Source organism: Pseudoclavibacter sp. AY1H1, from assembly GCF_002931055.1.
In the GTDB taxonomy this organism is placed as follows: domain Bacteria; phylum Actinomycetota; class Actinomycetes; order Actinomycetales; family Microbacteriaceae; genus Pseudoclavibacter.
The window spans coordinates 1-94,996 of sequence record NZ_PSXX01000015.1 but is presented as its reverse complement, the minus strand read 5'-3'; the positions used below and the strand labels follow the sequence as shown (position 1 = coordinate 94,996).

The following is a 94,996-nucleotide window of genomic DNA, read 5'->3' as shown; positions in this document are numbered from 1 at the left end:
GCACAGGGGGTGTTGCGCAGCTCGGGTGGGCGTTGCAGAGCGGGGGCGGGGCGGCGAGGTCAGCTCGCGCAGGTGGTGTCCTCCGCCGTCCGGCCGACGATGTCGTCGGAGAGGGTCAGCGGCTCGCCGGGCGCGGCAGCCGCGTCGTCCGATCGCGTCGCGTCGTCGGGCTGTTCCGGGCCTTCCTGCTCGCTGTCGCCGTCGGGTGCATCCGCTGCCTGGTCATCCTGGAACGACAGCGGCTGGTCGGCGCGGAGGGTCGCGAAGATGGCGTCGGTCTCCGCCGTGATCGGCTCGACTCGGTTCGGGTCCGCCCAATAGGGCGCGACGGGCAGCTGCAGCATGACGATGCGGTCGAGGTCGACGTTCGCGAGCGTCTGCGCGAGCGCGACGAGGCTGCTCGGCTGGGCGAGGGCCTCGTCGACGGTCATGGCCTTCGACGCGGAGTCGGCGAGCCCGTAGAGGGCCCCTGGGTTCGTGAGCGTGCCGGCGCTCGTGACCTTCCGAGCGAGGGAGGCGAGGAACGCCTGCTGCGCCTGGATGCGCCCCAGGTCGCTCCCGTCGGCGAAGCCGTGCCGCGTGCGCAGGAAGGCGAGGGCCGCCTCGCCCTGGAGGCTGTGGGTGCCCGCGGTCATGTACAGCCCCGAGTAGTCGTCGGCGATGTCGTTCTCGACGCACACGTCGACGCCGCCGATGGCCTCCGTGATGCCGATGACGCCGTCGAAGCCGACGACGATGAAGTGGTCGATGTCCAGGCCGGTGAAGTCGCGGATCGTGTCGAGCGAGCAGAACGGCCCGTTCTCGAGCGCCCCGTTGATCTGCGCGGCCTCCTGCGCTGGCACGATGGCACCGTCCGGGGTCGTGCATTCCGGGGTCGGCAGCATCGTGTCTCGGGGAATGCTGATGAGGGTCGCGTCCTCGCGATCGGCCGACACGTGCAGCAGCATCATGACGTCGGACCGCGCCCCGCTGGCCTCCCCGTAGTCGGCGCTCGACTGCCCGTCCCTGGAGTCGGAGCCCATGATGAGGATGTTAACGGGGCCATCCCATCCGGAGATCTCGGTGCCCGTTCCGTCCGCTCGACCCACGGCGTTGTCGGCGAGGTTGCCCACGACCTGGAAGTAGGTCGCGGAGATGAAGCCGATGCCGGCGACCATGGTCACGCAGACGGCCGCCGCGGCGGCGACCATGAGGCGGCGTCGCACGAACTTCGAGTTCGTGCGCCTGCGCCGCGAGACGTGGCGCCCGCTGCCGGTGATCGGGCGGCGAGGTCCAACCGCCGGTGTCCGCCTGGAGGACCGGGTTCTGGGCTGCGGCTCGTCGTCGCCGCCGCCGTTGAGCAGGGTCTCGATCACGGGATGCGGATCTGTGGGCCTCTTCATGGTCCCTCTCGCTCGAGGTCGATGCCCGCCGTCGGTCAAGGGAGGGGCGATATCTGACAACTGCCAATGTCTCGCGAGGCGCGGCGCAATGCAAACCGAGCGCCGCCCCGGAGGCCCCGGCCGTTCTGTCGATTCACGCAATATTTCCGGGCCGTTTCGGCCCATTGACGGTTCTCCGGGGATGGGCCATCATCACCAAATGACAACATCGGAAACCGCAGCGGCGGCGAAGCTCAACGAGGAGCTGCATGGTGGGGGACTGAGCGCGAAGGGCCTCTCCGCCGGCAAGGTCGGGGTGCTCGGGGCGGCCGTCATCGGCGTCTCCTGCATCGCGCCCGCCTACGCCGTCACGTCCGGCCTCGGCCCCACCATCGCGCAGGTCGGCGTCTACACGCCCGCCATCATGCTGGTCGGGTTCATCCCGATGCTGCTTGTCGTGTTCGGCTACCGGGAGCTCAACACGGCCATGCCGGACTCGGGCACCTCGTTCACGTGGGCGACCCGCGCGTTCGGTCCGTGGATCGGGTGGATGGGCGGATGGGGGCTCATCGCCGCGACCGTCCTCGTCCTCTCGAACCTCGCGGCCGTCGCCGTCGACTTCTTCTTCATCATGCTGGCGCAGATCTTCCAGAACCCGGAGCTCGCGGACCTGACGCGCGTGCTGTGGATCAACATCCCGATGACCGTCATCTTCACTGCCCTCGCCGCGTGGATCTCCTACCGCGGCGTCGAGTCGACGAAGAAGGTGCAGTACGTCCTCGTCGTGGTGCAGCTCATCGCCATCGTCTGGTTCATCATCGCGGCGTTCGTGCATGTCGGGAACGGCACCGCGTTCGACGCGACCCCCATCGAGCTGTCGTGGTTCAACCCGTTCGAGGTGGGCTCGCTCGCTGCGATCTCCGCCGGCGTCTCGCTGTCGATCTTCCTGTTCTGGGGCTGGGACACGGTCATCACGATGAACGAGGAGGCGAAGGATCCGGAGAAGACCCCGGGCCGTGCCTCCATGCTCACGATCTTCGTCATGGTCGCGATCTACGTGCTGATGACGCTTGCGGTCCTCGCCTACGCGGGTATCGGCGAGGAGGGCCTCGGTGCCGGCAACCCAGACAATCAGGAGAGCATCCTCGCCTCCCTCGCGGAGCCGATCATGGGCCCGTTCGCGCTGCTCATGACGGTCGCCGTCATGTTCAGCTCGGCGGCCTCGCTGCAGTCGACGATGGTGTCGCCCTCTCGCACGCTCCTCGCCATGGGGCATTACGGGGCGCTGCCCAGGTCGTACGCCAGCGTGAGCCCCCGCTTCAAGTCGCCGTCGGTGGCGACCATCGCCTCGGCGGCCGCGGCGATCGTCTTCTACATCGTGCTGCGGCTGCTCTCCGAGAACGCCCTCTGGGACACCATCGCGGCGCTCGGCCTCATGGTGTGCTTCTACTACGGCGTCACGGGGCTCGCATGCGTCTGGTACTTCCGCCGCTCGCTGTTCTCCTCGACGCGGAACCTGTTCTTCCGGTTCCTCTTCCCGCTGCTCGGCGGGCTCGCGCTGCTCTACTTCTTCTTCGAGACCGCCAGGGCGTCGCTGTCGCCGTCGTTCGGCTCGGGCTCCGCGGTCTTCGCGACGAGCTACGACGCCGACGGCATCGCGCAGGACGGCATCGGCCTCGTATTCGTGCTCGGGGTCGGCGTGCTCCTGCTCGGCGTCGTGCTCATGGTCGTGCAGTACGTCCGCAGCCCGGGGTTCTTCCGCGGCGAGACGATCAAGACGGGCGCGGATGGCGACGCGGAGCCTGCGCCGGCGCTGCAATGAAGCGGCTCGGCGCGGGCTCGGCCGCGCCGCTGTAGGCTGGCACGGTGAAGATCGCGCGCTTCGAATACCAGGGTCAGCTCACTTTCGGCATCCTCGACGAGGAGGAGAAGGTCTACGTCAAGCTGGCGGGTGACCCCCTCTACCTCGGCTACGAGACGCTCGACGAACGCATCCCGATCGACCAGGTGCAGCTGCAGTCGCCCGTGCTGCCGCGCTCGAAGGTGATCGGCTTCGGACGCAACTACGCGGAGCACGCGAACGAGCTCGGCAACGAGGCCGCCGAGGTGCCCATGATGTTCCTCAAGCCGAACACCTCGGTTATCGGCCCCCGCCACCCGATCGTGCTGCCGCCCCAGTCGGAGCGCGTCGACCACGAGGCGGAGCTCGCCGTCGTCATCGGCCAGGTCGCCCGCAACGTGCCGGCCGCCGACGCGGCTCAGGTCATCTTCGGCTACACGATCGCGAACGACGTCACGGCCCGTGACCTGCAGAAGAGCGACGGCCAGTGGGCTCGCGCGAAGGGCTTCGACTCGTTCTGCCCGCTCGGCCCGATCATCGAGACCGACTTCGACCCCTCGAAGGGCCGCATCACCGCTGAGGTCAACGGCGAGCTGCGCCAGGAGGGCGACCTCTCGCAGATGATCACGTCGGTCGCGAAGCTCGTCGAGTACGCGTCGAGCGTGTTCACGCTGCTGCCGGGCGACATCATCCTCACGGGCACGCCCGCGGGCGTCGGTCCGCTCGCGAAGGGCGACACGGTCACCTGCACGATCGAGGGCATCGGCTCGCTCTCCAACCCCGTCACCGCGCGCTAGGCGCTCGGTCGGGCAGAACCACCGCTGCCAGTCAGATGCGCCCCCTCGGCTTCCGAGAGGGCGCATCTGACTGGCAGCGTTCTGCGTGGGGGTGGGCCCCCGTCGCTAGCTCTTCGCGACCGCGGTCGCCGTGGCGAGCTGCTCGACGAGCATCGGGAGGAAGAACGGGATGGAGAGGGCGGTCGGCGAGATGGCCGCGCCGTTCTCCTCGCCCACGAGCGCTGCGACGGCGCCCTTGGAGACGGCGGGGATGAGCTTCGTGCGGTCCGAGGTCAGGAACGTCTGCAGCTGCTCCTCGGTCTCGGTCTGGGTGAAGACGACGTCCGCGTCGATCTTGTCGAGGTTCTCGCTGGAGACGGTCGTCGAGAACGTCGACTCCCCGGTTGCGAGTTCCGCGACGGATGGTGCGCTCGTGAAGCCGAGGTCGGTGAGCAGCTCGACGCGCGGGTCGTTCTCGAGGAGGAGGTAGAAGGTGTCCACATCCTCGGACGCGTAGGCGATCGTCGTGCCTTCGAACTCGGGGTGCTCGGCGGCCTGATCGGCGACCTGCTGGTCGAGGTCGGCGAGGATCTCGTTGGCGTCCGCCTCGAGGCCGAGGGCCTTGCCGGTGTCGGTGATGACGTCACGCCACGGCGTCGACCAGATCGCTTCCTCGGGGGCGACGACGGGCACGCCGGCCGCGGTGACGGCGTCGTACTCCTCCTGCGTGAGCCCGGAGTAGGACGCGATGAACACGTCGGGGTCGGTGGCGAGCAGCGCCTCCACGGAGAGCTCGTAGGTGGCGTTGTCGAGGATGACGGGGGCTTCGCCGCCGAGCTCCTCGATCTTGTCGGAGACCCACGGCGCGATGCGGTCCTCGCCTCCGCCGTAGTCCATCGAGGCCATGGCGACGGGGACGATGTCGAGCGCGAGGACCGCGTCGGTGACGCCCCATCCCCACGTCGCGACGCGGGTCGGCGCCTCTTCGATCGTGGTGGTGCCGTACATGTGCTCGAAGGTGACGGGGAAGCTCGCGGCGTCGCCCGGTGCGGCGGCCGCGTCGCTCGTGTCGGTGGCGGCGGGGGCGCAGGCGCTGAGTGCGAGCGCCGTGACCGCCACCGCGGCGGCGGCGATCGGTCGGAGGGTGCGGTTCATGGGGTGGTTCCTTTCGTGCGGATGCGTGAAGAGCTGGGGGTGGAGAGGGGCTACTCGGGCTCGCTGCCCGTGTGGGCGCCTCCCGGGACGGGGACGATGAGGGGTGTTCTGGTGAGGGGGTCCGGCATGACAAGCGCGTCGAGGGCGAAGGCGTCGGCGACGACCTCCTTCGTGAGCACCTCGGTGGGGGAGCCGTTGGCGACGATGCGACCGTCGCGCATCACGATGAGCTCGTCGGCGTAGCGGGCCGCGAGGTTCAGCTCGTGCAGGACGACGACGATGGTGGTGCCCTCGCGCCGGTTGAGGCTCACGAGCAGGTCGAGGACCTCGAGCTGGTGGCTGAGGTCGAGGAACGTCGTGGGCTCGTCGAGGAGGAGCACCTTGGGGTTCTGCGCCAGGGACATGGCGATCCAGACGCGCTGCCGCTGCCCGCCGGACAGGTCGCCGACCGGTCGATCGGCGAGCTCCGCGACGCCGGTGCGGCGCATGGCCTCGTCGACGTGCTTCGTGTCGGCGGTTCCCCAGCGGTCGAAGAGTCCGCGGTGCGGGTGCCGGCCTCTCGAGACGAGCTCGGCGACCGTGAGTCCGTCGGGGGCGGTCGGATGCTGGGGGAGCATCCCGACGGTCTGCGCGAACCGGCGCCTGGGGATGCTGGCGGCGTCGACGTCGTCGAGCTGCACGCTGCCGGCGAGGGGCGAGGTGAGGCGCGCGAGCACGCCGAGGAGGGTGGATTTACCGCAGGCGTTGGCGCCGATGATCATCGTGATGCGGCCCGGGGTGATGTCGAGGTCGAGTCCTTCGATGACGGTGCGGCCGGGGTAGCCGGCCGAGAGGCCGCGCGCGGAGAGGCGCGGCCCCGCTGGCGCTGCGGCGGTGGGGTCGACCCAGGCTGCGGGTGCTTGGTGGTCGCCGGTCACAGCTGGCGTCCTTTCGTCGAGGCGAGGAGCCAGAGCAGGAACACGGCGCCGACGGCCCCCGTGACGACTCCGACGGGCAGTGAGGTGTCCGGGATCGCGAACTGCGCGACGAGGTCGGCGCCCGTGAGGAGAGCGGCCCCCGTGATCGCGCTTGTCCCGACTCCGATGGAGCCGTGGCCGAGCAGGGACCTGGCGATGGCCGGTGCGCAGAGCGCGATGAACGAGATGGGCCCCGCGAAGGCGCACGTGACGGCGGTGAGCAGCACGGCGGAGACGACGGCGATCATCCGCACCCGGCTGGTGGTGACGCCGAGCCCGGCGGCCGTGGATGCGCCGAGCTGGGTGATCGGCAGCCAGCGCGCGGAGATGAGCACGGCGGGGAGGAGCGCGACGGCGACGACGGCGACGACGGTGAGGTGCCACCACGCGGTGGAGGCGAGGGAGCCCGTGACCCAGAGCAGCGCGGCCTGAGCGAGCTCGACCTGGCTGCGGACCATGAGGTAGTTCATGATGGCGACGGTGAGGAACGAGATGCCGATGCCGGCGAGGATGAGCCGGAAACCGGCCTCGCCTCGCCTGCCTGCCGCGAGGAGCAGGATGGCGGCGACCGCGAGCCCCCCGGCGAAGGCGGCGACCGCGAGGATCGGCCCGGTGACGCCGAAGATGAGGAGCAGGAACACGGCTGCGACGCTGCTGCCGCCGCTGATGCCGAGGAGGTCGGGGCTCGCGAGCGGGTTTCGGAGCACGCCCTGCAGGAGGGCGCCGGCGACGCCGAGGCAGGCGCCGACCAAAACGCCCATGAGCACGCGCGGGAGCCGCACCTGGAAGAGCACGTAGGACTCGAGGCGGTCGCCGCCCCCGAGCAGGGTGCGCGCGAGCTGCTCGAGGGTGAGCGGGTAGTCGCCGGTCGTGACGCCGAGGAGGACGACGGCGATCAGAGCCACGGTGACGCCGCCGACGACGAACCCGCGGCGCCGTCTGACGCGGGCTCGCACCGCCTCGAGCGGCGACTCGGAGCCGCGGAGGGGCGCTGCCGTGTTCTTCGGGAGGACATCGCGGGCGGTCACAGGGCCACCTGCTTGCGGCGGAGGACCAGCGCGATGAGCACCGGGGCGCCGACGAAGGCGACCACGACACCGGCCTGGACCTCGCCCGGCGGCGCGATGACGCGGCCGACGATGTCGGCGATGAGCAGCACCGCGCCGCCGAGGGGCGTGCCGATGAGGAGGAGCCGCCGGTAGTCGTCGCCGACCATCGCGCGCAGGGCGTGCGGCACGAGGAGCCCGATGAAGACGATGGGCCCGGCGATCGAGGTGGCCCCGCCGCAGAGCAGCACGGTCGCGAGGATGCCGAGCGCGCGCGTGCGCGGCACGTTCTGGCCGAGGCCTGCCGCGGTGTCGGCGCCGAGGGCGATGAGGTCGAGGCCGCGCGCGCTCGCGATGGCGATGATGCCGCCGATGAGCAGGGGGATCGCGACGACGGCGACCGTGTCGAGGCCGCGCGAGGTGAGGCCTCCGACCTGCCAGTAGCGGAAGACGTCGAGCGCCACGATGGAGGTGGTGAGGATGAGGGTCGTCACGGCGGTGAGGCCGGCGGTGACGGCGGCGCCCGTGAGCGCGAGCTTCGCCGGATTGTCGCCGTCCGGGCCGCGCGTGCCGATGACGGCGACGACGACTGCGGCGACGGCAGCCCCAGCGAAGGCGAACCACACGAACCCGGTGGGTGCGGAGATGCTGAAGAACGTGATGGCGACGAGCACGGCGACGGAGGCACCCGCGTTGATGCCGAGGAGCCCCGGGTCGGCGAGGGGGTTGCGCGTGATCCCCTGCATGAGGGTGCCGGCGACGGCGAGCGCCGCGCCGGCCAGGACGCCGATGAGGGTGCGGGGGATGCGCTGGTCCCTGACCACGGTGTGGTCGGCCAGGTCCGGGTTCGGCGCGAGCAGGGCATCCACGACCACGGATGGCGCGACGGTGCGGGCCCCCACGAGGAGGCTCACGATCACGGCGACCAGGAGCAGGGCGACCGCCCCGACGGCGACGAGGCGGACGCGGCGCGCGCGTGCGCCCGCGATCATTCCTGGTGCTCGGACTGGCCGAGTCGCCAGTACCCCATGAAGGCGACGCGCTTGCGGTCGACGCCGTTGGTGGTCACCAGGTGGCGGCGGAGGGTCTTGATGGTGGCGGCCTCGCCGGCCATCCACGCGTAGAACTCGCCTTCGCCGTCCTCTGGGCTGTCCCAGAGGAGGTCGACGTCGACGTCGATGTCGGCGATCTGCTGCGGGCGGGGGGCCGCGGCCTGCGCGAGCGCCTCGGGGGAGTCGAGGCACCACTGCTGCAGGGCTTGCGTCAGCCGGGCGCCGTGGGCGGCGCCGTCGCGGGGCAGCCAGGTGATGCGGAAGCTGGCGGGCACGTCGATGGGGATGATGTCGGCGCTCGTGGGCACCTCGAGGAGCGCATCCACCTCGCACCGGTCGCTGAGCGATTCGAGGATCGAGCCGATCGCGGGAACCGCGGTCTCGTCACCCGCGAGCAGGAGGCGCTTGGCGGTGCCGGGATGCCAGTCCGCGCCGAGGTGCGAGTGCTCGCTGCGCTGGTCGGGGCCGACGATGACGAGGTCGTCGCCCGGCTTCGCGTTCTCGGCCCAGGCGCCCGCCGGACCCGCGCCGTGGTGCACGACGAAGTCGACGTCGATCTCGCGAGCGTCCGGGTCGACGCGGCGCACCGTGTAGGTGCGCAGGGGGCTGCGGCGTTCCGTGGGGGTCGTCCGCCAGCGCTCGTACCAGAGGCCGGCGTCGAGCACCTCTGCGTCGCGCTGCCCGAAGTCGCTGGTCGTGCCGTCCGCCATGGGGAGGATGAGCTTGATGCGCTGGTCGAGTCCGGTCGTGCCGAAGTGCTCGAAGTCGTCGCACGTGAAGGTCACCCGGGTGAATGCGGGAGCAAGGCGCTGCACTGCTCTGACCTCGGCGCAGTACGGCCGGTAGGCGGGGCGGGTCTGAACAGCAGTGGAAGCACTCACCGAGCAAAGATAAGCCTTGCCTTACCCCTGCGTCCAGTTCTGGAGACGATCTTCGGCTTCCACTTGCGTGCTGCTTTCGGGTTTCATACGATGTGTGCAGTTACTGCAACCGCGTTGCAACATATGCAACACATTCCCAACGAAGTGGATGGAACCCCGATGAAGCGACGTCCTTCGAAACTGGCGCCCCTCGCGCTGCTCGCCACCGCGGCGACCGTGCTCTCCCTCTCCGGCTGCGCGAACCGCGCGGGCGGAACCGCAGGTGGCGAGGAGTTTCCCTCGCAGGCCATCACGTTCTACACGCCGACGCAGGCCGGAGGTGCGACCGACCTCACCGCCCGCACCCTCGCGACGCAGCTCGAGTCCGAGCTGGGCCAGTCGATCGTCGTCGACAACCGACCCGGCGGTGCCGGCTCCGTCGGCATGCAGCACGTCGCCGGCCTCGCGGCTGACGGCTACTCGATCATGGTCTTCCCCGTCGAGGTGAGCATGCTCGGCCACCAGGGGTACGACATCGACCCCGCCAGCTACGACTTCCTCGGCATCGTCAACGAGCAGCCGGGCACGATCGCGGTCCCCGCGAACAGCCCGTACCAGACGCTCGAGGAGCTCGTCGCCGCCGCGGCGGCGAGCCCGGGCAGCGTCACGATCTCCAACGCCGGCCCCGGCTCGATCTGGGAGGCCGGGGCGACCGAGCTCGGCAACGTCGCCGGTGTCGAGTTCCAGGGCGTGCCCTTCGACGGCGGCGCCCCCGCGGTCACGGCAGCTGTCGGTGGCCAGGTCGACGCAGTCGTCGCCGGCATCGGCGAGACCGCTCCCGCTGACGAGGACGGGCGACTCCGCGTGCTCGCCGTCTTCACCGAGGAACGCGCCCCCGCGCTGCCTGACGTGCCGACGGCGGGCGAGCAGGGCTACGACGTCGTCATCGGCAGCTGGGCCGCCGTCGGCGCGCCGACCGGGCTCGACCCCGCGGTCAAGGAGTCGCTGCAGGCGGCGCTCGAGACCGCGGCCGGCAGCTCCGAGTACGTCGAGCTCATCGAATCGGGCGGCAACATCCCCGTGTTCATCCCCGGCGACGAGGCGACCGACTTCGTGAAGGCCGAGAACGAGCGCTTCGCAGAGCTGTTCGGCGAGTAGAGGCGTGACCGTCATGGATAGATCAGTCGAGGCGAACCCGCTCGACGTGGCGCTCGGCGTCGACGAGGAGACCACCGAGTCTCGGCCCGTCAGCCGGCGGCGGGACATGCTCATCGCGGCGGGTGTGATCGCCGTCGGCGGAGCATCCATCGCCCTGGCCGTCGCCGTCGTCCCGGCGACGGGCGGCGACCCGTTCGGCCCGCGCTGGTGGCCGACCGTGCTCGGCGGGGCGATCGTGCTCCTCGGGGCGCTGCTCGTCGGGGTCGCCATCCGCAAGCCGGATGCGCCGAGCGAGGACGCCCCCACGAAGCGCGGCATCTCGCGGATGCTCCTCATGCTCGCGGCCATCGCCGCCTACGGCGTCGCCTGGTACTTCCTCCACTTCGTGATCGTCACGCTGCTCCTCGCCGCCGGACTCACGTTCGTGCTCGGTGGCCGCGGCTGGCGCGACCTCGCGCTGTTCCCCGTCATCGTGACGGTCGTGCTCTACGGGGTCTTCGGGCTCCTCCTGGGGGTGCCGCTGTGAACGGCATCACGGAGGGGCTCGGCGCGCTCCTCGACCCCACGATCGCGCTGTGCCTCATCATCGGCGTGCTCCTCGGCACGCTCGTGGGCGCCATCCCCGGCATCACGGCCACGATGGCCGTCGCGCTCGCGGCCGGCTTCACCCTCACCCTCGAGCCCCTCCAGGGTCTCGCGGTGCTGCTCTCCATCTACATCGCCGCGCAGTTCGGCGACCGGGTTCCGTCGATCCTCATCAACACGCCTGGCACCCCCGCCTCGATCGCGACGACCTTCGACGGGTACCCCCTCGCGAAGCAGGGCAAGGCCGGCATCGCGCTGACGAGCTCCGCGCTCGTCTCTGCCGTCGGCTCCTTCGCCGGCATCCTCATCCTGCTGTTCCTCGCGCAGCCCATCTCGGGCTTCGCGCTGAGCTTCGGGCCGATCGAGATGTTCGCACTCGTCGTGTTCGGGCTCACCATGATGATCGGCGTCTCCGGCGACCGCGTCATGAAGGGCCTCGCAGCCGGAGCCTTCGGCCTGTGGCTCGGGACGATCGGCAACGACCCCATCTCGGGCGACCAGCGCTTCACGTTCGGGATCCCGGAGCTCTCGAGCGGCGTGCCGTTCATCGCCGCCATCATCGGCCTCTTCGGCATCGCCGAGGTCTTCAACCAGGTCATCTCCGCCAAGAGGGGCCCCGAGCCGCAGCCCATCACGCAGCTCGGCAAATGGTGGCCGAACAAGGCGGAACGCAAGCTGCTGCGCAAGCCGACGGCCATCGGCACGGGAATCGGCGCCGTCGTCGGCGTCATCCCGGCGGCCGGCGGCGACATCGCCGGCGTCATCGCTTGGGACCAGGCGCGCCGCGCCTCCAAGACCCCCGAGAAGTTCGGGAAGGGCGCACTCGAGGGAGTCGCGGCCGCCGACAGCTCGAGCACCGCGACGATGGGCGGATCGGTCACGACGACCCTGTCGCTCGGCGTGCCAGGCGACTCGGTCATGGCCGTCATGCTCGGCTCCATGATCGTGTGGGGGCTCCAGCCGGGGCCGAGCCTGTTCGCGAACCGCCCCGATCTCGTCTTCAGCCTCTCCGCGATCATGCTCATCGCCACCGTGCTGGCGCTGGCCCTCGCGCTCGTGCGCATGCGCGGCGTCGTCAAGCTGCTCGCCATGCCGAAGCGCTACCTCTCGGTTGTCATCGTCACCTTCTGCATGGTCGGCACCTTCGCCGTCTCCAACTCGGTGTTCGACGTCGTGCTCATGTTCGCCTTCGGGCTCCTCGGGCTCGCGATGCGACGCTTCGGCTTCCCGCCGGGGCCCCTCGTGCTCGGCCTCATCCTCGGGCCGCTCGCGGAAGGCAACCTCCGGCGTGCACTCCTCATCGACGGCTACGGAGCGGTCTTCACGAGCCCCATCGCGCTGACGCTCATCATCCTGAGCATCCTCGCCGTTCTCGCCCCGCGCATCCGCGCCCTGCTGAAAGGACGGTCGACGCGTGAGCGCACCGAAGAGCCCATTCTCAAGTAGCGCCGTGCTCGCGAACGCCCCGCGCGCCGGTCGCGTGCTGTGCCTGGGCGAGACCATGGCCATGGTCACGCCGACCCACGTCGCCCCGCTCAGGGAAGCCGTGAGCTTCGCCGTCAAGGCCGGGGGCGCGGAGTCGACGGTCGCCATGTACCTCGCCGACTCCGGCGTCCCCTCCAGCTGGGTGAGCTGGCTCGGCGACGACCCACTCGGGTGGCGCCTCCTCGACGAGGTGCGCGCGAGCGGCGTCGACGTCGCAGGCGTCCAGCTCGTGCCGGGGGCGCCCACCGGCGTCTACTTCAAGGACCCTGGCGACGGGGAGACCACCGTCTACTACTACCGGGCCGGTTCGGCCGCTTCGCGAATGGATGCGACCGTGCTCGCCCAGCTCGACTGGGAGGGCGTCGCCGCCCTCCATGTGACGGGCATCACCGCCGGCCTCTCGGCAAGCTGCTCGGCGATGCTCGAAGCCGTCATGCTCGAGGCGCGGCGGCGCGCCATCACCGTGTCGTTCGACGTGAACTACCGGCCCGGGCTCTGGAGCATCGAAGCCGCGGGGCCGCGACTCGCGGCGCTCGCAGCGCTCGCGGACCTCGTGTTCGTGGGCCGTGACGAGGCAGAGACGCTGTGGGGCGAGGGCCGCCCGGCGACGCTCCACTCGCGGCTCGGGCTGCCCGGCAGCCTCGTCGTGAAGGACGGCAGCGTCGGCGCAACCGAGGTCACTGTCGTCGACGGCAGCGTGTCCTCGGCGTTCGTGCCAGCGCATCCCGTCGACGTCGTCGAAGCCGTCGGGGCGGGCGATGCCTTCACGGCCGGCTACCTCGGTGCGATGCTTGGCGGCGAGCCCGTCGATGCGTGCTTGAACCGAGGGCACGGGCTCGCCGCCCGAACCCTCGGCAGCACACACGACTTCGTCCCGGCCTGATCGGAGTCCCACCATGTCCCAGAGCATCCACCGCGCAGCAGAGATCCTCGAGTACGTGAGCCTCGCGCCGCGCACCCAGTCGGAGATCGCCGCCAAGCTCGGCGTGCACCGATCGACGGCACTGCGGATGCTGCAGACGCTCACCGAGACCGGGCTCACCCGCCGTCACGCGGACAGCAGATATGGGGTCGGCTACCGGCTGAGCGGTCTCGCCCGGGCGGCCAGCGACCAGTTCGACCTGCGCAACATCGCCCGCCCCGTGCTGCAGGAGCTCGGCAGGGACTGCACGCACACCGTGCACCTCGCCGTCCTCGAGGGTGACCGCATCGTCTACGCCGACAAGATCGAGCAGCCTGGGATGGTCAGGCTCTACTCCCAGATCGGGCAGCCGGTGCTCCTGCACACGGCGGGCGTCAGCAAGGCCATCCTCGCCCAGCAGGACGTTGAGAAGACCGACCGGATGCTCGAGGGCTACGAGTACACGCCATACACCGACAACACGATCGTCTCGCGCGCCGCCCTCGACGCCGAGCTCGAGCGCACCCGCGAACGCGGCTGGGCCGTCGACGATGCCGAGTACGAGAACTTCATCAACTGCATCGCCATGCCCATCCGGGACTCGAGCGACACGGTCGTCGCGGCCGTGTCCATCACCGCACTCAAGGCGAGTGCCGACCTCGACGCACTCGCCGAATGGCAGCCGCGCCTCGACGACGTCGTCCTCGCCATCTCCCACGACCTCGGCTGGAGACCACATGACTGACACCTTCGACACCATGTTCGCCGAATCGCCCGTCATGGCGATCCTGCGCGGCTACACCCCGGAGCGCAGCGTCGAGCTCGCGAACCTCGCCTGGTCGCTCGGCATCTCGAGCGTCGAGGTGCCCATCCAGAACGATGCCGCGCTCGACGCGCTCCGCGCCGTCGTCCGCGCCGCCGAGCCCGGCGGACACGCGGTCGGCGCCGGCACCGTCGTCTCGCTCGCCCACGTCGAACAGGCCAAGCAGGCCGGAGCCACGTTCACCGTCGCACCCGGCCTCGACCCCGCCGTCATCGAGGCGGCCCAGGCCGCGGGCCTCGCCCCGCTGCCCGGTGTGGCCAGCGGGACCGACATCCAGCTCGCGAAGGCGCTCGGCCTGACCTGGGTCAAGGCGTTCCCCGCCAGCGTGCTCGGCGCCGACTGGTTCTCGGCCATGCGAGGGCCGTTCCCCGAGATGCGTCTTGTCGCTACGGGCGGCATCAACGCGGCCAACGCGGGGGAGTACCTCGCGGCAGGAGCCGACGTCGTCGCCGTCGGCAGTGCGCTCGAGGACGAAGCGCAGCTGCCCCTCCTCTCCGCGCTCCGCGCATCCGCTCCCGCGCGCTGACGCTGCCGCGCATCCACAACCTCCTCTGACAGAAAGGGCTCCCATGACCGCCCAGCTCACCCCCCGCTACAGCCCAGCAGCCGACCGCTACGAGCGGATGCAGTATCGCCGTGTCGGCCGCAGCGGACTGCAGCTGCCCGCGATCTCGTTCGGCACCTGGCACGGCTTCGGCGACGACACCCCCCTCGCGAAGCAGCGTGAGCTGCTGCGGCACGCATTCGACCTCGGCATCATGCACTTCGACATCGCGAACGGCTACGGCCCGCCCTTCGGCTCGACCGAGGCGAACGTCGGCCGGATCCTGCGCGAGGACTTCGCGGGCCTGCGCGACGAGCTCGTGCTGTCGACGAAGGCCGGATACCCCGTTTTCCCAGGCCCGAACGGCTCGGGCGGCGGCCGCAAGCACCTGCTCGGGAGCCTCGAGAACAGCCTTGGCCTGCTCGGCACCGACTACGTCGACATCTTCTACAGCCACCGGTTCGACCCCGAGACGCCCCTCGAGGAGACGGCGGCCGCGCTCGATGCGATCGTGCGCAGCGGGAAGGCCCGCTACGTCGGCGTCTCCTCCTACTCCGCGGAGCGCACCGAGGAGGTCGCCGGCCTCCTGCGCGAACTCGGGACGCCGCTGCTCATCTCGCAGCCGTCGTACTCCCTCCTGAACCGCTGGATCGAGGACGGCGAGCCGTCGGTGCTCGAAGCCAACGCGACGGCCGGGGCTGGCGTCATCGCGTTCTCCGGCCTCGCCCAGGGGCTGCTGACGAACAAGTACCTCGGGGGAGTGCCGGAGGGGTCGCGGGCGACGCAGGGCAAGACGCTGCGCGACGGGATGCTCAGCGACGAGAACCTCGAGCGGGTGCGCGCCCTCAACGCCATCGCGGAGCGTCGCGGGCAGACGCTCGCGCAGCTCGCGATCGCCTGGGTGCTGCGCGACGAGCGGATCACGTCCGCCCTCATCGGGGCGTCCCGCACCTCGCAGCTCGACGACCTCGTCAGGTGCCTCGACGCGGCGCCGTTCACCGACGCCGAGCTCGCAGAGATCGACACCTACGCCGTCGACGGCGGCATCAACATCTGGACGGCGTCGTCGGATGCCTGACGCGCCAGCGCAGGAGCGGGTGCAGGAGCAGGCGGGCGACAGCTCGGCCGTCACCGCCGCCGACGCCCTCGCGGATCTCGCGCGCATCCGCGCCGAAGAGGCCGAGCTCGTCTTCACCAGGTTCTCGCGCGATGATGCGTGGCGGCTCGGCTCCCGGATGCGGGAGGCGGCGGCGGCTCGTTCGCTGCCCGTGGTCATCGGCATCGTCGTCGGACAGCAGCGGGTCTTCCACGCCGCACTCGACGGCGCTGTGCCGGACAACGACGCGTGGCTCGAGCGGAAGACACGCGCGGTGCTGCACTTCGAGCAGTCATCGCTCGGCGTTGGTGCGCTGTTCCGCTCGCTGGGGCGCGTCTACGAGCAGGAGTCGCGACTCGACCCCGACGAGGTCGCCGCGAACGGCGGCGTGTTCCCCGTTCGCATCGACGGGGTCGGTGTCGTCGGCGCGGTCGGCATCTCGGGGCTGCCGCAGGTCGAGGACCATGCGTTTGTCGTCGAGCAGCTGCGGGAGTTCCTGGCCGAGGCGTAGCGCACGCGCACCTGCCGCACCCACCGCGCGCACCTGCCGCACCCACCGCGCGCATCCGCCGCCACGCCGGGTGCTTGAGGCGGCGGCGTCGCGCTCGATATCCTGATCGGCTGCGACGCCGCAGCTTCATCGCACCAACAGGAAGCACTTCGATGTCGCCCGACACCACCGTTCCCGACTCCGCCGGCCCCGAAGCTGCGGCTGCCCAGGATGCCGCCGCCTCGGATTCCGCCAAGCCGACCCCCGCCGCCCCGGCTGGCTTCAGCGCGGAGCCCCTGCGCATCCCGTCTTCGCTCGACGATGTCGCGGCAGCGGCGTTCCACGAGATGACGGCCCTGCGCAACGCCGTCACGAGGGACACGTACCGCAACGACGACTTCGTGCTGCCCGCGGAGGTGCTGCTGCCGGGGTACGAGCCGAGCGAGTACGAGCGTCGGGACGGCCGCCTCATCCGCGAGCACGGTCGGCTCGTGGGGCGTGTGCTCTTCGACTTCCCGCTCACCGAAGACGTCGAGATGGCGAAGATGATGCTCGAGATCCACCCGGATGCGCGGGGCCGCGGCTTCGGGGCGGCCGCGTACGAGGTCGGGGAGCTGGCGGTGCGAGACGCGGGTCGCTCGGAGATCCGCACGTGGGTGGTGCACCGAGAGGTGGCTGGGCCGCGCATCCCGTCGCCGAGCGGTGTCGGGGACATCCCGGCACTGGATCCGGCCGCGCAGATGCTGCTGCGACGAGGGTTCGAGCTCGGTCAGGTCGAGCGCATGAGCGTGCTCGAGCTGGGCGCCGAGCACGACGACGCCCTGCGCGCGCTGCGCGATGGCGCCAGGGAGGCCGCGGGCGTCGAGTATCGCTGCGTGTCGTGGTCGTACCCGACGCCGGACGAGTTCATCGACGGCTACGCGGCGCTGAAGGCGCGCATGAGCACGGACGCCCCGCAGGGTGACCTCGTCGAAGATGAGCAGGAGTGGGACGCGAGGCGTGTCCGCGAGGAGCTCGAGGCGACGGCGATCGCCCGCGGCGACAGCGTGCTCGTGGGGGCAATCCAGCACGTTCCGACCGGGGAGCTCGTGGCCTTCAGCGAGCTGCAGCGGATGGACGACGGCACGAGGCGAGCCGACCAGGAGGACACGCTCGTGCTGCGCGAGCATCGCGGCAACCGGCTCGGGATGCTCGTGAAGGCGGTGAACCTGCTCGCCTGGAGGGCGATGCACCCCGACGTCGAGCGGGTCTACACGTACAACGCCGAGGAGAACCGCCCGATGCTGAACGTCAACGAGGCGCTCGGCTTCCGACCCTTCGTCAGCGAGGGTGCCTGGCGGAAGGTGCTCGTCTGAGTCGAGCCGCGCCCACTCGGTGACCCGCGCCGCCCCGGTAGGCTGGGGGTCTCATGACTGCATCCTCTTCTTCGCTTGTGACCACCGCTACGGGCAGCGATGTCCGTGTCCGCTTCTGCCCTTCGCCGACGGGGACCCCGCACGTCGGGCTCATCCGCACCGCCCTCTTCAACTGGGCCTACGCGAAGCACACCGGGGGCACGTTCGTGTTCCGCATCGAGGACACGGATGCTGAGCGCGACTCCGAGGAGAGCTACCAGCAGATCATCGACGGGCTCGGCTGGCTCGGGCTCGGCTGGGACGAGGGCGTGAACGTCGGCGGGCCGCACGAGCCGTACCGTCAGTCGCAGCGAACCGACATCTACCTCGACGTCATCCAGAAGCTCCGCGACGCCGGCCACCTGTACGAGTCGTTCGCGACGGGTGAGGAGATCGAGGCGCGCAACGTGGCCGCCGGTCGCGACCCGAAGATGGGGTACGACAACTACGAGCGCGACCTGTCGGCCGACGAGATCGCGCGCCTCAAGGCTGAGGGCCGCGAGCCGGCGCTGCGCCTTCGAGTGCCGGACACCGACCTCTCGTTCGACGACCTCGTGCGCGGCGAGATCACCTTCAAGGCCGGGTCGTTCCCCGACTTCGTGCTCGTGCGACCCAACGGCAAGCCGCTCTACACGCTCGTGAACCCCGTCGACGACGCCCTCATGGGCATCACGCACGTGCTCCGCGGCGAGGACCTGCTCTCCTCGACGCCCCGCCAGATCGCGCTCTACCACGCGCTCATTGACGTGGGAGTCGCCGAGTTCATCCCGCGCTTCGGGCACCTGCCGTACGTCATGGGCGAGGGCAACAAGAAGCTCTCCAAGCGCGACCCCGAGTCGAACCTCTTCCACCACCGCGACCGCGGCTTCCTGCCGGAGGGGCTCCTCAACTACCTGTCCCTGCTCGGCTGGTCGATCGCCGCGGACCGCGACGTGTTCACGATGGACGAGATGGTCGTCGCGTTCGACGTCGAGGACGTCAACCCGAACCCCGCGCGCTTCGACCTCACCAAGGCCGAGGCCATCAACGGCGAGCACATGCGGCTCCTGGGTGCCGACGACTTCGCGCACCGCCTCGTCGCGCCGCTGCAGCTCGCCGGCGTGCTCCCGCTCGAGCCGACGGATGCGCAGCTCGCGCTCCTCGGGCGTGCGGCGCCGCACGTCCAGGAGCGCATGCAGCTCCTCGGCGAGGCTCCCGAGATGCTCGGTTTCCTCTTCGTGGATGCCGCCGACCTCGTGGTCGAGGACACGGCCGTCGGCTCCCTCAAGGGTGACGTGACGGGTGTGCTCGACGCCTCCATCGCTGCCCTCGACGCGCTCGAGGCGCCAGAGGCGTGGACGACGGAGAACATCGAGGCCGCCCTCCGTGGAGCCCTCATCGAGGGGCTCGGCCTCAAGCCGCGCGTCGCGTTCGGCCCGATCCGCGTGGCCGTCTCCGGCCGCAAGGTCTCCCCGCCGCTCTTCGAGTCGCTGGAGCTGCTGGGCCGCGAGCAGTCGCTCGCCCGCATGCGCTCGCTCGTCTCGCGCCTCGCCGCGTAGCCGCGCCGCGCCGCGTCCGCTCCGCGGCGCCGCCGCTCGGTTCGGCAGCTCGGCTCGCATCCGCGCTTCGTCTCGGGATGGGGAGCGCGCTTCCTGATGGGTTCTTTCCCATCCGGAAGCGCGTTACCCATCCCGAGACTCGTTTGTGGGGGAGTGGTCTTGCGCGCTCGACTCTGCGTCGAGTCGCGCCTGGTGGCGGAGTCCGCGTTGCGGCTCGTGCTCGGCGCCGCTCTGCGCCGCGCATCCGCTGGCCCCGCACACCCGCGCACTCGCATCCGCTCCTCGTTTCGGGATGAGTAGCGCGCCTCCGGATGGGTTCTTTCCCATCCGGAAGCGCGCTACCCATCCCGAGACTCGTTTGTGGGGGAGTGGGCTCGCTCGCGGGGAGTTGGCACGCTCGCGGGGATGCTCGGCGACTCGCGCCGCCCTCGCACGTCGCGAAGGGTGAGGCTAACCTAAGAGGATGCCCGCCGTCCTGAGCTGGTGGGCGCGAGACTCCGGGAGGACCGCATGACCGAGGCGTTGGGCACGCACTATGACGTCGTCGTCATCGGGGGTGGCCCTGCCGGGCTGCAGGCCGCGCTGATCCTCGCGCGGCACCGCTACTCGACCCTGGTGCTCGACGGCAACCGGCCCCGCCACTCGGCGACGCTGGAAGCCCACGGGTTCCTGACCCGCGACCACACTCCTCCGAACGAGCTGCGCAGGCTCGGCCGCGAAGACGTGGAGGCCTACGAGGATGCCGAGATCCAGTTCGCCCAGGTCACGCGCGTCCGGGCGCTCACCGAGGAGGAGGTCGTCGGCGCGGGGGTGTCGCAGGGGCCGGCATTCGAGGGCTCGTTCGGCTTCGTCGCCGGTGGGGTGGCGGGCGCTGGGGGTCAGCCGACGACCGCCGACCCGCGCGAGATCGCGTCGCGCCGCCGCGACGGCGTGCGGGTCCCGTACCGCTTCGCGGTCGAGGCGAAGGGCGTGCGCGGCACGCCCGCACGAGCCGTGTTCGCCCGCTCGGTCGTCTTCGCGACGGGCCTCACCGAGGTGCTGCCCGCACTGCCCATGCTGCGCGCGTTCTACGGCACGAGCATCCACAGCTGCGTCGAGTGCGACGGATGGACGCAGCGCGACCGCCGAGTCTCGGTCATCGCGGCACCCGGCGTCACCGACCTGTACAAGCGGGCGGTGCAGCTCACACGCTTCACCGGAGCGCTCACGGTCTTCGCGGCCGAGGGGCAGCTCGCCGAGCTGCAGGAGTTCGATCTCGTCGAACGCGGCGTGGTCGTCGAGACGCGTGACGTCGTCGACGTCGAGGGCGGACCGGGTGGCGTGACGGGCGTTGCGCTCGCCGACGGCGACGTCGTGACGGCCGAGGCCGTGTTCGTGCGGCCCGATTACGTCGCGAAGCTCGACTTCGCGAGCGAGCTCGGCATCGAGTTCGACGGCTTCGGCCTCGTGGCGGCGGATGCCCAGGGCCGCACGAGCGTGCCCGGCATCTACGCGACGGGCGAGCTGACGGGCCCGGGTCCACAGATGCTCATCGTCGCCGCGGGCAACGGGGCACAGACCGGCATGGCGGTCGACCGGGACCTGCTGGGCCTCTGAGTCGAGGGCGCGACGGGCGCGACCCGGTCGTTCGACGCGCTGATTTGTCCAGCCTCCGGGAGTGCGCTATGCTCTCTGAGGCGCTTCGGTGCCAGTGGGGTATGGTGTAATTGGCAACACGGAGGTTTCTGGTACCTTTGTTCTTGGTTCGAGTCCAGGTACCCCAGCAAATGTGAACACCACAGATGTGAACATGACGAAAAGGCCCCGCTGAGCGGGGCCTTTCGTGTATCTCCTCGGCACGCGCTGTATGTCTTCGGCCACGCGCTGCAGCTCTTCAGCCACGCGGTAGAGCCCAGCCGGCAAGCGCAGCCCAGCGCCGCCCGGACGCTACCCCGAGATGCTGCCGGCCGGCACCAATGCCTCGGCGCCCGCATCGGCGCCCGCATCGGCGCCCGCATCGGCGCCCGCACTCGCGCCTGCCCCTGCCCCTGCTCCTGCGCCCGCACCTGCGTGCGCATCCGCGCCCGCCTCGTCCAGCGGCTCGGGCGCGGGCATCAGGCGCGCGTAGTCGCCGAATGCGTCGATCTTCGCGCCCTGTTCGTGGAGGAGCGCCGTGAGCCGCTCGATCTGCTCGACCTCAAGCGGGCGGCGCCTGGCGCGCTCGCGCCGCGTGAGGAGGTCGAGGAACTGCGCCTCGTCGGCGACGACGGCCGTGCGGTCGGCCGATGGCGTGAGCGTCGCGGCATCGGTGTAGACGGTCGCGGTGGCGTTCGAGTAGAAGACGCAGGTGTCGACGGCGATGGACTCGCCGAGGGTCTGTTCGCTCAGACCCGCGAGGTGCGTCGCATGGGCGAGCGCCTGGCTGCGCGGTGCTGACTGCCCGAGGTGCGTCAGCACCCGGAGGGAGCTCTCCGCGGCGCCGCCGTGCGGGGCGGTGCTGTCTGGGGTGGTGGCGGCGCCGCTCGTGATCTGCAGGGCGAACGGTGGACGCAGCGCCACATCGTCGACGAGGTTGCCGAAGGCCGGCTGCGCCTCGCTGGGCCGGACCCCGTCGAAGATGACGCCGTCCCAGGTCCTGTGGTCGATGAGGAGGGCGCCCGCGTCGGTGAGCAGCACGTGGTCGAGCTGGATGACGTGGCGGTTGGTGCTCATGCCCTCCTGGACGAGGATGAACGTGCGAGTCGCGAGCACGCCGTTCAGCCCGAGTGTCTCGCTGGCCCGCAGGATCGCCTCCCGGGACACGAGTTCCGTCTCGATCGAACGCCTGGCGCGGTCCTTGAGGAAGTCGACGAGCATCCGCCGGTCTTGGAACGCGGCCTCGTGCTGGAGCGCGAGGCGCTCGAGGCGCGCCTCAGCCTCTTCCTGCAGCTCCTGCTTCTGCTGCCGGAGCTGCGCGTGGGCGCGCTCGGCCTCGGCGGTGAGCGCCTTCCGCTCGACCTCGGCGGCGTTCTGCCGCTCGTCGAGCGTCGCCCGCCAGCGCCTGTTCGCGCGCATCCGAACCACGAGCGCGATGATGACTGCAACCGTCGCCCCGAGCACAAAGCTCAGCGCAACCCACCCCTGAATCTCCATCCGCCCAGTACAGCACCGGCCACCGACATCGCCGGGAGTGGCGACCGGCACGTCGGCCCGCGATGCCGAAACGGGGAGTTCGACGGGGAGTTTCCCCGCGAATCCCCGGGGCGAGGCGGCGAGGAGCACTTCACTAGGCTGGCGTGACCCCGATCTCCCCCTTCGAGAGGATCCACCGTGCGAGTACTTGTCACCAGTTCCCGGAACACGTTTGCGCTCGACATCATCCGCAAGCTCGGCAGCACGGGCCACACGGTGTTCGCGAGCGACACGTACGAGGGGGCCATCGGCAGCCATTCGAGGTACCTCGCGGGGCATTTCGTGACGAACTCGCCGCGCGCCAAGACGGACGAGTTCATCGCCGACGTCGCGAAGATCGCGGCAGAGCAGCACATCGAGGTCGTCATCCCGACGTTCGAGGAAGCCTTCTACCTCGCAGCCCGCGGCCACGAGCTCCCGGACGGCACGAGCGTGTTCACGGGCGGATTCGAGCAGCTCGCGCGCCTGCACGACAAGGCCAGCTTCAAGCGGCTCGCGCAGGAGGCAGGCGTGCCGGTGCCCGAGACGATCGTCGCGACGAGCCACGAGGAGCTGCTCGCGGCCATCGACACGTACCCGAAGTTCTTCGCTCGCGCCGCGTTCTCGCGTGGCGGCGTCGGGCTCCTCACCAACACGGGTCCGCTCGCGGGCAAGATGTCGGTCGACGAGGCCGCGCCGACGCCCGACCAGCCGTGGCTCGTGCAGCCCTTCGTGGACGGCCCCATGATCTGCACATACAGCATCGTCGTCGACGGCCGTGTCACGGCGCACTGCACGTACCGCGCACCCGAGCAGTGGGCGCACAGCACGGGCATCTCGTTCCTCGCGATCGACAGCACGGAGACGCTCGACTACACGCAGCGGCTCGTCGACACCCTCGACCCGAACTACACGGGCCAGCTGTCGTTCGACTTCGTCGACAACGATGGCGGGCTGTTCGCGATCGAATGCAACCCGCGCCCCACCAGCGGTGTCATCCTGCTCGAAGCCGACGAGGTCTCGGCCGCCTTCCAGGGCACGAACTCCGAGCCGTTCGTCGTGGCGCCTGGCGTCGAACGTCAGGTGAAGCTGGCGGTGCTGGCGGATGCGTTCGCCGAGCCCATCAAGCACCTCCCGAAGTCGCTCCACGACCTGCTGCACGTGCGCGACATCGGCGCGGGATGGCACGACGAGCTGGCGATGCTGTGGAGCCCCGCGACGATCGTGCACGGTGCGCAGCTCACCCACGGTGAGCGCAAGGAGCTGCTCGCCGCGCTCGGCGATGACATCGTCTGGAATGGGGAGCCGATCGACGGGATGCTCCCCGAGGATCGGGCCTCGCTCGAGGCCGTACACGAGCAGCGCGTCTGAGCAACGCCGGACCCCTGCTCAACCCCGCCGAGCCCGGCTGAGCACAGCTGAGCCCCGTTGAACGAGACTCCGCCCCGCATCCATCGTGGATGCGGGGCGGAGTCGTCGAGATCTGCTGGAGCCGTAGCTCAGGCGATCGCGCGGTAGTGGAAGTAGTACCCGTTGTCGGTGAAGCCACCTTGCTGCGGGTAGTACGTGCATCCCTGGCTGATCTTCGTCCAGGAGGAGATGTACGTGACCTTGGCCGCCTCGCACTCGCTCGCCGTCGAGAACGGCCCGACGCTCATGTTGGCGGTGGCTGCCTGCGCGGCGGTCGCCCCGCCGAACATGAGGCCGCCCGCGACGACGGCACCGGCGATGACCGTGGACACTCGCTTCTTGAAATGAACCATGTCCCGACCCTAGGCACGTGGCTTGAGTGGAGCCTCCGTCATGCTGGGACACCCGTGCGAAGGGGTTGCGGAGACGTCGTCACTGTGGATCGTTCGCCGGGTCGAGCGCCGCGCGCCGCTCGTGACGATGCTCGCGGATCGACAGGTACACGCGGTGCGCGAAGATCACGAACGCGAGCCAGGCCGCGCCGAGCACCCAGCCGGCGAGCACATCCGTGAACCAGTGGTGCCCGAGATACACCCGCGAGATCCCGACCGTGATCGCGAAGACCACGGCGCCGAGCGCGATCAGCACCCGTGCGCGCTTGGTCTGTCTGCGCAGGATGAGCAGGTACGCGATGACCCCGACGACTGCCACCGCGTTGAGGGTGTGCCCGCTGGGGAACGACGCCGAGTGCTCGTACGGCGGCACGGCTTCCGCCTGGTCCGGGCGGACCCGGCCGATGAGGTTCTTCCCCGCGACCGTCATGAGCAGCGACCCGCCGCCCGCGGCGACGATGAGGATCACGGGCGTCCAGGAGCGGCGCCGGATGGAGAGGATGAGGAGCGCGGCGACGGCGATGATGGGCATGCCGATCTGCCCGGCGATGTCGGTGTACGCCGTGATGAGCATGTCGGCGAGCGGCGCTCGCAGGGTGATGGCGTAGTCGAGGAGGGGCTGGTCGAGGCCGGCCACGCCGTCGCTGTCGGTGACGTTCTCGTAGATCTCGGCCGCGAGCGCGCTGAGCCCGATCACGATCGCGAGTCCGATCACGAGCAGCAGGATGAGTGCGCTGTTGGGGCCGACCTTGTCGCCGACGACCCGAACGCTCTGCTCGACGGCGCGTCCAGCCTTCGACCGGGGTGGCCTCGGGGCGCGATTGTCGATGGTGGTGTCCTGGGCGAGCTCGCCGCGGACTCCCTGGGTGTCATCGTGGGGGTGGGTCACCGCACCAACTCTAGGTGGGGCGGCTGAAGCTGAGCAGGGCCGGTCGGTCACATGGGCGGAAGTTCGCCGGTCCGCGTGATCGACGCGCTCGCCTCGTCCCAGGCGTACACGGAGGTTGCCGTCTTCGCTGGCCCGGCGATGTCCTCGCCCTGCCACATGTAGGTCACGGAGATCTCGCCGTCGGAGATGCGCTGCACGGACTCGACCGCGTAGTCACCGGTCGTCGGAGGCACGAACACGCCGTCGTGGAAGAGCAGCAGTGGTGTTACCGAGAACCGCGTGCAGCAGGACTCCGGCCGCAACTGCACCCAGGAGAGATCCGCGCAGTCGTCGTAGCCACTCGTGTCACTGAACTGCCCCGTGAGGTCCCACGGCATGCTTCCTTCGGCCTCCGGCGCCCATTTGGCGAGAGCCGCGCTGCCCGTCAGTCCCGAGCACTGACCGGCATCGGACGCTTCGGCATCGCCGTCTTCCGGGGCGCTGTCGGCGAGCGCCGGGTTTGCTCGGAGGAGCCCGTCGATGGCGGCCTGCACGTAGTCTCGCTGGCCCGCGCGGTCGAAGATCACCGTCCAGGTGTCCCCGAGGAAGATGTGGGTGGCCTGCGTGTTCGCCATCGCGAGGCTTGGCGCCTGGATGACGTACGTGAACGTGGCCGCGTCGCCGACGGACGCCTCCGTTGCGTCCGGGTCGTCGCGGAGCGCGTCGATGAGGGGACCCTGCTGGGCGGCGTCGAGTTCTGAGACGTACTGCGTCACCATGCCCTCCATGTGCACGGGCCACTGGCAGCCCCGCGTCTGCGCCGCCGCGTCCATCGCCGCCTGCGCCTTCGTGCCAGCGAGTTCGTCGAAGGTCGCGCGGTCGGTTTCACCGGCCGGCACGCTGAAGACCTCGGGGCCGTAGTCGAGGTACTGCTGCAGGGCAGTCGCGTTCATGTCGTCGCAGGTCGGGAGACTGATGGGCGCCGGAGTGGTGATCGGCATCGATGTCGCCGGCTGGTCCTGCGTGGTCTCGGACGGCGCGGAGCTCGGACCGCCAGGCGTGCTCGTGCTCGCGCATCCGGTGAGCACGAGCAGCCCGCTCATCCCCAGCACGAACGCCCTCGCCGTGTCCATTCGATTGCGCTTGCCCAAGAGATCCTCCGCCTTCCGATGAGGTGCAGACAGGCGCGACGGCGCGTGTCGTTCCCTCTCACGGTAGGAGCCGTCCTCACCGGTTCTGCCGTGGTCTGGCGTTTTCGCACAAGGCTGAACAGTCGAACGGGCTTCCGTGTAGGTTTGCACCGGCGAGATACGTGAGAGAGCCCTTCCTCCTGAATGCGCGGGCTGAGCTCTGGGGAGACGAAGGAGCGGTGGTGCCGAACTCTCCGACTTCGCTCGGTCCCGATTCCTTCGACAGGATCGCGTTCGATCTTCGCGAGCTGCGGGAAGCCTCCGGGGCGGTCTCCTATGCCGAGCTCGTGCGTCGAATCACCGACCTCCGGTTGGGCAGAGGCGTGCATGCGGCGGCGGCGATTCCTGCGCGATCGACGGTCTACAACGCTTTCCGGGCGGGTCGAACGAGGCTGGACACCGAGCTGCTCCGAGACATCGTGACCGCGCTCGGCGCAGACGAGCGTGAGGCGGATTCGTGGGTGCGGCGATGCCGTGACGCGCGACGGACAGCACAGGACCAAGCCCTTCGGGAGCAGTCGAGGGAAGTCACGCCCGCTGCGCGACCTGCGCCAGCTGCTGGGGAGCCGATGGCCCCTGTCGGGAGCTCCACACCGGCCACGTGGGCCGTCGTGCTGCTGCTCCTGGTGTGCGTGGGGATCAACCTGCTCGGCCTCTTCACCGCCAACGTCTTCAGGCTCTCCGCGTACCTCGACATGGTGGGCACCGCCGTGGCGGCCCTGGCCCTCGGGCCGTGGCACGGCGTCATCGTCGCGGTTGCCTCCAGCTCGCTCGGGTTCGTGGTCGGAGATCCTGAGACGCTCTCGTTCCTCCCGGTGAACATCGTGGGGGCGCTCGTCTGGGGCTACGGGGTTCGCCGATTCGGGATGGGCTCCGGGCTGGTCCGCTTCCTTGTCCTCAACCTCATCGCGGCTCTTGCCTGCGCGCTCGTCGCCGCCCCGGTCGTCGCGACGCTCTTCGACGCAGAGGGTGGGCACGCGTCGAAGGTGTCCGTGCTCTCGCTGGAAGCCATGAGCGTTCCCTTCATGGCGGCGGTCTTCTCGGCGAACATCGTCACCTCGGTCATGGACAAGCTGCTCACGGGGTGCGTTGCCCTCGGTATCTTCGCGGTCCTCCGCGGACGGTTCGGTCTCTCGGCCGAGCATCTTCCCCTCGTCACCAAGCTCTGAGGGCGCTCACACCCGCGTCCGGTGGCACCGCCCCCTCAGTGACGCGACGGCCGCCCTCGAGCCCCGTTTTCGCACAGTTCTGAACGGCGAATCGGACCGGCACTCGGGGGCGCGTCGGTAGCTTCTGAGACATGTCCCGCCATGCCTCCCGCCGCGCCGCCCTGGCCGTCGCCCTGCTCCTCGTGATCGGCATCTCCGCTTGTGCGGTCGCGGAGGAACCCGCACCGGAGGCTGCAGCATCGACATCGGCGACGCCCACGGGAGCGAGCGGACTGCCGTCAGCCCCGCCGACGCCCGAGGCCTCGTCACTCGGCGGCTTCGTGGCAGGGTTCGACTGGCCATCGGGGATGACGCTTCCCGTACCAGACGGCCTGCGCTTCGACCGGGCCGAGAATGCGTTCGCCTGCGATGGACGGCTTCTGCACGTGCTCGCGTGGAGTCCCACGGCCACCGACGAGACCGTTGCCGACTACCTCGAGAGCGTCCTCGCTGAGTTCGCCGTAGCCGGGGACGCGCGGTCGAATGGCGGTGACGGGCCGATCTGGGACGCGGATGGGGAGTTCGCGGAAGAGGGGCGCATGCAGAACGCCCCGAGCGCGGCCGACGCGACGAAGATCGTGAGCTGGGAGCCTCTCGAGCCCGGCGGGTACCGACTCATGCTCCAAGAGGAGACGAGCCCCGGTACCGTCACGGCGACACGGACAACACCGTCCGAGACCTGGGTTGGCTTCCCGTTCCCGAGCGATGTGCAGTTCGAGGACTGCATCCTCCGGGAGGAGCTCGGCGAATCGAGCGACTCCAGCGTCGGGACGTCCACCAGCTCGTGGACGATGCGAGTCCCCGTCGCCGGCCAGATGCAGGTGCAGGCTTGGATGACGGCGTTGGCTGCGGAAGGCTGGACGGCCGAGGGCTCTGAGAGCCGTTCTCGGCCCGGGCTGCCGGACGTCATCCTGTCATCGAGCGAGTACACGGCTCAGTACTCGGTCGGAGCTGAGTACATCACGCTCTTCGTGGGCACTCGAGTTCACTGGTAGCGACGACATGCTCTGCCCGCGCCCAAGCGCTGGAGGGCGAAGCGATGTGCCCCGCCCTCCGATCGCGTGACCGCGCCCTAGTTCGAGTAGAGGCCCACGACTCGGTTCTGCTCGAGGATGGCGTGCGCGTAGCCGTCGAGGAACTCCTCGCGTGAGGGGGTTCCCTCGACGTGGTGGTCGAGCGCGTAGACGGTGAAGAAGTAGTGGTGGTCGCCGTGGCCAGCTGGCGGCTTCGGCCCCATGTACTCGGTCTTCCCTGCGGTGTTCTCGGCGACGCGTGCATGGTCGGCGCCCGCGTCGATCACGCCGTCCTGGGCGGGGAGCCCGTAGACGACCCAGTGGGTGAAACCGAGGGGGAGCGGTGCATCCGGGTCGTGGACGATGAGGGCGAGCTCGACGGCTTCCGCGGGCACTCCGGTGATCTCGAGGCGCGGGGCGGCATTGCCTCCATCGGCCGCGAACTGGTCGGCGAGGCGAGTGCCAGCCTCGAAGTCGGGGCTGGTGATCTTGAGGTCGGCGATGTTGAGCGACATGGAGATTCCTTCGCGTTCGGGGGGGGGCGATGGCGGATGCGCACCAGCCTCCAAGTGTGTCCGAGCAGTCTCCGAGATTCCTCGGCGAACGGGGCCGCTTCCGGCTGCGCTGGCCCCTCGCGGAAGTGGGTCCGACGCCCCGTTCGGGTAACGTTGCACCCCGTTTGCCTTCCCCCAAGAGAAACGGATGATCCCAACGCCATGAGCTCACAGGACACACCACCCTCCTTGATCGGACCGCAGCGCAAGCCGGTGACACGCATCATCCGGGAGGTGATCGACCCGGATCCGGTGCATCCGGCCCTCGTTCCCGGCATCGGCGTCGAGCAGACCGGCCGCTTGTTCCGCACGAACTGGTCGGTGTTCGGCATCGCCGGCGCTGGCGTCGTCGCGGTCATCGCCTGGGCGCTCGTCTCGCCCGACAGCCTCTCGGCGGTCGGCACGGCCTCGCTCGACTGGGTGACGGGCAGCTTCGGCTGGCTGTTCTCGGTGCTCACGATCGCCGTCGCCGTCTTCATGCTCGTCGTCGGCTACGGGCGAACCGGTGGTGTGAGGCTCGGCGCGGACGACGAGAAGCCCGAGTTCTCGATGGTGTCGTGGATCGCGATGCTCTTCTCGGCGGGCATCGGCATCGGCCTCCTCTTCTACGGGCCCATGGAGCCGCTCACCTACTTCCTCGCACCACCGCACGGCTTCGACGCGGAGTCGGGCACCGTGGATGCGATGCACACGGCGCTCGCGCAGACGGTGCTGCACTGGGGGCCCATGGCGTGGGCGTACTACGCGCTCGTCGGCGGGGCCATCGCGTACGCCTCCTACCGCCGTGGCCGCGCGCCGCTCATCTCGGCGCTGTTCGAGTCGGTGTTCTCGCAGCGCACGCAGGGCTGGTTCGGGCCCATCATCGACGTGTTCGCGATCCTTGTGACCCTCTTCGGCACGGCCGTCTCGCTGGGCATCGGGGCGCTGCAGATCGCGTCGGGCGTGCAGGTCGTCACCGGCATCGGCGAGCTCGGCAACGGCTTCCTCATCGCGACGATCGCGGTGCTCACGGCCCTCTTCATCCTGTCCGCCGTCTCGGGCGTCAAGCGGGGCATCCGCATGCTGTCGCACGTGAACATGGTGGTCGCGGGCCTCCTCGGCGTGTTCATCTTCATCGCCGGACCCACGCTGCTGCTCCTGAACCTCATCCCGGCCTCCGGTGTCGCGTTCTTCGGTGAGCTCGGCACGATGCTCATGCGCAACACGGAGATGGACGGGGACACCGAGGCGTTCATGCAGGCCTGGACGACCTACTACTGGGCCTGGTGGGTGTCGTGGACGCCGTTCGTGGGGCTGTTCATCGCGAAGATCTCCCGCGGCCGCACCCTCCGCCAGTACGTGACGGTCGTCATCGTGGTGCCGTCGATCATCTGCATGCTGTGGTTCGGCGTCGTGGGTGGCACGAGCATGTGGATGGAGTCGCAGGGGGTGCCGATCAGCGAGGCTGGCGCCCCGGAGCTCATGCTGTTCGCGCTCTTGCAGGAGCTGCCGTTCGGACTCATCACGAGTCTCGTCGCGCTCGTCTCCATCGTGATCTTCTTCGTCACGTCGGCCGATTCCGCGTCGATGGTGATGGGGTCGATGAGCCAGCAGGGCAAGCCGGTCCCGTCGCGTTGGGTCACGATCTTCTGGGGCCTCATGCTCGGCCTCATCGCGGCGTCGCTGCTGCTCGCCGGCGGACGGGATGCGCTCTCCGGGCTGCAGGCGATCATGGTCGTCACGGCGCTGCCGTTCGCGTTCGTCGTCATGGGCATCATGTGGGCGTGGGCGAAGGACCTGCGCATGGACCCGTACATGATGCGCCGCCGCTACGCGAGGGAGGCGATCGACGAGGGCGTCCGCGCCGGTATCGCCGAGCACGGGGACGACTTCGTGTTCGGGGCGAGCGTCGTCGAGGCGGAGCATGGGGCTGGCGCCTGGCTGGATTCCGAGGACCCGGCGCTCACCGAGTGGTACACGGACGCGACGACGGGCATGCTCGACGTCGTGAAGGGCGAGGAGGCGTCGACGGACGGCGAGACGTCGACGGTGTCCCCCGAGTCGGGGGAGCAGGCCGAGTCGGGGGAGCAGGCGCGCATCGAGGCGCCGGCTACCCGCGAGGCGCTCGAGTCGGGCGGCGCCGATCGGGATGGCGATGCCGACGCCGACTCCGAGGGCGACCGGGACCGTGTCGGCGTCTGACGCAACGGCCTCCGAGGTCTCCGCCGTCGTGGCATGCTCTGAGCTGACATTCCCTGCCAGGACTCAGCGCCTGCCTCACGAAGGAGCCCCCTCATGACCGAACGCACGAACATCTCCTCCGGTTCGCCCTACGAGGCGACGGTCGGCTACTCACGGGCCGTGAAGGTCGGCAGCCACGTCTTCGTGGCGGGCACGACGGCGCCGGGTGTCGACGCTGAGGAGCAGGCGAGGGAGATCTTCGAGCGCATCGGCGCCGCGCTCGAGCAGGCCGGCGCCAGCCTGGCGGACGTCGTGCGCACTCGAGTGTTCCTCGTCGATATCGAGCGCGACTTCGAGTCCGTCGGTGCCGTGCACGGCGAGGTCTTCGGCGAGATCCGCCCGGCGTGCGCGTTCATCGGCACCGCTGGCCTTGTCGCGAAGGACCTCCTGCTCGAGGTCGAGGTCGACGCGATCATCAGCGAGTAGCTGCTGCCTGCGCGGGGTCGAGTCCGGCCCCGCGCAGCAGCGCGTGCCAGGGCCTAGGAACCCAGGGTCCTAGGCCCTCACGGTGCTCTCGATGAGGGTCGCGGCGCCGAGCAGCTCCGGGATGCGCGCGGCGAGCCCCCGGCGCGGGAGTCGATCGAGCGCGGCGGATGCCGCGGGCAGCGAGTGCTCGCGCCCGCGGACGAGTGCTCGGATGGCGTTGAGCAGGACCAGCGGGTGGGACTCGAGGGCCGAATGGCCGTTCTCGATGTGCACGAGCACCGCATCCTGAGCCGTGGCGGCGACTGCCCGTGCGATGGGCGGCGGGGTGCGCAGGTCGCGTCTGCCGACGAGCAGCACGAGCGGCCACGGGAACTTCGGCGTCTCCTCGGCGAGGTCGAAGGGTTCGCCCGCGAAGGCGGGGAAGAGGTCGGCGATCTCCGAGTAGGTGAGCGCGGGGTCGAGGGGCAGCCCGTCGGGGTGGCCGCCGTAGCCGAGCTCCCGGAAGCCGATGACGCCGGACAGGTCGAACTCGTAGATGCCCGGGAAACGGGCGATGGAGCGGTCGCGGGTCGCGTACAGCTGCAGGGCGCTCCAGGCTGCGGTGTGCGCGTGGTTCGCGCGCTGTCGGAGCACGGGGACCAGGAGCTCGTCGCCGCCCAGCTCGTAGGCGGCGCGGGCCACGTCGAGCAGGATGCGCGAGTCGACGCCGGCGTCGATGAGCGCGTGCGTCGCCTCTGCGGCTGCGGTGTCGGCGTGCCAGAACAGTTCGCGCACCGTGTGCCGCTCCAGGTTCAGGGACTCGGCGGACTGCAGGGCGGAGTCGAGCAGCATGCCGGCGACGCGGTCCGGGTGCCTGGCGCCGAACGCCGACGCGAGGTATGTGCCGTAGGAGGCGCCGACGATGTGCGCCCGCGCGATGCCCTCCCGGTCGAGCACGGCCGCGATGTCGTCGATCACCTCGACGATGTTCATCGCGGAACTCGGCAGGTCGCGCCCGCCCAGGTCGGTGCGGGAGAAGCCGATGCCGCGGTGCTCGACCATGATGACGTCGAGGCCGCCCTGCGCGGCGCGCCTCCGGAAGCCGAGGTATGGGAGCAGCGAGCCGAGGCCGGGCCCGCCCGGGATCACGACGACCGGGGTCGACCCCCGCGGTCCACCTCGCGCGTAGGCCAGGTCGAACTCGGGCGTGGTGTCCGTGGCAGGGCGGCGCAGGTGACGCGCGTGCCGGTCGGCGAGCTGCGGGGGGATCTGCGGGGCCACGCGCTCAAGCTAGCAGGGGAGGGCGCGACCGGTCTGGGGGCAGATCTGGGGGCACGGGCGGTGCTTCAGCGACGTGGCTGAGATCTGCGGCGTCGCGCGAGAATCCACCCGACGGCGATGGTCGCGATCACGGCGGCGAGCCACAGCCATCCGTTGGTCTGGTTGCCCGCGAAGCCGAGCTGCGAGACCTCGCAGGAGGTGTGCGCCGGGTCGAGGGCGTCGAGGCAGGTCGTCGACGTGTACACGGGTGCCAGCGCGAGGCAGATGAGGATCGCGGTCACGGCCGTCCACAGCCAGATCCGGGACGTGGAAGGTGGGCGCAGGAAAGGCGGCGTCACGAGGCCCGCCCCTCGGGTGCGATCGCTGAGCCGGGTTGCGCTGGCGGTGGCGTCGCACGCTGCGCTCGAACGAAGCGCAGGACGACGATGACGATGATGGGCACCCCGATAGTCGCACCGAGCGCGTTGAACCAGAGCGAGAAGGCGGTGGGGATTCCGGCGGGCGAGTGCCGCAGGTCGAGGCAGGTCTCCGGCGCGCCGACGAGCTGGGCGCAGTGCTCCTCCAGCGCGACCGGGAGGAACAGCCACGTCGCCAGCCCCACTCCGAGCAGGATGATGACGGTCAGGAGCGTCCAGAAGCGAACCGGTCGGCGTCGCTGGTCGGCAGTCATGCGTCATGTCTACCGGATCGAGCCGCCCGCACCTATCCGACCGTGAACCCGCCGTTGCTGGACAGTACCTGCCCGTTGATCCAGGCTCCCTGCGGTGAGAGCAGGAACCGCACGAGGTTCGCGGTGTCCTCCGCCGTCCCGAGGCGACCGGCGGGCGTCGCCTCCCGGCACCCGGCGCGGGTCGCGTCGTCCATCCACCCCGTGTCGATCGGGCCGGGGTTGATGACGTTCGCGCGAACGCCCCTGTCGGCGAGCTCCGCGGCGGCCGCCGTGACGATGCGATCGAGCGCGCCCTTGCTGGCGCCGTACGGCAGGTTCTCAACGGTGTGGTCGCTCGTGAGGGCGACGATGCTGGCACGAGCATCGCCCGTTGGTCCGGTCGCGGGCAGCTGCTCGGCGAACGCCTTGATGAGCAGCCATGTCGCTCGCGCGTTGACGGCGAAGTGGCGGTCCCAGCTGTCGAGGCTCGTCGTGAGGATGGAGCTGTCGACGGATTCGGCGTGCGACATGACGAGCCCCGAGACCGTGCCGAGGCTCTGCGCCCTGCCGATGAGCATGGCCGGAACCGCCGGGTCGCTCAGGTCGCCCTCGACGAGTTCCACGGATGCGCCGAGCTCGCGGCATTCCTGCGCCACTGACCGCGGGTCGTCACCGGACCGCTCGAGACCGAGCCGGTCATCGTAGGCCTGCCAGTGGTTGAGCGCGAGGTGCCAGCCATCTCGAGCCAGACCGATCGCCAGCGCGGCTCCGATGGAGCGGCGGCGGCCGACGCCGGTGACGAGGGCGACCCTGGGCTCTCCTGTGATGCTCATGCACCCACGGTACGAGGTGCGGGCCACGAGGAGCGCGGCATGCGTCCGCTATCGCTGCGCCGCCTCCACGTCGACGAAGGCAATGTCCGGCACGAAGCCGGCCTCGTCAGCCACGACCTCCCCGGGGACGGGCTCGATCCACACCGCCGACTCGGGCAGCACAAGCGCTGCCGTGCCCGCCGCCGTCGGGTGGGGAAGCTCGACGAAGCCGCCACCGGCGCTGGCAGCGCCGAGCAGGCTCGAGCGCAGACCCTCGATCGCGTTCTCGCCGACGACGAAGTCGCGGCCGTTGATGTGCACGAGATAGTCCATGGGTTCCTCTTGGCGAACGCGGTGATGCGGCGGGGTGGACCCTCACCCAACTCTCGATGCGATCCCCGGGCAACCGCATTGACAGGCCGTGCCTCCATCCGATAACGGCAGGCTGTGAGATCAGGTGATCACATAGGCAATGCGCCGCTCGCGTGCAACACTCAAAGAACAATCGGTACTCCCTGCCCCTCCTTCGCTTGTTCGGGGCGCACACCGAGCGGTCGAGACGGATCCGTCGCCTTGGTTTCTCACAACCCAGAGGTGACCCCATGGGATTCATGTACTACGGCAGTCAAGGGCACGAGCTGGAGATCGACGACCGCCCGCTCCTGCATCTCAAAGTCGCACTCCTCAGCATGCTCCGGGCGGGCCACAGCGTCGCCTTCTCCATGTCGCGCCCCGCGAATCAGGGCAGCGGTCGGGAGACGCTCTGGATAAGCCCAACGACCGACCTTCGGTTCCGTTTCATCGGCGGACGCCTCCCCGCGATCAACGATGACTGGGTGCGCGCCATCATCGCCTCCGCCAACTCGCCGACCGGGATGCGCATCTGCCAGGAGCCGGCACCCGCCAGGGCGACGTCGCTGGCGGTGTGACCCCGCGGGACGCTCTAGGCTCGGTGCTGTGAATGGGAGCGCGAACGAAGCAGGCCAGCAGTCGGAGCGCATGCTTCGCGTCCGCGAGGCATACCTCCGCACGCGAGAGTTGAGGTCGCGGCTCGCGGCCCTCCGCAGCGAGGACCTGCAGCTGCCCGACTCCCTGTCCCTGTCGCTCTCGGAGCGCGCAGAGCGGCAGGCCGCCGACCGTGAGCGCCTCGACGCGGAGCGCGCGACGAAGCTCGAGCTCGACGCCGCCGAGCGTGCGCTCAGCGACGCCGAGGCCGCGGTGCAGGAGTCGCTCAGCGGCAACGGCGACGACTGGATGCGCGGGACCGGCACGCGCTGAGCGGCACCGACTGGGCGGCACGCTTCGGGGTCCCTCCTCGCAGCGCTCGGCGAATCCGCATCGTGCTTGGCAGGGCGGGGCTCGGCAGGGCGGCGCCGCGCTCGAGGAGTACGCGCCGTTCCCCGCGGGCCCGTGCCGTTCAGGATCCCGGGTACCGGTTCGCGGCCATCACCGCTCCGACCCGTGCCGTCGCCGGATAGTTGATGCTGTGGCTCTGCACGTACTCGGAGAGGCCGAGCTCCCCGAACTCTCGCCCGTGGCCGCTGACCCCGCGCCCACCCATCGGGGCTCGGAGGGATACTCCGGCACGGTTGGCGCAGTTGATGAACGTGAACCCCGCTCTGAGTCGGCGCGCGACGGCCTGCGCTCGCGGAATGTCGACGCTCCACACCGACGAGGCAAGCCCGTGCTCGACCCCGTTCGCTCGCTCGATGGCCTCGTCGACGGTGTCGTAGGCGAGGATCGGGAGGAGCGGCCCGAACTGCTCCTCGCGGACGAGCTCGTCCGTGTCGCGCAGGCCCGTGACGATCGCGGGCCGAACCCAATGGCCGCCGGGGGTGATGGACTCGTCGAGCGTGCCGATCTCGGTGACGGTCCCGCCCGCATCCGCTGACCGCTCGCGGAGGGCTTCGAGGCGTGCGCGCGCGTCGCCGCTGATGACGGGGCCGATCGTCACGCCCTCGACCCTCGGGTCTCCGACCCGCAGGACTCGCTCGGCGGCGGCCACGAGGTCGGCGACGAAGGCGTCGTGGCGCTCGCGGGGAACGTAGACGCGCTTGATGGCCATGCACACCTGCCCGCTCGTCAGCATGGCACCGAACACGACCCGCTCGGCGAGCTCCGGGCCCCAGTCGGCGTCGTCGAGGAGGATCGCCGCGTCGTTGCCGCCGAGCTCCATGACGGTGGGGCGGATGGTGCGGGCGGCGGCTGCTCCGATGGCTCGGGCCGCGGCGGGGCCGCCCGTGAAGGAGATGAGGTCGACGTCGGGGCTCTCGACGAGTGCGCTTCCCGTCTCGCCTTCGCCGTTGACGAGGTTCAGGACACCGGCGGGCAGTCTGGCGGCGATCGCGGAGTAGAACGCGGTGACGGCGAGGGGCGCGAGCGGTGAGGGCTTGAGCACCATGGTGTTGCCGGTCATGAGCGCCGGGATGACCTTGAGTGCGGCGAGGATGACGGGCGCGTTCCACGGGGTGATGGCGGCGACGACGCCCATGGGTTCGACGACGCGCAGCAGGGTGCCCTCGGCATCGTCGATGAGCTGCTCGGCGCAGACCGCGTCGAGGTGCTCGGCGCAGAACTTCGCGAGGTGCCGGGCGAACTGGAACTCGCCGTGCGCGTCCTGTGCGGGCTTGCCCATCTCGCTCGCGATGAGGTGCCCGGAGTGGTCGGGGTTCGCCGCGGCGTCCTCGGTCGCGTCCGAGAGCTGTCGCGCGCGGTCGGCTGCCGGGACCGCCGCCCAGAGCGGAGCTGCGGTCCGGGCTGCGGCAAGCGCATCCCGCACCTGCTCGGGGCTCGCGTTCGCGACGGAACCGACGACGGTGTGCCCGTCGATGGGGCTGACCACTGCGAGCGACGCGGGCGAGGCCACTCGGCGGCCGTTGATGAAGGAGTCGAGATGCATGGTGTCCATGATCGACGCCCGATGCGAAGATCGCATGCAATCCATGTTGCAATCGTGTGAAAAGATCCGCCAATCGCACCCAATAAGTCAAGATTGCACGCAATCTAGCTGCATGGATGCACACACCACCTCTCCGAGAGTCGCCATCGTCACTGGAGGGTCCCGCGGTCTCGGCCGCGTCATGGCCCTCGCGCTGCGAGCGGCGGGCTACGCCGTAACGATCACCGCGAGCGGGGCATCCGCCGCCCTTGACGAGGTCGTCGCGGAGGCCGCCGAGCTGCCGGGCGGTGCTGAAATGCTGCTGCCGATGGTCGCGGACGTGAGCGACCCGAAGCGAGCGCAGGAGGTCGTCGACGCCACCGTCCAGCGATTCGGGGGTGTGCACGCCCTCGTCAACAACGCGGGACGCGGCATGCGCCTCGTCAGCGAGACCTTCACGACCGACCCGGTGCACTTCTGGGATGTGCCTGCCGCGACGTGGTCGCAGATCATCGACACCAACGTCAACGGTCCGTTCGTCATGTCGCAGGCCGTGATGCCGCTCTTCCTCGCGCAGCGGGAAGGGCGGATCGTCAACGTCTCGACGAGCGCGCAGACCATGATCAGGCCCGGGTACGCACCGTACGGGCCGTCGAAGGCGGCGCTCGAGGCGATGACACGCTCGTGGGCCACCGACCTGGCCGGCAGCGGGGTGACCGTCAACCTGCTGCTGCCGGGTGGCGCCGCCGACACGGAGCTGCTGCCCTCGGGCCCCGACAGGAAGGGGGCGGATGGCAACCTGCTGGCCCCCGACGTCATGGCGGCGCCGGCTGTCTGGCTGTGCTCGACCGGCAGCGCGCACGTCTCCGGGGCGCGTGTCATCGCGAAGCTGTGGGATCCGTCGCTTCCGGACGCGGAGGCGTTCACCGCGGCGAGCGCCCCGCACGTCGTCGCAGGCTGAGCCGCGCCCGCGCCACCCGCCCCCGTCCGGCGCTGAGAGTTGTGGCGAAGCGCGGTCGGGAGAAATCCCGACGGCGCTTCGCCACAACCTTGTGAAGAGGTGCCGGTGACGGACGGTGACGGTGGGGCCAGTGTCGGCCCTGCGCTAGTTGTGCGCGGACCGGTGCGGGCGACGTGCGGCTTGCGTCCGCGTCTGTGCCCGGCGCCGAGAGTTGTGGCGAAGTGCGGTCGGGAGGGATCCCGACGGCACTTTGCCACAACCTTGGGCAGGGGCAGGGGCAGGGGCTGGGGCTGCAGGGGCGCGTGCGAAGGGGCAGTGGCAGTGGTTGCAGTGTGGTGGGCGGCGTCTCTGGGGCTGGCTGGTGGCGAGATGTGCGGCGGAGCCTCGGGCCCGCGCCGGGCCCCGCGCCCCGGCGTCCGCATCCAGAGCATCGTGCCCGGGGCTGAGAGTTGTGGCGAAGTGCGGTTGGGAGGAATCCCGGCGGCACTTGGCCACAACTTTCGGCAGGGGCAGGGGCAGGAGCGGGGGCAGCAGCAGCGGCGGGCGCGGTGGTGGTGCGGCCGGGGCCCGGGGGTGGCCCTACGCCGAGCTGGCTGCGAGGCCCGCCAGGTAGGTGACGACATCCTGCTCGCTGACGACGTCGGCGTACTTGGCGTCGAGGTCGAAGAGGGCCGCCTCGTGGGGCTCCGAACGGCGGTCGCCGACGGCATCGCGCACCACAAGCGGGATGAAGCCGTGCTGGCAGGCGTCGACGGCGGTGGCCCGCACGCATCCGGACGTCGAGAGCCCGACGAGGATGACACTGTCGCAGCCGAGCACCGTCAGGTCTGTGGCGAGGGAGGTGCCGAAGAACGAGCTCGCGTACTTCTTGGAGAGGATCGGCTCGCCCTGCTGCGGGGTGAGGGGCGCCGCGATGGCGCCGAGGGGGGACCCCGTGGCGAGGGTCGCGAGACCGGCGGCCTTGCGGGCGAAGACCCCGCCGCCCGTGGGGCCCGTGTCCTGCTCGACAACCGTGTAGAGCACCGGGATGCTGGCTGCCCGCGCCGAGTGCAGCACGCGTGCGGCCGAGGCGAGCTCGTCCTCGACGCCCGCGTACAGGGGAGACGACTCGACGAGGTAGGCGTCGACGAAGTCGATGACGATGAGCGCGGGCCTCCGTCCGAAGCCGAGGCGCTGTCCGAAGCCCGCGGCCGCGTAGTCGTTGTCGGCGGAGAGGTCGGTGGCCAGGTTGGCGGTGGCGTCGGCAGCGGACACGCCAGCGGATGCAGGTGCAGGTGCAGTTGTGGACGCGGTGGTCGTGGGGGTCATGGTGGTGCCCTTCATGTGGTTGCGGGGGTGCGGGAGTTGGAAGCGGAAGGCCAGCGGGTTCACGTGGCTGCCCCGGCCTGATCATCGACGTGGGATTCCTCGCGCGACTCGGCCAGGGATTCCTCGCGGGATGCCTCGAGGGATCCCGCCCGGGCTTCGGCGCGCGCGCGGCGCCGCGTGGGGTGGAACCGTGCGGCGATGGCGGCCGTGGTGGCGGCGATGAGTGCGATGCCGGCGGCGGCGAGCCATCCGGTGGTCGGTCCGAAGTACTCGAAGACGAACCCCATCGCGAAGGGGCCAGCCGCGCTGCCGATATAGGCGCCCGACTGCACGAGCCCCGTGGCTTGGGCTGCGAAGCGGGGCACGGCGTTGGAGACGGCGTAGTGGAGCAGTCCGCTCCACCCCCAGCCGAGTCCGAAGGCGAGGACGACGCCGGTGGCGAAGCTCCAGGGGAGGGCGAGCGCCATGCCGCCGAGGCCGATGGCGCCGGAGAGCATCATGAGCGAGACCGTGGTGAGGGTCCCTCCGATGCCGCGGTCGGCGAGCCAGCCCGCGAGGGGTCTCGCGATGATGTTCGCGAGCGAGCCGAGGCTGAGGAGGAGGCCCGCGACGGCGGCCGTGTAGCCGACGCCGATGGCGGTCGTGACGGTGAAGGCGCCGATGACGCTCGATTGGGCGGCGCCGAGCCCGCTCGCGGCTGAGGCGAGGATGAGGAAGACGCGCAGGTCGCGGGGGAGCCGCTCTCGAGTGCGGCGCGTGGCGCGTGGCGTTCGCGGCGTTCGCGGCACCCGCCAGGCGAGGAACGCGACGGCGACGGCGGCGAGCGCTCCTGCGATCGCGAAGGTCCACTGCCAGCCGACCGTGAGTCCCAGGGCGGGGACGGCGAGGCCGGCGCTGAAGGTGGCGAGGGGGACCGCTCCCTGCTTGAGGCCGAACGCGAGGGCGCGCCGTCGGGTCGAGACGCCGACCCCGATGAGGGCGTTCGAGGGTGGATGCCCGAGCGAGTTCCCCGCTCCGGCGACGATGAGCCAGACGAGCAGCCACTGCCACGTCGGCGTGTAGGCGGCGATGCCGATGAGGGCGAGGCCGCCGATCGAGGAGGCCATGACCATGCCCCAGCGGAAGCCGTGCCTCGTCGAGAGGCTGCCGGCCAGCGGGGAGAGGAGGGCCGACGCACCCCAGTAGGCGGCGACGACGATGCCGAGCATCGATTCGGTGAGCCCCGTGCTGGCGCGCAGCTGCATGGACAGGCCGCCGACGAGGAAGACGGGGAGCGCGGTGACGACGGTCGTGCCGATGCCTGCGATGGTTGCGGTCCGGCCCGGGCGGCGGGTTCGCCAGACGTGCGTGGGTGTGTCGGCCGCGGGGGTGGAGGGGCCCGCGGAACTGGACTCGGGAACGCCTTCCAGCGGGGGATTCCGGGCATGCTGCTGCTCGGGCCCCGTGGTGGGCCCGGTGGTGCGCGACACGGCTCAGCCTTCGTTGGGAGCAGCGCCAGCGGTCGTGGAGGTGCCCGGTCCCTGGAGCACGGCGTTGCGGGCAGCGAGGATGTGCGAGCGCATCGCGACCTCGGCCCACAGCGAGTCGCCCGTCTGCAGGGCGGTCAGGATGTCGCGGTGGTGGTGGTTCGAGCGGATGCGGAACGTGTCGCCGTACGCCTGGTAGTTGCGGATCATCATGGGCACCTGGCTGACGCTGCGCAGGAGCGTCAGCAGCTGCAGGCTGCCGGAGACCTTCACGATGTGCTCGTGGAATTCGCGGTTGAGGCGGCCGAGCTCGACGATCTCGTCCTGGTCGCTGGCGTGGACGAGGGGGTCCATCCGCTCGATGCGGTCGATGAGGAGTTCGGCGTCGGCGTCGGTCATGCGGTCGGCGGCGAGGCCGGCGGCGCGGCTCTCGAGCGAGGCGCGGACGAAGTAGGTCTCGGCCATCTGCTCGGTCGTGTAGCCGATGACGGTGGCGCCCTTGTTGGGGATGTACGCCACGAGCCCCGCCTCCGCGAGGCGCTGGAGCGCCTCGCGGATGGGGGTCCTGCTGAGCCCGAACTCGGCGGCGAGCGCCTGCGCGCGCAGCACCGTGTGCGGCGCGTACTCGCCGCTCATGATGCGTGAGCGCAGCTCCGCGTAGGCGAGGTCGCCTCCCGTGAGGCTCTCGGGCAGCAGCACGTGCGTCGGGGTCTCGATCATCGAACGCTCGCGAGCATCGACGACGTGAGGAGGAACTGTCGGCGGGCGGTCTCGTCGCGGCCGAGGGCTTCCCACTCGGCGCGCTTCGCGGCGCGGCGCTCTTCGCTCGTGTCGCGGAGGGCGTTCCAGTTGCCCTCCGTCTCCTCGCCGACGTAGTGGCGGGCGACGGCGCGGCGCTTCTCGGCCCAGTCGTCGAGCTCCTCGCTCGAGACCTCGCCGTTGGCGTAGCCGGGCAGCAGCTCGGCGAGCAGGAGCCCGTCGTGGATTCCACTGTTCATGCCCATGCCTCCCAGCGGGTTGTTGACGTGTGCCGCGTCGCCCACGAGGAAGACGTTGCCCTTGCGGAACGTCCGCGCGACCTTGCGGTGCACTTCGTAGACGGTGACGTGCACAACAGGGTAGCCGTCGAGTTCGGGCACCACACGCCGCAGCTGACTCACGACGTAGGCGGGGTCGGTCTGCTGCTCGGACGTGAGGGCGGGATCGCAGGGGAAGAGCACGCGCCAGCCGCTGGGGTTGCGCAGCAGGACGTGCCAGTTCTCCGGGTCGGCGACGTAGTTGACGACGGCGAGGTCCTCGTGGATCTCGTGCAGGGGCAGGCTCGTCGTGATGACGAGGTAGCGCTCCGGGTAGGTGTGGCCCGAGAAGTCGATGTCGTAGTGCTCGCGCACGAGGGACCGCGAGCCGTCCGCCGCGACGAGGTAGGTGCTCGTGCTGGTGCTCACGGCGCCGTCCTCGCCGCGCACGTCCACCTCGAAGCCGTCGCCGCTCTCACGAATCGCGATGACCTCGGCGCCGAGGGTGGACGTGACGTTGGGCTCGCCGGAGATGACCTGCTGGGCGGCCGCGGTGAGGCGGCTCTGCTCGACCTGGACGCGGTACGGGTAGGCCGTGTCGTCGTCGAGCACCGCGAAGTCGAGCTCGACGATCTTGCCGATCGTCGCATCCCGGAACTGGTACGAGCGCGCGATGATGCCGGCGTCGATGAGCGGCTGGGTGAGCCCGAGCTCCTCGAGCATCTCGAGCGTCGGCGGGTGGAAGGTGGATGCGCGGTGCTCGAGCGTGCTCGCCTCGCGCTTCTCGAAGAGTGCGACGGTCATGCCGCGCTTCGCGAGCTTGAGGGCGGTGGTGGTGCCGACGGGGCCGCCGCCGACGACGATGACATCGAACTGGGGGGAAGCAGTCATGGTGTGGTCCTTTGTGTGCGCTGTGGCGGTCAGAATTCGCGGATGATGGTGCCGTATCCGCCGACGGTGTCGGTGAAGCCGGCCTGCCTGAGGGTGTGCCAGACGGTGGCGGTGTTGATGGCGACGACGGGCTTCCCGAGCCAGGTCTCGGCTTCGTCGGCCATGCGGATGAACGACAGGTTCGTGCCGACCTGCACGATCGCCTCGGTCTCGGGGGTGTCGATCTCCTCGAGCACCGTGACGAGGTCGCGTGGTGTGACGCTCGCGATCGACGTCGCGGTGGGGCAGCGAAGGCCGGTGACCTTGACGACGTCGAAGCCGGCCTCGGTGAAGTACTGGTCGACCCATTTGTCGGCGACCGGCTGGTATGGCGAGAAGACGGAGATCTTCGTCACGCCGAGGGTCTCGAGGGCGGCACGGCAGGCGGATGCGCCGGTGGTGACGGGCATGCCGCCGATCTGCTCGCTCACCTCGGTCTGGAAGGCCTCGTTGCCGGCGACGCCGCCGCTGAAGGTGGGCGCCGACATCCCCATCATCATGAGGTCGGGCTGGGCCGTCATGACGTCGCGCAGCGCCACCGACATGGAGCCTCGGATCTGCGTCTGCAGCTCCATGAAGCTCGTGTGGTCGCCCATGGCCTGCTGCTCGACGTACATGCGACCGCAGTGGAACGTGATGCCGTGGGGCGCGAGCTTGTTGACATCGTGCTCGACGACCGTGTTGGTCGATGGGACGATGACGCCGATCTTCGCGCGGTATCCGGTGACGTCTGGCATTGACGTGCTCCTTCGTGTTCGGGTGGCCGCGGTGCGGGGGCACCGCGGCTGGATTGTGGAAGCTGGTGGGGTGGGGCGCTCAGCTCGCGATGAGCTCGGCCGCTGGCATGCCGGCGCCGAGGCGCGTGTGGCCGCTCGTCGCGTCGTACATGTGGCATGCCACGGTTCGCTCGCCGACGGGGGTGTCGGCCGGTCGCTTCGTGCGGCACACCTCCTGCGCGAAGGCGCAGCGGGCCGCGAACGGGCAGCCGAGCTGTCCGGTGGCTGGGGTGGCTGGGGCTGCTGGGGAAGCAGGGGAGGGCGGGGTGGCTGACGCGGCTGCAGCCGCAGTTGCCGCAGTTGCCGCCGCCGCTCTCGCCGTGCGCCGCTTGCGCTGCTCGACCGGGTCGGTCACGGGGGCTGCCGCGTTGAGCGCCGCCGTGTACGGGTGGAGGGGTGCGCTGTGGACGTCACCGGCCGGGCCCTGCTCCATGATGCGTCCGCGGTAGAGCACAAGCGTGCGGTGCGAGATGTAGCGGACGACGTCGAGGTCGTGGGCGATGAAGATGTAGGCGAGGCCGCGTTCCTTCGCGAGCTGCGCGAGGAGGTTGAGGATCTGCGCCTGCGTCGACAGGTCGAGGGCGCTCACCGCCTCGTCGAGCACGACGAGCTGCGGCTGCATGATGAGGGCCCTCGCGATGCCGATGCGCTGCCGCTGACCGCCGGAGAACTGGCCGGGGAAGCGGTCTGCCGCGGCTCGGGGGAGGCCGACCGTCTCGAGCATGTCGCGAGCCCGCGCATCCGCCTGCTTGTCGGAGAGGCGAAGGGCCGCCTGGAGCGGCTCCGCGAGGGTCTGTCCGATCGTGCGGAAGGGGTTGAGCGAGCTGTACGGGTCCTGGAAGACGACCTGCAGCTGCTTGGCGATGTCGCGACGGTTGCGGAGCAGCGAGTGCTTCGTGAGGTCGCGGCCGCCGAAGTGGATGCTGCCGTCGCTCGGCTTCTCGAGGCCCAGGATGCAGCGCCCGATGGTCGACTTGCCCGAGCCGGACTCCCCGACGACGCCGAGGATCTCGCCGGGGGCGACGGTGAAGCTCACGTCGTCGACGGCGTGCACGGTCTGCGCGCGGTTGTGGGGGTTCTTGAACCGCATCTGGAGGTGGTCGACGCTCAGCAGCTCTTCGCTCATGCGATGCTCCTCTCTTTCACGCTGGAGTTCTGGGTGGCCGAGCCGGTGCGGGCCGCCTTGGCGACCTCCTCGACCCGCACGCAGCGGGCCATGCCGGAGCGCTGCTGGCCGGCGGCGGGGCGCTGATCTGCGCTTGCATTGCCGTCTCCGCGGCGCTGCAGGGTGAGGGCGACGGGGGAGGTGCGGCAGCGCTCGGTCGCGAAGGTGCAGCGCTCGGCGAAGCGGCACCCGGTCGGCCAGTCGCGAGGTGCTGGCACGGCGCCGCTGATGGCATCCATCGGCACTCCGGCGACGGCGTTGGCGGGCATCGCCGCGAGCAGGGCTCTGGTGTAGGGATGCGATGGGGCCGTGAGGAGCGTGTCGACGTCGGCCTCTTCGATGACCTGGCCGGCGTACATGACGACGGCGCGGTCGCACGTGTCCGCGACGACTCCGAGGTCGTGCGTGACGATGATGACCGCGAGGCCGAGCTCTTCGCGGAGGCGCCGCAGCAGGTCGAGGATCTCGGCCTGCACGGTCACATCGAGGGCGGTCGTGGGCTCGTCGGCGACGAGCACCTCGGGTTCGCCCGTCAGCGCCATGGCGATGGCGGCGCGCTGCGCCATCCCGCCGGAGACCTGGAACGTGTAGCTGGCGGCGGCCTGCTGCGGGTCGGGCATGCCGACGAGGCGGAGCAGCTCGAGTGCCCGCTCCTGCACTTCGCCTGCCTTGCGGCCCGTGTGGTGGGCGATGGCCTCGCGCAGCTGGGCTCCGATCGTGAACGTCGGGTCGAGGGCCGTCATGGGCTCCTGCGAGACGAGGGCGATCTTCGAGCCGCGCACGGCGCGAAGCTGCTTGTTGCTCTGCCCGACGATGTTGGTGCCGTCGATGACGATCTCGCCCTTCGAGACGCGGCCGCCTGGGGCGACGAGGCCGAGCAGGCTCTTCGCGGTCACCGACTTGCCGCATCCCGATTCGCCGACCATGCCGAGGGCCTCGCCGCGGCGCACGTCGAAGGAGACGCCCTGCACGACCGCGAACTCGCCGGTGCTGTCGGTGAACGAGACGCTGAGGTCGCGCACGGAGACGATGGCGTCGTCCACGTCCGGCTGCGGGTCGTCGACGGCAACGGGCTTGGTGGCGACCTGGGCTGCCGGCTTCTTGCGGAAGAAGGAGCGGACGAGGGTGGTCCCGGGGCGGTTGCCGGCGAGCGCATCGCCGACGACGTTGAAGGAGAGGATGGAGAGGATCATGATGACGCCGCTCGGTACGAGCAGCCACGGGTGCAGGTAGATGAGCTCGCTGGCCTCGCTGATCATGCCGCCCCAGCTGGGCGCCGGGGGTGGGGTCCCGAGGCCGAGGAAGCCGAGGCCAGCCTGGATGAGAAGGGCGGCGCCCATCGTGATGGAGAGCTGCACGAGCAGCGGTCCGCGGATGTTGGGGAGCACGTGGCGGAACAGGATGAGGCCGGGTGCGATGCCGGCGACGTTCGCGGCATCCACGTACAGCTCTCGCCGCACCTGCAGCGTCGTGGCCCTGGCGAGGCGCACGAAGCCGTCGCTCATCGCGATGCCGAGGGTCACCATCGCGACGGTCGTGTTGTTGCCGAAGGCGCCGATCACGGCCATGAGGATGACGATCGTGGGCAGGGCCTGGAAGAAGTCCGCGAAGCGGGAGACGAGGGTGTCGGTGAAGCCGCGGAAGTAGCCGCCGATCATGCCGAGGGGGATGCCGATTCCCATCGCGACGACCGCCGCGAGGACGGCACCGCCGAGGGTCGCTGCGCCGCCGTGGATGAGGCGGGAGAAGACGTCGCGCCCGAGGTCGTCGGTGCCGAGGAGGTGCTCGGCGCTCGGCAGCTGACGCGCGAGAGCGAGGTCCTGGGCGAGCGGGTCGAGCGGGGCGACGAGGTCGGCGAAGATCACCGACAGGCCGAGGAGGACGAGGAAGGCGAGGGCGACGACGGCTCCCGGCTTGCTGAGCAGTCTGGAGAGGGCGGTGTCGGTGCGTCGGACGCGGGTCATGCGAGCCTCGCCTTCGGGTTGATGATGCCGTAGAGGATGTCGATGACGAGGTTCATGACGAGGATCACGACGCTGAGGGCGACGACGACACCGAGCACGATGGGCATGTCGCCGAGGTTGACGGAGTCGACGACGAGCTTGCCGACGCCGGGGAGCGCGAAGACCTGCTCGATGAGCACGGCGCTGCCGAAGAGGGCCACGAACTGGAGGCCGATGACGGTGAGGACGGGGATGGCGGCGTTGCGGAGCCCGTGCAGCCAGACGATGCGCCACTCGGGGAGCCCCGTCGCTCGCAGGGTCTGCATGAAGTCGCGGCCCTGCACGTCGAGCATCGCGACCCTCGCCTGGCGGGCGACCGCCGCGGTGCCCGCGATGCCGATGGAGATGAGGGGCAGCGTGATGCGGCGGAGGAACTCGGCGGGGTCCTCCGTGAAGGGCTCCCAGCCGGACGCGGGGAACATCTTGAGGTTCACGGCGAACACGAGCACCAGCAGCACGGCGAGCCAGAAGCTCGGGATGGCCTGCATGACGCCGGCGGCCCCGCGGATGATCGTGTCGAGCCAGCCGCCGCGGCTCGCGGCGAGGATGCCGAGCACGATGCCGAGCACGGTCGTGAGGAGGATGCCGCCCATCGAGAGGGTGAGGGTGACAGGGAGCCGCTCGAGCACCTGCATCGTCACCGATTGCTGGCTGAGGTAGGAGACGCCGAGGTCACCGGTCAGGAGGCCACCGAGGAAGGCGAGGTAGCGCACGAGGATCGGGTCGTTGAAGCCCATCTCGTCACGCAGCTGGGCGCGGGCCTCCGGGGTGGCGTCGGGGCCCAGGATGGTCTGGGTCACGTCGTTCGGCATCAGGGCCACGAGGAAGAAGGCGGCCGAGACGACGAGGAAGACCATGAGCACGGTGATGCCGACTCGCCGGAGGATGTAGAGGGCCACGTGTGCTCCTTTCAGGTTGGTGATGGTGCTGGGCGGATGCGCGGGGAGGGGCGCCTCCCCGCGCATCCGGTGATGCGTGCTGCGTGCTGCGTGCTGGGTGCTGGGCAACGCGGTGCGCCTGCTGCGGGAGCCCGGGTGCCTATTCGGCGGGGGTCCAGCTGAAGGGGAGCGGGAAGACCTGGCCGGCGGCGAGCTCGACGCCGCCGAGCTTCTCCGCATCCCACACCGTGTGCGTGTGGTAGAACGCGACCGGCGCGAACCAGGCGTTCTCGACGACCCACTTGTTGACCGCCTGCCACTTCGTGGCTGCCGCGTCGGCGTCGAGCTCGCTGGAGGCGTCGGCGATGAGGGCCGTCAGCTCGGGGTCGTCGGTGCCGAACGGGTTGAGCTGCGCGTTGGGGGCGAGCATGTTCATGCTGTTGACGTAGGAGTCGATGCCGCCGTTCTGCTGTCCCTGGGAAGCGCCGAACTCCTTGTTGGTGATGGCGTCGAAGTAGTCGTTCGTGCGGTCGGAGAGGGTGGCGGTGATGCCGACGGCTTCGAGGTAGGGGAGGGTCGCCTCGAGGCGCTTGTTCTCGCCGAACATGGTGCGGCTGAGGATGGGGAGCTCGAACCCGTCGGCGTAGCCGGCCTCGGCGAGGAGCTGCTTCGCCTTCTCCGGGTTGTACTCGTAGTAGTCGTCGAGCGACTCGTCGTAGGCGGAGGTGAACTTGCCGAAGACGGAGGAGGTGCCTCGCTGGTAGTCGCTCCAGAGGGCGGTGCCGATGGCGTCGCGGTCGAGGGCGTAGTTGATGGCCTGTCGGACGCGCACGTCGCCGAGCTCGGGGATGACGTCGCCGCCGCGGTCGAAGAGCATGAGGCCGCCGACGTTGGACTCGTTGGAGGCGGCTGCGAAGCCCTGGGATTCCGCCTGGTCGCGTTGGCTCCACTGGGCGGAGATGATGTCGACGTCGCCGGCGAGGAGCGCATTGAGCTGGGCGGTCAGGTCGGTGATGACGAACATGTTGAGCTCGTCGACCTGCACGTCCATGGGCCCCGCGTACTCGGGGTTGCGGATGTAGCTGTACTCGCTGTCCTCCGTGTAGGAGTCGAGGATCCACGGCCCGGAGCCGTAGGTGTCGGTGAGCAGCAGCGTCGGGTCGTCGAGGGCGGCCTGGCTGACCATCATGCCGACGGTGAGGGAGAAGGCCTCCGGCAGCGACTGGTCCGGGGTGTTGAGGCTGAACTTCAGGGTGTCCTCGTCGACGACCTCGATCGCGTCGATCGAGTTGAGGCGCGCCTGGTAGGTGCCCGGAGTCTCCTGGTAGCGCTCGAGGTTGGCCTTGATGAGCTCGACGGTCATCGGGGAGCCGTCTTCGAAGACGCTGTCGAGGCGGAAGTCCATAGTGAGCTCGGTGGGGCTCGTGTACTCCCAGGCCGTGGCGACGCCCGGCTGGAGGGCGCCTTCGGCGTCGCTCGTGACGAGGCTCTCGTAGGCGGCTGCCGCGTAGTTGAAGGCGGAGCCGCGCATGTTGGCGGCGGGGTCGAAGGTGGGGGCGCCCTCGAGCGCGGCGATGTTGACCGCGAAGGTGGCGTCTTCGGAGGCCGAGGATGATCCGGTGGAGCAGGCGGTGACGGCGAGGGTGGTGATGCCGAGCATGGCGACGGCGGTGCCGACGCGAAGTCTGTGGGAACGCATGCGCGTCCTTTCCGGGAGCGACGAGGTGAGCGGAGCTGGGAGGAGGAGCTGGGGTGCGGTGAGAAGCAGGGTGCGGTGAGGCGGTGAAGCGGTGGTGGTTCGGCTATGTTCTGAGCCGGTGAGATGGACGCTAGCCGCAAACTGCATGCAATCTTGACCAGATAGGCGGCTTTTTACGCGCTGGTAACACTCATTGCATGCAATGAAACCTCCAGGCAACATTGTGCACTCAGGGTGGATGCAGGCCATCTGGCCCGGGGTCTCACGTGCGCCAGAAGTGGCGCCCGGGGACTCGAACACGTCGAGGAGGGCACCATGCGACCGCTGCTGACCAGAGGCGACACGCAGATCTACCGCATCGAGGAGTCGCGTTCGGCGATGCTCCCCGTCGAGGAGATGTTCGTCGATACCGACCCGCTCCGTCCGCAGATCGCCGCCCTCGGGCCGGACGACTACGAAGCGAGCACCGACCGCCTCGTGATGGCGTCGAGCAGCTACGTCGTGCGCTCACGCGGCTTCGTCGCGGTGGTCGACACGGGGGTCGGGAACGGCAAGCCGCGCATCCGGGACATGTGGAACGGGCTCGCCACGACGTGGCTCGAGGAGCTCGCCACGATCGTCGACCCTGCCGAGGTCGACGTCGTCGTCAACACGCACCTGCATTGCGACCACGTCGGATGGAACACGGCGGCGGGTGCGGCGGGCGGGTGGTCGCCGACGTTCCCCAACGCGCGCTACCTGTTCAACGAGCTCGATCGCGCCTTCATCACGGGGCCGAGCGCCAGGGGCATGTTCGAGCGCAACGGTGACTTCTGGGCCGACTCGATCGAGCCGGTCTTCCTGGCGGGGCAAGCGGACGTGGTCGAGCTTCCGCATCGGGCGTCGCCGTCCGTCGTGCTGGAGCACGCGCCCGGCGATACTCCGGGGCACATGGTGGTTCGGGTGCTCGACCCGGCGTCGGGTTCGACGGTCGCGATCATCTCCGGGGATGCGCTGCACCACGTCCTGCAGGTCGCTGAGCCCGGTCTGTCGTCGAGCTTCTGCTCCATGAAGGAGGTCGCGGAGTCCACGAGGCGTGCTCTGCTCGAGGAGTGCGCGGCGACCGGTGTGCCGATGCTCGCTGGGCACGTCGCTTCTCACGAGCTGCTCTTCGTCGAATCGGACGGCGAGGGTGGGTTCGCGATCGCCGAGGGGGCGAGGCTCAGCTGACGCGTCGCCTCGGGGGGTGACAAACCGCGCACGACCTCGACTGCTCGGCGGGTGCCGAGGTCGAGGTCGCGCGCGGCGCGTGTTGGCTGCTGGCTACTCGCTGCTGGCTACTCCACCCCGCACCATTCGGCGATGAAGAGCGCGATCGACTTCGTGATGCGGCGCACCGATTCGAGGTTCACCCGCTCGTCGTAGCCGTGGATGGCTTCGGAGACGGGGCCGTAGACGAGCGCGGGGGTGTCGGCGTACTGCACGAAGACTCGCCCGTCGAGGTAGCCGGGGGTGACGAACGACTCGAGCTCGGCGCCCCCGAACGCTGCGCTGTGGCTGCGTTCGAGCGCCCGCTCGGCGGCGCCGCCCTCCTCGAGGACGTACCCCTCGGCGTAGAAGCCGGTCTTCGTCGCGGTCGTGACGATGGGGTTGCCGTTGCCGTCTGCGGTGACGCCGTCGAGGGCGTCGGTGATCTCGGCCCAGGCCGCGTCTGCGGTGATGCCGGGGTAGAGGGCGACACGCACGTCGACCTCGCACCAGGCCGGCACGCTGGAGCCCCAGTCCCCGCCCTGGATCTTGCCGACGTTGAAGTTGATGGGGTGGTCGAGGTCCTCGAAGTAGCGGTGCTCGCCCTGCTTGGCGTTCCAGTCTGCCTCGAGCTTCCGGAGCTCGCCGATGACGTAGTAGGCGGCGTCGATGGCATTGAAGCCGGTCTGCATCTCACGGGGGTGGGTGGGCTTGCCGTCGACGCGGAGGCGCAGCCAGATGACGCCCGTGTTGGCGCGCACGAGCATGTCCTCCTCGGGCTCTGGGATGAGGACGGCGTCGGCCGTGTAGCCGCGCAGGTGCGCGGAGAGGGAGCCGTTGCCGGTGCATTCCTCCTCGACGACGGACTCGAAGTGGATGCGACCCGTCGGCGCGAGGCCCGCCGCCCGGACGGCGTCGAAGGCGTACAGGTTGGCGACGAGGCCTGCCTTCATGTCGCCGCTGCCGCGGCCGTACAGCCAGCCGTCTCGCACGGTCGCGTCCCACGGGGACCGCGCCCACTGGCTCTCGGGGCCTTCAGGGACGACGTCGATGTGTCCGTTCAGGATGAGCGAGCTTCCGCGTTCCTGGGGTGGGGTGAAGGTGCCGACGACGTTCTCGAGGCCTTCGTAGGAGATCTCGACTGCTCCGGCTCCCGGGTGGGCGGCGAGCTCGACGGGGTCGAGCTCCCAGCGGTCCATGGTGAGGCCGCGGCCGGCCATGGCGCCGTAGAGGAGGTCCTGCGCCGACGACTCGTTGGCTCGAAGCGACGGGTGCCGGACGAGCTCCTGCGTGAAGGCGATCTGCTGGTCGAAGGCGGCGTCGACGGCGTCGAGGATGCGCTGGCGCTGCTCGTCGCTGAGGGGGCTGGCCGTCGCGGTGGCAGGGGTCACGCTGGAGTCGATGTCGCTGCTGGTCGGTGTGGTCATGCTCTGGTCCTGCTTTCGTTTGGGGGCGCTCGCGGTCGGGCGGGGGCGCTCGTCGTTGTGTGGGGCGCTCGCGGTGGGGCGCACGCGGTCCGTGAGCTGGCGGTGTCGGTTACGCGTTGTGGTCGATCTCGACGATGTCGTCGCGGAGGCGCATCCGCTCGCCGAAGGCGCCGCCGATGACGGTGACGAGGCAGATGCCGATGAGGACGAGCACGGCGGGCCAGGATGAGCCGTCGCCGACGGTGATGAGCGCGGTCGCGATGAGGGGCAGGAATCCGCTGATGGCGCCGGCGAGGTTGTAGCCGAGGGAGACGCCGCTGTAGCGGAGTCGGGGTGGGAAGAGCTCCGCGAGGAGGGCCCCGGTGACGGCGTACGACAGGGTGATGAGGGCGATGCCGATGCTCACGGCTGCCGTGATGGCGATGGGGCTCTCGGTGTCGATGAGCCAGAAGAGCGGGAAGGCGGCGATGCCGGTGGTGAGCCCGCCGACGACGGTCATGCGGCCTGGGCCGAAGCGTTCGGCGAGGCGGCCGGCGAAGATGGTGACGCCGATCTGGAGGACGGCGGCGATGAGGGTCGCGTTGACCATCACCTGCCGGTCGACTTCGAGCACGTTGGTGCCGTAGGAGACGACGAAGGTGGTCATCATGTAGAACCCTCCGACGCCGAGCATGGCTGCTGCGACGGCGACGAGGAGGCGCAGCCCGGACTTGCGGAAGAGCTCGAGGACGGGGACCTTGACCTGTTCGCCGGCCGCGGCGAGCTCCTTGAAGACGGGGGACTCTTCCACCTTCAGGCGGATGTAGAGGGCGATGCCGAGGAGCGGGAACGCGAGGAGGAAGGGGAGGCGCCAACCCCACGCGTCGAAGGTCTCGGGCGGCATCATGAGCACGAGGGCGAAGGCGCCGGAGGAGACGAGGGTGCCGACGGGGGAGCCGATCTGCACGAGGGCGGCGAAGCGCCCGCGCATCTTCTCGGGGGAGTGCTCGATGGCGATGGTGGTCGCGCCGCCCCATTCGCCGCCGACGGCGAAGCCCTGCACGAGGCGGAGGACGGCGAGCATGATGGGGGCTGCGATGCCGACTGCCAGGTAGTCGGGGAGGACGCCGATGAGTCCTGTCGCGCATCCGATCATGACGATGGTGGTGAGGAGGGCGGGGCGGCGGCCGTAGCGGTCGCCGATCCAGCCGAAGACGACGGCGCCGATCGGGCGGGCCGCGAAGCCGACGCCGAAGGTCGCGAAGGCGGCGAGGGTGGCGCCGGCCGGGTCGAGGTCGGTGAAGAAGAGGCGGTTGAAGACGAGGGCCGCGGCGGTGCCGAAGAGGAAGTAGTCGTACCACTCGAGTGCGGTGCCGACGAAGGCGGCGAAGGCGATGCGCCGCGCGTCTTTGAGGCTGACCTTCGGCGCGCTGGCGGGTGCGCCCGAGGGTGGGCCCGAGGCTGCGCCCGAGGCGGGGGTCTGGGTGTTGTGGGACATGGTGGCTCCGATGTTGGGGAAAGGCCTGCATGTGAACGTGCACGTCTGCGGTGACGTCGGTGTTCCTATGCAACCCCGGATCGGCGGGGTTGGGCAATCGCCAGGCCCACTCGATTGCGCGGCTAGGATGGGCAAATGCACAATCTGAGCGGAGTTTTGGCGAATGGATGACGTGACTGTTTCGCCCGCGTTGCGGCGCGGTATCCGGTCGTGCCTCGCCGACCTCGATGAGATCACGACGCTCTACGTGAGTCAGGTGCGCACGCTGACCGGATACGTGGAGTCGGTCATCGCGGAGCGCGACGTGCACAGCACGGCATTCACGACGCTGGGCCTCATGTTCCGCCAGCTGGGCGGGGAGCGGCTCGAGGATGAGCTGCGGGCGCACTCGCGGGCCATCGGCCGGAAGCGGGTCCGGCAGGGGGTGCCGCTCGAGTCGTTGCTGCGGGCGGTGCGCATGGATTTCCGGTTCATCTGGCAGGCGCTCAACGACCGTCTGCCTGGGGAGGCGGACCGCCTGTCCGACGACGTGGTCGCGATCTGGGAGGTTGTGGAGGCGCACACGACGAGCGTGCAGTCGGGGTACATGCTCGAGCTTGGGCAGGTGAAGGCGGAGCTCGAGCAGGAGCAGGCGTTCCTGCTGCGTCGTCTGCTGCGGGGTGGGGTCGATGACTCGCAGCTGCACGTGCAGGCGGCGGAGGCGCTCGAGATTCCGCTCACTGGACCGTACTGGGTCGCCGTCGCGCATCAGGATGCGGCGGCAGGGTTCGCCGCGGATGTGCAGGACGTCTTCCCTGCGGCGGTGTGCCTGCGCCTGGATGGTGTCGAGTTCGCGGTGATCGCAGGGACGTCGGGTGTGTCTGGTGTGGCCGGTTCGTCGGGTCCGTCGAGTTCGTCTTCGTCTTCGTCAGGTCGGTCAGGTTCGTCGGGCGTGTTGGTGCAGCTGGCGCTCGCGGATCTGCAGGTGGGTGTTTCCCAGTCGGCGGCGACGCTGTCGTCGCTGAGCGAGATGTGGCAGCTGGCGTCCGAGCTGGCTGAGTTCGCTGTTCCGGGGCGTGCTGCCGTGCTCGCGCAGCACTGGCCGAGTCTTGTCGTCCGGAGGCTTGGACCGGTGGCGTCGAGCCTGGCTGCGGATGCGCTCCGCGATTTCGCGCTCCTGCCTTCATCGGAACGGGATCTTCTGGTGGAAGCCGTCGAGGTGTACATGGCCTCCGGTTCGGCGTCGAAGGCCGCGGGTGTGCTGTTCTGCCACCGGAATACGATCATGAACCGGCTGGCGAAGTTCGCCTCGGTGGCAGGTCTTGACCCGACGGTTCCCGATGATGCGGCCACGATCAAGGTCGTGCTTGCCGCGGCCAGGGGCGCGGAGGAAGGTCGGCCGTAGAGCCGTAGAGCCGTAGAGCCGTAGAGCCGTAGAGCCGTAGAGCCGTAGAGCCGTAGACCCTTAGGGCCTTAGGGCCGTAGGGCCGTAGGGCCGTGAGTCGTGAGTCGTGAGTCGTGAGCGTCCGCGACCTGTGAGCGCGTGAGATTTCGGGTCCGTGAGCCTGTAAGTGTCCGTGAGCGCGTGAGGTCTCGGGTTCGTGGGTCCGGGGGAATCTGGGCTCGGGCTCGGGCTCGGGCTCGGGCTCGGGCTCGGGATCGGGATTGTAGGTCCGTTGACCCGTTGACCCGTTGACCCGTTGACCCGTTGACCCGTTGGGCCGCGGTCTGCGGCACCGTGGGGTTGCGCGCTTGCACGGGTTGCAGGGTCGCAGGAATACAAGGTTGAAGGACCTCAAGCTCTTCGGTTGACCTGTGGGCGGGCGGCCTGGGTGTCGCTGGGTGCGTATCCGCGGCGGCGGACGGTTCTGGGCGGTACGTGGCGTCCGAGCGTGGGTGCGACGTGCCAGCGTCCGTTGCTGCTGCGAGTGAGGGTGAGTCTCTCGCGGTGCACTTCGTGGTGGTGGAAGGAGCACAGCAGGATGCCGTCTTTCGCGTCGGTTGGTCCGCCCTGACTCCAGGGCAGGGCGTGGTGCACTTCGCACCAGCGGACTGGTGCGCTGCATCCGGGTGCGCGGCAGTGCCGGTCGCGGGTTGCGACCGCCCGGCGTTGGGCTGTGGTGAAGAGGCGTTGTTTGCGGCCGAGGTCGAGGATCTCGCCGTTGGTGTCGGTAATCGCGATGCGGATGAACCCGTCGCAGACGACCTGGGCTGCGACTGACGGTGGGACTGGCTCTCCGGTGCGCTCGAGGTGGGGCAGGTCTTCGGGTCGGGTGGCGGTGCCGTCTTGTCCGGCGGTGGTGGTGACGATGATGACCGTTGGTGCCTCGCCGCCGGTGCGGGGCGCGTCGGGTGACTCGGCGTAGGCGCGGAGGATCATCGTGAGCGCGTCGATGCGCTGCTGCTCGATCGAGCGCGGGTCAACCAGTGGGACGTCAACGATCTCGTCCTCACCGACGTCGCTGTGGTTGTCACCGTCGCTGCGGCCGGCACCGGACGGGAGCTCGTCGGCACCGAGTGCTGGCGCGAGTGGTTCCCCGCACTCGGATGCGGCCGGGAACTCCACGGCTCGGCGCGGAGAGAGGAGGGCGTCGAAGACTGAGAGCAGCTGCTCGCCTTGCTCGGGCGTCGCGACGAACTTCCCTGACACCGCACCGTCGGCGCGCCGCGTAATCCAGAGGCCGCGCTCTTCGGCGATCTTGTCGGCGCGCGGCTCGTCGCCGTCGGGGTCGAGGTAGGAAACCCAGGTCGCGGCCTGCACCTCGAGGACCTTCGGTACCGCGGGCTGTTCATCTTCTGGATTCAGGCCGCACGCGGACGCGACCAGCTCACCCTCGGCGCGGGCGAGCTCGTCGACGTCCACCCGGTTGCCGGTGCGGTCGAGCCCCTTCGTGATCGCGGCTGCCTGCGCCACCGACAGAACCCCGGAGCCCACCGCCTTCGACACTTCCGCGTACCTCGGCGGGATCGGCTCGCCCGTGGCGCTCATCCGCTCCCTCGTCGCCTCTGCGACGTGCAGCAAGGTCTTCGCCTCGAAGGGCTTCACCGCGAGCACCTGCTCGACCATCGCCGCAAGGTTCCGAAACCCGGACTTCCGAGCGACCGTCTCCGCTCGCGGAGACTCGTCTTCGCGGCGCAAGAGTTCGCCAGCTACCTCAACGAGCGCGGCGTCCAGGACGCGTCGGCGAGCCGCGAGCTCACGGAGCACAACGACGATCTCCGCGTCCGGAAGGCTTGCCATCTGGAAGCGCGCCTCGAGAAGCGCGTCCACGACAGCCGTCTCACCTGAGGGTTGCCTTGACGACTGTCCTGACGACTGTCCTGACGACTGACGATGCGCCTCCTGCTCAGCCTGCGATGCCACGATAACCTCCCCCAAGATTGATTCGAGTATACCAACTTGGCCCGGTTCAATCAACAGTTGAACAGGACTTTTCCCTACGAATTCGTTTCTAGTTTCGAATGCGCAGGTGCAGGTGCAGGTGCAGGTTCTCAACATGTACGCCCCGGTTTGACTGGCATGCGCTCCATCTCACGTCGCTGGAGGGATCGCGCGGGCTGCCAGGCACGCCCGCGTCTCGGCTCAGCAGACCACGTGCTACCGACAGTGGACCCGAGCTTCATCCCAGGCGCGTCTGGCGAAAGACGGCCGGCCCGGATTCGTCCCGACTCACGCCGGGCCCCTCCGGTCCCGGACATGCCCGCCCTGACAGTGCTCGCCTTCGAAGGTGCCTGCCCTGGCAGCGACCGCCCCCGAAAGTGCCAGCCCCGAAGGTGCCTGCCCCGGCAACGCCTGCCCCGGCAGCGCTTGCCCCCGAAAGCCCCCCGAAGGTGCTTGCTCCGGCAGTGCTCGCTCGCCCCGGCAGTGCCAGCCCCGGAAGCTACCCCTCGACGCGCGGCAGCGCGGCAGCGGCGACGACGTCGCCGCTTTCCCCGCGGATCTCGACGCTCGTGACCTCTTCGCGCAGCGCTGCAGCGTTGACGGCGCAGTTGATCTCGACCTCGGAGCCGAGGAAGGTCCCTGATCCGACGTCGTCTCCGGTCGCATCCACGACGACCACCGAGTAGAACTCGCCGCTCGGCAGACCGGTGACGGTGAGGAGGGTCTCGGTGCCCCAGGTGTGCGCGACGACGCTGCCGTCGATCTCCACGCCGGCGGGTTCGCCTTGGAAGTCGACGGGTTCGACGGCGCCGAGCGTTCCTGGGTCGCCGACGGGCGGCGGCGTCTCGGGGCGGGGGAGGAAGAAGCCGCCGACGACGCCGACCAGGAGGCCGACGGCGGCGACTCCGGCGAGCAGGGCGCCGCCGAAGCGCCGGCGACGCAGTGGCGTGACCGGCGCGGCCCGCGCTTCTGTGTAACGGTCACGGTCACGGTCACTGCCACTGTCACTGTCACTGTCACGGTCACGGTCACTGCCACTGCCACGGTCACGCTCACCCGATTGAGGACCATCGGCACCAGCGTCGGCGGCCCCGAATGCCAGCACGGCGTCACGAAGCTCATCGCTGGGCGTCGCATCCAGCCACTCGGGATGGTCGGAGAGCTGTCCCGTCAGGGCGCGCAGCTCGGCCAGCTCGGCGTCGATGGTGGGGTCGGAAGCGCGCATCCGCTCGAACTCGGCGGCTTCGACTGCGCTGAGTTCGCCGACGAGGGCGGCGGCGATGAGCTCGCCGCGGCGGTCTGCGTTGTGGTCAGTCACGAGCTCCTCCAGGTTCGTCGAGGTGGCCGCGGACGGCGCGGAGGCCGTAGAAGACGCGGGTGCGGAGAGTGGCGACGGGCACCCCGCAGCGGGCGGAGAACTCAGCGTAGCTGTACCCGGTCAGGTGGATGGCGACGATCGCTTCCCGCTGCTCGTCCGGCAGGCGGGCGAGCGCTTCCGTGAGGCCGAGCCCGGTCAGCGGGTCCGGGGTCTCGGCGGGGAGGTCCGCGGAGGCGGTGGATGCGTCGGAGGCTGCGATGCGGGGGAGCCGGTCGCGGGCTCGCAGCGCGTCGGAGATGACGTTGCGGGCGATCGCGAAGAGCCAGGTCCGCTCGCCGCCCTTGGTGGAGTCGAAGCTGTCTCGGGCGCGCCAGGCTCGGAGGAAGGTCTCCTGCACGCAGTCCTCGGCGAGCGGCCGGTCGCGGAGGGCGTTGACGGTGAAGCCGAGGAGCACGCTGCCGTGGTCGCGGAACGCCGAGTGCAGGTCGAACGAGTGGGGCGCATCCGCCATACGGGCGTGTCCTCTCGTCGTCGACCACCGTGCGCGGTCAACGATAACGGCAGTGCTCACGGCTGCTCCCTCCGGTGACTCAACTCGGGTTGGTATACCCCAACTCGGGTTGGTACAGGGGAGTACCGCCGGATCGGGTCCAGCGTTCAGGGGGCTTCCCGAAATCTTCGTCAGAAAAAGTTCGAAGTCCGATGAACGCGGGACGGGTCGCCGCCGTATGCCCCTGTACGACGGCTCCATCGGGGAGCTGCGAAGCAGGAAGGCACCCCTCATGCCCAAGCACACGTTCGCGAAGTCGCTCGCCCTCGGCGCCACAGCTGCCGCCGCCATCGCCCTTGTCGCCGCAGCTCCCGCCACCGCTGAGACGGAGGTCGCCGAGCCGGACTCGTTCACGAGCGCCTACACGGTCATGGCGACTCCGGATGCGGTCATCAACAACGACGGTGTTGTGACCCCGGGTGAGCCGGGGGCGATGGGTCAGTTCGACTTCCGCATCAACTCGGACCTGAACATCATCTGCTACGACATCACCCTCACGGGAGTGACGGGCGAGTACGAGAGCCCCGCGAAGACCGCCACGCACATCCACGAGGCTGCCGAGGGCCAGGCCGGCCCGCCGCGCATCGCCTTCCCGAACCCCACCGACAACGGTGATGGTACGCGCACGAGCAGCGGATGCCTCGAGGGCCCGTTCACGACGGGCCTCAACTCGGACGCCGGCACGGACACGGGTGAGGGCTTCACGCTCAAGCAGATCGAGGCGAACCCGGCCGGCTTCACGGGCGACTCGCACACGGCTGACTTCAAGGCCGGCGTCGTCCGCGGCCAGCTCGTGCAGGTTCCGGTCGGCGGCGTCGACACGGGTGCCGGCGGAGCCGCAGCCGCTGGTGGCCTCGACGCGATGACGCTCAGCTTCCTCGGTCTCGGCGGCCTCGCCGTTGCCGGCGTCGCCGGGCTCGCGGTTGCGCGCAAGGCTCGCGCAGCGGGTCAGTGACCAGGAACTCCTCTCGGGTGCCGGGGCGCGCGTTGCGCGTCCCGGTGCTCGTCGTTGCGGCCGCGCTCCTCGTGAGCGGATGCGCGGCCGCCCCGAGCGGGGACGCCTCGCCTCCCGAGGGCGTCCAGCCTTCGACGACTGCGGTCGAGTCCGCTCCGGAGTCCGCTCCCGAATCCGCTCCGGAGGCGACCGCGCCGGCGCAGGTCGAGTCTCCGGCGGCGCCCCCAGCGGGTGGCGTCGAGGTGCTCCAGGAAGGCGTCGCCCCCACGGCGGTGTCGATCCCGGCGATCGGTGTCGAGGACACGCTCATCGACCTCGGCATCGCCGCCGACGGCAAGATGGAGGTGCCCGTGGACTTCGACGAGATCGGCTGGTTCACGGGTGGCGGCAAGCCCGGCGGTCGGGGGCCGACGGTCATCGCGGCCCACGTCGACGGTCTCGCCGGCCCCGCCGCGTTCTTCCGGCTCGACGAGCTCGCCGCTGGCGATGTGGTGAGCGTGAGCGACGTCGAAGGCGGCGTCACCAGCTATCAGGTCACCGAGGTCGTCACGGTCGAGAAGGCCGAGTTCCCAACGGCGCGCGTCTTCGGCGCGGTGCCGGGCGACGAGCTACGCCTCATCACATGCGGCGGCTACTTCGACCGCGACGTGGGGCACTACGACAAGAACGTCGTCGTGTTCGCGACGGCGGTCTAGCCCCCGGCTCGACGTTCGGCTCTCGCCGCTCGGCCGGTTGCTCAAGATCCGTCTCTGGCTCGTCGCTGAGGGGCGGCCGTTTGCTCAGGCTCCGCCTCTGGCCAGTCGCTCCCGCGAGTCCCGTCGCGCCTAGAAGAAGGTGGAGATCGCCGTGGCGATTCCGGTGCTGATGATGACCACCACGCCGCAGATGGCGATGGCCTCTCGTGGCATCGTGCTGCGCTGGTAGGCGTCCCAGAAGCCGTCGGCGGGGGTTGCCTGTCGGTTCTCGACTTCGTGGTCGACGCTTGTATCGGACATATAGCTAGTCTAACTAACTAATCCCGAGGAGCAAGCCAAACGACGACCTGAGTTGGGCCAGCGCAACCGGAGGTCACGGTCACGCATCAGCACTCGAAGGCTCGCAATCCCATCCCTCGTCCGCTCCGAATGGATGGCAGGCGCGGCGATGCGCCCGGGTTCCGCGGGCCACTCGAAGGGGTGGGGAGCCCTCCAAGAGTGGCGCGCCTGACCTCACGTCGGGCAGCCGGAGGTGAGGTCCGTGTCCATGCTTGCCCTTGACGCTCCATGGCAGACATCCGCCGCATCCCGAACGAAGACCCGCGGTCGCTCGCAGGCCCTCGCACAGTTCCGGAGTGTGGCGGACGCCGATGACAGCGATGAGTTCCTCGCTGGCCTCGCCTCGCTCGGCGACGCGCGCGCCTTCGATCTGCTCGTGCAGCGGTACCGGACCCTCATGTACGTCTGCGCGCGGCGTCGCCTCGGCTCCGACGCAGAGGCCGACGACGTGGTGCAGGAGTCGCTCGCTGACGCGTGGACCAAGATCTCGACGCTCAAGGATCTGGCCGCCGTGCGGTCCTGGATGCTGCGCATCGTCGCATCCAGGAGCGTCGACGTGCTCAGGCGCCGACGCGAGCATGACAGCGTCGAGGACGGCGACTATGCCGCGTCGGACACGCAGTCGCCGACGACCAACGCGCAGCTCGCGCTGCTCTCCGCCGCCCTGCACATCGCACTATCGCGGCTTCCCGAGCAGCAGCGGCGCTGCTGGGTGATGCGCGAGCTGGAGTCGATGAGCTACCAGGACATCGGCGAGGAGCTCGAGCTGCCCGTGAGCACCGTCCGCGGTTCGATCGCCCGGGCCCGCAAGGCCCTCGCGATCGCCATGGCCGACTGGCGCTGACGCGGTGTTCGCGGCGCATCCGACCGTCGCGGCTGCTGGCACATCCTCGTCTCCGCACCTGGGTGCTGATCCCTGCAGGGCGCATCGAATGATTGTGGCCCGCGGGGCTGTTCTCTAGGCTCGGGTTCATGAGAGGGACGCGTCTGTTGGCCGTGCTGAGTGCATCCGCCGTGTCGCTTGGCGGGTTCGTGGGGTGCGTGAGCGACGTGACCTATACGCGCAACGGCGTCGAGGTGACCCCGGATGAGGCGCTCGTCGAGTCGGGCTACGCCGACATCGACCCGTGCACGGCGATCTCCGACGAGACGTTGACGGCGGCGGGGTTCGTGTCGCCGTCGTCAGGGCAGACGCTCTCGCCCGACCCTGATTGCGAGTGGCGCGACGGCATGAAGTCGGCGCCGACGCTGCTGCTGTGGGTGGATGGGCCGACCGAGGCCGACGAGCTCTCGGAACTCATCGAGGTGAGCGGCGTCGAGGTCGAGGTGTTCTTCCAGGCCGGTGCCTCGGGCCGCTACGTCGCCAGGTTCGATGACCTCACGCTGACGCTCAACGCCGACCTCGAGCTGGAGGGCGAGTTCGACGAGAACTCCGACGCCTTCGGCAAGGACATCCTCGCGCGGGGGCTGACCGACGCGATGGAGGCGTACGGGAAGTTGTAAGGCGCTAGGCAGGCTCCCGTGCTTCGGCATCGTGAGCTGACCCGTCCAGCCGCTTCCCGATGAGTGCCAGCGCGCGCTGCTGCGCCGCGTTGAGCACCGACTCGGAGTACTCGTCGAAGAGGCCGGCCGCGTCCGACAGGTCGAGGTCTGGCGCATCCGTCCGCAGCGAGTCGACGACCTGCGCGAAGGTCGCCACGAATCGCTCAACGAAGTCGTCGAAGGCCGCCTCGCTCGTGTCTTCGCCGAGTCCGTGGAAGTCAGCCGTGATGGCCACGATCTGCGGCACCAGCGCGGGGTCGCTGAGCTGCTCGTAGTACCCGACGAGGTGCGGCATGCCGTCCTCGCCGACGAGATGCGCGAGCAGCACCGTCTGGTCGCGGTCCATCTGCTCGAGCTCGGGGGAGAGGTGGCCGGCGAGGGTGCCCATGTACGCGGCGAGCTCCGGCGGCAGGTCCGGCGTGGTCGGGAGGGGTCGCAGCTGCGCGATGAGCTCGCGCTGTGCGGTGAGGTGGTCGATCTGCGCCGCGAGCTCGGCGTCGAGCCGGTCGAGCACCGCTGGCGCCTCGGCGCCGTGCTCGTCGAGGAGGCGCGGCATCTCCTCGAGCGCAATCCCGAGCGCGGAGAGGCGGCGGATGCGCAGCACCCTGATCAGGTGGTGCACCCCGTACTGCCGGTACCCGTTCGAGGAGCGAGGCGGCTCATCCAGGACTCCGACCTGGTGGTAGTGCCGCAGGGCGCGCACCGTGACCCCGGCGCGACGGGCGAGCTCGCTGCTGTTCACCGCACACCACCCGCGTTCGCGCTCGTTGCCTGGGGCTCCAGTGTACGAAGCGGGCGGGCGACGAGGCCGTAGAGGAACGCGCATCCCCACGCCCCGAGCAGCGCCAGCGCGGCGATGTTGACGCTGGTGTACTCGGTGAGCACGGCCGCGAGCATGATGCCGAGCGACGGGGCCGCCGTGGTGAGGGCGTTCTGGGTGCCCATGATGCGGCCGCGCAGCTGCTCGGGGATGCGCTCGATCATGAGCACGCCCATGAGGCTGCCGAAGAGGCCGCTCGCGGCGCCCATGACGAAGGCGCCCGCGAACACGACCCAGACCGAGGTGAGGAGGCTGATGAGGCCGATGCCGATGGTCGTGCCGATCATGCCGACCACGAACCAGGCGCGGCGGGGGCCGCGCGTGCCGGCGACCGCGTAGGTGCCGCCGCCGATGAGCATGCCGAGGGCGAGCGCGCTGAGCACGAACCCGAGCAGTCCCGGCTGCTCGACCAGCGTGAAGTAGACGGGCAGCACGAGTCCCTGCAAGCCGGCGAGCACGAACACCGACACGAGGCTGAGCGCCGTGGTGGCGACGAGGAACGGGCTGCGGAACAGGGCCCGCCAGCCGTCGCGCTGCTGCCTCCATCCGGTGCCCGTCGGGGTGGATGCGCGCGATCCGTCGTCGGCGACGATCACGCCGACCGCCCGCGGGATGAGGAGGGTGATGAGGGCGGCGAGGAGGGAGGTTGCAGCGGTGATCCACAGCACGGTGGAGCCGTCGAAGAGCACCATGAGGGTGCCGGCCGCGGCGGGGCCGACGAAGATGGCGACGGCGCTGAGGCTCTCGCGCACGCCCATGAGGCGTTCGGCGCTGATGTCGCCGTGGCGGACGATGGCGGGGAGGAGCGCTTCGCGGGCGGTCATGCCCGGCACGTCGCCGAGGGATCCGATGATGCCGAAGAGCACGAACCAGCCGAGGTTGAGCCCCGAGACGAGGTCGATGATCGGGAGCGCAGCGATCGAGGCGGCCGAGATGAGGTCGGTGACGACGGACGAGGTGCGCCGGTTGATGCGGTCGATGACGACGCCCATGAAGAGGCCCGCGAGCACCGCCGGGATGGCGGTGGCCGCCGCGACCGTGCCGGCCCCGAGGGCGCTGCCCGTCGTCGAGAGCACGATCAGCGGGAGGGCGATGCCAGCGATCGAGTTGCCGAGCAGGGACAGGACATGCGACGCGAGGTACGTGACCGGCAGAAGGTTCATGCGGTCAAGCAGAAACTATGACGTTGGGGCGGGGTCAAGTGGGGAGGCGCCCTACGCCTCCATCCCGCGCCACGCCACCTCGAGGCCGGCCCGGCAGCGCGCCCGCGCGGCGGGGTCGTCGAAGCGGCAGCCGCGGACAACGAGCTGGTAGTAGAAGATGCCGGCGATGAGGTCGAAGCACGCCTCGACGTCGAGGTCTGCGCGCAGCGACCCCTCGGCGATGCCGGCGCGGAGGGCATTTTCGATGGGTCGGCGGCGCACGGAGACGTGCGACTCCCAGTACGCCTGCTGCAGCTCCCGGTCGCTCATCACGAGGCGGATGCGCTGCCGGAACCGCTGGTCGGGGTAGCTGGTCTCGTCGAGGTCGGCGGATGCGCCCATGAGGAAGTCGACGATGCTGTCCCGCAGGTCGCCGGGCTTGCCCAGCGTCGGGGGGATCGTGCGCCCGACGTCGAGCGCAGCCGCGATCAGGAGCGTCATCGACGGCCACCGTCGGTAGAGGGCGGCCCGGCTCACGCCGCTCCGCTCCACGACCCTCGATACGGTGACGGCCTCGTCGGCGTCGATGATGGCGAGCGTGGCGGCGAGGATCTGCCCGTCGAGTTCCTCCGTGCGAGGCCGCCCGGGGCCCCGGCGTGTGTCGAGATCTGCCGATGCTGACGGCGCTGCCGACCCACACGAGCGCGCCGAGGCGCTCGCATCCGTTTCGATGGATGCGAGCGCCGAGGCGGGTGCGGTGGTCGTCACGCGATGGCCCGTTCACGGAGCTGCGCGATCGTCGCGTCGGTGAGCCCAGCCGCTCGCAGCGGAGCGAGTGGGTCGCCGTGGCGCTCGCGGAGGCGGGCGAGGAGGATGCGCATCGACACGTCCATGGGTTCGGCGTCGCCCATGAGGGAGCCGTTGAGCTTCGACACCTCCTCGAGCTCCATGCCGAACTTCGCGAGCAGCACGCTCATGGTGGGGCCGATGCGGGCCAGAATCGCGCCCATGTTGGCGTCGGTCTTCGCGTAGTCGCGCACGATGTCGTCGTCTGCTGCGCCGAGGGCGAGGAGGAGCATCGCGGCGAGCACGCCCGTGCGGTCGCGGCCGGCCGCGCAGTGGAAGGCCGTGGCGCCGGGGGAGACGGCGATGATGCCGAGCGCCGCGGCGAGCTGCGGCGCGGCCGACTCGACCATGAGCGCGTACATCTCGCCCATGCCGGCGTGCGCGCTCCCGTGCTCGTCGGCGGTGGGCAACCCGCCGCCGACGCTGCCCATGAGGGGCAGGTGGTGGTAGGCGACGGAGTGCGCGGCGAGGGGGCCCCGACCCGTGAGGGCGACCTCGTCGGCGGTGCGGAGGTCGATGACCGAGGCGAGCCCGCCTGCGGTCAGCTCGCGAGCATCCGCTTCGGTGATGACGGACAGGTCGTCGGCGCGGATCGCGAGCCCCTCGCGGAGGGTGCCGCCGGCGATGGGGGTGCCGCCGAGGTCGCGCAGGTTGACGGGTGCGGAGAGGGTGATGTCGAGCGTGGTGGTCATGTGAGTCGCTTTCGGATGAGGGCGCTGCCCTGGTCGATCAGCGTGACGAGCACGATGATGCAGATGATGATGGCGCTGAGGTGTCCGTAGTCGTACATCTTCATTGCCGTGGTGAGCTCGAGGCCGATGCCGCCGGCCCCGACGAGGCCGAGGATGGTGGCGCCGCGCACGTTGCCCTCGAAGAGCAGCAGCGTGTAGGAGACGAGGAGCGGCGCGGCCTGCGGGAGCACCCCGTACTGGATGAGCTGGCGCCGGGATGCGCCCACCGCCTGCATGGCGGACATGGGCCCGCGGTCGACGGATTCCATGGCCTCGGCGTAGACCTTGCCGATGGAGCCGATCGAGCCGAGCGTCATGGCGAGGATGCCCGCGAACGGGCCGAGCCCGACCGCGGAGACGAACATGAGGGCGAAGACGAGGTCTGGCACCGAGCGGATGATGTTCATGACCCAGCGGGCCGGGTAGTACATCCACTTCGGGGCGATGTTCGACGACGCGGCGAACGCCATGAACAGCGACAGCACGGCCCCGAGGACGGTGCCGACGATGGCCATCTGCAGGGTCTCGATGAGGAGCGAGAAGATGGTGCCGAACTTCGAGAAGTCGGGCGGGAAGAGGCGCGAGAGGAACTCGCCCATGTTGATGGCGCCGTGGCCGAGCTTCGAGAAGTTGAACTCTGCGCCCGCGAACGACCAGAGCAGCACGATGATGGCGACGGGGATGCCGAGCAGGAAGCGCGCTCGCGGGATCGAGAAGGCACGTTCGAGGCGGTCGCGTTCGGCGGTCGTGAGCGAGGGGGCCGTGGATGCGCGGGGCGGCTTAGGCGCGGTGGTTGTCATCGTGGGCCTCCTCGGCGTCGTAGAGCACGGAGAGCTTCTCGGCGTCGAGCGCGCCGGTGGGGGCCGAGACGAGCATCTCGCCGTGGCGGAGGCCGATGATGCGGTCGGTGCGGCGGAGCGCGAGGGGCAGCACGTGGAGGCTCACGAGCACGGGGATGCCGTCGCGGGTGGCGATGTCGCTCAGCAGTTCGAGCACGGAGTCGGCGAGCTTCGGGTCGAGGGATGCGACGGGTTCGTCGGCGAGGATCACGCGCGGCTGCTGCATGAGGGCGCGGGCGATGGCGACGCGCTGCTGCTGGCCGCCGCTCAGCGAACGGGCGGGGTCTTTCGCCTTGTGGGCGATGCCGACGCGGTCGAGGAGTTCCATCGCGCGTCTGCGGTGCTCGCTGCTGAAGCCACCGACGAGAGGTTGATGGGGCCCGCGCTGTGGAGGGCACCGGTGAGCACGTTCGTGAGCACGCTGAGGCGGGGGATGAGGTTGAACTGCTGGAACACCTGCCCGACGCCTGCGCGCAACTGCCGCAGCTCGCCCCGGCGGAGGTTCGTGACGTCGTGCCCGGCGACGCGGGCCGTGCCGCCCGTGATGGGGGCGAAGCCGGTGAGGCCGCGCATGAGCGTCGACTTGCCGGAGCCGGACGCGCCGAGGAGGGCGACCATCTCGCCGGGGTGCAGGTCGAGGTCGACGCCGTCGAGCACGGTCGTCTCGTCGTAGGCGACCCGGAGGTCGCGCACGGTGACGAGGGGGAGGCGGGTGAGTGCATCCATATCGCTGGTGGTGGGTGCTGCTGCGGGCGCAGTGTTGGCGCTGGGTGCCGGGGCGAGGTTCGTCATCCGAGGTCCTCGAGCTTCACGCCAGCGACACCGGCGATCTCCACGAAGCCATCGAAGACGGAGGGGTCGGGGTCGACGGAGACGGGGAGTCCGATGAAGCCGGAGCCGAGGGCGCCGAGGGCTTCGGCGTTCTCTTCGACGAAGACCGCCCGGATGGCGTCTTGGATGACGGTGCGCTTCTCGTCGCTGAGTTCGGGGCTGCCGAGGACGCTGCCCATGACGGGCATGGGCACGCTCTCGCCGACGCCGCGCCACTCGCCGTCAGCGAAGGGGAACATGGGTTCGCCGAGCTCGGTGAGCATGATGGAGGTGCAGGCGGCGTCGACCTGACCCTGTTCGAGAGCCGCGAACGAACCCTCGTGGCCGCCAGCGAAGATCGCCTCGTAGTCGGTGCCCTGCTCGAGGCCGGCCTCGTGGAGCATGTGGACGGGCATGAAGTAGCCGGAGCTGGATGCCTGGTCGGCGAAGGCGACGGTCTTGCCCTCCAGGTCGGTGAGCTCCTGCACGGGGGAGTCGTTCAACACGACGCAGGTGGAAACGGGGTCTTCGCTGCCCTCCCAGGCGAGGAGTGCATCCACCTCGCCGGTGTTCACGGCGAGCGCGGAGGGGAAGCCGCTCATGATGCCCATGTCGACGTGGTCGGCGCGGATGGCTTCGACGACGCTGAGGTAGTCGGGCACGTCGGTGACCTCGACCGTGTAGCCCGTCTCGGCTTCGAGGAGCTCGACGAGGGCGTCGATGGGGTTGGCCTGCGTGGGGTCTTCGCCGAGGGGGATCGTGGCGATCGTGATCGTCGTGTCGTCGGCGGTGGCTTCGGCCGTCTGGCAGCCGGTGAGGGCGAGGGCGCTGACGCCCATGATGCCGAAGGCGAGGAGCGGTGAACGGCGCATGTTCGGGGTCCTTCCGAGGGATGCTCCCGGGATTTCGAGAACACCGGTATGCAAACTCGCGAAGGTGACCGGCAATTACGAGACCGGTGGACTGGAAATTGGCGCGGAGGTGAACAGTTGGGGCGGGGTGGGTCAGCCGCCATGCGCCACTCGTGCGCAACGTTGCGTGGAGCCATCCGCACCGAACGCACGGCCTCGCTGGAAGAGAAACCGACGGACGCGCAGGATCAATCGCACTGGGTCTAGAGCGTGAGTGGAGTTCGCTCAGCCGGTAGGTACGCGAAGCTCTGTGGTACCGGGGGTTGCGGTTCGAATGTGCTCAGGGGGATCGGTGTCTTCAGATGAGTCGCTTCGGCGACAAGTATTGCCACTGCGAAAGTCGCCTCGGAGTAGTAGGCGAAGAACGATGCCCGATCAATCACTCCTCGTTGTCCATAGAGTTTCCAGATCACGTTCGGCGAGTCGACGACGATGCGCTCGACTACAAAATGGCCAATGACTTTCTTTTCAGGCGCGGTCGCGTACACAAGGACGCGACTAATATCCGAAGCGAGACGTTTTTTTCTGAATTCAACAGTCTTGACGCCGGTCATGATGGCTTCGGCGTAGCGAGGGTGTATCGACATCAAGGCCACACGTTCAGGCGTTGTTCCACCCACGCTATGCCCTCCTTGTTTCGTACTCTCGTTATCGACTGGGGCCAAGACTTTAGAACTTGATTTTCGTTAAGCTCCCGCACTGGCCAAACCTGGTCGGGGAACCTGTCGTGGCGAAACAGGATCGTGAGGACCGCCGGCGTAGCTCTGTGCATCCTGGCTACATCATCGTCTGTAAAAACGGTGCGCTTGAATGCGACACGCATAGTTGCTCGAGGATCCGTCGTCCTGAAGGACCTTTCCGCCACGCCGATGGCTACGACGGCACCCCCGCCGACCTCGTGCTGACCCTGCGACCGATAGAAGAGAAGAGTCGACCCCTCAGGAACTTCGCTCGTCTTGGAACCACAGAGGTACGCCTTGCGGATGGCGTTCCCATGCGGTGGCGTCTGAATCACCATCCCCTCGAGAGCCTGCAAGCCGTGTAGGTTCGGGTCCGGCGCGTCTGGGAACAGGCTACGGAACCAATGCGGAACGATAGGTACAACGAAGATCGGCTGTCCAGCTCGCAACGCCGGAGGTCCGTACCGCCGATTGAACTCAAGGCCGCTGAGATCTACTCCAGCCTCAGGACGGAGAGACTTCACGTAGACGGCCTCGGCCGGCCCTTTATTTGTGTGGGGCGCGAACCCGAAGTCCTCCAGGAACGTAAGCAGTCGCTCCTTGTCGGTCTTGACCTCAACGAACATCTCTGGCGGGCAGCCTGGCTCCCCATGGGCCCAAGTCAGAACGGTCTTCAGTAGGAGCTCTCCGAGTCGTCGCCCGTTAGCTTGATCCGAGACTTTGAAGGTAGATAACTTGACCGCGTATCGTCCTCGTTGGGAGGGATGCTCGTCCCGAGCCTTTACAAGAGCGATGCCGTCATAGCGTCCACCGGCCCCGCGGACAACCCAGCAGTGTCTGTTGGGTGCGTCCTTCCTCAGCTTGGCCAACCAAGTGTCGAAGTCCGGGTAATCGTGACGAAGCCCCTCAAAGATTGCCTGGGATCCGTCGAGAGCCTCGGCAGGTAAGTACTCCACGGCGGGGGGTGGCGCAGGTGCTTGCGGGTGCCAGGTCTCCAGCTGTCTTGCCGCTTCGTATGGGCGCAGCACTCGAGGATCGTGACCGAGACGAATCGCGCGCTTTCGCAGCTTCTCGTCGTTAGTCACCAAGAAGTCAACTGTGTCGACGTGGAGCGCGGAGAGTATGCGCGCGTCTCTTAGATCGTTCCGGCTTGGAGAGTCCGGAAAGACATCAAGTACTTCAGGGGACATCCCCGTATCCGCGACATGATCGTACTTCCGGAACGCAGCCTCGTTTTGCGCGCGGTGTGCAGCGTCGCGGGTCTCGCCGAGGTCTTCGAGTGTGGCGGGATGTAGGAGTACTCGGTGCTTGTATCTTCTTGCTAGCTGGAGGAAAGAGCTCACATCAGAGCTCAGCTCCTCCAGTTGCCCCGCGAATGGTTCCGCCGCGATCAGGACGTTGGTGTCGATCAGGAATGACGTCTCGAATTGCATGGAGCTCCGCTCGGATCTTTCCAGAAACGATATCGGATGTGTGCCCTGACGAGGCGAGGCAGGCCAGATTTCGGAGAAAAGATCGCACAAAAAGTGTCACTGGCACTTCTGGTCTTTAAATGAGGGGCCGCTGATCACCTGTTCGCGTGACGAAGCGACGAGTACAGCGGGTTGTGTAGTGAGGTCGTACATCGAGAGAACGCCAGTCATTGACCTGGTTCCCGCGCCCAAATTTGAGTAGCGGCTTCGGTCGATCTCGTCTCGTCAGTTCATGCACAGTGTGCTGAGCCGTCTGTCCAATAGTCAGATGGGTTTAGTCGCCGTGGAGTCAGCCAGAGCTCTGGCTATTAGGTTTGTCGATCTACGCCTTAGTCCTCGTGTCGGACTTTCGGGTCGACTATCGACGAACTGAGAGGCCCAAATGGATTCCGCGTCGCCCGTGCGTTCCTGGCAGAGCTTGAACAGTCCTTCGAGGCCTATCGAGGCGCGCTGGGACCGCCACATCTTGGCGTCTTCTGGTGAAAGTGCGACCAAGTTCGCCAGAACTGCAGTCGATTGGTCAGAGTCTGCGCCGTCGTCTAAGAGCTCAGTACGTGAAAACAGGGGTGCGTGGTAGCCATCGGCGGGATCGATGGGTTCGCCGCTGATTAGTGACCTGGCATCAGAGTTGCGAAGTAGAAGGTCGAATCCGAGTGAAATAGCTGAATTCCTACGACGTGGCCGTGTTGCCAGTATGTCTTGCTCGACGCGCTTTTTTATCTCAAATGCGCCGTGACTGTGCTCGGTGTCGCGCATCTCTTTGATGAGCTTGGACGTGTATGACTCTGGTTTGCTCTGGTGTTCCTCCGCGAAGGTTGACTCCCAAAACCATGCACGGAGGTCCTCGTTGGGAGTATCTGGCCGATAGAGTTTGGTTGCAAAAATGATGAGTCTCTGGACCTCGTATGGAACTTCCCGTGCGCTTTGGACCCTTAAGGACCATAAGAAATTCGCTGTTTCGTCAAGAGCTGCAGTCATCCGGACAACCTCGCTTCGAAGGCCATTTGTCTTTCTAGATAGTTCTCTCAACTGGATTACATCCCTGCTATCCACTGACAGGTCGGCCGTAATGGACAGGCACTTAACCAGGAATTCTTCTGTCAGGTTTTCCAAAGGACCGCCCTGATATCGCTCGGACAGGGTCTGGAACGTCTCCTCGAGATCGAAACTGGATTGCCACGTAAGGGCCCTGACAAAGTCGACAGGCGACAGTGGCGTTCCGCTGCTATTTACCCTCCTGAATACCTCCACAACTTCGTCGAGCTGAGCGTTTGCGAGGGCAATGATTGGAATCTGGTAGTCTTGGAAAGTTGAGTAAAGGTCCAATGCGTTGGCTAGGAGCTTCTCGCCGGACGGGAGTTCGGCGAGGCTGCTTTGCACTGCTAGAAAAGCTCGGCTGTCGAAAATTGCATTCATGGGGACGAAGTGCTTGGGTGGGGTTGACTTTTTATCAAGGTGAGTGAAAATGCGCTTCTCGGCGTCAAAGTAGACCTGATAGACACCGTTTTCACCCGGGCTTCGCAGGCTTCCGTACAAGCTCGAGAGGCGTTGTGCGCCATCAAGAATTACTTCATATGCTGCCACGCCAGGCTCTGCAGGCGGGAACGGCTCCGTGCGGAACCCTGAGAAATATTCGTCTGACGTTTGAACTTTCCAGGTTAGGATGGAGCCGATTGGGTACCCCTTAACGATGCTACCCAAGAGCTCAAGGACGTCCCCCTCTCCCCACACGAAGTGTCGTTGAAATTGAGGTATCCGCAGGGATGTTCGTTCTATTTGTCGAAGCACAACGTTGAGGTATTGTGATCTCGGTTCAGGATTGTCCATTACTTTTCATTTCCTCTGATCAGGGCCCTCTTGAGGTTGACAATCGAAGCCTCGAGATAGTGGCCCGCGTGGCCTAGGTACGCTGATTCGAAGTCAGAGGATTCGAGCTCCCAAGCGACCTTTCGCTTCTTAGGGAGCCGCACTGCGCCGGTTCTTCGCTTCACGTACAAGAGATGTGTTAGCTCCCCAAGGACATCTTGCATCTGGGTGAGAACTTTTACTTCCACGGAAATACTCGTGTCTGCCGTTCCCGACTCCGCGGTCCTGAAGGTGATGTAGAAGTGTTGCGCATGGTAGCCAGTGTCTTTTGCGTGATATCTTTTGACGCAATGCAGACCTAAGTCTCGAGAAAGTCGCTCGATTCGTCGCCCAAGGGTAACCACGCCGTCCGCGAAGGGGACTACGAACTTTGTACGGAGTAAGTCATCTGCCACCAGATGTGCGGTGAGTGGGGTGACCCATGCCGGCTCTGCAATTGAGTCAGTGCCGTGCGCGGGCTGTCTCAGTACGGAGGGAGGTTCGGGTGAGTTGGGGTTTTCTTCGATATTTAGGCGATAGAGTTTGTCAACCACGGAGTCCCAGCTCTTGCGCTGTATGTGGAATTCACTTTCCCCGGTGGCCCATGGCTGGACCGCTCGAATGTTACCGGCTATGAATGTGCGCGTAAGTTCTTCATGTAGGTCGAACAGGCCATCGTGCAATTCCGATCGTTGCAGAGTGGACTGTGCGTTCGACAAAAAAAGCATGAACTTGCTTTCCTCGCTTCGAAAATCTGTGCCCGTTGTTCGCGTCAATTCGTCGAGCAACTCTCCCGTCTTTGTCTCGGGGATGAGCTGGGATTGGTCGTCGACGCGCGGTTCCGCCTCGGGTGCTGCTCTGTCACTCGCCATGTGATGAGTATGACAGTGACGGGAGATGACCACTAGCCCTGGTCGTGAAAGAAGCGATTCCTTGCATGTGCTTGGGGCGTCGCTGAGCCGCATGCTCGCCCAAGTGCGGATCGTCCCCCACCCCCCCCCTCGCGCTTGCTATCTCAGTGTTCGATTCAGGTGGCAAGGTGTGGTGGCCAGTCGCCTGCCTCTCCTTGCCGTGGATCTGACTGGGCGGTCCGACGTGATGAAGGCCCTCGCCATCGTGGCTCGGTACGTCCTTGCTTGGCGAGAAACCTGTCAATCGAGGTTCTTTTCGAGGAAGCTGGCCGTAGGGCTACAGGCTCGAGAGACAGCAGGGAAGGGCCTACAAGGGCTAAGGGTTTGGGTGTCTTTCGTTCCCCATATTGCTAGCTCGCTGGCGTCTCAAAAGCCAGCTGCGCGCGCCTCGAGAGCGAGATGTACTTTCCGACTGCGAGCTATCGAACTCGGTAACTCACCCTGGGTATCAATCGCGACTGATCTCGGTGCTCAAAATTGGTTAGCGCTCAGTAGCCTGGTGGCTGCCGCTTGCTCGTGCGAGGTGCATCGCTCGGCACTCAAGGTCATGCCAGGTTGAGGGTGCGGCGGGTCTACTCTCTCGATCATCGATGCAGATAAATCGGCGATACCCGACTACGGTTCTCAGGTACCCGCGCGAGCCCCCCACCCCCTTCTCCGGCTCGCCCGAGCAGAGGATCTCTCTTGACGCAGACGCCCCCGCGCACACAGCGGCCCGCATCCCAGACCAGGCTCACCCGCAAGCTCGGCGTGCCCGGAATCGTGTTCATGGTGATCGCGGCCGCCGCGCCCATCACCGTGGTCGCCGCGAACTTCCCGATCATCTTCGGTGTCTCCGGCTCCGTCGGCGCACCGCTCATGGTGCTCGTCGCGACCGCGATCCTGCTGCTCTTCTCTGTCGGCTACGCGTGGATGACCCCGCACGTGCCCGACGCTGGCGCTTTCTACTCCTACGTCGACCGCGGACTCGGACGACGCCTGGGCCTGGGCACCGCATCCATCGCCCTCCTCTCGTACGTGCTGCTCACGGTGTCGATGACCTGCTACCTCGGCGTGCAGGCCGGCAACCTCTTCGAGCTGTGGACCGGGATGCAGGTGCCCTGGTGGCTCATCTCGGCCCTCATGATCGCGATCGTCGGGTTCCTCGGCTACCGCAACATCGACCTCTCCGCGAAGGTGCTCGGCGTCGTCCTCGTGCTCGAGGTCGTCGCCGTCGTCGTCATCGACGTGGGCGTGCTCGCCTCCGGGCGGGAGCTCACGACGCTGCCGTTCAGCATCAGCGAAGCCGTCTCCGGCACCCCGGGCCTCGGCCTGCTGTTCGCGTTCCTCGGCTTCTTCGGGTTCGAGGCGACGGCCGTGTTCCGCAACGAAGCCCGCGATCCCGAGCGCACCGTTCCCCGCGCCACCTACATCGCAGTGATCGCGGTCGGCGCGCTCTACTTCGTCTCGTCCTGGCTCGTCATCGCGGGCCTCGGCGCCGACAACGCGGTTGCCCTCTCGAACGAGGACCCGGCCGGTGTCGTCGTCGGCCTCGCGGGCGAGGTGGTCGCGCCGATCATGGCCGACATCGTGCAGGTCCTCGTCGTGACGAGCATGTTCGCGTGCATGCTCGCGTTCCACAACATCGTCACCCGCTACCTGTTCACGCTGGGGGAGCGCGACGTGCTGCCGCGCACCCTCGCCGCCGTGCACCCGAAGCACTCGGCCCCGTCCCGCGCATCCCTGTGGGTGACGATCATCACCGCCCTCGTGGTCGTCGTCTCCGCGCTCGCCCAGCTCGACCCCGTGCTGCAGATCTACACCTGGTACTCCGGCGCAGGCGCGGTGGGTGTCATCGTCATGATGACCCTCGCGAGCTTCGCCGTCGTCGCCTTCCGCGCGCGCCTGAAGCGGGATGCCGCCGAGGGAACAGCTTCGTCGTGGGTCACCGTCGCGTCCCTGGCCGGCGGCATCGGGCTTGTCCTCGTGCTGATCATCGCGATCTGGAACTTCCCGTTCCTCGTCGGCGGCATCGTCGCCGCGATCATCTGGGGTGTCGTGCTCGCCGGGTTCTTCGCGATCGGGATGCTGCTGCCGGCTCGGGTCGCGGCGAAGGAACGGGTCGAGCAGAACGCCTGATTTCGGTGTTGGCGGCGTCGACGCGGGGCACGGTCCTGGCCTGGCCTGATCCTGTTCGGATTCTTCTGAGCATCCATCTTCTAGACACATGTCTAGAAAACCTCTAGCCTCAGATCGTGAGCAGCGAAGCCACCGACATCGCGGTCGTCCGCGAGAACCTCAAGACCTCCGGCGATCCGCGCGCCGAGCGCACCCGCCAGGGGCTCTTCGACGCCGCCGCGCGTCTCTGCGCCGACAACCGCGAGGTCTCCGTCTCGGCGATCACGCGCGAGCTCGGCGTCAGTCGCTCCGTCTTCTACACGCACTTCGCCGACGTCAGCGACCTCGCGCTTCGGATGCAGGAGCCGCTCTTCGCGGACATCGCGGCGACGGCGAACATCGCGCGCACCACCGACCCCCACGCCGCGATGCTCGACTCCCAGCGCCGCCTCGTCGCGCACTTCGCGCAGCACCGCGCGCTCTACAGAGCCGCACTCCAGCTTCCTGGCGCTTCGGCAACGCACCGCATCCAGAAGGCGATGGAGCCCCCGATCGCCGCCCACATCAGCGAGGTGGGCGCCCCGCGCGGCGTCCGCGCGGACATCGCCTCGCGCTACATCGCCAGCGCCGCCGCCCACCTGCTCGCTGCCTGGATCCTCGACGAGATCGAGGCCGACGAGGAAACGATCGCCAACCATCTCTACGCGCTCATGCCGCCATGGATGCATGCGCCCACGAACCCCCGTCAACGCTGACGGCCTCCAAAGAAAGGCACCCTCATGAAAGCATCCATCGTCCGCGGCTACGGACAACCCTTCGAGATCGCCGACATCGACATCGCCACCCCGATCGGGCGCGAGGTGCTCGTCGACGTCCGCGCCTCGGGGCTCTGCCACTCCGACGAGCTCGCGGCCACGCATCCACTCGGCTACGAGCCGCCCATGGTGCTCGGCCACGAAGTCGCCGGCGTCGTCATCGGGGTCGGCCCCGACGTCTCCGAGGTGAAGATCGGCGATCACGTCGTCGGCTGCCTCGTGCAGTACTGCGGCACCTGCAAGCGCTGCCTCGCCGGCAAGGTCACCCTCTGCTCCAACCCGAGCTACACGGAACGCAGCGCCGACCAGCCGCCCCGCCTCTCGGAGAACGGGCAGCCGGTCGCACAGGGCATGGCGCTCGGCGGGTTCGCGCAGCAGATCCTCGTGCACGAGAACCAGGTCGCCGTCGTCCCGAACGAGATCCCCTGGCCGCAGGCGGCCCTCCTCGGCTGCGGCGTCGTCACCGGAGCCGGCGCAGTCCTCAACACCGCCAACGTGCAGCCCAGCGACGCCGTCGTCATCATCGGAACGGGCGGCGTCGGACTCAACGCCCTCAACGGAGCCATCACCGCCGGCGCCGCGACCATCATCGCCATCGACATCGCCGACGAGAAGCTCGAACGGGCCAAGAAATTCGGCGCGACCCACGTCATCAACTCCACCAAGGAAGACCCCGTCGCCGCGGTCCTGCGCATCACGGGGGTCGGCGCCGACTCGGTCTTCGACTTCGTCGGGCTCGGCCCCGTCACCCAGCAGGCGCTGCAGATGGTGGCCCCGGGCGGAGGGCTCTACCTCATCGGCGTGCTCGACCCCACCGCCACGCTCACCGTCTCACCGGTCGAGCTGCTCTCGATGAAACGTCGAGTCGAAGGCGTCTACATGGGTGGCACCAGCGCGAAGCGCGACATCCCCCTCTACGCGAACCTCTACCTGCAGGGACGGTTCGAACTCGACGCCCTGGTCTCCAGCGAGATCTCACTCGCCGACGTGCAGGACGGCTACGCGTCGCTCAAGAATCCAGAGATCGCGCGCGTCGTGGTCACCGACCTGAGCTGACCGCCCGGCGGGCCGTTAGCGACCGCCGGACACTGACAACACCCTCTCCCGCTTCAGGGGCCGAGCACTTCGCTCGGCCCCCGAAGTGCTCTTCTGAGCGCGCATGTGAGCACGTTTCGCGAGTGTCAGTGCTCACATGAGCAAAGCACTGCTCAGCTGTTGCCGCGGCCTTCGCAGCCGACCTACCTTGTCCTCAGTCATCCGGACCAAGGAGGTCATTTCAATGAAGAAATCGGGCTTGTTTCTCACCACCGTCGCCGCAGCATCGTTGCTGCTGACCGGCTGCTCTGTCACCACGACCCCAGGAGGGGAAGGCGCCAGCGCGGGCGGGGCCGACGACGGCACCATCTCCATCGGCTTCAGCCAGGCCACGCAGCAGTCGCCGTTCTACGTCGAGCTCGGCGTCGGCGTGCAGGAAGCCGCAGACGCGGCAGGCGCTGAACTCGAGTACGTCGACGCCAACGGCGACGTCACCAAGCAGAACAACGACATCGAAGACCTCATCACCAAGGGTGTGGACGTCCTCCTCATCAACCCGGTCGACCCGCAGGGCATCGCGCAGAGCATCGCCTCCGCCGAGGCCGCGGGCATCCCCGTCGTCACGGTCGACCGCTCCGCGGAAGGCGCCATCGCCCACGTGGGCCGCGACAACGTCGAGATGGGCAAGCTCGTCGGCGAGCAGGTCAAGGAAGCGCTCGGCGCCGAAGGCGGCAAGATCATCGAGATCCAGGGCGACGCCGGCGGAACCGTCGCCATGGACCGCTCGGAAGGCTTCCACAGCGTCTTCGAGGGCGACTCGTCGGTGAACATCGTCGCTGGCCCGTACGCGGAGTACATCCGCTCGAACGCCGTCACCGCCATGCAGGACCTCCTCCAGTCGAACTCCGACGTGAAGGTCGTGTACGCCCACAACGACGACATGGCGCTCGGCGCCCTCCAGGTGCTCCAGGAGAACGGACGCACCGACGTCCTCGTCGCCGGAGTCGACGGACTCATGGAAGCTGTCGACGCGATCGCCGAAGGCGACCAGTACGTCGCGACCTCGCTCAACGACCCGATCGCCCTCGGCACCGTCGCGGCCGAGACCGCACTCAGCGCCGCTGCCGGCGAGGACGTGGAAGCGGAGATCGACGCGGGCACCGAACTCGTGACCAAGGACAACGCGGGCGACCTGGTCGGAGACACCCTCTTCGCGCAGGGCGGCAAGTAATCCTCTCACCCCGAGCGACACCACCAACCACCATCGATTCCTGGAGGAAGCGACAATGACCGAGACGATGACCGCGGCAGTGATGCACGCGCCGGGCGACATCCGCGTGGAAAGCGTGGATGTGCCAAAGCCGGGCACCGGCGACGTGCTGCTCAAGGTCGCCGCGTGCGGCGTGTGCGGCTCCGACATCCCGCGCATGAACTTCGCTGGCGCCTACCTGCTGCCCATCATCTGCGGGCACGAGTTCTCAGGCCACATCGTCGAGATCGGCGCTGACGTCGAAGGCCTCGAGATCGGCCAGCTCGCGACCGTGCCGCCGCTCATCCCGTGCAACGAGTGCGAGAGCTGCCTCGACGGGCACTTCAGCCTCTGCGAGAACTACGGCTACTTCGGCAGCCGCCAGGATGGGGCCTACGCACAGTACGTGGTCGTCAACGCCGGCAACATCTTCCTCATGCCGGAGGGCGTCGACCCGCGGGCGGCGGCCATGATGGATCCGTCCGCCATCGCGCTCCACGCCATCTACAAGACGAAGCTCGGCGAGGGCTCCCGAGTCGCCGTCATCGGGGCCGGCCCCATCGGGCTGTTCGCCATCCAGTGGGCGAAGCTCATGGGGGCGAGCGAAGTGCTCGCGGTGGATGTGAACCAGCAGAAGGCCGACATGGCGGTCGAAGCCGGGGCCACCCTCACGGCCGTCAACGACGAGGAAGCCATCGCCCACGCGGGCAAGGGCTTCGACGTCATCATCGAGTCCGCCGGTGTGCCAGCGACGATCGCCCTCGCGACGAAGCTCACGGCACGCCACGGCGAGGCGGCCTTCATCGGCATCCCCCACAAGACGGTGGAGCTCGAGAAGGCGGTCTTCAGCCACTTCCTCCGCAAGGAAGTGTCGCTCCACGGCAGCTGGAACTCCTTCTCGGCGCCCTTCCCGGGCCGAGAATGGGTCGAGTCGGCGCGAGCCTTCGCGGACGGCAGCCTCAAGTGGGAGTTCATGATCACCCACGAGCTCAGCCTCGACGAGCTTCCCCTCACCATGAAGCAGCTCGGTGAGCGCTCCATCTTCAGCTCGAAGGTGCTCTTCCTCCCCAACCGAGACTGATCCCCGCCCGCGCACCCCAACACAACACGAAGGACAGAACAGTGGCGTTCTACTTGGCAATCGACATCGGTACGGAAGGCGCGCGCGCCGGAGTGTTCGACGAGGCGGGGACACGAGTCTCCACCGCGTCGGCCCCCTACCAGACCGCGTACCCGCACCCAGGCTGGGCCGAGCAGAACCCACGCGACTGGTGGAGCGCCACCGTGCGCGCCGCCAGGGAAGCCCTGGAGACGGCCTCGGTGCGGTCCGTCCGCGCAGTGGGCGTCGCCACGACCTCCTCCTCCGTCGTGGTCCTCGACGACACCGGTGCCCCCATCCGCCCCGCCCTGCTGTGGATGGACAGCAGAGCGGGCGCGGAATCCGCGCGCACCGCCGAGATCGACCACCCGTCGCTGCGGTTCGCGGGCGGCTCCGACAGCTCCGAATGGCTGGTCCCCAAGGCCATGTGGCTCGCCCGCAACGAGCCGGAGAACTACGCGGCAGCGACGCACATCGGCGAATCCGTCGACTACATGACCCTCCGGCTTACGGGACACTGGGTGGGCTCGCGACTCAACGCGACCTGCAAGTGGAACTACGACCACCGAGAGGATGCGCTCCCGTCCGACCTCTACGCGCAGCTCGGCATCCCGGACCTCGCGGAGAAGCTGCCGCACGACATCGCCGCGGTCGGCGACATCGTCGGCGAGCTCAGCCGTGCGGCCGCCGCCGAGCTGGGAGTGGAGCCGGGCGCCATCGTCTTCGCCGGCGGCATCGACGCCCACCTCGCGCTCGTCGCCCTCAGCGGCGTCAGCAGGAACCCGGTCGCGATCGTCGCCGGAACGTCGAACGCCTTCATCGCGGAACTCGACGAGCCCGTCTTCTCGCCCACCATCTGGGGGCCGTACCCCGGCGCGCTCACGCACGACCGCTGGCTCATCGAGGGCGGCCAGGTGTCTGCCGGGTCAGCGCTCTCGTGGCTCTCGGAGCGCATCCTCGGGGTGCCCCGCGACAGGCTCGGTCAGCTCGTCGCCGGCGCGAGCGAGGTGCCGGCGGCCGAGCACGGCATCCTCGTGCTCGACCACTTCATGGGCAACCGCACACCCCACCGTGACCCGAGCCTCCGCGGCGCGGTGCTCGGCCTCTCGCTCGGCGCGACCCCGGCCCAGCTCTACCGGGCCACGGTCGAAGCCGTCTCCTTCGGCACCCGACAGGTGCTCGAATCCTTCGAGGCCGTCGGGGTCGACTCCGACGACGTCTTCCTGACCGGCGGCATCCGGCACAACCCGCTCTGGCTGCAGACGACAGCGGATGCACTCGGCCGCCCCGTCAACCTCGTCTCGGGCGAGAACCTCACGACCCTCGCGCTCGGAATCCTAGGGGTCGCCGCAGACACCGGCGAGGACCGCGCCGAGGTCGCCAGACGCTTCGCCCCGGACCACGTCATCGTGGAACCGAACCCCGCCGCGACCCAGCCGCTCGCGGACGCCTACGAGCGGTACGAGCGGTCGACGCAGCTGCTCACCGGCATGAGCCACGAGCTCGTGAGATCGACGCAGACGACGGCGAGAGTCGGCGCAGCATGAACGGCGAGGACGAGCTCCTCGCGATCCGCGCCGCCGAGCTGTACTTCCAGGACGACAAGAACCAGTCGGAGATCGCCGCCCGCCTCGGCGTGACGCGCTGGAAGGTCGGTCGCCTCCTCGCGCAGGCGAAGGAACGCGGCTTCGTGCGCATCGAGATCGTGCACCCCAAAGCCAGGCGGCTGCCACTCGAGCGCGAACTGCAGGAGCTCTACGGGCTCGCCGACGCGATCGTCGTCCCGAGCTCGAACAACGACGCCGAGACCCGCATTCGAGTCGCCGAAGCAGCAGCCGACTACCTCGCGACGCTCCGACCCCGCGTGCGAACGCTCGGCGTCTCCTGGGGGCGCACCCTCCAGCAGGTCGCCGACGCGCTGCCAGACGGGTGGGCAGACGGGGTCGACGTCGTCCAGGTCAACGGAGGCGTCACCGTCAACCGCCGCGTGGGCATGGCATCGATGACGGCCACCACGATCGCCTCGAAGGGCAGGGGGACCGTCACGCTGCTCCCGAGCCCCGCGATCCTCGAGCAGGCAGCCACCCGCGAGGCGATCGAGAGCGACCGGTTCGTGTCGACGATCCTCGACAAGGCGCGGGAGGCGTCGACGGTCGTCTTCAGCGCGGGCCCAGTCGACACGAAGTCGGTGCTCGTCTCGAGCGGCTACCTGACTGCGGACGACGTGCGAACGCTCGAACGCAAGGGCGCCGTCGGCGACGTCCTCGGCCGGTACATCGACGCCGACGGACACATCGTCGACCCGGGGCTCGACGCCCGAACGCTCGGCCTCGAACTCGACACCCTCAGCAGCGCCCGCACTGCCGTCGCGGTCATCTCGGGCCGCGAGAAGTGGCCCGTCTGCCACGCGGTCGTCGACAACAAATTCTGCTCAGTGCTCGTCACGGACGACGAGTGCGCCAACTACCTCAGAGAAGCGAGGAAACGATGACTGCTGTCATTGAAGAAGCAACGCCTCCGGTCCTCACGATGCGCGGCATCCGCAAGGGCTTCCCGGGCACGCTCGCCCTCAAGTCGGTCGACCTCGACGTCTACCCGGGCGAGGTGCACTGCCTCCTCGGCGAGAACGGGGCAGGCAAGTCGACGCTCATGAAGATCCTCGCCGGTTCCTACACGCCGGACGCCGGAGTGATCTCCATCGGCGGTGCGGAGGTGAAGTTCTCCGGTCCGCTCGACGGCATCCGCGCCGGCATCAGCGTCATCTACCAGGAGCTGGATCTCTTCGCCGACCTCACCGTGGCGCAGAACCTGTTCCTCGGCCACACGCCGAGCGTCGGCGGCCTCGTCAAGCGCTCGACGAGGCGGCGCCTCGCCGCCGACTACCTCAAGCGCGTCGGAGCGAAGTTCTCGCCGGACGCCGTCGTCGGCACCCTGCCGCTCGCCGACCAGCAGCTCACCGCCATCGCGCGCGCCCTCACGACGGATGCCCGCATCATCGTCATGGACGAGCCGACCGCGACACTCGGCGAGGCCGACGTCGAGAACGTCTTCAACGTCATCCGCCGCCTCACCGACGAGGGCCGCGCCGTCATCTACATCTCGCACCGGATGGACGAGATCCGAGACATCGGAACGCGCATCACCGTGCTTCGCGACGGGTACAACGCCGCCAAGTACGCCGTCGCGGACACCGACGCGGATCGGTGGATCGGCGACATGATCGGCGACAAGAAGGCGGAGCTGACCGAGCACCGGGATGCGCGGGAATTCAGCGACGTCGAGGCCCTCAACATCAGGAGCGTGTCGATCGACGGGCTCATCGACGTTCGGGACGTCGTCGTGCGCAAGGGCGAGATCGTCGGGCTCGCCGGCCTCGGCGGGGCGGGGCGCACCACGCTCCTCTCCGCGCTCTTCGGAGCACGCAAGGCCAAGCGCGACGTCCAGGTCTTCGGCAAGCAGGCAACCCTCAGCTCCGTGCGAGCCGCGGTCAACCACCACTTCGGCCTCGTTCCCGAGAGCCGAAAGACGGAGGGGCTGTTCCTCGGGCTCTCCGTGGCCCGAAACGCCGGCATCGCCTCGCTCCGCGGCTCCTCCCAGGTGCTGCCGCGCGAACGGTCCTGGGCGACGTCTGCCCCAATCCTGGAACGCCTCTCCGTCAAGTTCGGCAAGCCCGGCCAGGAGATCCGTCTCCTCTCGGGCGGCAACCAGCAGAAGGTCGTCCTCGCCAAGTGGCTCGCTCGCGACACGAGAGTGCTGCTGCTGGACGAGCCCACCCGAGGCCTGGACATCGGCGCCAAGGCCGACCTCTATCGCCAGGTCCGCATCCTCGCGGACCAGGGCGCCGCCGTGCTCGTCGCATCAAGCGAGCTCGGCGAACTCATGGCGAATGCCGACCGCATCGTCGTCATGCACGAGGGACGCAACGTCGCGGACTTCGACCCGCTCGTCTCGAGCGAAGCACGCATCAGTCACGCAATCATCAGCGGGAAGGCATCATGAACGCGACCACCACAACGCCGGCTCCAACCGAGGAGCGCGCGAGCGCGAAGACCTGGAAGCAGCGCAGCTCGAGCTGGCTCATCAAGGGCAACCTGCTCATCGTGTTCGTCATCATCTGCGCGCTGGCGGCCATCCTCAGCCCGGAGTTCCTCACCGTCCGGAACGTCTCCAACCTGCTTCAGCAGTCGAGCCTCACGGGCATCATCGCCATCGGCATGACCCTCGTGATCCTCACGAGCGGCATCGACCTCGCCGTCGGCTCGATCGCCGCCTTCAGCGGCATGACCGTGGCGATCCTGCTCGACGGCCGCATGCCCGTGGTGCTCGCGATCCTCATCTCCCTGGCCGTCGGCATCGGCATCGGGCTCCTCATGGGGGCGGTGTCGTCCTGGGTGCGACTCCCCGCCTTCATCGTGACGCTCGCTGGACTCACCGCCGTGCGGGGCTGGGCCTACACGCTCACCGACGGGCGCCCGGCTGGCACCAACCTGCCGGCCGAGTTCACGATCATCGGCGGCGGCTACCTCGGGCTGCTCCCGCTCACCGGCCTCATCTTCATCGGCGTCACCCTCCTCACCGCCGTCATCCTCCGCTACACGACCTTCGGCGAGTACATCTACGCCGTCGGGAGCAACGAAGAGGCGGCACGCCTCTCCGGCATCCCGGTCAACTGGGTCAAGGCCGCGGTCTTCGGCTTCTCCGGGTTCACGGCAGCGCTCGCCGGGGTGCTCCTCACGAGCCGCCTCACCATCGGCCAGCCCACGGCCTTCCAGGGAGCCGAGCTGGATGCGATCGCGGCCGTCGTCCTCGGCGGCACGAGCCTCTTCGGCGGTCGCGGCGGCGTGGGCGGCACGTTCATCGCCGTCCTGCTCCTCTCCGTCCTGAAGAACCTCTTCAACCTCATGGGAATCGGGTCCTTCGTGCAGATGATCGCGACCGGCATCATCCTCGTGCTCGCCCTCATCCTCAACAAGTTCCTCGACAGCCGCGCGCAGGCCTCCGCGGCGTGACGACCTCCAACCAGCAAAGGACAGCAGAACCCATGACCAGTGCACGCCCCCTCGCCACGTACCTCGACCACACGCTCCTCAAGCCCGAGGCCACCCGCGCCGACGTCGAGGCCACCATCGCCGAGGCAGCGGAGCTCGGCGCCTACAGCGTCTGCCTCTCGCCCTCCGTGCTGCCCGTCACCCTCCCGAACGGCTCCGAGCTCAAGCTCACCGTCGTCTGCGGGTTCCCGAGCGGTCGCCACCAGAGCAACGTCAAGGCGCTCGAAGCGAAGACCGCCGTCGAGCAGGGAGCCGACGAGATCGACATGGTGATCGACATCGGGGCGGCGATCGACGGCGACTACGACTCCGTCGAGGAGGACATCCGCGCGGTTCGTGGCGCAGCACCGGCTCCGATCGTGCTCAAGGTGATCATCGAATCCGCGGCGCTCTCGGACGACGCCATCGTCGCCGTCTGCCGCGCGGCCGAGCGCGCCGATGCCGACTTCGTGAAGACCTCCACCGGGTTCCACCCCGCCGGTGGCGCCAGCGTGCACGCGGTCGAACTCATGAAGAGCACGGTCGGCGACCGGCTCGAGGTCAAGGCCTCCGGGGGTGTCAGGACGCGGGCTGAAGCGGATGCCTTCATCGCGGCAGGAGCGACCCGTCTTGGCGTCTCGGGCAGCCGAGCGCTGCTGAACGACGACGCCGAGTCCACGGCGCCTGCCGGGTACTAGCGTCCCCGACCCGTCCCGACAGCGGTGGCCAGTCGACGCTGGCCACCGCTTTGTCGGCGGTTCGTTGGACACTGGAGCCATGACACTCACGCCAGCCCAACTCGACCGTGCCCACGGCGCCGTGCTCGCCTCCGCCGTCGGCGACGCCCTCGGCTCCCAGTACGAGTTTGGGCCGCCGCTCTCGGACGACACACCCGTCGTCTACGGGGTCGGCGTCTTCGGGCACGGCGCGGGGGAGTGGACCGACGACACCTCCATGGCCATGCCGATCCTTCAGGCGCTCTCGGGCGGGGCATCCCTGAATGACCCGGCAACCCTCGCCAGCGTCGTCGTGGCCTGGCGCGAGTGGGCCCGCGACGCGAAAGACGTCGGCGCCCAGACCCGGACCGTGCTCTCCGCCCTCGAAGGAGACGTCACGGAAGATCGCGCTCGCGACGCCGCCCACGACGTGCACACGCGAGCCGGCCGCAGCGGCGGCAACGGCGCCCTCATGCGCACCGGCCCCGTCGCCCTCGGCCACCTCGCCGACGGGCAGGAACACGCCCTCGTCGAAGCCGCGACCCGCATCGCCGAGCTCACCCACTGGGAGAGCGACAACGCCGACGCCTGCGTGCTCTGGTGCCTCGGCATCCGCCACGCCATCCTCACCGGCGAACTCGACCTCCTCGGCCAGCTCGACGCGATCCCCGCCGAGCGTCGAGACCGCTGGCGCGCCTTCACCGAGGAAACCCTTGCACCCGGTGCGCATCCACGCGACTTCTCGCAGCAGAACGGCTGGGTCGTCCGCGCCTACCAGGGCGCCCTCGCGGCCCTCGCCGGAGCCAGCTCCCTCACGGACGCACTCGAACGGGCAGTTCGGGGAGGAGGCGACACCGACACCGTCGCCGCCATCGCCGGTTCCCTCGCCGGCGCGGTCCACGGCTCGCGGGCGCTCCCCGCAGCGCTCGTCGAGAAGGTGCACGGCTGGCCGGGCCTCCGCAGCGGCGACCTCGAAGCGCTCGTCGACGCCGCCGTGATCATCTAAAATAGAGATGTAAAACTGTTGGCAATATCTCCGTAACATATTCGAAACGAGGGGCCATGCGCTCACCAGGCCGCAGCGACGTCTCGCTCACGCAGCTCCGCTACTTCGTGGCGGCCGCCGAGCACGGCAGCATGACCTGGGCCGCCGACGAGCTGTTCGTCGCCCAGTCCGCCGTCTCCACGGCCATCGCCAACCTCGAGACGGCCGTCGGCGCGCAACTCCTCATCCGCCGCCGCGCCAAGGGGCTGCAGCTCACCGCGACCGGCGCCGACTTCCTCGTCCGCGCGCGCGGCATCCTCGCCTCCGTCGACGACGCCCTCGGCGCCCTCCGCCCCGAGAACACGGCCGGCCGCCTCACCGTCGGCTGCTTCCGCACCCTCGCACCCTTCTACCTGCCATCCGTCATCAGCGGACTCGCCGACGAGCATCCCGAACTCCTCGTCGACGTCACCGAGATGACCGCCGAGCAGGTCCCGGATGCGCTCGCCAGCCAGGCCATCGAGATCGCCCTCACCTACGACCTGGGCTTGGACGCCGCCGTCGAACGCGAAGTGCTCGCCGAAGTTCCCCTCTACGCGGCCGTCAGCGTGCACCATCCACTCGCCGACCGCGACAGCGTGAGCCTCGCCGAGCTCGCCGAGCTGCCCATGGTGCTCCTCGACATGCCCGTCAGCCGCGACTACTTCCTCCAGTGGTTCACGCGCGCCGGCCTCCGCCCCCACGTGCGCTACCGCTTCGCGAGCTTCGAGGCCGTGCGCGCCATGGTCGGGAGCGGGCACGGATTCACGCTCCTCAACCAGCAGCCGCGTGTCGCCTCCACCTACTCCGGCGGCGAACTGCGGCACCTGCATATCACCGACGACCTGCCGCCCCTCGAGCTCGTGCTCGCCCGCTCCGGAGGCTCGAGGCAGCTCACCAAGAAGGCCGAGCTCTTCGCCGCCCAGTGCAGGAAGTCAGTTGCCGAGCAGGATGCGACGGCGCCTCACGGCGCCTGGTAGACGACCACCCCGCCGACGTACGTGCGGCGCACGCTCGCCGAACCGTAGGCCTCGAGGTCGCTGAGGTCGGCGTCCACCCACACCAGATCGGCGAGGCGGCCGGCCTCGAGCCGCCCCGTCTCGCCCTCGAGCCGGTTCACCCAGGCCGCCTCCGCGAGGTACGCGTCCAGCGCGACCCCGAGCGGTAGGGCCTGCTCGCCGAGCAGCGGATGCGTGAGCACGCCGTCGCCGATCGCGTGCGGATCCTCGATGAGCCCCGTGCGCGTCACGGCCGTGCGACTCGACCAGAGCGGATTCGGCGTCGTCACCGGCCAGTCGCTGCCGCCCACGATGCGCGCCCCCGCACGATGCAGATCGCCGAACGGGAAATGCGTCAGCTCTCGCTCGGCGCCGAGGAGCGGCAGCTTGCGGTGCACGATCTCCTCGTCCCGTCGCGCCCACACCGCCGTGATGTTCGCCGCCACGTCGAGCTCCGCGAACCGCGCGATGTCGGACGGGTCGATCAGGTCGAGGTGCGCCACGTGGTGCCGATTCCCGCGGCGCCCATTGCGGCGGATCGCCGCCTCCACCGCGTCGAGCGCGTGCCGGGTCGCCGCGTCGCCGACGGCGTGGAAGTGCACCTGGAAGTCGGCCGCGTCGAGCGCCGTCGTCAGCTCGACAAGCGCCTCGGGGGAGAGGAAGGCGATGCCCACGTCTCCCGGGTGCCCCTCGAACGGCTCGAGCATCGACGCCGTGTGGTTCTCCACCATGCCGTCGATCATGACCTTCACGGTGCCCGCATCCACCCCCACCTCCGCGGCCTCCGCCCGGACGCGCTCGAAGTCGGCGATCTGCTCCACGCCACGCGCACGGTCCCACCACTGCGCGAGCACGACCCGCGCGGTCAGGCGGCCGTCGGCTGCGAGGCGCAGGTACGCGGGGAGCGGGTTCGGGCCGAGGTCGCTATCGCCGACGGCCGCGTCCTGCCACGCCGTGACCCCCACCGAGTGGAGCTCGTGCTGCGCGGCCTCGAGGGCCGCCTCGACCAGCGCCTCGTCGGGTGCCGGCATGAGGTGCTCGACCAGCGCGACCGCCGACTCCAGCAGCATGCCCGTCGGCTGGCCCAGTTCGTCGCGGATGAGGCGGCCGCCCTCCGGATCCGGAGTCGCCCTGTCGATCCCGGCGGCCCGCAATGCCGCAGTGTTCACCCACATGCCGTGCGCGTCGTGGCTGTGCAGCATGATGGGCCGCTCGTCGATGCCCTCCAGCTCGGCCGCCGTCGGGAACCCGCCCTCGAAGACGTCGCCGAACCAGCCGCCGCCCGTCAGCACCGGCGCCGTCGGGTTCGCGGCCGCATAGTCGGCGATGAGCCGCAGGTACTCGCCGCGGTCGTGCACGGGCTTGAGGTCGATGCCGAGCGATTGCAGCCCCGCGAGCAGCGGATGCACGTGCGCGTCCTGGAACCCCGGGAGCAGCGTCCCGCCCGCCAGGTCGACCAGGTGCGCGGCGGTCGGGAGCTCGCCGCCGTCGGGGATCACGTCGACGGTCCGGTCGCCGATGACCAGCAGCGACGCCCGCTCGAAGGCGCCCGAGCCGAGGTACAGCGTGCCGTTCGTGAAGAGGGTGGCGTCCATGGGGCTCCCGTCTCGCGCGGCCGCGGTGACCGACGCTCCTCGCCACACTGAGCACCGCATGTTTCGTATGCATTTCGCCGATATTGCTGGTCAATTGCATCTCTCTTTTGGATCTCGAGCTTCGAGTCTCGCTATTTGCTTGTCGCCCGGGACCTGCCGATTCTTGACCAAAGCCGCTCCCGGCGAATCCGTCCCGGAAGGACCCTCATGACCACCACCAAGAACGCACTCCGCACCGTGGGCGCTCTCGCGTTGAGCGCCGCGCTGCTCGCCACCACCGCCTGCACGGCGGACTCGGCAGCCTCGAGCGAAGGCGACGCGGAAGCCGTCGGGATGGGCATCCAGCCCTGGCTCGGCTACGGCCCCTGGTATATCGCGCAGGAGAACGGCTACTTCACCGACGCCGGCGTCGAGGTCGAGATCACGAACTTCATGAACGACGCCGACATGACCGCGGCCTTCGCCGCCGACCGCATCCAGGTCGCGAACGTCGCAAGCCACAGCGCGCTCCAGTTCATCGAACAGGGCCTCGACGTCAGCATCGTGCTGCTGCTCGACGCGTCCCTCACGGCCGACGCCATCCTCTCCGACGGCAGCGTCACCGACGTCGCCGACCTGGCCGGCCAGCAGGTCGCCTTCGAGGAAGGCTCCGTCAGCAACCTCCTCCTCGGCTACGCGCTGCAGGAGAACGGCCTCTCGCTCGACGACATCGAGCCCGTCCCCATGGACCCCTCCGAAGCGGCAACCGCGCTCATCGGCGGCAGCGTCCCCGTCGCCGTCACCTACGAGCCGTACATCTCCGAGGCCCGCTCCTCCAGCCCCGACATCACCGAGATCTACACGGCGGCCGAGAACGCCGGCCTCATCAGCGACGTCCTCGTCGTCGACAACACCTACCTCGCCGAGAACGGCGAGACCGTGCAGGGCATCGTCGACGCGTGGGGCCCCTCCATCGACTTCTACGAGTCGGACACCGACGCGGCGCGCGCGATCATCGCCGAGAACATCGGCAGCGACGTCGAGTCGCTCGACAGCGCCTTCGACGGCGTGCAGTTCTTCACCCTCGAGGAGAACGCCACCGAGCTCGGCGGCCACTACCTCGAGACCGTCCTCCCCAGCGTCGACAGCGTCGCCACCGACATCGGCATCCTCACGGGCGGCACCGACCTCCCCTCCGTCGTCGACCTCACCTTCGTCGGCGGCGAGTAGCCACCGGCACCCAGCACCCCCGGCACCAGTAGCCACCGGCGCACAGCAACCACAGGAGACCAGAGCCCCATGGCAGTTCAGAGCACGGCCCCGGTCGCGAGCACGCAGCCCGCGACCGGGGCACGCCGGAAGCCGGTCAGAGCACCGCTCACCAGGCGCCAGTACCTCATCACGTCCGTCATCACCTTCATCCTGCTGCTCGCGGCATGGACGGCGATCTCGACCAGCGGCCTCGTCCGCCCCCTCTTCCTGCCGTCGCCGATCGCGGTCACCGAGAAGCTCATCGACCAGGGCGTCAACGGCCAGCTCTGGTCGGACATCGCCGTCAGCACCTACCGCGTCATGGTCGGCTACCTCCTGGCCAGCGTCATCGCCGTGCCCATCGGCGTGCTCTGCGGCTCCATCCCGCGGGTCGAGGCCGCGATCGAGCCGATCATGGACTTCATCCGCTACATGCCGGTCGTCGCGTTCGTTCCGCTGACCATCCTCTGGGTCGGCACCGACGACTCGCAGAAGGTGCTCATCATCTTCCTCGGCACCTTCTTCCAGCAGGTGCTCATGGTCGCCGACGCCGTGCGGCGCGTGCCCATGTCGTACCAGAACCTCGGCGCGACGCTCGGCCTCAGCCGCACCAAGATCCTCATCCGCATCGTCTTCCCCTCCGCGCTCCCGCGCATCTGGGATGCGCTCCGCATCAGCCTCGGCTGGGCCTGGACCTGGCTCGTGGTCGCCGAGCTCGTCGCCGCGACCGAGGGCATGGGCTACCGCATCACGCAGGCGCAGCGCTTCCTCGAGACCGACCTCATCATCGGCTACGTGATCGTCCTCGGGCTCCTCGGCCTCCTCTTCGACCAGGTCATGCGCGGGCTCGGTCGGCGCTTCTTCCGCTACCTGAAGGGACGTGTCTGATGACCGTCGAAACCGCCCTCCGCGACCCCAAGGTCGTCGTCTCCGACGTCACGAAGCGCTTCGGCGAGGTGACCGCGCTCGCCGACGTCGACCTCGTGCTCGGCGACCGCGAGTTCGTCTCCGTCGTCGGCGCATCCGGATGCGGCAAGAGCACCCTGCTCTCCGTCATCGCGGGCCTCGAGGCGCCCACCTCCGGCACGGCGTCGCTCAGCGGCCACGAGATCCTCGGGCCGGGCCGCGACCGCGGCGTCGTGTTCCAGCAGGCGACGCTGCTGCCGTGGCTCAGCGCCATCGACAACGTCGTCTTCGCCCTCGACGGCGAGCCGGGCCTGACGAAGAAGCAGCGCATCGACCGGGCTCGGGACGTGCTCGACCAGGTCGGCCTGACGGGCTTCGAGTCGAAGTACCCAGCGCAGCTCTCCGGCGGCATGCAGCAGCGCGTCGCCCTCGCCCGCTCGCTCGCCTACGGCCCGGACGTGCTCCTCATGGACGAGCCGTTCGGCGCCCTCGACGCGCTCACCCGACGCACCATGCAGGAGCTGCTCACCGAGGTCTGGGAGCGCCACCGCATGACGGTCATGCTCATCACCCACGACATCGAGGAGGCCGTCTTCCTCTCCGACCGCGTCATCGCGATGACCCCGCGCCCCGGCAAGGTCGCGGCCGAGTACGCGATCGACCTCCCTCGCCCCCGCGAGGTCGACGTGCTCGGCAGCCCCGAGTTCCACGGCTACTACACGGAGATCCTCGACCTCATCCACCGCGGCTGATGACGGTGCCGCGGCCCGGCATACTGAAGAGATGTCACACGAAGCTGAAGCCGACCGCCGATGGATGCAGAACGCGATCCGGATGCTCGAAGCCGACGCCAACCGCAGCGCTGACACGCACCTGCACGTCTTCCCGCTGCCGCGCGAGTGGGGCATCGACCTGTACCTGAAGGACGAGTCGGTGCACCCGACGGGCTCGCTCAAGCACCGCCTCGCCCGCTCCCTCATCCTGTACGCCATCGTGAACGGGCAGGTGGGGCCGCGCACGACACTCGTCGAGGCGTCGAGCGGCTCCACAGCCGTGTCGGAGTCGTACTTCGCCCGGATGCTCGGCCTGCCGTTCGTGACCGTCGTGCCGCGAACCACGAGTCCGGAGAAGATCGAGCTCATCGAGTTCTACGGCGGCCGCTGCCACCTGGTCGACGAGCCACTGCAGGTCTACTCGGAGGCGGAGCGCCTCGCCGCCGACGTCGACGGGCACTACCTCGACCAGTTCACGAACGCCGAGCGCGCCACCGACTGGCGAGGGAACAACAACATCGCCGAGAGCGTCTACTCGCAGATGTCGCTCGAGCGCTTCCCCATCCCGAGCTGGATCGTCGTCAGCGCCGGAACCGGCGGCACCTCCGCCACCTTCGGTCGCTACGCCAGGTACTGCGGGCACGACACCCGCCTCGCGGTCGTCGACCCCGAGGGGTCGGCGTTCTACGAGGCCTGGAAGACGGGCGACCGCAGCCACGCGACCGGCCGGGGGTCCAAGATCGAGGGCATCGGACGCCCGCGCGTGGAGCCGTCGTTCATCGAGACGGTCATCGACGACATGATCCAGGTGCCGGATGCGGCCTCGGTCGCGGCGATCCGCGTGCTCCGCGAGAAGACGCAGCACTGGGCGGGCGGATCGACGGGAACGAACCTCGTCGGCGCGTTCCAGATCATCGCCCGCATGCTCGCCGCGGGGGAGCAGGGCAGCGTCGTGACACTCATCTGCGACGGGGGAGCGCGCTACGCGAACACGTACTACGACGATGCCTGGGTTGCGGCCCAGGGGTGGGACCTCGAGCCGCACCTCGAGCGGATGCACCGCTTCCTCGACACGGGCACCTGGGTCGACTGACTTGGCTGCGGCCGGTCAGACGACCTTCTTGACGACGCTCGACTTCAGCTGCATCTGCCCGAAGCCGGGCACCTTCGCGTCGATGTCGTGGTCGCCGACTCCGTCGGAGATGAGGCGGATGCCGTTGACCTTCGTGCCGACCTTGACGGTTCCGCCGCCCGCGCCCTTGACCTTCAGGTCTTTCGCGATCGTGACGGAGTCGCCGTCGGCGAGCACGTTCCCGACCGCATCCTTGATCGCCGGTGCCGCGTCGCTGTCGCGGTCGCGGTCGCTGCCAGCGTCGGCGTCGCCCGGCGCCCACTCGTGTCCGCACATCGGGCAGACCAGCAGCGCACCCATCTCGTAGGCGAGGTCGCTCGCGCATTCCGGGCACGGGGGCAGCTGCTCAGGCATCGAAGGTGGCCTCCAGGAGAACTCGCCGATCAGGGAACATCGACCACGTTAGGGCACCGGGCGGCCCGATCCCGCCGATCCCGCGTTGCGTGCGCAACCGTGCGAGTCCATTTTCTGGACAACTGTCCTAAACTTGCTAGGCTTGTGGTGTGCCAACGACCGCCACACCCCGCTCGCCCGACCCTCGTCCAGCCCGCACCCAGGCCGCGATCATCGACGCGGTCGAGCGCCTCTCGGCTCTCGGCGAGGAGGTCACCGTGCCGGCGATCGTCGCCGAAGCCGGCGTGAGTCGCTCGACGTTCTACACGCAGTTCCGCGACCTCGACGCGCTTGCCGTGCGCATCCTCACCGAGGTGTTCGCCGAGATCGAGGCGCTCGATTTGCGACTCCGCGCAGCCGCGACCCCCATCGAGACGGCGAGGGCGACCACGTCGCAGCTCGTCGCCGAGTTCGCGAAGCGGCGCACCCTCTACGCAGGGGTGCTCGGCAGCCGAACGACGACGGAGGCCCACCGGACGGTGCGCGCCGCGTTCGCCGACCAGGCCCTCGGCACCATGCAGCTCACCGTGCCGGAGGGCCTCGACCCGAAGGTCGCGGCCGACTACGTCGCCGGCGGCACGCTGGCCGTGCTCACCGCCTGGCTGCTCAGCGACGCCCCCGAACCCACCGAGCGCGTGCAGCAGCAGCTGCTCGCGCTCCTCCCGACCTGGCTCATCAACGAAGACAAGGACCCAACCTCATGACCCGTACCTACGTCGTCACCGGCTCCGCCTCCGGAATCGGCAAGGCCACCGCCGAGAAGCTCCGCGCCGACGGGCACACCGTCATCGGCGTCGACCTCAAGGGCGCCGACATCAACGCCGACCTCACGACCGCCGAGGGCCGGGAGGCGCTCGTCACCCGCGCGAGCGAGCTCAGCGGTGGAGTCGTTGACGGTGTGCTGGCCATCGCGGGCCTCGTCATCCCGGCCCCCGTCACCGTCGCCGTGAACCACTTCGGGGCCGTCGCGACCCTGGAGGGGCTGCGGCCGCTGCTCGCGAAGTCCGACGCGCCACGCGCCGCGGTCGTCGCGTCCCTCGCCGCCCTCGAGGAGGTCGACGGGCAGCTGCTTGATCTCATCGAGTCCGGCGACGAGGCCGCCGCCCTCGCCTACGCCGACTCGCTCGGTGCGACCGCCAACGCGACCGGCTCGTCGGTGCTCTACACGACCTCGAAGCTCTCCATCGCGCGCTGGGTGCGCAAGAACGCGCCGAGCGCCGAGTGGGCGAAGGCCGGCATCGCGCTCAACGCCGTCGCCCCAGGCGTCATCCTCACGCCGATGACCGCCGCGGCCCTCGAGACCGAAGAGGGCCGAGCGGCACTGGATGCTGGCGCCCCGGCACCCTACGGAGGCCCGGCCGCCGACCCCCGCCAGGTGTCCAACCTCCTCGCCTGGCTCACGAGCGAGGACAACGGCTACGTCACTGGCCAGATCATCTTCATCGACGGCGGAGCTGAGAGCATCCGCCGCCCCGAGCTCGTCTGACTGGCGGCCGCTCGCGTCGGCAGGCGTCAGCGGGCGTCGGCAACCGTCGCCGATAGGTCACTTTCGCACCGTGTGGAGCGCGCAGGTGGGGTGAAAGTGGCCCATCGTCGGTGGGCATATCCCACAGCCTCGCGTGTAGGTCACTTTCGCACCGTGTGGAGCGCGCAGGTGGGGTGAAAGTGCCCCATTGGCGGAGGCGGAGGCGTAGGCGAGGGCGGCGGCCTCGTCGCCGGACTCGATGAGATCAAGCAG

Annotated in this window: 89 protein-coding genes, 1 tRNA gene and 1 pseudogene; 46 read left to right on the top strand and 45 right to left on the bottom strand. The window is 69.0% G+C overall.

Annotated elements, in window-relative coordinates; genetic code table 11:
• Window positions 1–59: 59 nt before the first annotated feature.
• The gene (locus C5E05_RS17915) at window positions 60–1,382 is read right to left on the bottom strand and encodes an LCP family protein (protein ID WP_181059723.1); all 1,323 of its coding nucleotides are present in this window, start codon (window positions 1,380–1,382) and stop codon (window positions 60–62) included.
• A 199-nt stretch (window positions 1,383–1,581) separates the two neighbouring features.
• On the opposite strand from C5E05_RS17915, the gene C5E05_RS17910 reads away from it, so the two are divergent.
• Both C5E05_RS17910 and C5E05_RS17905 read left to right on the top strand, forming a co-directional pair.
• Window positions 1,582–3,183 (top strand): APC family permease, encoded by a 1,602-nt coding sequence (locus tag C5E05_RS17910; RefSeq protein WP_181059721.1) that lies wholly within the window; start codon window positions 1,582–1,584, stop codon window positions 3,181–3,183.
• Window positions 3,184–3,227: 44 nt separating this feature from the next.
• The gene (locus C5E05_RS17905) at window positions 3,228–3,998 is read left to right on the top strand and encodes a fumarylacetoacetate hydrolase family protein (protein ID WP_104240461.1); all 771 of its coding nucleotides are present in this window, start codon (window positions 3,228–3,230) and stop codon (window positions 3,996–3,998) included.
• A gap of 105 nt (window positions 3,999–4,103) precedes the next feature.
• Here the strand turns inward: C5E05_RS17905 and C5E05_RS17900 are convergent, their stop codons facing one another.
• From C5E05_RS17900 to C5E05_RS17880, 5 genes are read right to left on the bottom strand one after another with little or no spacing between them, the layout of a single operon-like run.
• A complete protein-coding gene (locus C5E05_RS17900; protein WP_104240462.1) occupies window positions 4,104–5,132 on the bottom strand; it encodes an ABC transporter substrate-binding protein in 1,029 nt (342 codons plus the stop codon).
• A gap of 50 nt (window positions 5,133–5,182) precedes the next feature.
• Entirely contained in the window at window positions 5,183–6,049 is an 867-nt protein-coding gene (locus tag C5E05_RS17895) for an ABC transporter ATP-binding protein (protein WP_104240463.1), read from the bottom strand.
• On the bottom strand, window positions 6,046–7,116 hold the full coding sequence (locus C5E05_RS17890) for an iron chelate uptake ABC transporter family permease subunit (protein WP_258063029.1): 1,071 nt from the start codon (window positions 7,114–7,116) through the stop codon (window positions 6,046–6,048). The genes C5E05_RS17895 and C5E05_RS17890 overlap by 4 nt, the downstream gene beginning before the upstream one ends.
• Complete coding sequence (locus tag C5E05_RS17885) at window positions 7,113–8,126, bottom strand: iron ABC transporter permease (RefSeq protein WP_104240464.1); 1,014 nt, start codon at window positions 8,124–8,126, stop codon at window positions 7,113–7,115. The genes C5E05_RS17890 and C5E05_RS17885 overlap by 4 nt, the downstream gene beginning before the upstream one ends.
• On the bottom strand, window positions 8,123–9,067 hold the full coding sequence (locus C5E05_RS17880; RefSeq protein ID WP_104240465.1) for a siderophore-interacting protein: 945 nt from the start codon (window positions 9,065–9,067) through the stop codon (window positions 8,123–8,125). Before C5E05_RS17880 ends, C5E05_RS17885 begins: the two co-directional genes overlap by 4 nt.
• A gap of 159 nt (window positions 9,068–9,226) precedes the next feature.
• Here C5E05_RS17880 and C5E05_RS17875 point away from each other — a divergent pair, with 159 nt between their 5' ends.
• The 12 genes from C5E05_RS17875 (at window position 9,227) to C5E05_RS17820 (ending at window position 20,823) form a co-directional block, all read left to right on the top strand.
• Window positions 9,227–10,204, top strand: coding sequence for a tripartite tricarboxylate transporter substrate binding protein (locus tag C5E05_RS17875; protein WP_104240466.1), 978 nt, complete (start codon window positions 9,227–9,229; stop codon window positions 10,202–10,204).
• 13 nt (window positions 10,205–10,217) lie between these two features.
• On the top strand, window positions 10,218–10,730 hold the full coding sequence (locus C5E05_RS17870) for a tripartite tricarboxylate transporter TctB family protein (protein WP_146081178.1): 513 nt from the start codon (window positions 10,218–10,220) through the stop codon (window positions 10,728–10,730).
• Window positions 10,727–12,235 carry a tripartite tricarboxylate transporter permease gene (locus C5E05_RS17865; RefSeq protein ID WP_104240468.1) on the top strand — a complete coding sequence of 503 codons (1,509 nt, stop codon included), beginning with the start codon at window positions 10,727–10,729 and terminating at the stop codon, window positions 12,233–12,235. The genes C5E05_RS17870 and C5E05_RS17865 overlap by 4 nt, the downstream gene beginning before the upstream one ends.
• Window positions 12,204–13,157 carry a sugar kinase gene (locus C5E05_RS17860; RefSeq protein ID WP_258063030.1) on the top strand — a complete coding sequence of 318 codons (954 nt, stop codon included), beginning with the start codon at window positions 12,204–12,206 and terminating at the stop codon, window positions 13,155–13,157. The genes C5E05_RS17865 and C5E05_RS17860 overlap by 32 nt, the downstream gene beginning before the upstream one ends.
• 13 nt (window positions 13,158–13,170) lie before the next feature.
• Window positions 13,171–13,920 carry an IclR family transcriptional regulator gene (locus tag C5E05_RS17855; protein WP_104240469.1) on the top strand — a complete coding sequence of 250 codons (750 nt, stop codon included), beginning with the start codon at window positions 13,171–13,173 and terminating at the stop codon, window positions 13,918–13,920.
• On the top strand, window positions 13,913–14,524 hold the full coding sequence (locus tag C5E05_RS17850) for a bifunctional 4-hydroxy-2-oxoglutarate aldolase/2-dehydro-3-deoxy-phosphogluconate aldolase (protein ID WP_104342705.1): 612 nt from the start codon (window positions 13,913–13,915) through the stop codon (window positions 14,522–14,524). The genes C5E05_RS17855 and C5E05_RS17850 overlap by 8 nt, the downstream gene beginning before the upstream one ends.
• A gap of 43 nt (window positions 14,525–14,567) precedes the next feature.
• Entirely contained in the window at window positions 14,568–15,620 is a 1,053-nt protein-coding gene (gene mgrA / locus C5E05_RS17845) for an L-glyceraldehyde 3-phosphate reductase (RefSeq protein WP_104342704.1), read from the top strand.
• Entirely contained in the window at window positions 15,613–16,149 is a 537-nt protein-coding gene (locus tag C5E05_RS17840) for a heme-degrading domain-containing protein (RefSeq protein WP_104342703.1), read from the top strand. The genes mgrA and C5E05_RS17840 overlap by 8 nt, the downstream gene beginning before the upstream one ends.
• A gap of 152 nt (window positions 16,150–16,301) precedes the next feature.
• Entirely contained in the window at window positions 16,302–17,483 is a 1,182-nt protein-coding gene (locus C5E05_RS17835; RefSeq protein WP_104342702.1) for a GNAT family N-acetyltransferase, read from the top strand.
• Between the two features lie 53 nt (window positions 17,484–17,536).
• Window positions 17,537–19,060, top strand: coding sequence for a glutamate--tRNA ligase (gltX, locus tag C5E05_RS17830; protein WP_104240474.1), 1,524 nt, complete (start codon window positions 17,537–17,539; stop codon window positions 19,058–19,060).
• 510 nt (window positions 19,061–19,570) lie between these two features.
• Window positions 19,571–20,656 carry an NAD(P)/FAD-dependent oxidoreductase gene (locus tag C5E05_RS17825; protein ID WP_104342701.1) on the top strand — a complete coding sequence of 362 codons (1,086 nt, stop codon included), beginning with the start codon at window positions 19,571–19,573 and terminating at the stop codon, window positions 20,654–20,656.
• A gap of 95 nt (window positions 20,657–20,751) precedes the next feature.
• Window positions 20,752–20,823: transfer RNA gene (locus C5E05_RS17820), tRNA-Gln, on the top strand.
• A gap of 163 nt (window positions 20,824–20,986) precedes the next feature.
• Here C5E05_RS17820 and C5E05_RS17815 read toward each other — a convergent pair.
• On the bottom strand, window positions 20,987–22,171 hold the full coding sequence (locus tag C5E05_RS17815) for a hypothetical protein (RefSeq protein WP_146081177.1): 1,185 nt from the start codon (window positions 22,169–22,171) through the stop codon (window positions 20,987–20,989).
• A gap of 177 nt (window positions 22,172–22,348) precedes the next feature.
• On the opposite strand from C5E05_RS17815, the gene C5E05_RS17810 reads away from it, so the two are divergent.
• Complete coding sequence (locus C5E05_RS17810; protein WP_104342699.1) at window positions 22,349–23,560, top strand: carbamoyl-phosphate synthase large subunit; 1,212 nt, start codon at window positions 22,349–22,351, stop codon at window positions 23,558–23,560.
• Between the two features lie 128 nt (window positions 23,561–23,688).
• Here the strand turns inward: C5E05_RS17810 and C5E05_RS17805 are convergent, their stop codons facing one another.
• The 3 genes from C5E05_RS17805 to C5E05_RS17795 form a co-directional block, all read right to left on the bottom strand.
• Window positions 23,689–23,952, bottom strand: a complete 264-nt coding sequence (locus C5E05_RS17805; RefSeq protein WP_104332889.1) for a hypothetical protein — start codon at window positions 23,950–23,952, stop codon at window positions 23,689–23,691.
• Between the two features lie 79 nt (window positions 23,953–24,031).
• Window positions 24,032–24,880: a phosphatase PAP2 family protein gene (locus C5E05_RS17800; protein ID WP_104298366.1), complete on the bottom strand. Its 849-nt coding sequence runs from the start codon at window positions 24,878–24,880 to the stop codon at window positions 24,032–24,034.
• A 47-nt stretch (window positions 24,881–24,927) separates the two neighbouring features.
• Window positions 24,928–26,010, bottom strand: a complete 1,083-nt coding sequence (locus C5E05_RS17795; protein WP_146081176.1) for an LppP/LprE family lipoprotein — start codon at window positions 26,008–26,010, stop codon at window positions 24,928–24,930.
• A 221-nt stretch (window positions 26,011–26,231) separates the two neighbouring features.
• Here C5E05_RS17795 and C5E05_RS17790 point away from each other — a divergent pair, with 221 nt between their 5' ends.
• Both C5E05_RS17790 and C5E05_RS17785 read left to right on the top strand, forming a co-directional pair.
• Entirely contained in the window at window positions 26,232–27,218 is a 987-nt protein-coding gene (locus tag C5E05_RS17790; RefSeq protein ID WP_146081175.1) for an ECF transporter S component, read from the top strand.
• A gap of 131 nt (window positions 27,219–27,349) precedes the next feature.
• On the top strand, window positions 27,350–28,252 hold the full coding sequence (locus C5E05_RS17785; protein ID WP_104342696.1) for a hypothetical protein: 903 nt from the start codon (window positions 27,350–27,352) through the stop codon (window positions 28,250–28,252).
• Window positions 28,253–28,329: 77 nt separating this feature from the next.
• Here C5E05_RS17785 and C5E05_RS17780 read toward each other — a convergent pair whose 3' ends face one another.
• Window positions 28,330–28,785, bottom strand: coding sequence for a YbhB/YbcL family Raf kinase inhibitor-like protein (locus C5E05_RS17780; RefSeq protein WP_104298370.1), 456 nt, complete (start codon window positions 28,783–28,785; stop codon window positions 28,330–28,332).
• A gap of 201 nt (window positions 28,786–28,986) precedes the next feature.
• Between C5E05_RS17780 and C5E05_RS17775 the strand changes: the two genes are divergently transcribed.
• Together C5E05_RS17775 and C5E05_RS17770 are read left to right on the top strand one after the other, a co-directional pair.
• The gene (locus tag C5E05_RS17775) at window positions 28,987–31,005 is read left to right on the top strand and encodes a BCCT family transporter (RefSeq protein ID WP_104342695.1); all 2,019 of its coding nucleotides are present in this window, start codon (window positions 28,987–28,989) and stop codon (window positions 31,003–31,005) included.
• 93 nt (window positions 31,006–31,098) lie between these two features.
• Complete coding sequence (locus C5E05_RS17770) at window positions 31,099–31,470, top strand: RidA family protein (RefSeq protein WP_104240486.1); 372 nt, start codon at window positions 31,099–31,101, stop codon at window positions 31,468–31,470.
• Between the two features lie 69 nt (window positions 31,471–31,539).
• Here the strand turns inward: C5E05_RS17770 and C5E05_RS17765 are convergent, their stop codons facing one another.
• The 5 genes from C5E05_RS17765 to C5E05_RS17745 all read right to left on the bottom strand — a co-directional run bounded on the left by C5E05_RS17765 (window position 31,540) and on the right by C5E05_RS17745 (window position 34,524).
• Window positions 31,540–32,730, bottom strand: a complete 1,191-nt coding sequence (locus tag C5E05_RS17765; RefSeq protein ID WP_258064917.1) for an alpha/beta fold hydrolase — start codon at window positions 32,728–32,730, stop codon at window positions 31,540–31,542.
• Window positions 32,731–32,795: 65 nt separating this feature from the next.
• On the bottom strand, window positions 32,796–33,068 hold the full coding sequence (locus C5E05_RS17760) for a hypothetical protein (RefSeq protein WP_146081174.1): 273 nt from the start codon (window positions 33,066–33,068) through the stop codon (window positions 32,796–32,798).
• On the bottom strand, window positions 33,065–33,400 hold the full coding sequence (locus C5E05_RS17755; protein WP_104342693.1) for a hypothetical protein: 336 nt from the start codon (window positions 33,398–33,400) through the stop codon (window positions 33,065–33,067). The genes C5E05_RS17760 and C5E05_RS17755 overlap by 4 nt, the downstream gene beginning before the upstream one ends.
• A 32-nt stretch (window positions 33,401–33,432) precedes the next feature.
• Entirely contained in the window at window positions 33,433–34,212 is a 780-nt protein-coding gene (locus C5E05_RS17750) for an SDR family oxidoreductase (RefSeq protein WP_104342711.1), read from the bottom strand.
• A gap of 48 nt (window positions 34,213–34,260) precedes the next feature.
• Window positions 34,261–34,524 (bottom strand): hypothetical protein, encoded by a 264-nt coding sequence (locus C5E05_RS17745; protein ID WP_104240490.1) that lies wholly within the window; start codon window positions 34,522–34,524, stop codon window positions 34,261–34,263.
• Window positions 34,525–34,793: 269 nt separating this feature from the next.
• Between C5E05_RS17745 and C5E05_RS17740 the strand changes: the two genes are divergently transcribed.
• Entirely contained in the window at window positions 34,794–35,120 is a 327-nt protein-coding gene (locus tag C5E05_RS17740) for an ATP-dependent DNA ligase (protein WP_104240491.1), read from the top strand.
• 28 nt (window positions 35,121–35,148) lie between these two features.
• Complete coding sequence (locus C5E05_RS17735) at window positions 35,149–35,469, top strand: hypothetical protein (protein ID WP_146081173.1); 321 nt, start codon at window positions 35,149–35,151, stop codon at window positions 35,467–35,469.
• 139 nt (window positions 35,470–35,608) lie between these two features.
• Here the strand turns inward: C5E05_RS17735 and C5E05_RS17730 are convergent, their stop codons facing one another.
• A complete protein-coding gene (locus C5E05_RS17730; protein WP_181059720.1) occupies window positions 35,609–37,126 on the bottom strand; it encodes an aldehyde dehydrogenase in 1,518 nt (505 codons plus the stop codon).
• Between the two features lie 76 nt (window positions 37,127–37,202).
• On the opposite strand from C5E05_RS17730, the gene C5E05_RS17725 reads away from it, so the two are divergent.
• Window positions 37,203–38,030, top strand: coding sequence for an SDR family NAD(P)-dependent oxidoreductase (locus C5E05_RS17725; RefSeq protein WP_104342690.1), 828 nt, complete (start codon window positions 37,203–37,205; stop codon window positions 38,028–38,030).
• Window positions 38,031–38,609: 579 nt separating this feature from the next.
• Here C5E05_RS17725 and C5E05_RS17720 read toward each other — a convergent pair.
• The 9 genes from C5E05_RS17720 to C5E05_RS17680 all read right to left on the bottom strand — a co-directional run bounded on the left by C5E05_RS17720 (window position 38,610) and on the right by C5E05_RS17680 (window position 49,271).
• On the bottom strand, window positions 38,610–39,338 hold the full coding sequence (locus tag C5E05_RS17720) for an isochorismatase family protein (protein WP_104342710.1): 729 nt from the start codon (window positions 39,336–39,338) through the stop codon (window positions 38,610–38,612).
• Between the two features lie 59 nt (window positions 39,339–39,397).
• Complete coding sequence (locus tag C5E05_RS17715; RefSeq protein WP_104342689.1) at window positions 39,398–40,807, bottom strand: MFS transporter; 1,410 nt, start codon at window positions 40,805–40,807, stop codon at window positions 39,398–39,400.
• Between the two features lie 3 nt (window positions 40,808–40,810).
• The gene (locus C5E05_RS17710; RefSeq protein ID WP_104342688.1) at window positions 40,811–41,524 is read right to left on the bottom strand and encodes a GntR family transcriptional regulator; all 714 of its coding nucleotides are present in this window, start codon (window positions 41,522–41,524) and stop codon (window positions 40,811–40,813) included.
• Entirely contained in the window at window positions 41,521–42,711 is a 1,191-nt protein-coding gene (locus C5E05_RS17705) for an NAD(P)/FAD-dependent oxidoreductase (RefSeq protein WP_104298380.1), read from the bottom strand. The genes C5E05_RS17710 and C5E05_RS17705 overlap by 4 nt, the downstream gene beginning before the upstream one ends.
• A 29-nt stretch (window positions 42,712–42,740) precedes the next feature.
• Window positions 42,741–43,487, bottom strand: a complete 747-nt coding sequence (locus C5E05_RS17700; protein WP_104307870.1) for an arylmalonate decarboxylase — start codon at window positions 43,485–43,487, stop codon at window positions 42,741–42,743.
• A 79-nt stretch (window positions 43,488–43,566) separates the two neighbouring features.
• Window positions 43,567–44,652 (bottom strand): ATP-binding cassette domain-containing protein, encoded by a 1,086-nt coding sequence (locus tag C5E05_RS17695; protein ID WP_104342687.1) that lies wholly within the window; start codon window positions 44,650–44,652, stop codon window positions 43,567–43,569.
• On the bottom strand, window positions 44,649–46,655 hold the full coding sequence (locus C5E05_RS17690; protein WP_104342686.1) for a dipeptide/oligopeptide/nickel ABC transporter permease/ATP-binding protein: 2,007 nt from the start codon (window positions 46,653–46,655) through the stop codon (window positions 44,649–44,651). Before C5E05_RS17690 ends, C5E05_RS17695 begins: the two co-directional genes overlap by 4 nt.
• Window positions 46,652–47,593, bottom strand: coding sequence for an ABC transporter permease (locus C5E05_RS17685; protein ID WP_160075091.1), 942 nt, complete (start codon window positions 47,591–47,593; stop codon window positions 46,652–46,654). Before C5E05_RS17685 ends, C5E05_RS17690 begins: the two co-directional genes overlap by 4 nt.
• A 139-nt stretch (window positions 47,594–47,732) precedes the next feature.
• Window positions 47,733–49,271 carry an ABC transporter substrate-binding protein gene (locus C5E05_RS17680; protein WP_181059718.1) on the bottom strand — a complete coding sequence of 513 codons (1,539 nt, stop codon included), beginning with the start codon at window positions 49,269–49,271 and terminating at the stop codon, window positions 47,733–47,735.
• A gap of 315 nt (window positions 49,272–49,586) precedes the next feature.
• On the opposite strand from C5E05_RS17680, the gene C5E05_RS17675 reads away from it, so the two are divergent.
• Window positions 49,587–50,480 carry an MBL fold metallo-hydrolase gene (locus tag C5E05_RS17675; protein ID WP_104342683.1) on the top strand — a complete coding sequence of 298 codons (894 nt, stop codon included), beginning with the start codon at window positions 49,587–49,589 and terminating at the stop codon, window positions 50,478–50,480.
• A gap of 107 nt (window positions 50,481–50,587) precedes the next feature.
• On the opposite strand, the gene C5E05_RS17670 is transcribed toward C5E05_RS17675, so the two are convergent.
• Together C5E05_RS17670 and C5E05_RS17665 are read right to left on the bottom strand one after the other, a co-directional pair.
• Entirely contained in the window at window positions 50,588–51,925 is a 1,338-nt protein-coding gene (locus tag C5E05_RS17670) for an ArgE/DapE family deacylase (protein WP_104342682.1), read from the bottom strand.
• Window positions 51,926–52,034: 109 nt separating this feature from the next.
• Window positions 52,035–53,402, bottom strand: coding sequence for an MFS transporter (locus C5E05_RS17665; protein WP_104240505.1), 1,368 nt, complete (start codon window positions 53,400–53,402; stop codon window positions 52,035–52,037).
• 172 nt (window positions 53,403–53,574) lie between these two features.
• Between C5E05_RS17665 and C5E05_RS17660 the strand changes: the two genes are divergently transcribed.
• Window positions 53,575–54,786, top strand: a complete 1,212-nt coding sequence (locus tag C5E05_RS17660) for a CdaR family transcriptional regulator (protein WP_146081171.1) — start codon at window positions 53,575–53,577, stop codon at window positions 54,784–54,786.
• Between the two features lie 390 nt (window positions 54,787–55,176).
• Here C5E05_RS17660 and C5E05_RS17650 read toward each other — a convergent pair whose 3' ends face one another.
• From C5E05_RS17650 to C5E05_RS17640, 3 genes are all read right to left on the bottom strand, one after another.
• Window positions 55,177–56,652 (bottom strand): HNH endonuclease signature motif containing protein, encoded by a 1,476-nt coding sequence (locus tag C5E05_RS17650; RefSeq protein WP_181059717.1) that lies wholly within the window; start codon window positions 56,650–56,652, stop codon window positions 55,177–55,179.
• 610 nt (window positions 56,653–57,262) lie between these two features.
• Window positions 57,263–58,081 (bottom strand): hypothetical protein, encoded by an 819-nt coding sequence (locus C5E05_RS17645; protein WP_104342678.1) that lies wholly within the window; start codon window positions 58,079–58,081, stop codon window positions 57,263–57,265.
• Window positions 58,074–58,652, bottom strand: coding sequence for an RNA polymerase sigma factor (locus tag C5E05_RS17640; protein ID WP_258064916.1), 579 nt, complete (start codon window positions 58,650–58,652; stop codon window positions 58,074–58,076). The genes C5E05_RS17645 and C5E05_RS17640 overlap by 8 nt, the downstream gene beginning before the upstream one ends.
• A 211-nt stretch (window positions 58,653–58,863) precedes the next feature.
• Here C5E05_RS17640 and C5E05_RS17635 point away from each other — a divergent pair, with 211 nt between their 5' ends.
• Both C5E05_RS17635 and C5E05_RS17630 read left to right on the top strand, forming a co-directional pair.
• Window positions 58,864–59,586, top strand: a complete 723-nt coding sequence (locus C5E05_RS17635; protein ID WP_104240657.1) for a CHRD domain-containing protein — start codon at window positions 58,864–58,866, stop codon at window positions 59,584–59,586.
• The gene (locus C5E05_RS17630; RefSeq protein ID WP_258064915.1) at window positions 59,583–60,281 is read left to right on the top strand and encodes a class F sortase; all 699 of its coding nucleotides are present in this window, start codon (window positions 59,583–59,585) and stop codon (window positions 60,279–60,281) included. The genes C5E05_RS17635 and C5E05_RS17630 overlap by 4 nt, the downstream gene beginning before the upstream one ends.
• A 129-nt stretch (window positions 60,282–60,410) precedes the next feature.
• On the opposite strand, the gene C5E05_RS20290 is transcribed toward C5E05_RS17630, so the two are convergent.
• Window positions 60,411–60,581 carry a hypothetical protein gene (locus C5E05_RS20290; RefSeq protein ID WP_160074469.1) on the bottom strand — a complete coding sequence of 57 codons (171 nt, stop codon included), beginning with the start codon at window positions 60,579–60,581 and terminating at the stop codon, window positions 60,411–60,413.
• 247 nt (window positions 60,582–60,828) lie between these two features.
• Here C5E05_RS20290 and C5E05_RS17625 point away from each other — a divergent pair, with 247 nt between their 5' ends.
• Window positions 60,829–61,464 (top strand): RNA polymerase sigma factor, encoded by a 636-nt coding sequence (locus tag C5E05_RS17625; protein WP_146081170.1) that lies wholly within the window; start codon window positions 60,829–60,831, stop codon window positions 61,462–61,464.
• 128 nt (window positions 61,465–61,592) lie between these two features.
• A complete protein-coding gene (locus tag C5E05_RS17620) occupies window positions 61,593–62,123 on the top strand; it encodes a hypothetical protein (RefSeq protein ID WP_146081169.1) in 531 nt (176 codons plus the stop codon).
• Between the two features lie 4 nt (window positions 62,124–62,127).
• Here C5E05_RS17620 and C5E05_RS17615 read toward each other — a convergent pair whose 3' ends face one another.
• The 11 genes and pseudogenes from C5E05_RS17615 to C5E05_RS19900 all read right to left on the bottom strand — a co-directional run bounded on the left by C5E05_RS17615 (window position 62,128) and on the right by C5E05_RS19900 (window position 73,130).
• Complete coding sequence (locus tag C5E05_RS17615; RefSeq protein ID WP_181059715.1) at window positions 62,128–62,904, bottom strand: MerR family transcriptional regulator; 777 nt, start codon at window positions 62,902–62,904, stop codon at window positions 62,128–62,130.
• Entirely contained in the window at window positions 62,901–64,145 is a 1,245-nt protein-coding gene (locus tag C5E05_RS17610; RefSeq protein WP_104342672.1) for an MFS transporter, read from the bottom strand. Before C5E05_RS17610 ends, C5E05_RS17615 begins: the two co-directional genes overlap by 4 nt.
• Window positions 64,146–64,196: 51 nt before the next feature.
• Complete coding sequence (locus C5E05_RS17605) at window positions 64,197–64,892, bottom strand: TetR/AcrR family transcriptional regulator (RefSeq protein ID WP_258064914.1); 696 nt, start codon at window positions 64,890–64,892, stop codon at window positions 64,197–64,199.
• Window positions 64,889–65,662, bottom strand: coding sequence for a tyrosine-protein phosphatase (locus C5E05_RS17600; protein ID WP_104342671.1), 774 nt, complete (start codon window positions 65,660–65,662; stop codon window positions 64,889–64,891). Before C5E05_RS17600 ends, C5E05_RS17605 begins: the two co-directional genes overlap by 4 nt.
• Complete coding sequence (phnE, locus tag C5E05_RS17595; protein WP_104342670.1) at window positions 65,659–66,501, bottom strand: phosphonate ABC transporter, permease protein PhnE; 843 nt, start codon at window positions 66,499–66,501, stop codon at window positions 65,659–65,661. Before phnE ends, C5E05_RS17600 begins: the two co-directional genes overlap by 4 nt.
• Window positions 66,482–67,158 (bottom strand): annotated as a pseudogene (locus tag C5E05_RS17590) (phosphonate ABC transporter ATP-binding protein). The gene phnE and the pseudogene C5E05_RS17590 overlap by 20 nt, the downstream one beginning before the upstream one ends.
• Before the next feature lie 170 nt (window positions 67,159–67,328).
• Window positions 67,329–68,222: a phosphate/phosphite/phosphonate ABC transporter substrate-binding protein gene (gene phnD, locus C5E05_RS17585; RefSeq protein ID WP_104342669.1), complete on the bottom strand. Its 894-nt coding sequence runs from the start codon at window positions 68,220–68,222 to the stop codon at window positions 67,329–67,331.
• 242 nt (window positions 68,223–68,464) lie between these two features.
• Window positions 68,465–68,881 carry an ASCH domain-containing protein gene (locus tag C5E05_RS19905; RefSeq protein WP_146081168.1) on the bottom strand — a complete coding sequence of 139 codons (417 nt, stop codon included), beginning with the start codon at window positions 68,879–68,881 and terminating at the stop codon, window positions 68,465–68,467.
• Window positions 68,848–70,374, bottom strand: coding sequence for a GNAT family N-acetyltransferase (locus tag C5E05_RS17580; protein ID WP_104342668.1), 1,527 nt, complete (start codon window positions 70,372–70,374; stop codon window positions 68,848–68,850). Before C5E05_RS17580 ends, C5E05_RS19905 begins: the two co-directional genes overlap by 34 nt.
• Before the next feature lie 303 nt (window positions 70,375–70,677).
• Window positions 70,678–72,240 (bottom strand): DUF262 domain-containing protein, encoded by a 1,563-nt coding sequence (locus C5E05_RS17575; protein WP_104342667.1) that lies wholly within the window; start codon window positions 72,238–72,240, stop codon window positions 70,678–70,680.
• Window positions 72,240–73,130: a hypothetical protein gene (locus C5E05_RS19900; RefSeq protein ID WP_146081167.1), complete on the bottom strand. Its 891-nt coding sequence runs from the start codon at window positions 73,128–73,130 to the stop codon at window positions 72,240–72,242. Before C5E05_RS19900 ends, C5E05_RS17575 begins: the two co-directional genes overlap by 1 nt.
• A gap of 723 nt (window positions 73,131–73,853) precedes the next feature.
• On the opposite strand from C5E05_RS19900, the gene C5E05_RS17565 reads away from it, so the two are divergent.
• From C5E05_RS17565 to C5E05_RS17510, 12 genes are all read left to right on the top strand, one after another.
• Window positions 73,854–75,287: an APC family permease gene (locus tag C5E05_RS17565; RefSeq protein WP_258064913.1), complete on the top strand. Its 1,434-nt coding sequence runs from the start codon at window positions 73,854–73,856 to the stop codon at window positions 75,285–75,287.
• Between the two features lie 116 nt (window positions 75,288–75,403).
• Window positions 75,404–76,021, top strand: coding sequence for a TetR/AcrR family transcriptional regulator (locus C5E05_RS17560; RefSeq protein ID WP_104342665.1), 618 nt, complete (start codon window positions 75,404–75,406; stop codon window positions 76,019–76,021).
• Between the two features lie 24 nt (window positions 76,022–76,045).
• The gene (locus C5E05_RS17555; RefSeq protein WP_104342664.1) at window positions 76,046–77,137 is read left to right on the top strand and encodes a zinc-binding dehydrogenase; all 1,092 of its coding nucleotides are present in this window, start codon (window positions 76,046–76,048) and stop codon (window positions 77,135–77,137) included.
• 238 nt (window positions 77,138–77,375) lie between these two features.
• On the top strand, window positions 77,376–78,347 hold the full coding sequence (locus C5E05_RS17550) for a substrate-binding domain-containing protein (RefSeq protein ID WP_219819579.1): 972 nt from the start codon (window positions 77,376–77,378) through the stop codon (window positions 78,345–78,347).
• Window positions 78,348–78,402: 55 nt separating this feature from the next.
• Complete coding sequence (locus tag C5E05_RS17545) at window positions 78,403–79,446, top strand: galactitol-1-phosphate 5-dehydrogenase (RefSeq protein ID WP_219819578.1); 1,044 nt, start codon at window positions 78,403–78,405, stop codon at window positions 79,444–79,446.
• A gap of 41 nt (window positions 79,447–79,487) precedes the next feature.
• The gene (locus C5E05_RS17540; RefSeq protein WP_104342663.1) at window positions 79,488–81,011 is read left to right on the top strand and encodes a ribulokinase; all 1,524 of its coding nucleotides are present in this window, start codon (window positions 79,488–79,490) and stop codon (window positions 81,009–81,011) included.
• The gene (locus C5E05_RS17535) at window positions 81,008–81,955 is read left to right on the top strand and encodes a sugar-binding transcriptional regulator (RefSeq protein WP_104240530.1); all 948 of its coding nucleotides are present in this window, start codon (window positions 81,008–81,010) and stop codon (window positions 81,953–81,955) included. The genes C5E05_RS17540 and C5E05_RS17535 overlap by 4 nt, the downstream gene beginning before the upstream one ends.
• Entirely contained in the window at window positions 81,952–83,463 is a 1,512-nt protein-coding gene (locus C5E05_RS17530) for a sugar ABC transporter ATP-binding protein (protein WP_104342662.1), read from the top strand. The genes C5E05_RS17535 and C5E05_RS17530 overlap by 4 nt, the downstream gene beginning before the upstream one ends.
• Entirely contained in the window at window positions 83,460–84,473 is a 1,014-nt protein-coding gene (locus C5E05_RS17525) for an ABC transporter permease (RefSeq protein ID WP_104342661.1), read from the top strand. The genes C5E05_RS17530 and C5E05_RS17525 overlap by 4 nt, the downstream gene beginning before the upstream one ends.
• Window positions 84,474–84,505: 32 nt before the next feature.
• Window positions 84,506–85,189: a deoxyribose-phosphate aldolase gene (deoC, locus tag C5E05_RS17520; protein WP_104342660.1), complete on the top strand. Its 684-nt coding sequence runs from the start codon at window positions 84,506–84,508 to the stop codon at window positions 85,187–85,189.
• Between the two features lie 79 nt (window positions 85,190–85,268).
• Window positions 85,269–86,213 (top strand): ADP-ribosylglycohydrolase family protein, encoded by a 945-nt coding sequence (locus C5E05_RS17515; protein WP_104342659.1) that lies wholly within the window; start codon window positions 85,269–85,271, stop codon window positions 86,211–86,213.
• A 56-nt stretch (window positions 86,214–86,269) separates the two neighbouring features.
• Window positions 86,270–87,211, top strand: a complete 942-nt coding sequence (locus tag C5E05_RS17510; protein ID WP_104298416.1) for a LysR family transcriptional regulator — start codon at window positions 86,270–86,272, stop codon at window positions 87,209–87,211.
• Here the strand turns inward: C5E05_RS17510 and C5E05_RS17505 are convergent.
• Window positions 87,196–88,824: an amidohydrolase gene (locus tag C5E05_RS17505; protein ID WP_104342658.1), complete on the bottom strand. Its 1,629-nt coding sequence runs from the start codon at window positions 88,822–88,824 to the stop codon at window positions 87,196–87,198. The genes C5E05_RS17510 and C5E05_RS17505 overlap by 16 nt on opposite strands.
• Before the next feature lie 207 nt (window positions 88,825–89,031).
• Between C5E05_RS17505 and C5E05_RS17500 the strand changes: the two genes are divergently transcribed.
• From C5E05_RS17500 to C5E05_RS17485, 4 genes are all read left to right on the top strand, one after another.
• The gene (locus C5E05_RS17500; protein ID WP_104342657.1) at window positions 89,032–90,033 is read left to right on the top strand and encodes an ABC transporter substrate-binding protein; all 1,002 of its coding nucleotides are present in this window, start codon (window positions 89,032–89,034) and stop codon (window positions 90,031–90,033) included.
• A gap of 69 nt (window positions 90,034–90,102) precedes the next feature.
• Window positions 90,103–90,942, top strand: a complete 840-nt coding sequence (locus C5E05_RS17495) for an ABC transporter permease (RefSeq protein ID WP_104240538.1) — start codon at window positions 90,103–90,105, stop codon at window positions 90,940–90,942.
• Window positions 90,942–91,712: an ABC transporter ATP-binding protein gene (locus C5E05_RS17490; protein WP_104240539.1), complete on the top strand. Its 771-nt coding sequence runs from the start codon at window positions 90,942–90,944 to the stop codon at window positions 91,710–91,712. The genes C5E05_RS17495 and C5E05_RS17490 overlap by 1 nt, the downstream gene beginning before the upstream one ends.
• A gap of 31 nt (window positions 91,713–91,743) precedes the next feature.
• Window positions 91,744–92,826: a PLP-dependent cysteine synthase family protein gene (locus tag C5E05_RS17485; protein ID WP_104342656.1), complete on the top strand. Its 1,083-nt coding sequence runs from the start codon at window positions 91,744–91,746 to the stop codon at window positions 92,824–92,826.
• Window positions 92,827–92,841: 15 nt separating this feature from the next.
• On the opposite strand, the gene C5E05_RS17480 is transcribed toward C5E05_RS17485, so the two are convergent.
• On the bottom strand, window positions 92,842–93,219 hold the full coding sequence (locus C5E05_RS17480) for a zinc ribbon domain-containing protein YjdM (protein ID WP_104342655.1): 378 nt from the start codon (window positions 93,217–93,219) through the stop codon (window positions 92,842–92,844).
• Between the two features lie 149 nt (window positions 93,220–93,368).
• Here C5E05_RS17480 and C5E05_RS17475 point away from each other — a divergent pair, with 149 nt between their 5' ends.
• On the top strand, window positions 93,369–93,962 hold the full coding sequence (locus C5E05_RS17475) for a TetR/AcrR family transcriptional regulator (RefSeq protein WP_104240542.1): 594 nt from the start codon (window positions 93,369–93,371) through the stop codon (window positions 93,960–93,962).
• Window positions 93,959–94,744, top strand: coding sequence for an SDR family oxidoreductase (locus C5E05_RS17470; protein WP_104306158.1), 786 nt, complete (start codon window positions 93,959–93,961; stop codon window positions 94,742–94,744). The genes C5E05_RS17475 and C5E05_RS17470 overlap by 4 nt, the downstream gene beginning before the upstream one ends.
• Window positions 94,745–94,996: the final 252 nt, after the last annotated feature.

Coding starts and splice junctions, on each gene's coding strand:
- C5E05_RS17690 (WP_104342686.1), bottom strand. CDS start 46,655: ATGACCCGCGTCCGACGCACCGACACCGCCCTCTCCAGACTGCTCAGC.
- C5E05_RS17490 (WP_104240539.1), top strand. CDS start 90,942: ATGACCGTCGAAACCGCCCTCCGCGACCCCAAGGTCGTCGTCTCCGAC.
- C5E05_RS17850 (WP_104342705.1), top strand. CDS start 13,913: ATGACTGACACCTTCGACACCATGTTCGCCGAATCGCCCGTCATGGCG.
- C5E05_RS17785 (WP_104342696.1), top strand. CDS start 27,350: ATGTCCCGCCATGCCTCCCGCCGCGCCGCCCTGGCCGTCGCCCTGCTC.
- C5E05_RS17620 (WP_146081169.1), top strand. CDS start 61,593: ATGAGAGGGACGCGTCTGTTGGCCGTGCTGAGTGCATCCGCCGTGTCG.
- C5E05_RS17515 (WP_104342659.1), top strand. CDS start 85,269: ATGACACTCACGCCAGCCCAACTCGACCGTGCCCACGGCGCCGTGCTC.
- C5E05_RS17485 (WP_104342656.1), top strand. CDS start 91,744: ATGTCACACGAAGCTGAAGCCGACCGCCGATGGATGCAGAACGCGATC.
- C5E05_RS17755 (WP_104342693.1), bottom strand. CDS start 33,400: ATGACTGCCGACCAGCGACGCCGACCGGTTCGCTTCTGGACGCTCCTG.
- C5E05_RS17470 (WP_104306158.1), top strand. CDS start 93,959: ATGACCCGTACCTACGTCGTCACCGGCTCCGCCTCCGGAATCGGCAAG.
- C5E05_RS20290 (WP_160074469.1), bottom strand. CDS start 60,581: ATGTCCGATACAAGCGTCGACCACGAAGTCGAGAACCGACAGGCAACC.
- C5E05_RS17720 (WP_104342710.1), bottom strand. CDS start 39,338: ATGACCCCCACGACCACCGCGTCCACAACTGCACCTGCACCTGCATCC.
- C5E05_RS17870 (WP_146081178.1), top strand. CDS start 10,218: ATGGATAGATCAGTCGAGGCGAACCCGCTCGACGTGGCGCTCGGCGTC.
- C5E05_RS17480 (WP_104342655.1), bottom strand. CDS start 93,219: ATGCCTGAGCAGCTGCCCCCGTGCCCGGAATGCGCGAGCGACCTCGCC.
- C5E05_RS17555 (WP_104342664.1), top strand. CDS start 76,046: ATGAAAGCATCCATCGTCCGCGGCTACGGACAACCCTTCGAGATCGCC.
- C5E05_RS17910 (WP_181059721.1), top strand. CDS start 1,582: ATGACAACATCGGAAACCGCAGCGGCGGCGAAGCTCAACGAGGAGCTG.
- C5E05_RS17725 (WP_104342690.1), top strand. CDS start 37,203: ATGGATGCACACACCACCTCTCCGAGAGTCGCCATCGTCACTGGAGGG.
- C5E05_RS17665 (WP_104240505.1), bottom strand. CDS start 53,402: ATGTCCCACAACACCCAGACCCCCGCCTCGGGCGCAGCCTCGGGCCCA.
- C5E05_RS17705 (WP_104298380.1), bottom strand. CDS start 42,711: ATGACTGCTTCCCCCCAGTTCGATGTCATCGTCGTCGGCGGCGGCCCC.
- C5E05_RS17855 (WP_104240469.1), top strand. CDS start 13,171: ATGTCCCAGAGCATCCACCGCGCAGCAGAGATCCTCGAGTACGTGAGC.
- C5E05_RS17730 (WP_181059720.1), bottom strand. CDS start 37,126: ATGCGATCTTCGCATCGGGCGTCGATCATGGACACCATGCATCTCGAC.
- C5E05_RS17505 (WP_104342658.1), bottom strand. CDS start 88,824: ATGGACGCCACCCTCTTCACGAACGGCACGCTGTACCTCGGCTCGGGC.
- C5E05_RS17545 (WP_219819578.1), top strand. CDS start 78,403: ATGACCGAGACGATGACCGCGGCAGTGATGCACGCGCCGGGCGACATC.
- C5E05_RS17600 (WP_104342671.1), bottom strand. CDS start 65,662: ATGACCACCACGCTCGACATCACCCTCTCCGCACCCGTCAACCTGCGC.
- C5E05_RS17775 (WP_104342695.1), top strand. CDS start 28,987: ATGAGCTCACAGGACACACCACCCTCCTTGATCGGACCGCAGCGCAAG.
- C5E05_RS17915 (WP_181059723.1), bottom strand. CDS start 1,382: ATGAAGAGGCCCACAGATCCGCATCCCGTGATCGAGACCCTGCTCAAC.
- C5E05_RS17750 (WP_104342711.1), bottom strand. CDS start 34,212: ATGAGCATCACAGGAGAGCCCAGGGTCGCCCTCGTCACCGGCGTCGGC.
- C5E05_RS17500 (WP_104342657.1), top strand. CDS start 89,032: ATGACCACCACCAAGAACGCACTCCGCACCGTGGGCGCTCTCGCGTTG.
- C5E05_RS17900 (WP_104240462.1), bottom strand. CDS start 5,132: ATGAACCGCACCCTCCGACCGATCGCCGCCGCCGCGGTGGCGGTCACG.
- mgrA (WP_104342704.1), top strand. CDS start 14,568: ATGACCGCCCAGCTCACCCCCCGCTACAGCCCAGCAGCCGACCGCTAC.
- C5E05_RS17575 (WP_104342667.1), bottom strand. CDS start 72,240: ATGGACAATCCTGAACCGAGATCACAATACCTCAACGTTGTGCTTCGA.
- C5E05_RS17745 (WP_104240490.1), bottom strand. CDS start 34,524: ATGGACTATCTCGTGCACATCAACGGCCGCGACTTCGTCGTCGGCGAG.
- C5E05_RS17535 (WP_104240530.1), top strand. CDS start 81,008: ATGAACGGCGAGGACGAGCTCCTCGCGATCCGCGCCGCCGAGCTGTAC.
- C5E05_RS17610 (WP_104342672.1), bottom strand. CDS start 64,145: ATGAACCTTCTGCCGGTCACGTACCTCGCGTCGCATGTCCTGTCCCTG.
- C5E05_RS17680 (WP_181059718.1), bottom strand. CDS start 49,271: ATGCGTTCCCACAGACTTCGCGTCGGCACCGCCGTCGCCATGCTCGGC.
- C5E05_RS17770 (WP_104240486.1), top strand. CDS start 31,099: ATGACCGAACGCACGAACATCTCCTCCGGTTCGCCCTACGAGGCGACG.
- phnE (WP_104342670.1), bottom strand. CDS start 66,501: ATGACAACCACCGCGCCTAAGCCGCCCCGCGCATCCACGGCCCCCTCG.
- C5E05_RS17805 (WP_104332889.1), bottom strand. CDS start 23,952: ATGGTTCATTTCAAGAAGCGAGTGTCCACGGTCATCGCCGGTGCCGTC.
- C5E05_RS17510 (WP_104298416.1), top strand. CDS start 86,270: ATGCGCTCACCAGGCCGCAGCGACGTCTCGCTCACGCAGCTCCGCTAC.
- C5E05_RS17625 (WP_146081170.1), top strand. CDS start 60,829: ATGCTTGCCCTTGACGCTCCATGGCAGACATCCGCCGCATCCCGAACG.
- C5E05_RS17885 (WP_104240464.1), bottom strand. CDS start 8,126: ATGATCGCGGGCGCACGCGCGCGCCGCGTCCGCCTCGTCGCCGTCGGG.
- C5E05_RS17670 (WP_104342682.1), bottom strand. CDS start 51,925: ATGACCACACCGACCAGCAGCGACATCGACTCCAGCGTGACCCCTGCC.
- C5E05_RS17525 (WP_104342661.1), top strand. CDS start 83,460: ATGAACGCGACCACCACAACGCCGGCTCCAACCGAGGAGCGCGCGAGC.
- gltX (WP_104240474.1), top strand. CDS start 17,537: ATGACTGCATCCTCTTCTTCGCTTGTGACCACCGCTACGGGCAGCGAT.
- C5E05_RS19900 (WP_146081167.1), bottom strand. CDS start 73,130: ATGGCGAGTGACAGAGCAGCACCCGAGGCGGAACCGCGCGTCGACGAC.
- C5E05_RS17495 (WP_104240538.1), top strand. CDS start 90,103: ATGGCAGTTCAGAGCACGGCCCCGGTCGCGAGCACGCAGCCCGCGACC.
- C5E05_RS17710 (WP_104342688.1), bottom strand. CDS start 41,524: ATGATCGAGACCCCGACGCACGTGCTGCTGCCCGAGAGCCTCACGGGA.
- C5E05_RS17700 (WP_104307870.1), bottom strand. CDS start 43,487: ATGCCAGACGTCACCGGATACCGCGCGAAGATCGGCGTCATCGTCCCA.
- C5E05_RS17875 (WP_104240466.1), top strand. CDS start 9,227: ATGAAGCGACGTCCTTCGAAACTGGCGCCCCTCGCGCTGCTCGCCACC.
- C5E05_RS17740 (WP_104240491.1), top strand. CDS start 34,794: ATGGGATTCATGTACTACGGCAGTCAAGGGCACGAGCTGGAGATCGAC.
- phnD (WP_104342669.1), bottom strand. CDS start 68,222: ATGCGCCGTTCACCGCTCCTCGCCTTCGGCATCATGGGCGTCAGCGCC.
- C5E05_RS17675 (WP_104342683.1), top strand. CDS start 49,587: ATGCGACCGCTGCTGACCAGAGGCGACACGCAGATCTACCGCATCGAG.
- C5E05_RS17815 (WP_146081177.1), bottom strand. CDS start 22,171: ATGGAGATTCAGGGGTGGGTTGCGCTGAGCTTTGTGCTCGGGGCGACG.
- C5E05_RS17780 (WP_104298370.1), bottom strand. CDS start 28,785: ATGTCGCTCAACATCGCCGACCTCAAGATCACCAGCCCCGACTTCGAG.
- C5E05_RS17530 (WP_104342662.1), top strand. CDS start 81,952: ATGACTGCTGTCATTGAAGAAGCAACGCCTCCGGTCCTCACGATGCGC.
- C5E05_RS17580 (WP_104342668.1), bottom strand. CDS start 70,374: ATGCAATTCGAGACGTCATTCCTGATCGACACCAACGTCCTGATCGCG.
- C5E05_RS17695 (WP_104342687.1), bottom strand. CDS start 44,652: ATGAGCGAAGAGCTGCTGAGCGTCGACCACCTCCAGATGCGGTTCAAG.
- deoC (WP_104342660.1), top strand. CDS start 84,506: ATGACCAGTGCACGCCCCCTCGCCACGTACCTCGACCACACGCTCCTC.
- C5E05_RS17835 (WP_104342702.1), top strand. CDS start 16,302: ATGTCGCCCGACACCACCGTTCCCGACTCCGCCGGCCCCGAAGCTGCG.
- C5E05_RS17635 (WP_104240657.1), top strand. CDS start 58,864: ATGCCCAAGCACACGTTCGCGAAGTCGCTCGCCCTCGGCGCCACAGCT.
- C5E05_RS17840 (WP_104342703.1), top strand. CDS start 15,613: ATGCCTGACGCGCCAGCGCAGGAGCGGGTGCAGGAGCAGGCGGGCGAC.
- C5E05_RS17825 (WP_104342701.1), top strand. CDS start 19,571: ATGACCGAGGCGTTGGGCACGCACTATGACGTCGTCGTCATCGGGGGT.